This window comes from Allonocardiopsis opalescens (genome assembly GCF_003002095.1).
GTDB classification, from domain to species: Bacteria; Actinomycetota; Actinomycetes; order Streptosporangiales; family Streptosporangiaceae; genus Allonocardiopsis; species Allonocardiopsis opalescens.
This window is the reverse complement of sequence record NZ_PVZC01000001.1, coordinates 171,674-286,472: the sequence shown is the minus strand read 5'-3', so window position 1 is coordinate 286,472 and position 114,799 is coordinate 171,674. Positions and strand designations below refer to the sequence as shown.

The 114,799-nt window shown below is 74.6% G+C and carries 101 protein-coding genes, 1 tRNA gene and 3 pseudogenes; 58 read left to right on the top strand and 47 right to left on the bottom strand.

Annotated features, from left to right (window positions below; all coding sequences use genetic code 11):
• Positions 1-109 precede the first annotated feature (109 nt).
• The 6 genes from CLV72_RS01225 to CLV72_RS01200 all read left to right on the top strand — a co-directional run bounded on the left by CLV72_RS01225 (position 110) and on the right by CLV72_RS01200 (position 6,869).
• A complete protein-coding gene (locus CLV72_RS01225) occupies positions 110-1,006 on the top strand; it encodes an FAD binding domain-containing protein (protein ID WP_106237752.1) in 897 nt (298 codons plus the stop codon).
• Positions 997-1,485 (top strand): (2Fe-2S)-binding protein, encoded by a 489-nt coding sequence (locus CLV72_RS01220; protein ID WP_106237748.1) that lies wholly within the window; start codon positions 997-999, stop codon positions 1,483-1,485. The genes CLV72_RS01225 and CLV72_RS01220 overlap by 10 nt, the downstream gene beginning before the upstream one ends.
• The gene (locus tag CLV72_RS01215) at positions 1,482-2,891 is read left to right on the top strand and encodes an 8-oxoguanine deaminase (RefSeq protein ID WP_106237744.1); all 1,410 of its coding nucleotides are present in this window, start codon (positions 1,482-1,484) and stop codon (positions 2,889-2,891) included. Before CLV72_RS01220 ends, CLV72_RS01215 begins: the two co-directional genes overlap by 4 nt.
• Positions 2,892-2,925: 34 nt before the next feature.
• Positions 2,926-5,301 carry a xanthine dehydrogenase family protein molybdopterin-binding subunit gene (locus tag CLV72_RS01210; RefSeq protein WP_245929897.1) on the top strand — a complete coding sequence of 792 codons (2,376 nt, stop codon included), beginning with the start codon at positions 2,926-2,928 and terminating at the stop codon, positions 5,299-5,301.
• 499 nt (positions 5,302-5,800) lie between these two features.
• Positions 5,801-6,184, top strand: coding sequence for an allophanate hydrolase-related protein (locus tag CLV72_RS01205; protein WP_342755653.1), 384 nt, complete (start codon positions 5,801-5,803; stop codon positions 6,182-6,184).
• A 190-nt stretch (positions 6,185-6,374) separates the two neighbouring features.
• Positions 6,375-6,869: a MarR family winged helix-turn-helix transcriptional regulator gene (locus tag CLV72_RS01200; RefSeq protein WP_106237735.1), complete on the top strand. Its 495-nt coding sequence runs from the start codon at positions 6,375-6,377 to the stop codon at positions 6,867-6,869.
• A 202-nt stretch (positions 6,870-7,071) separates the two neighbouring features.
• On the opposite strand, the gene CLV72_RS01195 is transcribed toward CLV72_RS01200, so the two are convergent.
• Complete coding sequence (locus CLV72_RS01195; RefSeq protein WP_146159310.1) at positions 7,072-7,683, bottom strand: DUF6506 family protein; 612 nt, start codon at positions 7,681-7,683, stop codon at positions 7,072-7,074.
• Positions 7,684-7,844: 161 nt separating this feature from the next.
• On the opposite strand from CLV72_RS01195, the gene CLV72_RS01190 reads away from it, so the two are divergent.
• The 8 genes and pseudogenes from CLV72_RS01190 to darG all read left to right on the top strand — a co-directional run bounded on the left by CLV72_RS01190 (position 7,845) and on the right by darG (position 17,250).
• Positions 7,845-8,744, top strand: coding sequence for an NAD-dependent protein deacetylase (locus CLV72_RS01190; RefSeq protein ID WP_245929798.1), 900 nt, complete (start codon positions 7,845-7,847; stop codon positions 8,742-8,744).
• 807 nt (positions 8,745-9,551) lie between these two features.
• Positions 9,552-10,880 carry an allantoinase AllB gene (gene allB, locus CLV72_RS01185; RefSeq protein WP_106237729.1) on the top strand — a complete coding sequence of 443 codons (1,329 nt, stop codon included), beginning with the start codon at positions 9,552-9,554 and terminating at the stop codon, positions 10,878-10,880.
• Positions 10,877-12,055, top strand: coding sequence for an allantoicase (gene alc, locus CLV72_RS01180; protein ID WP_106237725.1), 1,179 nt, complete (start codon positions 10,877-10,879; stop codon positions 12,053-12,055). The genes allB and alc overlap by 4 nt, the downstream gene beginning before the upstream one ends.
• Positions 12,056-12,389: 334 nt before the next feature.
• Positions 12,390-12,719 (top strand): histone-like nucleoid-structuring protein Lsr2, encoded by a 330-nt coding sequence (locus tag CLV72_RS01175; protein WP_106237722.1) that lies wholly within the window; start codon positions 12,390-12,392, stop codon positions 12,717-12,719.
• A gap of 225 nt (positions 12,720-12,944) precedes the next feature.
• On the top strand, positions 12,945-15,002 hold the full coding sequence (locus CLV72_RS01170; protein WP_106237719.1) for a SpoIIE family protein phosphatase: 2,058 nt from the start codon (positions 12,945-12,947) through the stop codon (positions 15,000-15,002).
• An 81-nt stretch (positions 15,003-15,083) separates the two neighbouring features.
• Complete coding sequence (locus tag CLV72_RS01165) at positions 15,084-15,419, top strand: STAS domain-containing protein (RefSeq protein WP_106237716.1); 336 nt, start codon at positions 15,084-15,086, stop codon at positions 15,417-15,419.
• Positions 15,420-15,492: 73 nt separating this feature from the next.
• Positions 15,493-16,128 (top strand): annotated as a pseudogene (darT, locus tag CLV72_RS33010) (type II toxin-antitoxin system toxin DNA ADP-ribosyl transferase DarT).
• Positions 16,129-16,194: 66 nt separating this feature from the next.
• Entirely contained in the window at positions 16,195-17,250 is a 1,056-nt protein-coding gene (darG, locus tag CLV72_RS01150; protein ID WP_106237704.1) for a type II toxin-antitoxin system antitoxin DNA ADP-ribosyl glycohydrolase DarG, read from the top strand.
• A gap of 16 nt (positions 17,251-17,266) precedes the next feature.
• Here darG and CLV72_RS01145 read toward each other — a convergent pair whose 3' ends face one another.
• Positions 17,267-17,980 (bottom strand): M50 family metallopeptidase, encoded by a 714-nt coding sequence (locus tag CLV72_RS01145; RefSeq protein ID WP_211302649.1) that lies wholly within the window; start codon positions 17,978-17,980, stop codon positions 17,267-17,269.
• A gap of 136 nt (positions 17,981-18,116) precedes the next feature.
• Between CLV72_RS01145 and CLV72_RS01140 the strand changes: the two genes are divergently transcribed.
• The 8 genes and pseudogenes from CLV72_RS01140 to CLV72_RS01100 all read left to right on the top strand — a co-directional run bounded on the left by CLV72_RS01140 (position 18,117) and on the right by CLV72_RS01100 (position 28,030).
• Positions 18,117-18,211, top strand: a tRNA-Sec gene (locus CLV72_RS01140).
• A gap of 23 nt (positions 18,212-18,234) precedes the next feature.
• The gene (gene selA / locus CLV72_RS01135; RefSeq protein ID WP_245929797.1) at positions 18,235-19,602 is read left to right on the top strand and encodes an L-seryl-tRNA(Sec) selenium transferase; all 1,368 of its coding nucleotides are present in this window, start codon (positions 18,235-18,237) and stop codon (positions 19,600-19,602) included.
• Entirely contained in the window at positions 19,593-21,365 is a 1,773-nt protein-coding gene (gene selB / locus CLV72_RS01130; RefSeq protein WP_106237699.1) for a selenocysteine-specific translation elongation factor, read from the top strand. Before selA ends, selB begins: the two co-directional genes overlap by 10 nt.
• Positions 21,366-21,427: 62 nt before the next feature.
• Positions 21,428-24,622, top strand: a pseudogene (fdh, locus tag CLV72_RS01120) (formate dehydrogenase); the annotation flags it as partial.
• 208 nt (positions 24,623-24,830) lie between these two features.
• Positions 24,831-25,781: a 4Fe-4S dicluster domain-containing protein gene (locus CLV72_RS01115; protein ID WP_106240994.1), complete on the top strand. Its 951-nt coding sequence runs from the start codon at positions 24,831-24,833 to the stop codon at positions 25,779-25,781.
• 80 nt (positions 25,782-25,861) lie between these two features.
• Entirely contained in the window at positions 25,862-26,509 is a 648-nt protein-coding gene (locus CLV72_RS01110; protein WP_106240990.1) for a TetR/AcrR family transcriptional regulator, read from the top strand.
• Between the two features lie 54 nt (positions 26,510-26,563).
• The gene (gene nrfD, locus CLV72_RS01105) at positions 26,564-27,577 is read left to right on the top strand and encodes an NrfD/PsrC family molybdoenzyme membrane anchor subunit (protein ID WP_106237693.1); all 1,014 of its coding nucleotides are present in this window, start codon (positions 26,564-26,566) and stop codon (positions 27,575-27,577) included.
• A gap of 9 nt (positions 27,578-27,586) precedes the next feature.
• On the top strand, positions 27,587-28,030 hold the full coding sequence (locus CLV72_RS01100; RefSeq protein ID WP_106237691.1) for an SRPBCC family protein: 444 nt from the start codon (positions 27,587-27,589) through the stop codon (positions 28,028-28,030).
• Positions 28,031-28,096: 66 nt separating this feature from the next.
• Here the strand turns inward: CLV72_RS01100 and CLV72_RS01095 are convergent, their stop codons facing one another.
• The 5 genes from CLV72_RS01095 to CLV72_RS01075 all read right to left on the bottom strand — a co-directional run bounded on the left by CLV72_RS01095 (position 28,097) and on the right by CLV72_RS01075 (position 32,990).
• Complete coding sequence (locus CLV72_RS01095; protein ID WP_106237687.1) at positions 28,097-29,593, bottom strand: glycoside hydrolase family protein; 1,497 nt, start codon at positions 29,591-29,593, stop codon at positions 28,097-28,099.
• A 214-nt stretch (positions 29,594-29,807) separates the two neighbouring features.
• Positions 29,808-30,866 carry an ABC transporter ATP-binding protein gene (locus CLV72_RS01090; protein WP_211302648.1) on the bottom strand — a complete coding sequence of 353 codons (1,059 nt, stop codon included), beginning with the start codon at positions 30,864-30,866 and terminating at the stop codon, positions 29,808-29,810.
• Positions 30,863-31,702: an ABC transporter permease gene (locus tag CLV72_RS01085; RefSeq protein ID WP_106237685.1), complete on the bottom strand. Its 840-nt coding sequence runs from the start codon at positions 31,700-31,702 to the stop codon at positions 30,863-30,865. The genes CLV72_RS01090 and CLV72_RS01085 overlap by 4 nt, the downstream gene beginning before the upstream one ends.
• Before the next feature lie 57 nt (positions 31,703-31,759).
• Positions 31,760-32,563: a molybdate ABC transporter substrate-binding protein gene (modA, locus tag CLV72_RS01080; RefSeq protein WP_106237681.1), complete on the bottom strand. Its 804-nt coding sequence runs from the start codon at positions 32,561-32,563 to the stop codon at positions 31,760-31,762.
• Positions 32,550-32,990, bottom strand: a complete 441-nt coding sequence (locus CLV72_RS01075) for a TOBE domain-containing protein (protein WP_106237678.1) — start codon at positions 32,988-32,990, stop codon at positions 32,550-32,552. The genes modA and CLV72_RS01075 overlap by 14 nt, the downstream gene beginning before the upstream one ends.
• Before the next feature lie 185 nt (positions 32,991-33,175).
• Between CLV72_RS01075 and CLV72_RS01070 the strand changes: the two genes are divergently transcribed.
• Positions 33,176-33,991, top strand: a complete 816-nt coding sequence (locus tag CLV72_RS01070) for a protein phosphatase 2C domain-containing protein (RefSeq protein ID WP_106237675.1) — start codon at positions 33,176-33,178, stop codon at positions 33,989-33,991.
• Positions 33,992-34,063: 72 nt separating this feature from the next.
• On the opposite strand, the gene CLV72_RS01065 is transcribed toward CLV72_RS01070, so the two are convergent.
• The 3 genes from CLV72_RS01065 to CLV72_RS31565 are packed head-to-tail and all read right to left on the bottom strand — an operon-like array spanning position 34,064 to position 36,175.
• Complete coding sequence (locus tag CLV72_RS01065; RefSeq protein ID WP_106237671.1) at positions 34,064-34,354, bottom strand: DUF6458 family protein; 291 nt, start codon at positions 34,352-34,354, stop codon at positions 34,064-34,066.
• A 49-nt stretch (positions 34,355-34,403) separates the two neighbouring features.
• Entirely contained in the window at positions 34,404-35,207 is an 804-nt protein-coding gene (locus tag CLV72_RS01060; protein ID WP_170140835.1) for an SDR family oxidoreductase, read from the bottom strand.
• Entirely contained in the window at positions 35,204-36,175 is a 972-nt protein-coding gene (locus tag CLV72_RS31565) for an alpha/beta hydrolase family protein (RefSeq protein WP_146159308.1), read from the bottom strand. Before CLV72_RS31565 ends, CLV72_RS01060 begins: the two co-directional genes overlap by 4 nt.
• A gap of 215 nt (positions 36,176-36,390) precedes the next feature.
• Here CLV72_RS31565 and CLV72_RS01050 point away from each other — a divergent pair, with 215 nt between their 5' ends.
• Positions 36,391-37,107 (top strand): TetR/AcrR family transcriptional regulator, encoded by a 717-nt coding sequence (locus CLV72_RS01050; RefSeq protein WP_281262382.1) that lies wholly within the window; start codon positions 36,391-36,393, stop codon positions 37,105-37,107.
• Here CLV72_RS01050 and CLV72_RS01045 read toward each other — a convergent pair.
• The 4 genes from CLV72_RS01045 to CLV72_RS01030 form a co-directional block, all read right to left on the bottom strand.
• Positions 36,993-38,306: a beta-ketoacyl-[acyl-carrier-protein] synthase family protein gene (locus CLV72_RS01045; RefSeq protein ID WP_106237657.1), complete on the bottom strand. Its 1,314-nt coding sequence runs from the start codon at positions 38,304-38,306 to the stop codon at positions 36,993-36,995. The two genes, CLV72_RS01050 and CLV72_RS01045, sit on opposite strands and share 115 nt — an antisense overlap.
• Positions 38,303-39,550 carry a beta-ketoacyl-[acyl-carrier-protein] synthase family protein gene (locus CLV72_RS01040; protein WP_106237654.1) on the bottom strand — a complete coding sequence of 416 codons (1,248 nt, stop codon included), beginning with the start codon at positions 39,548-39,550 and terminating at the stop codon, positions 38,303-38,305. The genes CLV72_RS01045 and CLV72_RS01040 overlap by 4 nt, the downstream gene beginning before the upstream one ends.
• Positions 39,547-39,849, bottom strand: coding sequence for an acyl carrier protein (locus tag CLV72_RS01035; protein ID WP_106237650.1), 303 nt, complete (start codon positions 39,847-39,849; stop codon positions 39,547-39,549). The genes CLV72_RS01040 and CLV72_RS01035 overlap by 4 nt, the downstream gene beginning before the upstream one ends.
• 126 nt (positions 39,850-39,975) lie before the next feature.
• Positions 39,976-40,953 carry an ACP S-malonyltransferase gene (locus tag CLV72_RS01030; RefSeq protein WP_106237646.1) on the bottom strand — a complete coding sequence of 326 codons (978 nt, stop codon included), beginning with the start codon at positions 40,951-40,953 and terminating at the stop codon, positions 39,976-39,978.
• Positions 40,954-41,185: 232 nt separating this feature from the next.
• On the opposite strand from CLV72_RS01030, the gene CLV72_RS01025 reads away from it, so the two are divergent.
• Positions 41,186-41,881, top strand: coding sequence for a tetratricopeptide repeat protein (locus CLV72_RS01025; protein WP_106237643.1), 696 nt, complete (start codon positions 41,186-41,188; stop codon positions 41,879-41,881).
• Between the two features lie 317 nt (positions 41,882-42,198).
• On the opposite strand, the gene CLV72_RS01020 is transcribed toward CLV72_RS01025, so the two are convergent.
• The 4 genes from CLV72_RS01020 to CLV72_RS01005 all read right to left on the bottom strand — a co-directional run bounded on the left by CLV72_RS01020 (position 42,199) and on the right by CLV72_RS01005 (position 47,725).
• Positions 42,199-44,478, bottom strand: coding sequence for a hypothetical protein (locus tag CLV72_RS01020; RefSeq protein ID WP_106237639.1), 2,280 nt, complete (start codon positions 44,476-44,478; stop codon positions 42,199-42,201).
• Between the two features lie 297 nt (positions 44,479-44,775).
• Positions 44,776-45,492 (bottom strand): FHA domain-containing protein, encoded by a 717-nt coding sequence (locus tag CLV72_RS01015; RefSeq protein WP_106237635.1) that lies wholly within the window; start codon positions 45,490-45,492, stop codon positions 44,776-44,778.
• A gap of 204 nt (positions 45,493-45,696) precedes the next feature.
• Positions 45,697-47,043, bottom strand: a complete 1,347-nt coding sequence (locus tag CLV72_RS01010) for a glycoside hydrolase family 6 protein (protein WP_106237631.1) — start codon at positions 47,041-47,043, stop codon at positions 45,697-45,699.
• A gap of 214 nt (positions 47,044-47,257) precedes the next feature.
• Positions 47,258-47,725, bottom strand: a complete 468-nt coding sequence (locus CLV72_RS01005; RefSeq protein WP_106237627.1) for an SRPBCC family protein — start codon at positions 47,723-47,725, stop codon at positions 47,258-47,260.
• 354 nt (positions 47,726-48,079) lie between these two features.
• On the opposite strand from CLV72_RS01005, the gene CLV72_RS01000 reads away from it, so the two are divergent.
• Positions 48,080-49,105: a coiled-coil domain-containing protein gene (locus CLV72_RS01000; protein ID WP_245929794.1), complete on the top strand. Its 1,026-nt coding sequence runs from the start codon at positions 48,080-48,082 to the stop codon at positions 49,103-49,105.
• A 32-nt stretch (positions 49,106-49,137) separates the two neighbouring features.
• On the opposite strand, the gene CLV72_RS00995 is transcribed toward CLV72_RS01000, so the two are convergent.
• From CLV72_RS00995 to CLV72_RS00980, 4 genes are all read right to left on the bottom strand, one after another.
• Complete coding sequence (locus CLV72_RS00995) at positions 49,138-50,349, bottom strand: MFS transporter (RefSeq protein WP_106237624.1); 1,212 nt, start codon at positions 50,347-50,349, stop codon at positions 49,138-49,140.
• 65 nt (positions 50,350-50,414) lie between these two features.
• Positions 50,415-51,269 (bottom strand): alpha/beta hydrolase, encoded by an 855-nt coding sequence (locus CLV72_RS00990; protein ID WP_245929896.1) that lies wholly within the window; start codon positions 51,267-51,269, stop codon positions 50,415-50,417.
• Positions 51,270-51,527: 258 nt separating this feature from the next.
• Positions 51,528-53,186 (bottom strand): polysaccharide deacetylase family protein, encoded by a 1,659-nt coding sequence (locus CLV72_RS00985; protein ID WP_106237620.1) that lies wholly within the window; start codon positions 53,184-53,186, stop codon positions 51,528-51,530.
• 183 nt (positions 53,187-53,369) lie between these two features.
• The gene (locus CLV72_RS00980) at positions 53,370-54,173 is read right to left on the bottom strand and encodes a M48 family metallopeptidase (protein WP_106237616.1); all 804 of its coding nucleotides are present in this window, start codon (positions 54,171-54,173) and stop codon (positions 53,370-53,372) included.
• A gap of 105 nt (positions 54,174-54,278) precedes the next feature.
• Between CLV72_RS00980 and CLV72_RS00975 the strand changes: the two genes are divergently transcribed.
• The 3 genes from CLV72_RS00975 (at position 54,279) to CLV72_RS00965 (ending at position 58,419) form a co-directional block, all read left to right on the top strand.
• On the top strand, positions 54,279-55,577 hold the full coding sequence (locus CLV72_RS00975; protein WP_106237613.1) for an adenosylmethionine--8-amino-7-oxononanoate transaminase: 1,299 nt from the start codon (positions 54,279-54,281) through the stop codon (positions 55,575-55,577).
• 181 nt (positions 55,578-55,758) lie between these two features.
• On the top strand, positions 55,759-56,877 hold the full coding sequence (locus tag CLV72_RS00970) for an acyltransferase family protein (protein ID WP_106237609.1): 1,119 nt from the start codon (positions 55,759-55,761) through the stop codon (positions 56,875-56,877).
• A gap of 102 nt (positions 56,878-56,979) precedes the next feature.
• Positions 56,980-58,419, top strand: coding sequence for a GuaB1 family IMP dehydrogenase-related protein (locus CLV72_RS00965; RefSeq protein WP_106237606.1), 1,440 nt, complete (start codon positions 56,980-56,982; stop codon positions 58,417-58,419).
• A 9-nt stretch (positions 58,420-58,428) separates the two neighbouring features.
• On the opposite strand, the gene CLV72_RS00960 is transcribed toward CLV72_RS00965, so the two are convergent.
• The 3 genes from CLV72_RS00960 to CLV72_RS00950 all read right to left on the bottom strand — a co-directional run bounded on the left by CLV72_RS00960 (position 58,429) and on the right by CLV72_RS00950 (position 64,735).
• A complete protein-coding gene (locus CLV72_RS00960; protein WP_146159306.1) occupies positions 58,429-61,482 on the bottom strand; it encodes an AfsR/SARP family transcriptional regulator in 3,054 nt (1,017 codons plus the stop codon).
• A gap of 99 nt (positions 61,483-61,581) precedes the next feature.
• On the bottom strand, positions 61,582-61,866 hold the full coding sequence (locus CLV72_RS00955) for a hypothetical protein (protein ID WP_146159305.1): 285 nt from the start codon (positions 61,864-61,866) through the stop codon (positions 61,582-61,584).
• A 160-nt stretch (positions 61,867-62,026) separates the two neighbouring features.
• Entirely contained in the window at positions 62,027-64,735 is a 2,709-nt protein-coding gene (locus CLV72_RS00950; protein ID WP_170140834.1) for an ATP-binding protein, read from the bottom strand.
• A 259-nt stretch (positions 64,736-64,994) separates the two neighbouring features.
• On the opposite strand from CLV72_RS00950, the gene CLV72_RS00945 reads away from it, so the two are divergent.
• The 4 genes from CLV72_RS00945 to CLV72_RS00930 are packed head-to-tail and all read left to right on the top strand — an operon-like array spanning position 64,995 to position 68,085.
• Positions 64,995-65,414, top strand: coding sequence for a hypothetical protein (locus CLV72_RS00945; RefSeq protein WP_106237593.1), 420 nt, complete (start codon positions 64,995-64,997; stop codon positions 65,412-65,414).
• Positions 65,415-65,447: 33 nt separating this feature from the next.
• A complete protein-coding gene (locus CLV72_RS00940) occupies positions 65,448-67,004 on the top strand; it encodes a hypothetical protein (RefSeq protein WP_106237589.1) in 1,557 nt (518 codons plus the stop codon).
• Entirely contained in the window at positions 66,986-67,645 is a 660-nt protein-coding gene (locus tag CLV72_RS00935; RefSeq protein WP_146159304.1) for a hypothetical protein, read from the top strand. The genes CLV72_RS00940 and CLV72_RS00935 overlap by 19 nt, the downstream gene beginning before the upstream one ends.
• 20 nt (positions 67,646-67,665) lie before the next feature.
• Positions 67,666-68,085 carry a hypothetical protein gene (locus CLV72_RS00930; RefSeq protein WP_106237581.1) on the top strand — a complete coding sequence of 140 codons (420 nt, stop codon included), beginning with the start codon at positions 67,666-67,668 and terminating at the stop codon, positions 68,083-68,085.
• A gap of 165 nt (positions 68,086-68,250) precedes the next feature.
• Here the strand turns inward: CLV72_RS00930 and CLV72_RS00925 are convergent, their stop codons facing one another.
• Positions 68,251-69,876, bottom strand: coding sequence for a S1 RNA-binding domain-containing protein (locus CLV72_RS00925; RefSeq protein WP_106240977.1), 1,626 nt, complete (start codon positions 69,874-69,876; stop codon positions 68,251-68,253).
• Positions 69,877-69,971: 95 nt separating this feature from the next.
• Between CLV72_RS00925 and CLV72_RS00920 the strand changes: the two genes are divergently transcribed.
• From CLV72_RS00920 to CLV72_RS00905, 4 genes are all read left to right on the top strand, one after another.
• Positions 69,972-70,952, top strand: a complete 981-nt coding sequence (locus CLV72_RS00920) for a threonine ammonia-lyase (RefSeq protein ID WP_106237578.1) — start codon at positions 69,972-69,974, stop codon at positions 70,950-70,952.
• Between the two features lie 310 nt (positions 70,953-71,262).
• On the top strand, positions 71,263-73,587 hold the full coding sequence (locus tag CLV72_RS00915) for a glycoside hydrolase family 9 protein (RefSeq protein WP_106237576.1): 2,325 nt from the start codon (positions 71,263-71,265) through the stop codon (positions 73,585-73,587).
• Between the two features lie 97 nt (positions 73,588-73,684).
• A complete protein-coding gene (locus CLV72_RS00910) occupies positions 73,685-74,584 on the top strand; it encodes an oxygenase MpaB family protein (protein WP_106237573.1) in 900 nt (299 codons plus the stop codon).
• A 92-nt stretch (positions 74,585-74,676) separates the two neighbouring features.
• Complete coding sequence (locus tag CLV72_RS00905) at positions 74,677-75,243, top strand: O-methyltransferase (RefSeq protein ID WP_106240973.1); 567 nt, start codon at positions 74,677-74,679, stop codon at positions 75,241-75,243.
• A gap of 12 nt (positions 75,244-75,255) precedes the next feature.
• Here the strand turns inward: CLV72_RS00905 and CLV72_RS00900 are convergent, their stop codons facing one another.
• From CLV72_RS00900 to pgfA (CLV72_RS00880), 5 genes are all read right to left on the bottom strand, one after another.
• Positions 75,256-76,368, bottom strand: coding sequence for an RDD family protein (locus CLV72_RS00900; RefSeq protein WP_106237570.1), 1,113 nt, complete (start codon positions 76,366-76,368; stop codon positions 75,256-75,258).
• Between the two features lie 124 nt (positions 76,369-76,492).
• Positions 76,493-77,251: a decaprenylphospho-beta-D-erythro-pentofuranosid-2-ulose 2-reductase gene (gene dprE2, locus CLV72_RS00895; RefSeq protein WP_106237567.1), complete on the bottom strand. Its 759-nt coding sequence runs from the start codon at positions 77,249-77,251 to the stop codon at positions 76,493-76,495.
• Positions 77,252-77,321: 70 nt separating this feature from the next.
• Positions 77,322-78,710: an FAD-binding oxidoreductase gene (gene dprE1 / locus CLV72_RS00890; RefSeq protein ID WP_106237564.1), complete on the bottom strand. Its 1,389-nt coding sequence runs from the start codon at positions 78,708-78,710 to the stop codon at positions 77,322-77,324.
• An 11-nt stretch (positions 78,711-78,721) separates the two neighbouring features.
• Entirely contained in the window at positions 78,722-79,672 is a 951-nt protein-coding gene (locus CLV72_RS00885; RefSeq protein WP_106237560.1) for a decaprenyl-phosphate phosphoribosyltransferase, read from the bottom strand.
• Positions 79,673-79,682: 10 nt separating this feature from the next.
• A complete protein-coding gene (gene pgfA, locus CLV72_RS00880) occupies positions 79,683-80,636 on the bottom strand; it encodes a cell envelope lipid trafficking protein PgfA (protein ID WP_106237557.1) in 954 nt (317 codons plus the stop codon).
• A 151-nt stretch (positions 80,637-80,787) separates the two neighbouring features.
• Between pgfA (CLV72_RS00880) and CLV72_RS00875 the strand changes: the two genes are divergently transcribed.
• A complete protein-coding gene (locus CLV72_RS00875) occupies positions 80,788-82,143 on the top strand; it encodes an acyltransferase family protein (RefSeq protein WP_106237553.1) in 1,356 nt (451 codons plus the stop codon).
• Here the strand turns inward: CLV72_RS00875 and CLV72_RS32570 are convergent.
• The gene (locus tag CLV72_RS32570) at positions 82,127-83,986 is read right to left on the bottom strand and encodes a hypothetical protein (RefSeq protein ID WP_211302647.1); all 1,860 of its coding nucleotides are present in this window, start codon (positions 83,984-83,986) and stop codon (positions 82,127-82,129) included. The two genes, CLV72_RS00875 and CLV72_RS32570, sit on opposite strands and share 17 nt — an antisense overlap.
• Here CLV72_RS32570 and CLV72_RS33780 point away from each other — a divergent pair.
• The 10 genes and pseudogenes from CLV72_RS33780 to CLV72_RS00825 form a co-directional block, all read left to right on the top strand.
• Positions 83,909-85,357 (top strand): annotated as a pseudogene (locus tag CLV72_RS33780) (class I SAM-dependent methyltransferase); the annotation flags it as partial. The gene CLV72_RS32570 and the pseudogene CLV72_RS33780 sit on opposite strands and share 78 nt — an antisense overlap.
• A gap of 261 nt (positions 85,358-85,618) precedes the next feature.
• A complete protein-coding gene (locus CLV72_RS00860) occupies positions 85,619-86,338 on the top strand; it encodes a class I SAM-dependent methyltransferase (protein WP_106240969.1) in 720 nt (239 codons plus the stop codon).
• 194 nt (positions 86,339-86,532) lie between these two features.
• Positions 86,533-86,760, top strand: a complete 228-nt coding sequence (locus tag CLV72_RS00855; protein ID WP_245929793.1) for a hypothetical protein — start codon at positions 86,533-86,535, stop codon at positions 86,758-86,760.
• Entirely contained in the window at positions 86,757-87,275 is a 519-nt protein-coding gene (locus CLV72_RS00850; protein WP_106240965.1) for a DUF6879 family protein, read from the top strand. The genes CLV72_RS00855 and CLV72_RS00850 overlap by 4 nt, the downstream gene beginning before the upstream one ends.
• Entirely contained in the window at positions 87,226-88,143 is a 918-nt protein-coding gene (locus CLV72_RS00845) for a helix-turn-helix domain-containing protein (RefSeq protein ID WP_211302646.1), read from the top strand. The genes CLV72_RS00850 and CLV72_RS00845 overlap by 50 nt, the downstream gene beginning before the upstream one ends.
• 173 nt (positions 88,144-88,316) lie before the next feature.
• Positions 88,317-88,457, top strand: a complete 141-nt coding sequence (locus CLV72_RS31995; protein WP_170140833.1) for a hypothetical protein — start codon at positions 88,317-88,319, stop codon at positions 88,455-88,457.
• Positions 88,458-88,472: 15 nt separating this feature from the next.
• On the top strand, positions 88,473-89,648 hold the full coding sequence (locus tag CLV72_RS00840; RefSeq protein ID WP_106237545.1) for a cupin domain-containing protein: 1,176 nt from the start codon (positions 88,473-88,475) through the stop codon (positions 89,646-89,648).
• Complete coding sequence (locus tag CLV72_RS00835; protein ID WP_106237542.1) at positions 89,645-90,550, top strand: aldo/keto reductase; 906 nt, start codon at positions 89,645-89,647, stop codon at positions 90,548-90,550. Before CLV72_RS00840 ends, CLV72_RS00835 begins: the two co-directional genes overlap by 4 nt.
• Before the next feature lie 103 nt (positions 90,551-90,653).
• Positions 90,654-91,406, top strand: coding sequence for a phosphotransferase (locus CLV72_RS00830; RefSeq protein WP_245929791.1), 753 nt, complete (start codon positions 90,654-90,656; stop codon positions 91,404-91,406).
• Positions 91,407-91,643: 237 nt separating this feature from the next.
• Positions 91,644-92,051 (top strand): hypothetical protein, encoded by a 408-nt coding sequence (locus CLV72_RS00825; protein WP_146159303.1) that lies wholly within the window; start codon positions 91,644-91,646, stop codon positions 92,049-92,051.
• Here CLV72_RS00825 and pgfA (CLV72_RS31990) read toward each other — a convergent pair.
• The 7 genes from pgfA (CLV72_RS31990) to CLV72_RS00795 form a co-directional block, all read right to left on the bottom strand.
• The gene (gene pgfA, locus CLV72_RS31990) at positions 92,016-93,038 is read right to left on the bottom strand and encodes a cell envelope lipid trafficking protein PgfA (protein WP_170140832.1); all 1,023 of its coding nucleotides are present in this window, start codon (positions 93,036-93,038) and stop codon (positions 92,016-92,018) included. The two genes, CLV72_RS00825 and pgfA (CLV72_RS31990), sit on opposite strands and share 36 nt — an antisense overlap.
• Positions 93,035-97,279, bottom strand: coding sequence for an alpha-(1->3)-arabinofuranosyltransferase (locus CLV72_RS00815; protein WP_170140831.1), 4,245 nt, complete (start codon positions 97,277-97,279; stop codon positions 93,035-93,037). Before CLV72_RS00815 ends, pgfA (CLV72_RS31990) begins: the two co-directional genes overlap by 4 nt.
• Positions 97,276-98,583, bottom strand: a complete 1,308-nt coding sequence (locus CLV72_RS00810; RefSeq protein ID WP_245929790.1) for a glycosyltransferase family 4 protein — start codon at positions 98,581-98,583, stop codon at positions 97,276-97,278. Before CLV72_RS00810 ends, CLV72_RS00815 begins: the two co-directional genes overlap by 4 nt.
• Positions 98,584-98,827: 244 nt before the next feature.
• Positions 98,828-98,965, bottom strand: a complete 138-nt coding sequence (locus CLV72_RS31985; RefSeq protein ID WP_170140830.1) for a hypothetical protein — start codon at positions 98,963-98,965, stop codon at positions 98,828-98,830.
• Complete coding sequence (locus tag CLV72_RS00805; RefSeq protein ID WP_106237525.1) at positions 98,901-101,036, bottom strand: MmpA family trehalose lipid delivery protein; 2,136 nt, start codon at positions 101,034-101,036, stop codon at positions 98,901-98,903. The genes CLV72_RS31985 and CLV72_RS00805 overlap by 65 nt, the downstream gene beginning before the upstream one ends.
• Positions 101,037-101,314: 278 nt before the next feature.
• Positions 101,315-102,871, bottom strand: coding sequence for a GDSL-type esterase/lipase family protein (locus CLV72_RS00800; protein WP_245929789.1), 1,557 nt, complete (start codon positions 102,869-102,871; stop codon positions 101,315-101,317).
• 73 nt (positions 102,872-102,944) lie between these two features.
• Positions 102,945-103,415, bottom strand: coding sequence for an ATP-binding protein (locus CLV72_RS00795; protein ID WP_106237521.1), 471 nt, complete (start codon positions 103,413-103,415; stop codon positions 102,945-102,947).
• Between the two features lie 258 nt (positions 103,416-103,673).
• Between CLV72_RS00795 and CLV72_RS00790 the strand changes: the two genes are divergently transcribed.
• The 3 genes from CLV72_RS00790 to CLV72_RS00780 all read left to right on the top strand — a co-directional run bounded on the left by CLV72_RS00790 (position 103,674) and on the right by CLV72_RS00780 (position 106,027).
• On the top strand, positions 103,674-104,516 hold the full coding sequence (locus tag CLV72_RS00790; protein WP_106237518.1) for a helix-turn-helix domain-containing protein: 843 nt from the start codon (positions 103,674-103,676) through the stop codon (positions 104,514-104,516).
• A gap of 24 nt (positions 104,517-104,540) precedes the next feature.
• Complete coding sequence (locus CLV72_RS00785) at positions 104,541-104,747, top strand: DUF397 domain-containing protein (protein ID WP_245929787.1); 207 nt, start codon at positions 104,541-104,543, stop codon at positions 104,745-104,747.
• A gap of 320 nt (positions 104,748-105,067) precedes the next feature.
• Positions 105,068-106,027 carry a hypothetical protein gene (locus tag CLV72_RS00780; protein ID WP_106237515.1) on the top strand — a complete coding sequence of 320 codons (960 nt, stop codon included), beginning with the start codon at positions 105,068-105,070 and terminating at the stop codon, positions 106,025-106,027.
• Between the two features lie 11 nt (positions 106,028-106,038).
• Here CLV72_RS00780 and CLV72_RS00775 read toward each other — a convergent pair whose 3' ends face one another.
• Positions 106,039-106,557, bottom strand: a complete 519-nt coding sequence (locus CLV72_RS00775; RefSeq protein ID WP_106237511.1) for an NADPH-dependent FMN reductase — start codon at positions 106,555-106,557, stop codon at positions 106,039-106,041.
• 449 nt (positions 106,558-107,006) lie between these two features.
• Between CLV72_RS00775 and nagA the strand changes: the two genes are divergently transcribed.
• A complete protein-coding gene (nagA, locus tag CLV72_RS00765) occupies positions 107,007-108,152 on the top strand; it encodes an N-acetylglucosamine-6-phosphate deacetylase (RefSeq protein WP_106237508.1) in 1,146 nt (381 codons plus the stop codon).
• Here the strand turns inward: nagA and CLV72_RS00760 are convergent.
• The 6 genes from CLV72_RS00760 to CLV72_RS00740 all read right to left on the bottom strand — a co-directional run bounded on the left by CLV72_RS00760 (position 108,054) and on the right by CLV72_RS00740 (position 110,653).
• A complete protein-coding gene (locus CLV72_RS00760) occupies positions 108,054-108,380 on the bottom strand; it encodes a DUF397 domain-containing protein (protein ID WP_106240943.1) in 327 nt (108 codons plus the stop codon). The genes nagA and CLV72_RS00760 overlap by 99 nt on opposite strands.
• A 77-nt stretch (positions 108,381-108,457) precedes the next feature.
• Positions 108,458-108,640, bottom strand: a complete 183-nt coding sequence (locus CLV72_RS00755) for a DUF397 domain-containing protein (protein WP_106237504.1) — start codon at positions 108,638-108,640, stop codon at positions 108,458-108,460.
• Positions 108,641-108,770: 130 nt separating this feature from the next.
• Positions 108,771-108,875 (bottom strand): DUF397 domain-containing protein, encoded by a 105-nt coding sequence (locus CLV72_RS31555; RefSeq protein ID WP_146159301.1) that lies wholly within the window; start codon positions 108,873-108,875, stop codon positions 108,771-108,773.
• Between the two features lie 14 nt (positions 108,876-108,889).
• Positions 108,890-109,588, bottom strand: a complete 699-nt coding sequence (locus tag CLV72_RS00750; protein ID WP_106237500.1) for a YdcF family protein — start codon at positions 109,586-109,588, stop codon at positions 108,890-108,892.
• Between the two features lie 64 nt (positions 109,589-109,652).
• A complete protein-coding gene (locus CLV72_RS00745) occupies positions 109,653-109,829 on the bottom strand; it encodes a DUF397 domain-containing protein (protein WP_106237497.1) in 177 nt (58 codons plus the stop codon).
• Positions 109,826-110,653 (bottom strand): helix-turn-helix domain-containing protein, encoded by an 828-nt coding sequence (locus CLV72_RS00740; protein ID WP_106237493.1) that lies wholly within the window; start codon positions 110,651-110,653, stop codon positions 109,826-109,828. Before CLV72_RS00740 ends, CLV72_RS00745 begins: the two co-directional genes overlap by 4 nt.
• Before the next feature lie 635 nt (positions 110,654-111,288).
• On the opposite strand from CLV72_RS00740, the gene CLV72_RS00735 reads away from it, so the two are divergent.
• The 5 genes from CLV72_RS00735 (at position 111,289) to CLV72_RS00715 (ending at position 113,789) form a co-directional block, all read left to right on the top strand.
• Entirely contained in the window at positions 111,289-111,750 is a 462-nt protein-coding gene (locus CLV72_RS00735) for an ATP-binding protein (protein WP_106237490.1), read from the top strand.
• A gap of 158 nt (positions 111,751-111,908) precedes the next feature.
• Positions 111,909-112,337, top strand: coding sequence for a BldC family transcriptional regulator (locus CLV72_RS33845; protein ID WP_425428002.1), 429 nt, complete (start codon positions 111,909-111,911; stop codon positions 112,335-112,337).
• Positions 112,334-112,699, top strand: a complete 366-nt coding sequence (locus CLV72_RS00725) for a hypothetical protein (RefSeq protein WP_106237487.1) — start codon at positions 112,334-112,336, stop codon at positions 112,697-112,699. The genes CLV72_RS33845 and CLV72_RS00725 overlap by 4 nt, the downstream gene beginning before the upstream one ends.
• Before the next feature lie 315 nt (positions 112,700-113,014).
• Positions 113,015-113,299, top strand: a complete 285-nt coding sequence (locus CLV72_RS00720) for a hypothetical protein (protein WP_106237483.1) — start codon at positions 113,015-113,017, stop codon at positions 113,297-113,299.
• An 88-nt stretch (positions 113,300-113,387) separates the two neighbouring features.
• Positions 113,388-113,789, top strand: a complete 402-nt coding sequence (locus CLV72_RS00715) for a hypothetical protein (protein ID WP_106237480.1) — start codon at positions 113,388-113,390, stop codon at positions 113,787-113,789.
• A gap of 40 nt (positions 113,790-113,829) precedes the next feature.
• Here CLV72_RS00715 and CLV72_RS00710 read toward each other — a convergent pair whose 3' ends face one another.
• Positions 113,830-114,420, bottom strand: a complete 591-nt coding sequence (locus CLV72_RS00710; RefSeq protein WP_245929786.1) for a TetR/AcrR family transcriptional regulator — start codon at positions 114,418-114,420, stop codon at positions 113,830-113,832.
• Positions 114,421-114,469: 49 nt separating this feature from the next.
• Between CLV72_RS00710 and CLV72_RS00705 the strand changes: the two genes are divergently transcribed.
• Positions 114,470-114,799, top strand: a complete 330-nt coding sequence (locus CLV72_RS00705; protein WP_106237474.1) for a hypothetical protein — start codon at positions 114,470-114,472, stop codon at positions 114,797-114,799.

The window sequence follows — 114,799 nt, the reverse complement described above, 5'->3', positions numbered from 1 at the left end:
GCCGGGCGGCCGGCGGCGGTGGAGGCGGCGTGAGAGCAGCGGACGGCATCGGGAGTGCGGCGGCGGGCGCGCGGGGGCGGCGGCCGTGAGCGCGTCCGGAGGCGGCGGCATGGAGTTCCTGCGCCCGGCCGACTGGGACGAGGCGCTGGCCATGCGGGCGGAGCTGCCCGGCGCGCGGCCGCTGATGGGCGGCACCGACGTGATGGTGGAGCTGAACGCGTCCGGCAGCGAGTTCGGCCGCCCGGCCGAGCTGCCCGAGGCGCTGATCGACCTGTCCGGCCTGCCCGAGCCGCGCGGCCACGGGCCCGACGGCGGCTGGCTGCGGCTGGGCGCCGGGGTGCCCTACACCAGGATCGTGGCCGAGCTGGCCGCGCGGGCGCCCGCGCTGGCCGCGGCGGCGCGCACCATCGGCTCACCGCAGATCCGCAACCGCGGCACCGTCGGCGGCAACCTGGGGGCCGCGTCGCCCGCGGGCGACGCCCACCCGCCGCTGCTCGCCACGGACGCGCAGGTCGAGCTGGCCTCCCGCGGCGAGGTGCGCCGGGTGCCGGCCCGCGACTTCTACCTGGCACCGCGCCGCACCGAGCTGCGCCCCGACGAGCTGATCGCCGCGGTGCTGCTGCCGCCGGCCGCCGGGCCGCAGCGCTTCGCCAAGGTCGGCACCCGCAACGCGATGGTGATCGCGGTCTGCTCCTTCGCGATCGAGCTGCGGCCAGCGCTCGGCGAGGTCGGCACCGGCATCGGCTCGGCCGGACCCGTCCCGCTGCGGGCGCACGAGGCCGAGGATTTCCTGCGGGCGGAGCTGGCCGACCGCTGGGAGGCGCGGCGGCCGCTGCCCGAGGCGGTGGAGCGCCGCTTCGGCGAGCTGGCCGCGCGGGCGGCCCGGCCCATCGACGACGTGCGCGGCAGCGCCGCCTACCGGCGGCACGCCGTGGGCGTGCTGGCGCGTCGCACGCTCCGCTGGGCGTGGGAGGACTACCGGAAGGGAGCGGACCCGTGCGGGTGAGCTTCGAGGTCAACGGCCGCCCGGTGCGGGCCGACGACGTGTGGGCGGGCGAGAGCCTGCTGTACGTGCTGCGCGAGCGGCTGGGGCTGCCGGGCAGCAAGAACGCCTGCGAGCAGGGCGAGTGCGGCTCGTGCACGGTGTACCTGGACGGCGAGACGGTGTGCGCCTGCCTGGTGGCGGCCGGGCAGGCCGAGGGCCGCTCGGTCCGCACCGTCGAGGGCCTGGCCGACGGCGAGGCGCTGGACCCGGTGCAGAGCGCCTTCGTGGACGCGGGCGCGGTGCAGTGCGGCTTCTGCACCCCCGGCCTGCTGGTGCAGACCCACGACCTGCTCCGCCGCACCGTGGGCGCGGGCGGGCAGCCGCCCGGCGACGACGAGGTCCGCGAGGCGCTGGCCGGGAACCTGTGCCGCTGCACCGGCTACGAGCAGATCCTGGCCGCGGTGCGGCTGGCCGCCGAGCGGGCGGGGGGCGCGGCGTGAGCGGCCCCGTCGTGATCGAGGGCGCGCACATCGCGCCGGTGTCGGGCCCCGACTTCCCCGACGGGCACCTGGTGGCGGTCGACGGCCGGATCGCGTCGGTGGGGCCGGGTCCCGCGCCCGAGCTGCCGGGGGCCCGCCGGGTGGACGGGCGGGGCCGCCTGCTCACCCCCGGCCTGGTCAACACCCACCACCACCTCTACCAGTGGGCCACCCAGGGCATGGCGCAGAGCGCCACCCTGTTCGAGTGGCTGGTCGAGCTGTACCCGGTGTGGGCCCGCATCGACGCCGAGGTCTCGCGCGGCACCGCGCTGGCCGGGCTGTCGTGGCTGGCGCTGTCGGGCTGCACCACCGCCGCCGACCACCTCTACGTGTTCCCGTCCGGGCGCGGCGACCTGCTGGCCGCCGAGATCGAGGCCGCTGCGCAGGTCGGCCTGCGCTTCCACCCCAGCCGCGGCTCGATGGACCGGGGCCGCTCCGAGGGCGGCCTGCCGCCCGACGAGATCGTGGAGACCACCGAGGGGGCGCTGCGCGCCACCCAGGACGCGATCGACGCCCACCACGACCCCTCGCCCGGCGCCATGGTCCGTGTCGCCGTCGCACCCTGCTCGCCCTTCTCGGCCAGCCCCCGGCTGATGACCCAGGCGGCCGAACTGGCCCGCGCCGCGGGCGTGCGGCTGCACACCCACCTCGCCGAGACGCTGGACGAGGAGGAGCAGTGCCGCCGCGAGTTCGGCCTGCCACCGGTCGCCTACGCCGAGAAGCTGGGCTGGCTCGGCCCCGACGTCTGGCTCGCCCACGGCGTGCACCTGTCCGACGACGCCCTCGCCCGGCTCGCCGCCACCGGCACCGGCGTCGCGCACTGCCCCAGCTCCAACGCCCGGCTCGGCGCGGGCATCGCCCGCGTCACCGAACTGCTGCGCGCCGGGGTCCCCGTCGGCCTGGGCGTGGACGGCGCCGCCTCCAGCGAACTGACCCCGCTCGCGGGCGAGCTGCGCCAAGCCCTGCTGATGGCCAGGGCCCGGCTCGGCCCGACCGCGCTGGACGCCCGCGAGGCACTCCGGATCGGCACCCTGGGCGGCGCCCGCTGCCTGGGCCGCGAGGACGAGATCGGCTCACTCGAACCGGGCAAGCTCGCCGACCTCGCCCTGTGGCGAGTCGACGGCTTCGGCGCGGACGTGATCGCCGACCCGGTGGCCGCCCTCGTCTTCGGCCCCGTCCCGCCACTGGACCTGCTGCTGGTGGGCGGCCGCACCGTGGTGGAGCGCGGTGAGCTGCGCACCGTCTCCGCGCAGGAGGCCGCGAGCGCCGGGGCCGCGGCGCACCGCAGGCTCCTCCGGGGGTGGCGGGGGGATGAGCGCGACCAGCGCCCGCACGGAAGGCGGATCGCCCGTGACAGCGTCCAGTGAGACCCGCGCACCGGCCGCGCCCGCCGCGCCCCCGGTGCCCGCCGACCCGGCCGAGCGCGGCGGGGTCCGGCACGGCGTGGGCACCGACGCGCCGCGGCCAGACGGCGTGCTGAAGGTGACCGGCGAGTTCGCCTACTCCTCCGACCTGTGGGCCGACGACATGCTGTGGGGCGCCACCCTGCGCAGCCCGCACCCGCACGCGCGGATCCGGGGCATCGACCTCACCGAGGCGGTGCGGCTGCCCGGCGTGTACGCGGTGCTCACCCACGAGGACGTGCCCGGCGCCAAGTACTACGGCCTGGAGCGCGCCGACCAGCCGGTGCTGGCCGACGGGAAGGTGCGCTACCAGGGCGAGCCCGTCGCGATCGTGGCCGCCGACCACCCGGAGACGGCGCGGCGCGCGATGATGCGCATCGCCGTCGACTACGAGGTGCTCGAACCCGTCTCCGACGCGCGCCGCGCCGCCTTCGACCCGGCCTGCCCGCCGGTGCACGGCCCCGCCGCCCCGCCTGAGCCCGGCGGGGCGGCGCGCCCGGCCAATGTCGTCCGGTACCAGCCGGTGCGCACCGGCGCCTTCGCCGCCGGGGCGGGCCTGGACGAGGTGCGGGCGCAGGCCGATGTGATCGTCACCGGCGAGTACCAGGTCGGCATGCAGGACCAGGCCTTCCTCGGCCCCGAGTCGGGCCTGGCGGTCCCGGCGGCCGACGGCGGCGTGGACCTCTACGTCGCCACCCAGTGGCTGCACGTCGACCAGTCGCAGCTGGCGCCGTGCCTGGGCCTGCCGCCGGAGAAGGTGCGGCTGAACCTGGCCGGGGTGGGCGGCGCCTTCGGCGCCCGCGAGGACCTGTCCATGCAGGCGCACGCCTGCCTGCTGGCGCTGCGCACCGGGCGGCCGGTGAAGATGGTCTACCACCGCGAGGAGTCCTTCTTCGGCCACGTGCACCGGCACCCGGCCACCATGCGCTACGAGCACGGTGCCCGCGCCGACGGCACCCTCGTCTTCGCCACCATGGAGATCGTGCTGGACGGCGGCGCGTACGCGTCGACCACCTCGGCCGTGGTCGGGGTGGCGTCCTCGATGGCGGTGGGCCCCTACGAGGTGCCGAACGTGCGGGTGGACGCCTACGGCGTGTACACCAACAACCCGCCGTGCGGCGCGATGCGCGGCTTCGGTGCGGTGCAGGCGTGCTTCGGCTACGAGTCGCAGATGGACCGGCTGGCCGAGGCGCTGGGCATGCACCCGGTGGAGCTGCGGATCCGCAATGCGATGTCCGAGGGCTCGCGCACCGCCACCGGGCAACCGGTGGACATGCCGCTGCCGATGGCCGACATGCTGGCGCGCGCCCGCGCGCTGCCGCCGCCCGCGGAGCCGGAGACCGGACCCGGCACGGACCCGCGGCGGCTGCCGGGCGGCGTCGCCGGCACCACCCGGGGCGAGGGCGTGGTGCGCGGCGTCGGCTACGGCGTGGGCATCAAGAACATCTGCTACTCGGAGTCCTTCGACGACTACTCCACCGCGCGGGTCCGGCTGGAGCTGGTGGGCGGCGAGCCCGCCGTGCAGGTGCACACCGCCGCCGCCGAGGTGGGCCAGGGCCTGGTCACCGTCCAGCAGCAGGTGGCCAGGACCGAGCTGGGCGTGGAGCGGGTGGTGGTGCGCCCCGCCGACACCGCGGTGGGCTCCTCGGGCTCCTCGTCGGCCTCCCGCCAGTCCTACATGACCGGCGGCGCGGTCAAGGCCGCGTGCGAGGCGGTGCGCGAGGCCGTCTTCCGGCTGGCCCGCGAGCGCGGCCTGCCGCCCGGCGCCGACGACGCGCTGGAGCTGCGCGGCGGCGCGGTCGTGACGCGGCTGGGCGCGGTGGTGGCGGAGCTGGCCGAGCTGCTGGCCGACACCGCCGTGGAGGAGACCCGCGTCTTCCGGCACCGCCCCACCCGGCCGATGGACCCGCTGACCGGGCAGGGCGACGCGCACGTCCAGTTCGCGATGTGCGTGCACCGCGCCGTGGTGGACGTCGACACCGAACTCGGCCTGGTCCGGGTGGTCGAATTGGCGGCCGTCCAGGACGTGGGCCGCGCGCTCAACCCCCTGCAGCTCGCCGGCCAGATCCACGGCGGCTCCGCCCAGGGCCTGGGCCTGGCCCTGATGGAGGAGGTGCAGGTGCGCGACGCCGCCGTGCGCAACCCGTCCTTCACCGACTACCTGATCCCCACCATCCTGGACATGCCGCCCATGCGCGTCGAGATCCTGGAGCACCCCGACCCGCACGCCCCGTACGGCCTGCGCGGCGCCGGCGAACCGCCCACCCTGTCCTCGACCCCCGCCATCATCGCCGCCATCCGCGCCGCCACCGGCCGCCCGCTCGCCCACGCCCCGGTCCGCCCCGAGGACATCGTGGGCCTGCCGGTACCGTGACATCGGGCAGCGGCGCCCGCTCCGGCCGCCGGGACCGGGGCCGACCCGTTCCCGCCGCCGAGGCCACCGGAGCCGGGCGGCCCGTTCCCGCTCCCCGGCGCGCCGGCCGGCAAGCCCCGCCGCAGCGCCGCCGACCGAGCAGCGCCGCCGAGCCGAGGGGGAACCCGCCCCACCACCGCGGACCCACCGCGACCAGGGCTCACGGCTCACGCCCAAGACAGCCCCGCCGGCCCGCGACCTGCTTCTCCTTCCCCCGCCCTCCCTGGGGGGCTCCCCTGCATCCATCCTCCCGCCCTGGGGTGCGCGGCGCGAGGGGTTACCCGCGGGTTGTGGATAAATGAGCACGCGGACCCGCCCCTGTGGACGGTCGCACCGCCGCGAACCCACCGGCCGAGTAAGCGCGACCGACCTGAGAGACACCCGCCCGCACCAGCCGACCCACCCACCGAGCACAGCCCAGGTCTGTCGTCCCGACTCGACGGAGGTTTCCGTGCCCCACATGTTCCTCAACGGCGGCGCCATGCGCGGCGGCGAGCTGCACCACCTGCTTGAGGGCGCGCCGCTGCTGGCCGAGACCCGCACCGCCCCCCGCTACCGCTTCTTCAGCGTCGGCGACCGCTTCCCCGGCCTCCGGCCCGTCACCGAGGGCGGCGCGAGCATCGCCGGCGAGCTGTACGACCTCGGCTGGGAGCTGCTGCGCGAGCGCCTGCTCCCCGCCGAACCCCCCGAACTCGAACTCGGCGTCATCGAGCTCGCCGACGGCTCCCCGTCCCTCGCCATGCTGCTGCGCCGCCCGTACACCCCGGCCGCGCCCCTCACCGACATCACCGCGACCGCCGACTGGCGCGCGCATCTGCGGACGCTGGGCGAGCGGCCCCGCTGAGCGGACGGGCCGGCGAACGGCTCCGCGAAGCGCCGGAGACGTCCGGGCGGTTCCTCGGCCCGATGAGGTCTCCGTCAGAGCCGGCGCGGTGGATGAACCGCGGCGTCGGGGCGCTGGGTAGGGTGTGCTGCCGTGGGCCGGGGAGGCCGTTTCAGAGCTTCCGTCGGGGCGTCGCCTGGTGAGGAGAGCGATGGCGGAGGACTCGATCGACCGCATGGTCGGCGAGTGGGCGCGCAGCGCCCCCGAACTGGACGCCGGGGTGCTACACGTCGTCGGGCGGCTGTTCCGGTCCGCCGAGATCGGGCAGCGCATGATCGCTGAGGCGCTGCGGTCGCTCGGCCTCAGCTACGGCGACTTCGACGTGCTGAACACCCTGCGCCGGCGCGGCGAGCCCGCGGGCACCAAGCCGACGGAGCTGGCGCGGTCGTCGCTGATCACCTCAGGGGCGATGACGGCGCGGCTGGACCGCCTCGACCGCCTCGGCCTGGTCAGGCGCGAGCGCGACCCCGACGACCGCAGGGGCGTCCTCGTCCACCTCACCGAGAGGGGCGAACGCGTCGCCGAGCAGGCCCTGGACGCCGTGCTCGCCGCCGACGAGCGCTTCCTCGCGCCGCTGGACGCGGACCGGCGCGCCCAACTGGCCGCCATCCTGAAGCCTCTGTTGCTGCACCACGAGTCCGGGTGAGCGCCTGGGCACGCGGACGGGGCGCGACGGACGGCGCCGCCATCGCGCCGCGCCGTCCGTCAACCGCCCCGTCCACAGCGGTGCCCGCCGCGGCCCGGTCGTCCACAACCCGCGGGTAACCCTCCCCTACGCGCACCGAATCGCGAGAGGCTTGAGGGGAGGGTGGCCCCCTGGGTGGGCGGGGCAACAACTCACGGCTCCGCTACGAACCGGTCGATTCCTGCGCCGCTTCGAAGGCCGCCTTGAAGGCGGCCGCTCCGTCGATCGATTCGAAGGGGAAGGCGACCAGGCTGACCGCCGCCCGGCCGCCGAGGGCCCGCTGGACGTGCCGGGCGGTGGTCAGCGGGGTGCCGCCGCAGATCTCGACCAGGTCGGCGCCGGCGTCGACCAGCTCGGCCGCCGCCTGCGCGGCCGCGGCGGGATTCGGAGCGCCGAGCACGGTCGTGCGGGTGCCGTCGGCGTGCTCCCGGACCACCCGCTGCACCGCCGGATCGGCCTCGGCGTCGGCGTAGATCGTCACCGAGTGGCCGATGCTGCCGGGCGCCGTGCCGAAACCGTAGCCGGCGACGCCGACGGGCACCCGCCCGTCCACCGCCTCGATGACCTCGCCCGCCGACTCCAGGTCGAAGCCGCGGTACAGCTCGATCAGCCGGACGCCGGCCCGCACCTGCTCGTCGGCCACCCGTGCCGCCGCCGCGCCGTCGGGCGCCCACACCAGCAGCGTCCGCCCGCCGCCGTGCTCGTGCACGACCCGGTCGGTCACCGGATCGGCCCCGTTCTGCAGGAAGATGAACATCTCGCCCACCTCAGCCATGATCCACACTCCAAAGTAGCTTGGTGTTGAATTACTTACTACCAAGCTAAATGTGGACGGCCGGCGGTCTATTCCGCCGCACCGCCGCCCGTCGAGGCCCTGCCGGCCCGACCGGGCGCCCGGTCGTCCGCGGCACCGGTCGCCTCGGGCACCATGGAGGGATGGAACGGCTGACGGACGGCATGGCCGGCGGTGCGCTGGAGGCTCCCGCCCTCCCGGGCGCGGCCGTCGGCGCCCCTCTCCGGACGCTGGCGGACCTGGTGGCCGACGGCGAGGTGGTGGTGCTCAGCGGGGCCGGCCTGTCGACCGAGTCGGGCATCCCCGACTACCGCGGCGAGACCGGCCGCCGCCACCGCGCCACCCCGATGACGTACCAGACCTTCGTCGGCAGCGCCGCCGCGCGCAGGCGCTACTGGGCGCGCAGCCACCTGGGCTGGCGGCATGTCTCCGACGCCGCCCCCAACGCCGGCCACCGCGCCGTCGCGGCGCTCCAGCGGCGCGGGCTGCTCGGCGGGATCATCACCCAGAACGTGGACGGTCTGCACCAGGCCGCGGGCGCACGGGACGTGGTCGAGCTGCACGGCGCCCTCGACCGGGTCCGCTGCCTGGGCTGCGGCCGCCGCAGCCCCCGCCGCCTGCTCGACCAGCGCCTGCGCGCCGCCAACGCCGACTGGCGGGTCGAGGCGGCGGCGGTCAACCCCGACGGCGACGCCGTGCTCACCGACGACCAGGTGGCGGGCTTCCAGATCGTGGACTGCCACGGCTGCGGCGGTGTGCTCAAGCCCGACGTCATCTTCTTCGGCGAGAACGTGCCGCGTGCCCGGGTGCAGGAGTGCTACGCCCTCACCGAGCGCGCCGCCCTGCTGCTCGTCCTCGGCTCTTCGCTCACCGTCATGTCCGGCTACCGCTTCGTCCGCCACGCCGCCGAGCGCGCCATCCCCGTCGCCATCGTCAACCAGGGCCCTACCCGGGGCGACTCCCACGCCCTGCTCACCCTCGACGCCCCGCTCGGCGCCACCCTCACCGCCCTGCTCTCCGCGCTCGGCCCGCCCCGGCCGTGATCTCGGCCACCCGTCGCGTGCCCTTCGCCCCGGTACGGCGCTGACACGCTGCATCGCCGCCGCGCGGCTCCCCCGTACGCCGAAACGCTCGTGCGTCCCCTGTCCGCGCCCGGATCGGACGGTTAGCATCACAAACAACGGCCGCGAATCCGCCATGGACGGGAGAGGCGAAATCCACCTGAAAAAATCCCCCGCCCGCCCAGGGGGGCGACCCCATATCCATTCTCCCGCGCCGGAGCGCGCCGCCGTGAGCCCCGGGCCGCGCCTGTGGACGGCCGGGCCGGAAATGGCGCGGCTGTGGACGGACGGTTTGACATGGCCGGCGCGGCATTGGCCGGGCGGCCGGTCTGGGGCGGCGCCCGCGAGAAAGCGGTTGCCGGACGACCGGCCCGGTCTTCCATCGGCTGAGAACCGCCTGCCGGGCGTCGGGACCGGTGCGATCGCGATCGGTATTCGGCCCGTGAAGACCCGACCCGGATTCACCCCGATGGGGAGCCGGACGCACAATGCCGGCCCCGTGGGCTCGCCGGGCGGACGCCGGTCGCCGAACGCCCTGCCCGGACCCGCCCCGACCGGGGTCCGACCGCGAAACGCGCGGGCCGGGATCAGGTCGACCGGCACCCGGTCGCCGTCCACCCGACCGGACCCCGGTCCGGACCGGAAGCACCATTTCGATCCGGGTCCGCACCTCGCCCCGAACCGAATGCACCGCCCGGCCCCGGCCCCCCTCCCCGCCCGGACGGCTGCCCACCCGCCCACCCCCCGGCCGGACTCCCCACCACCCACCGCACTCCGCTGGCCGCCCCCATGACCGTCTTCGACCTGGTCGTCCGGTCGCGGCGGGTCGTGCTGCCCGATGGGGAGCGGGCGGCGGCCGTGGGGGTCACCGGGGGGCGGATCGCGGCCGTGGGCGGGTACGGGGAGCGCATGGCGGCGCGGGTGGAGCACGATCTCGGGGGGCTGGTGCTGCTGCCGGGGCTCGTCGACGCGCATGTGCACGTGAACGAGCCGGGGCGCACCGAGTGGGAGGGCTTCGACTCGGCGACGCGGGCGGCGGGGGCGGGCGGGGTGACCACGATCGTGGACATGCCGCTGAACTCGGTGCCGCCCACCGTCACCGTCGCCGCGCTGGACGCCAAGCGGGCGGCGGCGCGCGGGCGCTGCCATGTCGACACGGCCTTGTGGGGCGGCGCCGTCCCCGCGCACCTGCCTGAGCTGCCGGAGCTGCTGGCGGCCGGGGTGCCCGGCGCGAAGTGCTTCCTGCTGGACTCCGGCGTGCCGGAGTTCCCGCCGCTGGACGACGACGGGCTGCGCACCGCGCTGCGCGCGGCCGAGCGGGCCGGCGCGGTGATCCTGGTGCACGCCGAGGACGCCGGGCTGATCGGCGACTGCTCCGGGCCGGGCTTCGCCGGCTTCCTCGCCTCGCGACCCGGCGCCGCCGAGGCACGGGCGGTGGAGCGGGTCATCGCGGCCTGCGCCGCGACCGGCGGGCGCGCCCACATCGTGCACCTGTCCTCGGCCGAGGCGCTGCCCGCGCTGGCGCGGGCCCGCGCCGCCGGGGTGCCCGTCACGGCCGAGACCTGCCCGCACTACCTGTACTTCAGCGCCGAGGAGGTGCCCGACGGGGCCACCCCGTTCAAGTGCTGCCCGCCGATCCGCTCCGCCGCCGACCGCGACGCGCTGTGGGCCGCGCTGGCCGACGGCACCATCGACCAGGTCGTCTCCGACCACTCGCCGTGCACCCCGGAGCTGAAGCGGCTCGACACCGGCGACTTCGGCGCCGCCTGGGGCGGCATCGCCGGGGTGCAGCTGGCCCTGCCGGTCGTGTGGACGGCGGCGCGCGAGCGCGGCCTGCCCCTGTCCCGGCTGGCCGCCTGGATGGCGGCCGCCCCCGCGCGGCTGGCCGGACTGGCCGCCAAGGGCGCCATCCGGGTCGGCGCCGACGCCGACCTGGTCGCCTTCGACCCCGACGCCGAGTTCACCGTCGATCCGGCCCGGCTGCACCACCGCCACCCCGTCACCCCGTACGCGGGCCGCAGGCTGGCCGGCCTGGTCCGCACCACCTGGCTGCGCGGCGCGGTGGTCGACGGCCGCACCCCGCGCGGCAGGCTGATCGAGGAGGTCCGACGCCGATGACCGCCCGCCACCACGACGAGCCCGCGCCCTCGCCCCTGCCCGACCTCGCCGGCCGCACGCTCGGCGGCTCGGTGATGGCCGCCAGCGACGAGTTCTTCGCCGAGAAGGAGAACCTGATCAAGCCGGAGCCGCCGACGCACCGGCCGTACACCTTCGCGCACCGCGGCCAGGTCTACGACGGCTGGGAGACCCGGCGGCGGCGCGGCCCCGGCCCCGACCGCCGCCCCGGCGCCGGCGACGCGGACTGGGCGCTGGTCCGGCTGGGCGTGCCCGGTGTGCTGCGCACCGTGGTGGTCGACACCGCCTACTTCACCGGCAACTTCCCGCCCGCCTGCACGGTGCAGGCCGCCGCGGCCGACGAGCTGGCCACCCCCGAGCAGCTGGCCGCCGCGGACTGGGCCGAGATCGTGCCGCGCTGCCCGCTGACCGGCGACGCCCGGCACATCTTCGAGGTCTCCGACCCGCACCGCTACACCCACCTGCGGCTGCTCATCCACCCCGACGGCGGCGTGGCGCGGCTGCGGGCGCACGGCGAACCCGTGCCCGACCCGCGCCCGCTGGCCGGGCTCAGCTTCGACCTGGCCGCGCTGGAGAACGGCGGCGCCGTCGCGGCGTGCAGCGACGACTACTTCGGCTCCCCCACCAACCTGCTGGCGCCCGGCCTGCCCCGGGTGATGGGCGAGGGCTGGGAGACGCGCCGCCGCCGCGACGAGGGCAACGACTACGTGGTGGTCGCGCTGGCCGCCGCAGCGCGGCTGCGCCTGGCCGAGATCGACACCCGGCACTTCCTCGGCAACGCCCCCGGCTCGGCCGCGCTGCGCGCCGCCCGCGCCCCCGGCGCGGCCGCCCCGCCGCCCGGCGCCTGGACGGAGCTGCTGCCGCGCACCGCGCTGCTGCCCGACACCCGGCACCGGTTCCGGCTCCCGGCGGACGCCGGGGAGCTGACGCACGTGCGGCTGGACGTGTACCCCGACGGCGGGGTGGCGCGGCTGCGGCTGCTCGGCGAGCCGACGCCCGACGGCCGCCGCGGGCTGGCGCTGCGCTGGCTGAACGCGCTGCCGCCCGGCGCGTTCGTGCGCACGGCCGCGGCGGAATGGGGCCTGCCGGCCGGCGAGGCCGCCGAACTGGCGGCGGCCCGCCCCTTCACGCGGCAGCCCGACCGGCTGCCGATCTGAGGGGCCCGGTCCGCCCGGCGGCGCGGTCGCGCACCGATCCTCCGGCCGTTCCCCGCCGGGGCGAGTGATTCTTGGGCAAAACCTTTCCCGATTCGCAGCATTCCCATATCGACACCCCGACGCGGACTTCTTGGCACACTGGATGTTCCGGTGGTGGAATACTCCGACATACTCAGTTCGGCTCATTAATTTCACCCCCGGCAAGGGTTACCGTGTTAGTAGCGGCGACCATGACAGCCTTGACCGGCATTGCCGTCAACCGTCGCCGACCGGGGAATGGTCGGCCGGAACCGGGGGCGGCGCCCATTCCGGCCTGAAGACGAGGAGATGCGCCATGGCACAGAAAGTCCAGGTGCTGCTGCTGTGCGACCTGGAGGACGCCGAGGTCGAAGGGGACGAAACGGTGTCCTTCGGCTGGGACGGCAGCACATACGAGATCGACCTCTGCGCTGGCCACGCCCGCCGGCTGCGCGACTCGCTCGCGCCCTACGTGGAGCACGGCAGGAAGGTCGGGGCGGCCCGGCCCCGGCGGCGCAGCCGGGGCGCGTCGAGCCGCGAACGCAGCGCCGATATTCGCAGCTGGGCGCGGGAACAGGGCATCCAGGTGAATGACCGCGGCCGGATTCCCGCCGAAGTGGTGCGCAAATACGAGGCGGCGCACTAGCGCCCGCGTCCGGCGAGGGCGGCGAACGGCCGGCCGGCTCGGGCGGGCGAGGGCCGCCGCCCGCCCCGGCGGCCGGCCTCCGCGCCGCCCGGCGCCGCTCCGCCCGGACACCGCGGAGCCGCCGGGAAGCCGCCCACCGGCCGGGTTCGCAGAGCGCACGCGTCGTCACCGAACTGGGGCCGCGCGGCTGGGGACCGGAAACGGCATGAGGTATACATTCGACCCATGGCGGCTGACTCGGACCGAAGATTGGACGATCCCGACCGGCTGGACGCCCTGCGCCGGCTCAGCCTGCTGGACACGTCCACCCCGCCCGCGTTCGACCGGCTGGCGCGGGTGGCGGCGCGCACTCTCGGTGCCCCGATCGGCCTGGTGAACATCATCGAGCGCGACAGCCAGTTCTTCAAAGGCTGCTCGGGCCTGACGATGCGGGCGATGCCCATCTCCTGGGGCTTCTGCTCCCGGGTGCTGGCCCAGGACGCCCCGCTGCTCCTCAACGACCTGCGCGCCGACACCGAACTGGCCGAGAACCCCGCCACCAGCGTGGTCGGCATCGGCGCCTACGCCGGGGTGCCGCTGCGCGACCGCTCCGGCAACGTGCTGGGCACCCTGTGCGTGTGCGACTACGAGGCGCGCGAGTGGACCGGCGACGACATCGAGGCGCTGGCCGACATCGCCGAGTCGGTGCTCACCGAGATCACCCTGCGGGTGGAGGCCGACGAGCACAGCCGGCTGCTGGCCGGCTTCGAGGACACCCCCTGCCTGGTGGCCATCACCCGCGGCCCCAACCACGCGCTCGCCTACGCCAACGCCGCCCACCAGCGCGTCTTCGGGGTGGCCCGCGAGGGCACCCCCAGCAAGTCGGCCTTCCCCGGCGCGGTGGAGTCGGGCTGGCTGCCGCTGCTGGACCGGGTGCTCGGCACCGGCCTGCCGGCCCGGATCATCGAGACCGAGGTCAAGCCGCACGGCGCGCCGCCCGACACCCGCGAGTACTTCACCTTCGTCTGCAACCCGCTGCGCACCCTGGCCGGCGACGTCGACTCCATCCTGACCGTGGCCGTCGACGTCACCGACCAGATGCTCACCCAGCAGGAGCTGCGCGAGAGCCGCCAGCACATCCGCGACACCGCGCTCACCCTCCAGCGCAGCCTGCTGCTGGAGGAGCCGCACGACCCCGGCACCCTGGAGGTCGCCACCCGCTACGTCACCGGCTCCCGCGAGCTGGACGACGACGAGGGCGCCGACGGCGGCCAGGGCGCCGAGGCCGACACCATGCCCGAGGTGGGCGGCGACTGGTTCGACGTGATCCCGCTCGGGGTGGGCCGCACCGCGCTGATCATCGGCGACGTGATGGGGCGCGGGGTGCGCGCCGCGGCGGTGATGGGGCAGATGCGCACGGCGGTGCGCTCCTACGCGCGGCTCGACCTGCCGCCCACCGAGATCCTGGGCCTGCTGGACGACCTGGTCGAGGAGGTCGCGCCCGAGCAGTTCGTCACCTGCGTGTACGCGGTGTACGACCCCACCGAGCGCGAACTGGTGTACGCCAGCGCCGGCCACCTCCCCCCGCTGCTGGTCCGCCCCGACGGCTCGGTGGAGCGGCTGGAGAGCGCCAAGGGCGCGCCGCTGGGGGTGCAGGCCGGCCCCTATGTGGCGGGCCGGATCCGGCTGCCGATCGGCTCCACCGTCGCCCTGTACACCGACGGCCTGGTCGAGGACCCCGGCCAGGACATCGACACCGGTATCGACAGCCTGGCCTCGCTGCTCGGCGAGAGCTGGACCGAGCTGGACGACGAGTGCGACCGGGTCCTCAAGCGGCTCCGCTCGCAGCGCCACCACCTCGACGACGCCGCGCTGCTGCTGTTCCGCATCCCCGAGATCGCCGGGCGGCGCCGGCACAGCGTGCTGAAGCTGCCCGCCGAGCGCGCCTCGGCCGGCAACGCCCGCGACTTCACCGCCGGGGCGCTGCGCGAGTGGGCGATCCCGCAGTCCACCGTGGACGACGTCGTGCTGGTCGTGAGCGAGCTGGTCTCCAACGCGCTGCGCCACGCCGGCAGCCCGGTGGAGCTGCACCTGCGGCACGAGAACGGCCAGATCCACCTGGACGTGCGCGACAACAACGGCGACCTCCCCAGGCAGCGGCCCAGGGAGAGCCTGGAGGAGAACGGCCGGGGCCTGCAGATCGTCGGCATGCTGGGCCAGCGGTGGGGGGCGCGCCGCACCGAGGCGGGCAAGTCGGTCTGGTGCGAGTTCGCCGCACCGGGCCTGTCTCTGCCCGAAGGGTGAGAAGCCCGCCCGCTGGGCACGTGTCAGGGTGGCCGCGCCCGCGCGGCCGGCCCGCGCCGAGGCGGCGGAGGAGGGGAAGCCATGCACGCGTTGAGTCACACGCGGCGGCACGAGGGGCGTGCCACCGTGATCGAGCTGACCGGCGAGATCGACGTGGCCACGGCGCCGCAGCTGAGGTCGTCGCTGGAGCCCGCCTTCGGCGCCCCCGAGCCCCGGCTGGTCATCGACCTGGCCGGCGTCACCTTCATCGACTCAAGCGGCCTGCGCGTCCTGATCGAGACGCACAAGCGGGCCGAGCAGGACGGCGGCTCGCTCGCCCTGGCCCGCCCCTCGCCCTGGGTGGTCCGGCTGCTGCGGGTGACCGGCCTGGACCGCCGCATCGCCGTGCACCCCGACGTGGCGGAGGCGGCGGAGTAGGACGGCGGCCTAGACGACCGTTCGCCGGACCCGTACGCCTAGGTGCCCCACGCCGGTTACAGTGGCGACTCGGATGATGGACATCGAGAATCCCTGGTTGCTGCACTTCACCCACGTGCAGAACCTGCCTGGAATCATCGCTCAGGGTCTCCTCGCGGGCAGCCGTGAACCGGACATAAGCATCGACTGCGGCGAACCGGACATCAAGCAGCGACGCAGACATCGCGACGTGCCGATCGAACCATTCGGTGTCGTCGCCGACTATGTGCCGTTCTACTTCGCCGCACGATCGCCGATGCTGCGCAGGATCCACGGCGGCGGCGTCCGGGGCTACGAGCACGGCCAGGAGCCACTTGTCTACCTCGTGACGCGACTCTCACGCGTCATTTCCCTCGGCACTCCGTGGGTAGCGACCGATCGAAACGCCGCACTCGCCACGGCCCGGTACACGTCAGCAGCCATGGACATTCCCACACACATAGACTGAGAAGTGATGGAGGCCAGGTCATGGGCGAATACCGCAGATGACGGCTGGCGAAAGCAGCGGCGAATGGCCGAACTCCTCGTACACGGAGCCGTACCGTGGGTGACGTTCTCACACGTTTACACCCATAACGCATCGACAGCGGACGCCGTGCTCGGCATGGTGTCCGCCCACACGACACACCGACCCTCGATCGGCGTCCGAGCCCACTGGTACTTTTCGTAGCGCGAGCGGTTCCGAGGGCAGGTCGGCGTACGCCGACCCTCCCGACGCGGAGAGGAGGAATCCCTTGTGATCACCGAGACGAGCGGCAACCTGCTGCGAGACGACGCCGAAGCCCTCGTCAACACCGTCAACACGGTCGGGGTGATGGGCAAGGGTGTAGCCCTCCAGTTCAAGCGCGCCTTCCCGGAAATTTTCGCCGAGTACGTCCGCGCCTGTGAGGACGGGCGCATGCGGCCAGGACGCGTGCTTGCGATCCGCGTGAGCGACGGCCGCTGGATCCTGAACTTCCCGACCAAGCGTCACTGGCGGCAGCCGTCCCGTATGGAGGACATCCGATCCGGTTTGGACGATCTGGTCCGGCATCTCACCGAGAAGCGGATCCGAAGCGTCGCCATCCCTCCGCTCGGATGCGGCAACGGCGGCCTGGCTTGGCCGCAGGTACGTCGGTTGATCATTGAGAAGCTGGCTGACCTCGATGCCGATGTCCGGCTTTATGCACCCGGCACGCCCGCCCCTTCGGACATGCCCGTCCGCACCCGACGTCCTGAGATGACACCGACACGGGCTCGGCTGATCGCCGCGCTGCACCGCTATGCCTTCACGGCCTTCACCTCAGGGGTGACCGAGACTCCCCGGCTATCCCTCGTCGAGGCGCAGAAGGTCGTTTATCTGATGCAGGCCGCGGGAGTCGGACTCGGTCTGCGCTTCGTGCGCTACCACTACGGTCCCTTCTCCCCCGAACTCAACCGCCGACTGAGTGACCTTGAAGGCCACCACCTGGTCGGATACGGCGATGGTACGGGCGGCGCCCGCGCCGACCTCGAGGTGCCATCCTCCTCCGCAGAGGCAGCCGATGAGACGGTCGCGGCCGACAACACCTTCAACACAGCGTGGAAGCAGGTCAGAACCGCCATATCGGGTTATGAGTACCCCGAGGGCTTGGAACTCCTGGCGACACTCCACTTTCTCATCGCCGACCGGACCGACGATCGACTCGATCCTCCGTCACTGGTCGACGCCATTCACGGTTGGAGCGAGCGCAAGCGTCGCTTGTACCGTCGCGCCGACGTGGAAGCCGCCCTGGTCCGCCTGAAGAAGGCGGAACTCTGCCCGTCGCCCTGATCCGCTGGAACGCTCCTCAGAAGGCCAGCCAGCGCCCGCCGAGCAGTAGGGCGGCGATGTTGACCAGCAGGAACAGGCCGACCCACAGGGTGGCGGGGGTGCGGGTGAGGCGGGCGAGCTGGTCGGGGTCGGACTGGGGGGCGCGGCCGCCGGCGCGCTGGCGCTGGAGTTCGAAGACCGGGCGGACGCCGGCGAAGAGCAGGAACCAGACGAAGGCGTAGGCGAAGGCGGCCTGGACCTCGTCGGGGGTGTACCAGGACACGCCGAAGACGAGGGCGCCGGTGCCGACCACCGAGAGCACCCCGTAGATGTTGCGGATCATCACCAGCATCAGGGCGAGCAGCACGATGGTCATCCACAGCAGCGCGGTGATCCGGCCGTTGGTGAGCAGGAAGGCGCCGGTGAAGCCGATCAGGGACGGGGCGACGTAGCCGGCGAAGACGGTGAGCACCATGCCGATCCCGGTGGGCTTGCCGCGCGAGACGGTGACCCCGGAGGTGTCGGAGTGCAGCCGGATGCCGGAGAGCTGCCGCCCGGACAGCAGCGCCACCAGGGCGTGCCCGCCCTCGTGGGCGATGGTGACGACATTGCGGGCCAGCCGCCAGGCGGGGGTGAAGGCGACCACGGCCAGGCCGGCGAGGGCGGTGGCGAGCACCAGGTAGGACGGCGGCGCGCTCTGTACGCTGACCACGTCGTTCCAGACGTCCAAGAAGGAGGTATCCGTATCCACATCCGACCCCGTGTGCGCGTTGGTGTCCCGGAGCCCGAACAGTAGCCGGGCGCGGCGCCGAAGACGACTCGGGCGGTAGATGCCGGGATGCAGCCGAATCCTCCACTACGATGGCGGATACTGTAGACGCGGCCGGGGAGGCGTATCCGACCTGGTGGCCGGCGCGGCCTTCAAAGCCGTTGAGCGGCAGTATCTGTCGCTGGCGGGTTCGATTCCCGTCCGCCTCCGCCACGTCTGCGTGGAGCGGCCGAAAGGTGGCGAGCACCGACGCGATGTCCGAGCCGATGTCCGACGCGGACTCCGACCCGCGCCGCCGGATACCCCGCACCGACGCGCTGCTCGCCGATCCGAGGTTCGCGGCGGCGCTGCCCGCCCTGGGCCGCCCGGTGGTCAAGGCGGCGATAGCCGCCGCCCAGGACCGCGCCCGCGCCGGCGCCCTGCCGCCGGAGCGGGTGGCCGAGGCGGCGCTGGCGGCGCTGCCCGGTTCGGCCGCCCGGCTGAGCGAGGTCGTCAACGCCTCCGGCGTGATCGTGCACACCAACCTGGGCCGCGCCGCCCTGTCGGAGGCCGCGCGCACCGCGCTGCTCACCGCCGCCGGCAGCACCGACGTGGAGTTCGACCTGGCCACCGGGGCGCGGGCCCGCCGGGGCCGGGGGGCGCTGGCCGCGCTGGCCGAGCGGGTCCCCGAGGCCGGCGGCGTGCACGTGGTGAACAACAACGCCGCCGCGCTGCTGCTGTGCGCGCTGGTGCTGGCGCCCGGGCGCGAGATCGTGATCAGCCGCGGCGAGCTGGTGGAGATCGGCGACGGCTTCCGGATCCCCGAACTGCTGGCCGCCACCGGCGCCCGGCTGCGCGAGGTGGGCACCACCAACCGGACGCACCTGGACGACTACCGGGCCGCGCTGGGGCCCGACACCGGCTTCATCCTCAAGGTGCACCCGTCGAACTTCGAGGTCACCGGCTTCACCTCCGGTGTCGGCACCGCCGAGCTGGCCACCCTGGGCCCGCCGGTCGTCCACGACGTGGGCTCGGGGCTGCTGCGCCCGCACCCGCTGCTGCCCGGCGAGCCCGACGCCGCCACCGCGCTGCGCGAGGGCGCGGCCCTGGTCACCGCGAGCGGCGACAAGCTGCTGGGCGGCCCGCAGGCCGGCCTGCTGCTCGGCGAGGCGGAGCTGGTCGAGCGGCTGCGCCGCCACCCGGTGGCGCGGGCGCTGCGGGTGGACAAGCTCACCCTGGCCGCGCTGGAGGCGACGGTGCGCGGCCCGGTGCCGCCGGTGGTGGCGGCGCTGGAGCGCGGCGAGGCGGAGCTGGTGGAGCGGGCGCGGGCCCTCGCCGCCGGGCTGGCCGCCGACGGGATCCCGGCCGAGGCGGTGCCCTCGCGAGCGGTGGTCGGCGGCGGCGGCGCGCCCGGGGTGGAGCTGCCCAGCGCGGCCGTGGCGCTGCCGGAGCGCTTCGCCGCCGCGCTGCGCACCGGGCGGCCGCCGGTGGTCGGCCGGATCGAGGCCGGCCGCTGCCTGCTGGACCTGCGCACCGTCGAGGCCGCCCAGGACGCCCGGCTGGCCGCCGCCGTGCGCGCGGCCGCGGCCGGTGCGCCGGCCGAGGGGGACGCGCCGTGCACGTGATCGCCACCGCCGGGCACGTCGACCACGGCAAGTCCACCCTGATCCGCGCGCTCACCGGTATGGAGCCCGACCGCTGGGCCGAGGAGCGGCGCCGCGGGCTCACCATCGACCTCGGCTTCGCCTGGACCACCCTGCCCGCCGGCGAGGTGCTGGCCTTCGTGGACGTGCCGGGCCACGAGCGCTTCGTGCCGAACATGCTGGCCGGGATCGGCCCGGTGCCGGCCGCGCTGGTGGTCGTGGCGGCCGACGAGGGCTGGATGCCGCAGTCGGCCGAGCACCTGGCCGCACTGGACGCCCTGGAGGTGCGGCACGGTCTGCTGGTGGTCACCCGCTGCGACCTGGCCGAGCCGGGGCCGGCCCGCGAGGAGGCGCTGGCGGCGCTGGCCGGCACCTCGCTGCGCGGCGCCCCGGCCGTGGCGGTGAGCGCCGCCACCGGGCAGGGCATGGACGCGCTCCGCTCGCAGCTGGCCGCGCTGGCCGGGCGGCTGCCGATCCCCGACGCTGCCGCCGACGTGCGGCTGTGGGTCGACCGCTCGTTCACCATCGGCGGCGCCGGCACCGTGGTGACCGGCACACTGGCCGAGGGCACCCTGCGGCGCGGCGACACCCTGGTCACTTCGGCCGGGCGGCAGGTGCGGGTGCGCGGCCTGCAGAGCCTGGGCCGCGCCGTGGACGAGGCGCCGGGGGTGGCGCGGGTCGCGGTGAACCTGCGCGGGGTCGAGCGGTCGGGGATCGGCCGCGGCGACGCCCTGCTCACCCCGGGCGCCTGGCAGGCCACCGGGGTGGTCGACGTGGCGCTGCGCGGCGACCCGGCCGAGGACCTGCCGTCAGAGCTGGTGCTGCACACCGGTTCGGCCGCGGTGCCGGTGCGGGTGCGGCCGCTGGAGGTGGAGACGGCGCGGCTGCGGCTGTCCCGGCCGCTGCCGCTGCGGGTGGGCGACCGGGCGCTGCTGCGCGACCCGGGGCGGCACCGCATCGCCTCGGGTGTGGTGGTGCTGGACGTCGCCCCGCCCGAGCTGCGCCGGCGCGGCGCGGGCCGGGGCCGCGCCGCCGAACTGGACGAGCTGATCGACGCCGAGGACGCCGCCGAGCGCGCCGCCCGCCTCCAGCTGCGCCACCGCGGCGTGCTGCGCGCGGGCGAACTCGCCGCGATGGGCCTGCCCGCGTCCGGGGAGCCGCTGCCCGGCGGCTTCCACGCCGACCCCGCCCACTGGGCCGGGCTGCGCGAACAGGTGGGCCCGCAAGTGGCGGAGTGGCAGGCCGCGCACCCGCTGGAGCCGGGCGTCCCGGCCGAGACCGTGCGCCAGTGGTTCGACCTGCCCGACATCCGGCTGGTGGACGCGCTGGTGGCGGCGGCCGGGCTGAGCGCGGCCGACGGGCGCGTGCTGCCGCCGGGCGCCGAACCGGGGCTGCCGCCCCGGGTGGAGCTGGCGCTGCGCGAGCTGACCGAGGAGCTGACCGCCAAGCCCTTCACCGCCCCCGAGGCCGACCGGCTGGCCGAGCTGGGCCTGGGCTCGCGCGAGATCGCGGCGGCGGTGCGGGCCGGGCGGCTGCTGCGGATCGCCCCCGGGGTGGTGCTGCTGCCGGGCGCGCAGGAGCGCGCCCGCGAGCTGCTGCGCGCGCTGCCGCAGCCCTTCACGCTGAGCGCGGCCCGGCAGGCCCTGGGCACCAGCCGCCGGGTGGCGGTGCCGCTGCTGGAGCTGATGGACCGCTCCGGCGCCACCGTCCGCCTCCCCGACAGCACCCGCGAACTGCGCGGCTGAACCGCCCGGACCGCCCGCCACGCAGGGGTTTGGGCGGGCACGGCTATGGCATTGGGCCCGCCATGGGGATCAAGCAGTGGATCGACGGCTGGCCCGTGTACCGGCAACTAACCGGGCCCGACCCGCTGGGGCGGGGCACCGCGGCGATGTCGCGGCGCACCGAGGGGCTGACGGCCAGGACCGAGCAGGCCGACGCGGTGGTGCGCTCGGTCTGCCCGTACTGCGCGGTGGGCTGCGGGCAGCGCGTCTACGTCAAGGACGGCGCCGTCACCCAGATCGAGGGCGACCCCGACAGCCCGATCTCGCGCGGCCGGCTCTGCCCGAAGGGCTCGGCCAGCAAGCAGCTGGTCACCAATCCGGACCGGCTCACCCGGGTGAGGTACCGGCGCCCTTACGGCACGGAGTGGGAGGACCTGCCGCTGGAGCGGGCCATGGAGATGATCGCGGACCGCGTGCTGGAGACCCGCCGCGCCACCTGGGAGGACAGCTACGAGGGGCGCCCGGTGCGGCGCACCATGGGCATCGCGGGCCTCGGCGGCGCGACCCTGGACAACGAAGAGAACTACCTGATGAAGAAGCTGTACTCCGCGATGGGCGCGGTGCAGATCGAGAACCAGGCCCGCATTTGACACTCCTCCACCGTCCCCGGTCTGGGGACCTCGTTCGGCCGGGGCGGCGCCACCGGCTTCCAGCAGGACCTCGCCAATGCCGACTGCATCGTCATCCAGGGCTCCAACATGGCCGAGGCGCACCCGGTCGGCTTCCAGTGGGTGATGGAGGCGAAGCTGCGCGGCGCGACCGTCGTCCACGTCGACCCGCGCTACACCCGCACCAGCGCACAGGCCGACCTGCACGTGCCCATCCGGACCGGCACCGACATCGCCTTCCTCGGCGGGCTGGTCAACTACGTCCTCACCCATCAGAAGGACTTCCGGGAGTACGTCGTCGCCTACACCAATGCGCCGATGATCCTGCGCGAGGACTTCCGCGATACCGACGAGCTGGACGGCCTGTTCTCCGGCTTCGACCCCGAGGGCCGCGCCTACTCCACCGAGACCTGGGCCTACGCCACCGAAGGCGGCGGCTCGGGCGGTGAGGAGGGCGGCCGCCCGGGCCACCGCGGCCACGAGCAGGAGACCGCCCGCCCTGAGCAGCACGGCATGGGCGGCGCGAGCACGGCCGACCGGCCGCTCACCGACCCCACCCTGCGCCACCCGCGCTGCGTGTACCAGGTGCTCAAGCGGCACTTCGCCCGGTACACCCCCGAGCTGGTGGCGGAGGTGTGCGGGGTGCCCGAGGAGCTGTTCGAGCGGGTGGCCGAGGCGGTCACCGCCAACTCCGGCCGGGAGCGCACCACCGCGTTCTGCTACGCGGTCGGCTGGACGCAGCACACCGTGGGCGTGCAGTACATCCGCACCGCCGCGATCCTGCAGTCGCTGCTGGGCAACATCGGCCGGCCCGGCGGCGGCATCATGGCGCTGCGCGGCCACGCCAGCATCCAGGGCTCCACCGACATCCCGACCCTGTACAACCTGCTGCCGGGCTACCTGCCGATGCCCGACGCGCACGACCACCCCGACCTCGCCGCCTACGTGGAGCCGGACTCGCAGAAGGCGGGCTGGTGGGGGAACATGCGCGCCTACACCGTCAGCCTGCTCAAGGCGTGGTGGGGCGAGGCGGCGACCGAGGACAACGACTTCTGCTTCGACCACCTGCCGAAGACCACCGGCGACCACGGCACCTACCGCACCGTGCTGGACCAGATCGCCGGGAAGGTCAAGGGCTACTTCGTGGTCGGCGAGAACCCGGCCGTGGGCTCGGCCAACGGCAAGCTGCAGCGGCTGGGCCTGGCCAATCTGGACTGGCTGGTCGTCCGCGACCTGGTCGAGATCGAGACGGCGTCCTTCTGGAAGGACGGGCCCGAGATCGAGACCGGCGAGCTGCGGCCCGAGGAGATCGGCACCGAGGTCTTCCTGCTCCCGGCCGCCTCGCACACCGAGAAGGACGGCAGCTTCACCAACACCCAGCGGCTGCTCCAGTGGCGGCACAAGGCGGTGGAGCCCGCCGGGGACGCCCGCAGCGAGCTGTGGTTCTACTACCACCTGGGCCGGCTGCTGCGGGAGCGGCTGGCCGGCTCCACCGATCCGCGCGACCGGCCGCTGCTCGACCTGACCTGGGACTACCCGGTCAGCGGCGAGCGCGCCGAGCCCGACGCCGCCGCCGTGCTGCGCGAGATCAACGGGGTGGGCCCCGACGGCGCGCTGAGCACCTACGCCGAGCTGCGCGACGACGGCAGCACCGCGTGCGGCTGCTGGATCTACTGCGGCGTCTACGCGGGCGAGCGCAACCGCGCCGCCGCCCGCACGCCGCGCTCCGAGCAGGACGAGGTGGCGCTGGACTGGGGCTGGGCCTGGCCCGCCAACCGGCGCATCCTCTACAACCGCGCCTCCGCCGACCCGCAGGGGCGGCCGTGGAGCGAGCGAAAGCGCTACCTGTGGTGGGACGAGGAGCGGGGCCGCTGGACCGGCCGCGACGTGCCGGACATCTCGGTGGACAAGCACCCCGACTACCGTCCCTCCGAGGACGCGCGGGCGCAGGAGGCGCTGGGCGGCGACGCGCCGTTCATCATGCAGAACGACGGCCGCGCCTGGCTGTTCGCCCCCGAGGGCACCCTGGACGGGCCGCTGCCGACGCACTACGAGCCGACCGAGTCGCCCTGCGGCAACGCCCTGTACGGGCAGCGGGCCAATCCGGTGCTGCAGACCTACCGCCATCCGGAGAACCCGCTGAACCCGGCCGACGGCGCCCCGGGCGCGGACCGCTTCCCGTACGTGTTCACCACCTACCGGCTGACCGAGCACCACACGGCCGGCGGGATGAGCCGCACCCTGCCGTACCTGAACGAGCTGCAGCCGGAGTTCTTCTGCGAGGTCTCGCCCGAACTCGCCGAGGAGCGGGGGCTGCGGCACCTGGAGTGGGCGACCATCGTCACGGCGCGCACCGCGATCGAGGCGCGGGTGCTGGTCACCCGGCGGATGCGGCCGCTGAAGGTGCGCGGCCGCACCCTGCACCAGGTCGGGCTGCCCTACCACTGGGGCCATGGCGGGCTGTCGCCCGGCGACCCGGCCAACGACCTGCTCGCCGTGGTGCTCGACCCGAACGTGCACATCCAGGAGGCCAAGGCCGCCAGCTGCGACATCCGGCCCGGGCGGCGGCCGCGCGGCCCCGCGCTGCTGGACTTCGTCGCCGAATACCGGTCCGGCGGCGAGGGCGGCGCCCGCCCGGCCGACCGGGTCCACGAGGGGCAGAGCGCACGCGGCGCGGAACCGCCCGGGCCGCACGAGGACGGTGCCCCGGACGGGCACCGCGGCAACGGGCACCGGCCGCCAGCGCCGTCCCGCCCGGACCGCAGGGGGAGGAAGCGTGACCGCTGACCGGACCGAGCAGAGCGCATCGGAGGCCCCGATGGAGTGGCTGTCGGCGAGCCTGGCCGGGCCGCTGGCCGACCCGGCCACCGACGCCGGGCACCCGCACCCGCCCGAGCGGGTCGGCTTCTTCACCGACACCTCGGTGTGCATCGGCTGCAAGGCGTGCGAGGTGGCCTGCAAGGAGTGGAACCTGGTGCCGCCGACCCGGGACGAGGCGCCGGACCTGCTCGGCACGTCCTTCGACAACACCGGCGAGCTGAGCGCCAACAGCTGGCGGCACGTCGCCTTCGTCGAGCAGCGGGTGCCGGCCGGGACCGGCGGCCGCCCGGCCGAGGCCGTCGACCTCGGCATGCCGCAGCCGCCGCCCGCCGAGCGCGACCGCGCCCCGGAGGCGGCGCCGGGAGCGGACGGGGGCGCCGCCGAGGGCGTGCGCTGGCTGATGTCCAGCGACGTCTGCAAGCACTGCACGCACGCCGCCTGCCTGGACGTCTGCCCGACGGGGGCGCTGTTCCGCACCGAGTACGGCACCGTGGTGGTGCAGGAGGACATCTGCAACGGCTGCGGCTACTGCATCCCGGCCTGCCCGTACGGGGTGATCGGCAAGCGGGAGGACGACGGCCGCGCCTTCAAGTGCACCCTGTGCTACGACCGGCTCGGCTCCGGCCTGGAGCCCGCCTGCGCCACCGCCTGCCCCACCGACTCGATCCAGTTCGGGCCGCTGGAGGAGCTGCGCGAGCGGGCGAACGCGCGGCTGGAGCGGCTGCACGAGGCGGGCACCGCCGAGGCGCGGCTGTACGGCGCCGACCCCGGCGACGGCGTCGGCGGCGCGGGCGCCTTCTTCCTGCTGCTGGACGAGCCCGAGGTCTACGGCCTGCCGCCCGACCCGGTCGTCACCACCCGCGACCTGCCCGACATCTGGCGGCACGCCGCCCTGGCCGCCGGGGTCGCCGCGGCCGCCGTCGCCGCCGCCTTCCTCGGCCGCCGCTGAGCCGACGGCCGGCGGGCCGGGCCGGCCGGGGACGGCGCCATAATGGCACGTCGGTGAGAGGCGATGTGCGGGAGGTCGACGTGCGCAATACCGCGGACCACCACGCGGCGCGGCGGGACCAGATCGTCCAGGCCCTGGTGAGGGTGGCCGCACGCGAGGGCCTGCACGCCGTAACCATGCGCTCGGTGGCCGCCGAGGCGCGCGTCTCGCTGCGGCTGGTGCAGTACTACTTCGACACCAAGGCCGGACTCACCCACGCCGCGCTGGACCACCTGGAGCACGAGAGCGCCGAGCGCTGGGCCGAGCGGCTGGCCGGGCTGCCGGCCGGCGCCCCGGCCCGCGCGCGGGTCGAGGCCTTCCTGGCCGAGGCGCTGCCCACCGACGAGCGCTCCCGGGTCTTCCACCGGGTGTGGACCTCCTACGCGGTGCTGGCGATGACCGATCCCGAGCTGGCGGCGCAGCCCTTCGTGGCCGGGCCCAAGCGGGTGGAGCGGCGGCTGGCGGAGGTGCTGACCCGGGCGCAGCATGACGGGGAGCTGCCCGCCGACCGGGAGCCCGGCGCCGAGGCGGCCCGGCTGCTGGCCCTCAACCACGGGCTGGGCACCAGCGTCCTGGTCGGGCAGCGCAGCGCCGAGGCGGCCGCGTCGATCCTCCGCTACCACCTGGACCGGCTGTTCGGGCCGGCCCGTCCGCCCGGCGGGGCGGATGAGAGCCGCCGATCCGGTTAGGGGGCCCGCGCACGGCCGCCGAGCGCCCGGGCGGCCCCCGAGCACGGAGGAAGCATGACCACAGCCCCGCCGACCGCGCGCACCGGTGCGCAGCCGCGCGACCGCGACACCGCGGACGTGTCCGGCAGCCGCTCCTACTACGGCCGCCCCATCCTCAAGGAGCCCACCTGGCTGGTGCCCGACGTGCCCGGCTACCTGTTCCTGGGCGGGATGGCGGGCGCCTCGGCCTCGCTGGCCGCCCTCGCCGATCTCGAGGGCCGGCCCGAGCTGGCCGCCCGCGGCCGCTACGCCGCCGCGGGGGGCGCGCTGGCCAGCGTGGGGCTGCTCATCCACGACCTGGGCCGCCCTGAGCGCTTCCTGCACATGCTGCGTGTGATCAAGCCCACGTCGCCGCTGTCGGTCGGCACCTGGATCCTCGGCCCGTTCACCGCGCTGTCGTGCGCGGCCGCCGCCTCCGACGCCACCGGGATCTGGCGTCCGGCCGGGCGGCTGGCCGGGCTGGCGGCGGGCCTGCTGGGACCGGCGATGTCCACCTACACGGCGGCGCTGCTCACCGACACCGCCGTGCCCGCCTGGCACGAGGCCCGCGCCGAGCTGCCCTTCGTGTTCGCGGGCAGCGCGCTGACCAGCGGGGCCGGGGCCGCGCTGCTGCTCAACCCGCCCGAGCGGGCCGCTCCGGCGCGGCGGCTGGCCCTGATCGGCGCCGGCCTGGAGCTGGGGGCGACGCGGCTGGTCACCCGGCGGCTCGGCCTGGTCGGCGAGCCGTACCGCACCGGGCGGCCCGGGCGGCTGCTGCGCACCGCCGAAGTGCTCACCGCCGGGGCGGCCGGGCTGCTCGCGGTGGCCGGGCGGCGGCGCTGGGCCGCGGCGGCGGCCGGGGCGGCGCTGCTGGCGGCGGGGGCGTGCACCCGCTTCGGCGTCTTCGAGGCGGGCCGGGTGTCGGCCCGCGACCCCAAGTACGTGGTGGCGCCGCAGCGCGCCCGGCTGGCGGCCCGCGCCGAGGCGGCCCGGCGGGAGGCCGACGGCGCCGCGCCGGGCGCGGCCGGGGCCCCGGCCGGGCCTGGATAGGGTCGGCACATGGCGAAGCGCAAGGTATCCCGCAGCATCGTGGTGGCCGCGCCACCCAAGGTCGTCTTCGACATCCTCGCCGATCCGCGCGCGCATCCCGAGTTCGACGGCTCCGGCTCCGTCCGCGGTCTCGTCAGCGGCCCCGACCGGCTCGAACACGGCTCCCGCTTCGGGATGGAGATGCGGCTCGGTCTCCCGTACCGGATGACCAACTCCGTGGTCGAGTTCGAGGAGGGCCGGCTGATCGCCTGGAAGCACCTCGGCCCGCACATCTGGCGCTGGGAACTGGAGCCGATCGCGGGCGGCCGCACCCGTGTGATCGAGACCTTCGACTACTCCCCGGCCGGCTTCGGCGCCTTCCTGTACCAGCTGCTGGGCTATCCCGTGCGCAACGCGCAGGGCATCGAGGCGACGCTGCCCCGGCTGCGGCAGCTGGCCGAGAGCCGGGTCTAGGGCGCCTCCGGCGGCCGGGGCCGCGGGACGGACCGGCCGTCCTTCCAGCCGGCCCGCCGCCCGCGGTCAGGCGGACGTGACGACGGCCGTCGCGAAGGGCCCCAGTTCCAGCGAGCCGTCCGCGCCCACCGGCACCGTCCTGGCCGGCTCGGCCCCGGTGGTGGTGTCGACCATGTGCGCCTGCCCCGCCCAGCCGGCGTCGGCGAGCCGCACCGGGACCGGCTGCGGCGACTTGTTCACCAGCAGCAGGGAGCGGCGCCCGTCCGGGGCGACGAAGCCGCGGGCGTGCAGCCGGAAGTCGGGCAGCTCCGGGGATCCGGCCGTGGTGGGCACCAGGGTGTCGCCGCGGCCGAAGTGGTCGATGAGCAGCTTCGCCGCCCAGTAGCGGGCGTTGGGGGCGCCGGTCTCCCAGTCCACCAGGCTCACGCCGGGGATCTCGCCGGGAGAGCCCATGAACTCCGCGATGCCCACCAGGTGGACGCCGATCTCGGTGAGGTGGGACCACAGGTAGGCGGCGACCGCCCCGCTGAGGGCCCAGTACTCGTCCGGGACCTGCGGGTCGGGGTTCATCAGGTCGGTGTTGAAGGTGCCGATCTCGTTGACGTGTGTCTCGGTCCGCGGGGAGAGCCGCCGCTTGACGGCCTCGATGTGCCGCACCTCGTTGACGTAGCCGTCGGCCTGGGCGAAGAAGACGCCGGGCCAGTGGTCGAAGGGCGCGTTGCCCTCAGGGCCGACCGGGTTGATGATGTCGGTGCAGGTGTAGAGGTGGTAGGAGATCGCGTCCAGCGGCACCCCGTCCTCGTGCTTGGCGGGGTCGAGGAAGTGCCAGAAGAACTCCGGCTCGTGCTCGGCCATCGACAGCGACAGGCCGATGAAGCGCATGTCGGGGTCGAGCGGGCGCAGCCGCTTGACCACCTCGTCGTAGAGCCTGGTGTAGGTCTCGGGCGTCAGCCGGTGCCCGATCTCGGGCTCGCACAGCACCTCCCAGTAGGCGAAGCGGTGCCTGCGGCCGGACTCGTGCCAGGTGCCGTACTCGTCGTGGAAGCCGCCGGCGATGTACCAGCGGGCGAAGCGCTCGAAGTAGTCGGCGACCTCCTTCAGGGAGGGGTCGCGGAACTCGGTGCCCTGCTGGTAGCCCCACTGGATCTCCTCGGGGTCCGTGCCGTAGGGGACCGGTTCCGGCGTCTCGAACATCCAGGTGGGGATGGTGGCGAGGTTGGCGACCACCGGGCGCCCCTCGGCGGCGGCCAGGAAGTCGTCCATGAAGGGGTCCAGGGCGGTGAAGTCCCACGAGGTCCTGCCGTCGGCGGGCGGTTCGAGCGCGGGCACCGACAGCAGGGGGTGCGAGTACCAGGACAGGAACCGGGCGTGGTCGGCCTTCAGCTCGCGCACCGCGGCCCAGGCCCGCTCGTGGGTGGGGGTGCCGCGCCGCAGCTGCGGCGCGGTCCACACGTGCGTGGTGGTCTCGGTGCGCGAGACGGACTGGGGCCGGTCCCATTCCGCGGTGATCGGGACCCCGGTCGGGGCGCCCTCGGTGCCGGTGGCCTGCTCGGCGTCGGGCATGGCTGGTCCTCTCGTCGGCGGTGCTGGGGAGCGGTCCGCGGCCGGACGGGGTCCGGCGGCACGGCGCCCGCACAGCATAGACACGGAAGCGTAGCTACGCAAACGTATCTTAAAGGGCTTGTGCGCGGGGAAGGCCGAAGCGCTCGGCGGGGGCGCGCGGACGCCCCCCTTGACCTCGCCGGCAAGGCCGGGTCCGGGGCCGCGCCTACCCGGCTCAGGCCGGGTAGGCGCGGGTCTCGGCCGCCTTCACGCTCGCCCACAGCCGCCGCCCGGGCTCCAGGTCCAGATCGGCCAGGGCCGGGGCGGTGATGTCGGCCATGGCGGGCAGCGCGCCGTCCAGGTGCACCCGGACCAGGTCGCCGTGGCGCTCGAAGCCGCTGACCACCGCGGGCCAGACATTGCGCGGGCTGCCGTCGGGGCGGGAGCGGAACAGCGCGACCGCGCCGGGCGAGAAGGCGACGAAGACCTCGCCGGTCACCGGCTCCTCCCCCGCGGCGGCGAGGGCGACGCCCCCGGCTCCGCCGACCCGCACGGTGCCGCCGGCGGCCGTGCCCCGGTAGAGGTTCAGGCCGACCAGCCGGGCCACGTAGTCGGTGCGGGGCCGGCGCGCCACCTCGGCCGGGGCGCCCTCCTGCACCACCGCGCCGTCCTCGACCACCACCAGGCGGTCGGCCAGCACCATCGCGTCCAGCGGGTCGTGGGTGACGAGCACGGCGGCGCCGTCGAAGGCGGCGAGGTGGCGGCGCAGCTCGGCGCGGACGGTCAGCCGGGTGTGCGCGTCCAGCGCGGCCAGCGGCTCGTCCAGCAGCAGCAGCCGGGGCCGGGCCGCCAGCGCGCGGGCCAGCGCCACCCGCTGCGCCTGGCCGCCCGACAGCCGCCGGGGGCGCGCCTCGGCGAGCTCGGCCAGGCCGACGCGCTCCAGCCAGCCGGCCGCCTCCCGGCGCGCCGCGTGTTTGGACACGCCCCGGCAGCGCGGCCCGAAGGCGACGTTGTCCAGTGCGCTGAGGTGCGCGAAGAGCAGGTAGTCCTGGAAGACCACCCCGATCGGGCGCCGTTCGACGGCGTGCCGGGACAGGTCGGCGCCGTCCACCAGCAGCCGGCCGCCGTCGGCCAGCGGTTCGAGTCCGGCCAGCGCGCGCAGCGCGGTGGTCTTGCCCGCGCCGTTGGGGCCGAGCAGCGCCACCACCTCGCCGGGCGCCGCCGTCACGGCGATGTCGAGGGCGAAGGCGCCGCGCCGCACCACCAGGCGGGCGTCCAGCGCGGGCGGCCTCACACCGCCCCCACCCAGCGCTCGCGCAGCCCCGCCAGCACCGCCACCGAGACCGCGAGCAGCACCACGCTGAGCACGATCGCGGCCTGCGGGTCGCTCTCCATCGCCAGGTAGACGGCGAGCGGCATGGTGCGGGTGGTGCCGGGGAAGTTCCCGGCGAAGGTGATGGTGGCCCCGAACTCCCCCAGCGCCCGCGCCCAGCACAGCACAGCACCGGCCACCACCCCGGGCAGCACCATCGGCAGCGTCACCCGCCGGAAGACCGTGACCCGCCCGGCGCCGAGCGTGGCCGCCGCCTCCTCGTAGCGCCGGTCGGCGCCGCGCAGCGCGCCCTCAACGCTGATCACCAGGAACGGCATCGCCACGAACACCTGGGCGAGCACCACCGCCACCGAGGTGAACGGAATGGTGACGCCGAACCAGGCGTCCAGCTGCGCCCCGATCAGCCCGCGCCGCCCCAGCACCAGCAGCAGTGCCACTCCCCCGACGACCGGCGGCAGCACCAGCGGCACGGTCACCAGCGCCCGCACCACGGCCCGGCCGGGAAACTCGGTCCGCGCCAGCAGCCAGGCCAGCGGCACCCCGAAGACAACGGACAGCGCGGTGGCCGCCGTCGCGCTCACCAGCGACAGCCGCAGCGCCTCCAGCACCTCCCCCTGCACCAGCCGGGTACCGAGCGTCGACCACGGCGCCCGCAGCAGCAGCCCGAGCAGCGGCAGCACCAGAAAGGCCAGCCCGACCACCGCGGGCACCAGCAGCGGCCACGGCACCCGGGCCCGGCCGGAGCGGTGCGCGGCGCGGGTCTCGGCCGGCTCAGTCGCCGGCGAAGCTGCGGGCAGGGCGGTCTCCTTTCCGGGCGGCGCGGGAACGGGACCGCGCCTGTGCTCGTGCCACGGTCAGGGCACCTGGAAGCCCGCGCCGGCCAGTGCCTCGGTTCCGGTCTCGGAGCGGACCAGTTCGATGAAGGCGGCGGCCAGGTCGGGCTCCGGCGCCTCGGTGAGGGCGGCGATCGGGTAGTCGTTGACGGCCGTCGACGCCTCCTCGAAGGGGACGCCCTCCACCTCACCCTCGGCCGAGAGCACGTCGGTGCGGTAGACGATCGCGGCGTCGGCCTCGTCCAGGCGGACGCGGGTGAGGGCGGCGCGCACGTCGTCGGCCCAGTCCACGGGGGTGATCTCGACGCCCGTCTCGGCCAGCACGGTCCGGGTGGCGGCGCCGCAGGGCACCTGCTCGGCGCAGAGCACCACCTGGAGGGCGGGGTCGGCGAGGTCGGCCAGGGACCCGACTCCGCCGGGGTTGCCCGCCGGGACCGCGATCTCCAGCGTGTTGCGGGCGAAGACCTCGGGCTCGTCCGCGACGGCGCCCGCCTCGACCGCCTGGTCCATGGTGGCGGTGCTGGCGGCGGCGAAGACGTCGGCCGGGGCGCCCTCGGTGAGCTGCTGCACCAGCTCGGAGCTGCCGGCGAAGTTGAACCGGACCTCCGTGCCGGGATGCCGCTCCTCGAAGCGGGTGCCCAGCCGCTCGAAGACGTCCGTCAGCGAGGCGGCGGCGAAGACGGTGACGGCTGCGGTGTCCTCGCCGGTCGCCGCCGACCCGCCCGCGCCCTCCTGCACCGGCGCGCAGGCGGCGCCGAGCAGGGCCGCCGCGAGCAGTCCCGCCGCCACCGCGAGCGTCCGGCGCCCCGCCTCAGCCGTGCCCACCGTCGACCGCCTCCCCGCGCCGCTCGGGCGCGCGCCCGTCCTCCGCCAGCTCGACCACGACCGTGGTCGACTTCACCACCGCGACCGCCAGTACGCCGACCGCCAGGCCCAGCTCGTCGGCGGCCTCGCGGCTCATCAGCGACACCACCCGGTGCGGGCCCGCCTGGATCTCGACCTGGGCCATGACGGTGTCCTTGCGGACGTCGGTGACCAGGCCGCGGAAGCGGTTGCGGGCCGAGGACAGCAGCCGCCCGTCATCGTCGTCGGACCGGCCGCGCATGAAGGCGGCCAGCTCGGCGCCGTCGACCACGCGGTGCCCCTGCGGGTCGCGCTCGGCCGGGAGCCGCCCGGAGTCGATCCACCGCCGCACGGTGTCGGCGCTGACGCCGAGCAGCGGCGCGATGTCCTTGATCCGGAAGCTCGCCACGACGGCAGCATACCCATCAGCGGATGCAAGGGGAATATGGGCCTTTGGCCAGCGATCGCCAGATCTCCTGCCGATTTCACCTCGCATTCGCGTGTCCACCCCCTCCGTGCCGCCGCCACTCCGCGCCGGCCCGCCAGAATGGGGCGGCGGAGGACGGACCACGGAACGCGGCGGACGGGGGCGGCATGCGGGTGAGTCTGGTGTGCGAGCCGGGCGACCCGGCCCGGCCCAACGAGGACTTCGCGGCGGCCAGCCACCAGGTGGCGCTGGTGCTCGACGGCGCCGGGCTGCCGCCCGAGCTGGACACCGGTTGCGTGCACGGCGTCGCCTGGTACGTCGGCGCGCTCGGCCCGCGGCTGCTGGCCAGGGCGTCCGACCCCGCGCTCAGCCTGGCCGGCGCGCTGCGCGCCGCCATCGCCGAGGTGGCCACACTGCACGCCGGCAGCTGCGACCTCAGCCGCCCGGCCACCCCCTCGGCCACCGCCGCCGTGCTGCGCGAGCGCGGCGGCACCGTCGACTACCTGGTGCTGTGCGACTCCGTCGTGCTGCTCGAACACACCGACGGCGCGGTCGCCGCCGTCACCGACGACCGGCTCGAACGGATCGCGGCGCGGGTCCGCGCCGCCGCGGCGCAGTACCCGCCCGGCTCGCCCGAGCACACCGGGGCGCGCGCCGAGGGCGGCCGCGAGCTGCTGCGGCTGCGCAATGCCGAGGACGGCTTCTGGGTGGCGGCCGCCAGGCCCGAGGCGGCCGACCGCGCCGTCACCGGCTCACTCCCGGCCGGCGCGCTGCGCCGGGCCACCCTGCTCACCGACGGCGCGGGCCGCCTGCACGAGTGGGGCCTGCTGAGCTGGACGGGCGTGCAGGCCGCGGTGGCCCGCTCCGGCCCGGCCGCGCTGGTGGCGGCGGTCCGGGCCGCCGAGGCCGCCGATGCCGACCGGACCCGCCATCCGCGCGGCAAGCGCTGCGACGACGCCACCGTCGCCGCCTGCGAGCTGTGAGCACCGGCGGCGGGACGCACCGCGCCCCGCCGCCAGGGGACCGGATGGGCGGCGGGGCGCGGGGTCCGTGCGTCAGGGAGGGGGCGGGTCCTCGCGGCGGATCACGGTCTCCTCGACCTCGCGGGCCGAGGCGGTCGCCGGTCCCTCGCGGCGGCTGATGCGCTGCTCGGCGGACTCGGCGGCGAGTCCGGCCGCGCGGCGCCTGGGCCGCCACCACAGGAAGGTCAGCAGCAGGCCGGCCAGACCCACCAGCATGACGATCCAGCCGATCATGTTCAGATTCATTCCTGATATGTCATAGTTCGTCGCGAACGCCAGCACGGCGCCCACGCCGATGAGCACCAAGCTGCCTCCGATACCCATGGAAGCCGCTCCTCTCGGGTCGGAATTGGCACACTTGCGCCCTGCCCCTCTAACCGACCTCAAAACGGCCGCCCGCAAGGGCTCCCAGCGCCCCCGCGCCCACGCTGAGCCCCCCGTCGGCGAGCACCGTCTGGCCGGTGATCCAGCCCGCCGAGGGCGAGGCCAGGAAGAGCACCAGGTCAGCGAGGTCGGCGGCGGTGCCGAGCCGGCCGAGCGGGGTGCTCGCCACCGCCGCCTCGGCCAGCTCCTCGGCGCGCGGGAACATCCGGATCGCATCGCTCTCCAGCGGCCCCGCCGACGCCGCGTTCACCCGGATCCCGCGCGGCCCGTACTCCAGCGCGAGGTAGCGGGTCAGCGCCTCCACCGCCGCCTTGGAGACGCCGATGGCCGCGTAGTCGCGCAGCGGGCGGCTGGCCCCCGACGACGACAGGGTGACGATCGCCCCTCCCGAGGGCATCAGCGGCGCGGCCCGGCGGGCGCACCACAGCGCCCCGCGCAGATTGGTGTCGACGGCCCGGGCCCAGTCCTTCTCCGACAGCTCCGCCAGCGGACGGAAGGCGCCCGACGCCGCATTGCACACCAGCACGTCCAGCCGGCCGTGGGCCGCCTCGACCCGGTCGAAGAGGCGGTCGACGCCCTCGCGCCTGGCCACCGAGGCCCGCACGGCCTCGGCGCTGCCGCCGCGCTCGGTGATCGCGGCGAGGGTGTCCTCGGCGGCGGCGCGGTCGCGGAAGTAGTTGACGACGACGTGCGCCCCGGCCGCGGCGAAGCGCTGGGCCAGGGTCCGGCCCACGCCCCGCCCGCCGCCGGTGACGCAGACCACCGCGCCGGTGAAGTCGAAGGGCACGGTCACCGCCCTCCGGTCTCGTCGGGCACGGTCCGCCACCAGTGGTCCAGTTCCGCCTCGGCCGCCTTCAGCGCCTCCAGGCCGCACCGGTCGGATCCGGTGCGGGCCGCGGGCCGCCACGGCTGGCCGAAGGCGGCGCGGTAGCCCTCGACCAGCATGCCGAGCGCCGCGTCACGGTGCCGGCCGGCGAAGTGGTGGCCGGCGTCGGGCACCACCCGCAGGTCGGCGTTGGGCAGCGCGAAGGCGCTGCGCGCGTCGCCGGTGCGCACATAGGGGTCGCGCCCGCCGTGCACGTTGACGAAGCGGGTGCCCGCGGCGGCGGCCAGGTCGCGGCGGGCCGACTCCAGGGTGACCCAGTCGCCGTGCAGCAGGGTGCGCACACCGCCGGCCCGCACCTCATGGCCGAGCAGCGAGACGGTGCCGCGCACCTCGGGCGCGTCCGGCGCGCAGTAGCGGCCGACCAGGTCGGTGCCGTGGATGGCGTGCAGGGTGGCGCGCAGGTCCACCACGCAGCACAGGGTGCCGACCGCGGCGAACAGGCCGGGCGCCTGCGCGGCGGCGCGCAGCGAGGCCCGCGCCGAGACGCTGCACCCGTACACCGCCACCTCGCACGGCGCCCAGCGCTCGGCCGCCCAGCGGCCGACGTCCACGATGTCGTCGGCCAGCCGCGCGGGGGTGAAGTCGAGCATCGGCCCCTCACTGCGGCCGACGGAGTTCGTCGGGTCGAAGCGCACCACCGTGTACCCGGCGGCCAGCAGGTACAGCGCCGGGCTGAGGGTGCGGCGCATCGGCTCGCCGAGGCCGGCCACGGCCAGGACGACCAGTTCCGGCGGGCCGGCCGCGAGCGGCCGGTGCACCGCGCCGCGGATCACCGCTCCGGCGCGGTTGCGCAGTTCGACGGGTTCGGTGGCGGACCCGTACGGGCCGGCCGGCCGAGGGCCGCCGAGGGTCGGCGGCATCATGCCCAGGACCATGGGTTCGGGCTCCTTTCAAAAGGACCGTGGTTCTTTGACACATATTTCGGCAGACTCGGAGTCGGATTCCGACTTTCGACCTAAGCTACGAACCCGACAACCCGACAACCCGACGGCAGGTCTCCGACGGCCGGCCGAACTGCCAATGGAGATTCAAAATTCATCGTTTCGACTTTGAGGGCCGCGACGCACAGGCCGGACCAGCGGCCGCACCTGTGAGAAGCCGCCGTGAGGAGTACCGTGAAAGCACCCGAAACGCCATCATCACGGCCGCGTTGCGATTGTTTTCCGAACGCGGCTACGCCCACACCTCATTGAGCGAGATCGCGACCGCCGCCCGCATTTCGAAAGGTGCCATCTACCACCATTTCGCGAACAAGCGGACGGTCTTCGAGGCCGTGCTGGCGCGCACCTTCCGCAACTTCACCGAGCAGGTGGAGAGCCGCGCCGGCGGCGGCGCGGAGGTGCGGCTGGAGGTGTGGCTGGAGTCCTACCTGGTCGCCTCTGCCGACCCGGTGTTCAGCCGGCTGGCGCTCCAGGAGGGGGTGACCGCGCTCGGCTGGCAGCGCTGGCGGGTGCTGGTGCGCGAGCGGCTGGCCGGGTACGCCGCCCACCTGCTGCGCGGCGCGGTCCGCCGCGCGCCCGGCGAGCCCGCGCCGGTCGACCCTGACCTGACCGTGAGCACTCTGGTGGGAGCGCTCCAAGAGCTGTCGCTGGCCATCGTCGACAGCCCCGACCCCGACCGGGCCACCGACGACGCCCGCCGACTGGTCGGCGGGCTGCTCACCTCGCTGCGGCTGGTGCCGCGGCCGCGCTGTCAGCACGACGACAGGCCCGCCGCGCCGGCGCCGGCCACCGGGCCGAGCACCAGGCAGGCGTTGTGCCCGCCCAGCCCGAAGGAGTTCGACAGCACCGGCCGGGCGCCGAGCTGACGCGGCCGCTCCACCACCACGTCCAGGGAGGTGCCCGGGTCGCCCTCGGAGAAGTTGGCGCTGGGCGGCACGCTCCCGCGGGCCACGGTGAGCGCGGCGACCACGGCCTCGGCGGCGCCGGCGCCGCCCATCAGGTGGCCGAACACGCTCTTGGGCGCGGTCACCGGCGGGGTGCGCTCGCCGAACACCAGGTGCAGGGCGCGCGCCTCCATGGCGTCGTTGGCGGGGGTGGAGGTGCCGTGCGCGTTCACACTTCCGACGTCGGCGGGGGTCATCCCGGCGTCGGCCATGGCGCGCCGCATGCACTGCGCGGCGCGGCTGCCGTCGGGCAGCGGCGCGGTGATGTGGTGGGCGTCGTTGTTGTGCGCGTAGCCCAGCACCTCGCCGTAGACGCGGGCGCCGCGGGCCAGGGCCAGGTCCAGCCGCTCCAGCACCAGGAAGGCGGCGCCCTCGCCCATCACGTAGCCGTCCCTGGTCCGGTCGAAGGGCCGTGAGGCGGTGGACGGCTCCTCATTGCGGCGGCTCAGCGCGCCGAGCTTGCAGAACGCGGCCATGCTCAGCAGGGTCACCCCGTTGTCGCAGCCGCCGGCCAGCACGGTGTCGGCCTCGCCGCAGCGGATGAGCCGGGCCGCCTCGCCGACGGCGGTGGTGCCGGAGGCGCAGGCCGCGGCCACCGCGAGCGCGGGGCCGTTCCAGCCCAGCTCCATCGCGATCAGCGCGCTGGCGGAGTTGGGGATGATCATCGGCACCAGCAGCGGGCTGACCTTCCCCATCCCCTCGGGGCTCGCGGACAGCACCGACTGCTCGTAGAAGGTCTGGTGGCCGCCCATGCCCACCCCGCACACCACCGCGCACCGGTCGGCGCTGCCGGGCACCTCGCCCGCGTCGCCCAGCGCGTCCAGGGCGGCGGCGACGGCGTACTGCGCGAAGCGGTCCATCCGGCGGGCCGCCTTGGCGCCGACGTAGCGGATGGGGTCGAAGCCGGGCAGCTCGCAGGCGATCCGGCTGCTCAGCCGCGCGGGGTCGAAGCGGGTCACCGTCCGGGCCACCGAGCGCCCCGACCAGGCCGTCTCGGCGAAGGTGTCCAGGTCGCAGCCTGCCGGGGTCTGCACGCCCAGGCCGGTGACCACCACCCGGTGCCGGCCGCGTGCGTCCGTGGCGGCGGGAGCGGAGCCGCGCTCCGCGGCGGTCGCGGTCATGCCCGCACCGCCCCGAAGACGAGCGCGGCGTTGTGCCCGCCGAAGCCGAAGGAGTTCGACAGCACCGGGCCGCCGCGGATCGGCCGCGGCGCCCCGCGCACCAGGTCGAGTTCGACGGCGGGGTCGGGCCGGTCCAGGTTGGCGATCGGCGGGGCGATCCCGTCGCGCAGGCTGAGCAGCGCCGCCACCGCCTCCACCGCGCCGCTGGCGCCCAGCAGGTGCCCGGTGACGCCCTTGGGGGCCGTCACCGGGACGCGCCCGGGCCCGAAGACCTCGCCGAGTACCCGGGCCTCGGCCAGGTCTCCGCGCCGGGTGCTGGTGGCGTGCGCGTTGACGTGCGCGATGTCGGCGGCGTCCAGGCCCGCGTCGGCGAGCGCCTGCTCCACGCAGACGCGCGCCCCCGCCCCGGACGGGTCCGGCGCGGTGAGGTGGTAGCCGTCGCTGCTGCGCCCGTAGCCGAGCACTTCGCCGTAGCGGCGGGCGCCGCGCTCGACCGCGTGGTCGAGCCGCTCCAGCAGCACGAAGCCGGCGCCCTCGCCCATCACGAAGCCGTCGCGGTGGGCGTCGAAGGGGCGGGAGGCCCGGACGGGGTCGTCGCCGCGCTCTGAGAGCGCGCCGAGGCGGCAGAAGGCGGCGACGGTGACCGGGGTGATCGCCGCCTCGGTGCCCCCGGCCAGCACCACGTCCGCCGCGCCCTCGCGGATCAGCCGCGCGCCCTCGCCGAGGGCGTGCGCGCCCGAGGCGCAGGCGGTGGAGATCGCCAGGCTGGGCCCGCGGACCCGGTGCCGCATGCTGACGACCGCGGCGGTGGCGTTGGCCATCACCATCGGCACGTGCAGCGGCCCGGGGCGGGGGCGTACCCCGCCGTCGGGGCCGGGGGCGGCCTCGAATGCCTCCTCGAAGGAGGAGACGCCGCCGTGCCCGGTGCCGGCCACCACCCCCCACCGCTCCGGCGCCGCGTCGATCGGGCCGGCGTCGGCCAGCGCCGCCGCGGCAGCGGCGGCGCCGAGGCGGGTGGCCCGGTCCAGCCGCTTGGCCTCCCTGGCGGTGAAGTGCTCGACGGCGTCGAAGCCGCCGACCTGCGCCGCGAAGCGCACCGGCAGCCACGAGGGGTCGAAGCCGGCGATCGGCCCCACGCTCGGGGCCGCGGTACACAGCGCGTGCCAGAACTCCTTGGCGCCGCGGCCGACCGGGGTGATGAGGCCGACCCCGGTGACCGCGACGCGATGGCGGTCGGAGGTCATGCCGATACCTTCCGGCCAGGCGCGCGCAGGACGATGTCCATCAGGTCGGCCACGGTGTCCACACTGCGTACGTCCTCCTCGGACAGGACCACGCCGTGGTCCTCCAGCGCCATGCTCAGCTCGGCGAAGTCCAGGCTGTCGGCGCCCAGGCCGTCGCGGAGCGAGACCTCGGGCGTGACCTCCTCGGGCCGCACGGTGAGGATCGAGACGCATATCTCGCGCAGGATGCCGAAGGTCGCCTCCCGCTCCGCCTCGGTCGCGGTGGACTCCTGCTGGGTGACGGCTGCCTTGTGCTTCATGTGCTTTCGTCCTTGTTCTCGTGTGTCGTGGTCGCGGCCTCCGCGGCGCGCGCCGCGGAGGTCGATCGGTGAACGGCGCGGGACGGGCGTCCCGCGGGGGTGCTGCCGCCGGGGCGGCGGAGCGCCTCAGCGCACCGCGAGCGCGGCCGGCGGCGCCTCGGCCGCCCGGGACAGCAGGGTGGCGAGCACGTCCACCGCCATCGGCCCGTCCACGCCGCGGGGGCGCAGCTCGGGCACGGTGCGCCGGGCGATGCCGGCGAGGGTGGTTCCGTGGCCCACCTCGACGAGGGAGCGCGCGCCCAGCTCGGTGAAGCGGAGCTGCGACTCCCGCCAGCGGACCGGCCGGACCAGGTGTGCGGCCAGCTCGGCCCGCCACGGATGCGTGCCGGTCACCAGCGCCGCGTCGGCGTTGGAGACCAGCGGGCGGCGCGGCGGGTGGAAGGTGATGCCGCGCAGCCCCTCGGCGAAGGCGCGGGCGGCCGTCGCCATCAGCGGGCTGTGGAAGGCGCCGGGTACCGCGAGCGGGACCAGCTTCCTGGCGCCGCGCTCGACGGCGGCCCGGCCGGCCGCCGCCAGGCCGGCCGGGGTGCCGGCCAGCACCTGCTGCCCGGGGGCGTTGTCATTGGCCACCCAGCAGCGGCCCGACGCCAGGGCGCAGCACTCGTCCACGGCGGCGGCGTCCAGGCCGAGCACGGCGAGCATGCCGCCGGCCACCCGGCGGCAGGCGTCGTCGGTGAGCGCTCCGCGCAGTGCGATCAGCCGGATCGCGTCGTCCGGGGCGATGACCCCGGCCGCGGTGAGCGCCGTCAGCTGGCCCAGGGAGTGCCCGGCCAGCAGCTTGGGCTGGCCGAGGCGCTCGGTGAGCGCCGTCCAGGCCATCATGCCGGTGAGGAACACCGTCAGCTGGATGTCGGCGGTGTTGGCGGGGGTCTCGGCCGGGTCGAGGAGGTAGGGTGCCAGCGGCCGCCCGAGAACCCGTTCGGCGCGGTCCACGATCGCCCAGGCGGGATGGCCGCGCCACGGCCGTCCCATGCCCGGGGCCTGCGAGCCCTGGCCGGGAAACACCACGACCGAGTCCGCAAGCCCCGCCCTCTCGTCGGCCATGTGCTACCCCCACCTGTCCCGGTCCGCGCTCTGTAATCGTTTCGCTACGCAGCGTAACAGACCTTGGGTATGTTTGTGACCACACGTACACGGTGCGTGATCATGAAACTGATCTTGTCGGTCCGGCGCGGACGGCGGGCGGCGCCGCGCGGGTCCCGCCCCGACCTGTGAGAAGGATCCGAGCCGCCGATTCCTCCCGCACCGGACGCCGAAGCGCGGCCATACTGGGACGGTGAGCGACATCCTGCGGCGACTCGCCGAACACGGCTGCGCCCGGCTGGCCGCCCACCGGTTCCCGGCCGCGCGGGCCGGCGACGCGCGGGCGATGCTCGACCTGGCCGAAGCGCTCGCGGGGGCCGGCCGCACCCCCGAGGCCGAGTACTGGTACCGCTGCGCCGCCGAGGCGGGCGCGGCCGGCGCCGCCTTCCCGCTCGGCGGGCTGCTCTACGCCGACGGCCGCACCGCCCAGGCCGAGCGCTGGTGGCGGCGGGCCGCCGAAGGCGGCGACGCCGACGCCGCGTTCAGCCTCGGCGCGCTGCTGACCGAGCTGGGCCGCCCGGCCGAGGCCGAGCCCTGGCACCGCCGCGCCGCCGAGGCCGGCGACCCGGACGCGATGTACAACCTCGCCCTCGCCCTGCGCGCCGACGGGCGCGACGACGAGGCCGCGCCCCTGCTGCGCGAGGCCGCCGCCCTGGGCCACTGCCCGGCGATGACGGGCCTCGCGGCGCTGCTCGCCGAGGGCGGCGACACCGCCGCGGCCCGCCGCTGGCTGCGCCGCGCGGCCCGCGGAGGCGAGCCCGACGCCCGCGCCGACCTGCGCCTGCTGCGCGGCCGCCCGCCGCTGGCGGCCGCCGCCGAGCGGCTGGCGCGGGCCGCCGCCGGGCTGCTCGCCGCCCTCCCGGCGCTCCGGCCGGCCGTACACCGCTGAGCCCGCACCACCGGGCCCGGCCGCGACGACCGGCAACCGGCAGAACGTGCTGTACCGGTGCGCGGCCGGGCGACCTCCTCGGCGAGGACGCCACCTGCCTGCTGCGCGCCGACGGCAGCGAGATCCGCTGCCGCTGCCTCGCCGACACCGATGGCTCGGGCGTCGGCACCCGGTACGGCGGCCAGGCCGGCACGGCGCCGCCCGTGTCCGTGCCCGACGAGATCTCCGAGCTCAGCGACGAGGAGCTGCTCGACCTCCAGCGCCGGCTCAGCGACGAACTGGCCAGGCGGCTGGAGGACGACGAGGACTGAGCCGGCTCAGGCCAGTGCCGCCCGGCGGGCGCGGTAGCCCTCCAGGGCGCGCCGGCGGTGGGCCGCCCAGGCCGAGGCGCCGTCGGACCCGGCGCCGTCGCGCTCGCCGACGTAGCGCTCGATCAGGTCGAGCAGCTGGTCCAGCCGCTCGGGGCCGACCACGTCCTCGCGGATCGGCTCGGCCAGGGTGCCGGCCGCCCGCGCCTCCAGCAGGGCGAGGTGCCCCAGGGCCAGCGACTCGGCCGCGATGACCACCCCGATGGAGACGGCGCCGTCGGAGCGGACGCTCTGCAGGGTCTGCGGGTCGGACTCCACCTGCACCAGCAGGTCGTGCAGGGCGGTCAGCTCGTCCTTGAGGTCGGCGGCGCCCCGCTCGGCCAGCAGTGCGGCGAGGGCCACCCCGGCCCTGATCGCGACCTGCGCCGACAGCCGCCAGCCGATGTACCACTCGGCCTCCTGGTAGTACGTCCACCGCTCCGGCAGCACCTTCTCGCGGAACAGCCGCAGCGCGGCCCGCAGGTCGTTCTCGGAGTCGGTCAGCGCGGCCAGGAAGCCGGCGTAGTTGTGCCGGTAGTAGTCGAGCCGCTGGTCGTCGTGGCTGAAGGAGGCCAGCTCGGCGTTGAAGTGGTCCCAGCGCTCGCGCAGCAGCGCGCTCAGCTCCTCGGCCGGCGGCAGCGCCGGGTCGGGCGCGGTGCGCTGCATGACGTGCACCGCGTTGACGGCGATCGCGATCCGGCTGAGCAGGTCGAGCCCGGTGCCGACGTCCATCGCCCCGGCGCGCACCAGCTCCAGCACCCGCTCGTCGGTGGCGCGCAGGGTGCGCACCTCCTCGGCCAGCTCGCCGGTCTTGCCGGCGCGGTCCTGGCCGAAGCGGATCACCCCGATCGCGGCGTGCGCGGTGATCTCGGCGCGCACGGGGTCGTCCTCGGGCAGCAGCTTCTCGGCGAGGTCGCGCAGGCGCAGCGCGTAGGCGGCGGTGGCCGGCAGCTCGGCGGCGGCCACACCCTGGTGCACGTCGAGCAGGCGGCGCAGGTCGCGGTCCTGCTGCACGTAGCGCGCGGCCATGTAGAGCGCGGCCAGCACGGTCTGCCTGGTCTGCACCCGCATCCGCTCCAGCTCGGCGGTGGCGGGCAGCTTGGGCAGCAGCCGGGGCGCGAAGCGCGCCGCCAGCCGGGCCGCCTCCTCGGCGTCGCCGTCGCTCACCTGGCGGCGCAGCTCCTGGTCGAGCAGCGGCTGGGCCTGGCGCAGGTAGTCGTTGATGAAGCGCAGCGAGGTGACGAAGACCTCGAGCCGGCGGCGGCCCGGGGCGTGCTCGTGCACCCGCAGCAGGCCGAGCCGGGAGTCGGCCCGGCCCAGGCGCAGGATGGTGCGGATCAGCAGGCCCGCGAGGGTGCGGCGGCTCAGCGCGGGGTCGGGCTGGTTGCCGTCGTGCCGGCCCGCCTCGGTCTGCGGCCCGGCGGTGGGGTGCACGAACTGGAGGTCCAGCTCCTCGATCGTGTCGTCGACCACCTCGAAGGTGGCGGGCTGCATGGTGTCCTTGGCGGCGGCGCCGCCGCGCTGCCGGCCCCTGCCCCTGCGGTTCGCGGCCGGGGCGGTGACGCCGCTCAGCTCGCACCGGGCCAGCGGCAGCTCACCGATGCCGCCGATGTCGAAGGGGGTGGCGGTGAGGGCGTGCTGCACCTCGCGCGCCTGGGAGGCGGCGACGAACAGGGCGGGCTGCGCGCGGTAGGCGAAGAGCAGCAGCGCGGCGTGCGCCGCCACCTGCACCTCGGAGTCCAGGGCCGCGCCCGACTCGGTCTTGCGCAGATAGTGCAGGGCGACCCCGATGTCCTCGGTGATCTTGCTGAACAGCACATTGGCCCCGGACAGCACCACGGCCGCCTTGGTGTCGGGCCCGTACTTGTTCAGGGTGGCGTTGGCGATCTCCAGCCGCAGCTGGCCGTCGGCGTGCACGCCCCGGCCGACCACCTGGCCCTGCTCGGAGGTGGGGTCGCCGAGCACCGACAGGCCGTCCTGGGTGTGCTCGGCGAACGGGGAGGGGTCGGTGCCGTCCGTCGCCTCGACGAAGCGCTGCCGCGCCTGCTCCTCCTCCTTGGACAGCCGGGGGGCGCCGCGGGCGATCTCGTTCAGGGTGATCTGGGCGAAGTCGCTCACCCAGGTCATGCCGTGCGGCGAGCCCTCCCAGTCGACGCCGAACAGGGGGGCGACCTTGCGGGCGATCCGGGCCGGCACGATCTCCGAGCGGCGCTCCGGTATCTCCGGAACCTCCACACGCAGGTAGGACATCGCGCGCTCCCTTCACCCCGATTAGACCCGCGAGGGCCGGTGCGAACCGGCCGGACTTCCGCCTCCGACAACACGGCCCGCTTCAGCGGTAAACCTAACCACCATATGAAGCGTCGGCGCTACCTGATCGCACATATCAGTTAACTTCGGACAGCCGTGCGTTATCGAGCAGAGCCGAACGAGCCCTGTCGTACCCCTCAGGTGGCGACGAAACTAGCCGGGTAGGTTTCTCAGGCCGACGAAGGCGACGGCACACCCGACTAGCTGGGCAATCACCGTCCGTCGCGGGCCGCGGACTCAGCCGAAGCGGCCGCCGTCACCGCGCCGGCCGCCGTCGAAGGGGCCCTCGGGCAGCCCCGGACCGGCTCCCCCGCCCGGGGGTCCGCCCACCACCACGGCGCTGAGATCCGCGGCGAAGCGCACGATGTCGCCCGCGTTCAACTCCCGCGGGATGCCCGCCGCCAGCCGCCGCCCGTTCACGAAGGTGCCGTTGGAGGAGTCCATATCGCTGACCCACAGCCGGGCGCCGTCGCGCCACACCACCGCGTGCTGGCGCGAGACGTTGTCGTAGCGGTCCAGCTCCCTGACCAGCGCGCGGTCGGCCGATTCCCGGCCGATGCGCACCGGCTCGCGGTCGACCACCAGCATCCCCCACGGGAACTGGAGCCCCGAGCGCCCCGGAGGCGCGCTCGGCGCCGCGTGCGGCGCCGGTTCGGGCGTGAGCCGCGAGACCGGGCTGCCGCAGTACGGGCAGACGTCACCGCTGCCGATGTAGGCCGCGCCGCAGTCGGGGTCGGAGCAGAGCATGTGGCCGGTCCCGGCCGCGACCGGCTCCGGCGGCCGCCCGGCCGGCTCCGCCGCGCGCAGCGGCCGCACCGGGTAGGCGACGGTGGCGTTCGCCCCGCGCGCCGCCCACGGCTCGGCCGGCGGCACATCAGGCCGCAGCACCTGGAAGTCGCGCCGGCACACCGGAGTGCCCACGGGATAGCGGGCCCCGCAGGCCGGACAGATCATCCCCACTTCCTTGCCTCGCTCCCGTAGCGGGTTCGGCGCGCTCGGGTCGTCGGCCCGGCGGCGAGCGCGCGCCTCACAGACCACTCAACGACCGCACACGACGACATTAGCGGCGCACCGCAAGTTCCCGCCTCCCTCGGGGGGAGGGCACGGCGGCGCCCGGGCCCCCCGCGAGGAGGGCCCGGGCGCCGGGACGGGCGGCCGCTAGCCGGCCTGGCAGCTCAGGTCGGTCGCCTGGGCGCTGCCGCCCGAGCGGCTGGCCTGGAAGCCGAAGCTGACGCTCGACCCTCCGGGGACGACGGAGTTCCAGGTCACCGGGCGGGCGGTGACGGTGGTGCCGCTCTGCGCGACCTCGGCGTTCCACGCGCTGGCGACCCGCTGGCCGCTGGGCATGGTCCAGCTGACCGTCCAGCCGTCGATGGGCGCGGTGCCGGTGTTGGTCACCGTCACATTGGCGGTGAACCCGCCGCCCCACTCACTGGCGACGGCGTAGGAGGCCGTGCAGCCCGCCGACGGCGGGTCGGTGGGATCCGGCGGGTCGGTGGGGTCGGGGCCGGGGTCGGGCGCGGCCATCGCCATGTCGTAGGCGAGCTGCGGGATGAACTGCCCGGCCGCGCCGGCGCAGCCGTCGGCCTCGCCCGGCAGCTTGACCCACAGGAAGGCGTCGATCGCGGCATTGCCGGTCTGGGTGGTGCTGGGCGTGCCGATCGCCCGCCCGGCGGGGTCGCACCACTCCGAGCCGGCCGGGCCGTTGCCGTTGCGGCTGGTGTCGATGACCGCGCGCAGCGAGGGCACGCCCGTCGCCGCGATGACGGCCTGCGCGTAGGCGATCTCGTCGGCGGTCCTGCGGTAGTTGGAGACGTTGGTGGAGATGCCGTGCGCGCTGTCGGCGATGTCGGCGCCGTTGAGCAGCGCCGCCATCTCACCGGGCTCCATCCACGCGGAGTGCGCGGCGTCGAAGTAGACCCGCGCCTGCGGGGAGCCGGCCCGCAGCGCCTGACCGGCGTGGGCCATGGACGCCATCACCTCGGCCTGCTGGCCGGAGTCCATGCAGTTGCCCATCAGCGCGAGCACGTCGGGTTCCAGGATGATCGTGGCCGGGCGGCCCTCCAGGCCCGCCGCGACCTCGTTCACCCAGGAGCGGTAGGCGCTGTGGCTGGGCGCGCCGCCGGTGCTGGCACCGCTGCAGTCGCGGTTGGGGATGTTGTAGACGACCATGATCGGGATCTGCCCGGCCGCCTGGGCCGCGCCGACCAGGGCGTCGACCTGGCCGCGCACCTGGGTGGGGTTGTAGCTGGTGAACCAGGTGCCCTGCGCGACGGAGGCGATCCGGTCGCGGATCACCGGCGTGCGGCTGTCGTTGGGGTTCTGCGCCACCCAGCGGGCGGAGCTCATCTCGGGGTTGACGTAGAAGGTGTCGTCGGCGGCGGCCGTTGTGTCGGCGGCGGCAGGGGCCGGGCCGAGGAGTCCGGCGCCGGCGGCCAAGGCCGCCACCGCCGTGGCGAGGGCGGCGCCGGCGGCGAAGGCGGCGCGCACGGGTCTGCGGGGCATGGCTGGCTCCTCAAGAGACGGTCGCGGTAAGGACCCCCGTGGAGCGGGGAGCGCATCCGCCGTGACCACCCTGTGGGAGCGCTCCCACACCCATCCGGAGGTTAAACCGGACCGACACGGGCTGTAAAGGGGCGGCGACATTCCCGAAACTTTCCCTTCACACGCGGGCCCGGTGCCGGTCGCGGCCGACCGGTACCGGGCCCGCGCCGGGACGTCACTGCTCCCGCAGCAGCTCGTCCAGCTTGTCGAAGCCGTCGTTCACGCCGCTCTCCATGCCCGACGCCGCCATGCCGTCGCGGTCCTCGACGCTCTGGAAGACCGAGACCCCGGTGTAGCGGGTGCGGCCGTCGACCTCCTCGAAGGTGGCCGTCTCCAGGCAGACGTGGCCGGGCATGCCCTCGAACTCGAAGGTCTGCACGATGCGCTCGTTGGGCACCACGTCGTGGAAGACGCCGCGGAAGCCGAACTCGCCCTGCTCGCCGCGGCTGACGTAGCGCCAGGTGCCGCCGGACTCGGCCTCCCAGCGGTCCAGCACGGTGTCGTACCCGCTGGGCCCGTTCCACCGCTTGAACAGCTCGGGGTCGGTGAAGGCGCGGAAGACCCGCTCCTTGGGGGCGTCGAAGACGCGGGTGATCACGATGTCGTGCCGGCCCGGCTCGATGGTGATCTCCGTGGCAGCCATGGTGCGCTCCTGTCCCGGCGTCGCCGCCGACTTATTTACAACCAACCTGTTGTTCAACTGACTCGTTGATTATTACTCGACGCACGGCGCTTGTCAAGAACAAGCACGAAGGCGCTCTGGCCGCCCGCCGGGCCGGATTCCCCGAAGCGGAATCGGACGAGATCACGGTTGTGTTACGCTGTGGCCCGCTTCAGGACGGATCGGGATAATCGCCCGATACGCGCCGCCCGCCCCCGAGCCGGCCACCGGGACGCCCCCTGCCCCCGCGCCCCAGCCGCCGACCGGCTCCCCCTGGCGGCCCCGCCGCGGCGGAGCCCCCGCACACCCGCCGGGCGGACCTTGAGAGGAGCGTGTGTGGACGTCGCCGACAGCACCGGACGCGGAGGTTCGCGCGGTGCCGACGCAAGCGCCGGTACCCGCGCCAGGAGGACCGCCGCCGCCTTCGCGGCCGCGCTGGCCATCGCCGTGCTCGCGCCGGCCCCCACCGCGCTGGCCGAACCCGAGGACGAGCCCAGCCTGGAGGAGCTCAACGAGCGGGCCGCCGAACTGGAGGAGGAGTACGACGGCGAGCTGCAGCAGTACCGCGACGCTCGCGACGCCGCCGAGCGCGCCGAGGAGCGGCTGAGCGAGGCCGAGCAGGAGCTGGAGTCCGCCCGCCAGGGCGTCGCGCAGCTCGCCGCGGTGAACTACATGACCAGCGGCTTCGACCCCACCCTCCAGATGACGATGAGCGACGACCCCGACCGCTTCCTCGCCGACCTCGCCGCCATGGACTACGTCTCGCGCAACAACAGCGAGCAGCTGGACTCCTACATCTCGCTGGTCGAGGAGCGCGAGGAGGCGCGGGCCGAGGCCGACGAGCGGCTGGCCGACGCGAGCGACCTGGTCGACGACCTGGAGAGCCAGCGCGACGAGGTCGCCGAGATGATCGAGCGCTACCGCGCGGAGGACGCCGAGAACGCCGCCTCGGGCGAGACCGCGGGCAGCGGCAGCACCGACCCCGGCGCCGCCGCGGGCCCCGGCTACTACGACGTCACCCCGCGCATGGCCACCGTCCGCGACGCCGTGGTGAGCAACTTCAGCCTCCCGTACCCGGTCGGCTGCATGCGCCCCGGCGACCCCGGCGAGCACGGCTCCGGCCGCGCCTGCGACTTCATGATGAGCTCGGGCGGGGCGATGCCCTCGGCGGAGAACACCGCGCTCGGCGACGAGATCGCCGCCTACCTGCAGAACAACGCCTCGTCGCTGGGCGTCATGTACGTCATCTGGCAGCAGCGCATCTGGGACGCCCGCAACCCCGGCGCCGGCTGGCGCGGCATGGAGGACCGCGGCAGCGTCACCCAGAACCACTACGACCACGTGCACGTCTCGGTCTTCTGACCGGCGCGCCGTGCCGGCACCGCCGCCCCGGCTCAGGGCCGGCGCGGGCCGGTGCGCACGGCCAGGGCGACCGGCAGGCAGGCCGCCATCAGCACGGTGATCGCGGCCAGCGGCGCCGGGTAGCCGAAGCTCTCGGCGGCGGCGCCGACCAGCACCGCGCCCAGGCCGGTGCCGGCGTCGTAGGCGATGTTCCACATCGCGCTCGCCGTACCGCGCCCCTCGGGGCCCGAGCGGTTGAACATGATCACCAGGGCGTCGTTCTGCAGGGTGCCGAAGCCGGCGCCGAACAGGGTCGCCCCGGCCAGCAGCAGCGCGACCGCGGCCCAGCCGCCGGCCGCCATCGCGGCCAGCAGCCCGCCGGACCCGGCGGCGGCCGCGGCCAGCCCGGCGGCCAGCAGCACCGGGCGCCCGGCCCGGTCGCTGACGGCCCCGGCCAGCCAGCGGGTGGCCATCAGCGCGCAGCTGAAGGCGAACAGCGCGCCCGGCACCGCCGCGACCACGTGCGGCAGCGCCAGCGGCAGGAAGGTCACCACCACGCTGAAGCCCACCGATCCGGCCAGCATCACCAGGGTCGGCGCGAGCAGCAGCAGCGCCAGTGCGCGGCCGCCCGGCGGCGCCGGCGCCGGCCGCCCGGCCGGGCCGGGGGGCGGCGGCGCGACCCTGATCCCGCCGACCACGGCGGCGCCCAGCAGCGGGACCGCGCCCAGCACGAACAGCGGCGCGAAGCCCACCTCCAGGGCGAACCAGACGCCGGCCGGCAGGCAGAGCAGGTTGGGCAGGCCGAGCGCGAAGCCGTACAGGCCGACGGCGCGCCCCAGCTGCCCGGGCGGGACCAGCCGGGCGGCCAGCGCGCTGCCGACCACCGTGACCATGCCGAAGCCGACGCCGCGCACCGCGGAGACCGCGATGACCAGCCACAGGTCCGAGCCGAGCGCCAGCAGCGGCGCGGGCGCGCCGAGCAGGACCGAGCCGGCCGCCAGCGTCCACCGGTAGCCGCCCCGGGCGAGCAGCGCCGGCATGCCGAGCTGGGTGACCACGGTGGTGAGCATGAAGACGCCGGTGGTGGCGCCCGCGCCGAGGTCGCCGGCGCCGCCCGCCTCGGCCAGCAGCGGCACCACCGGCAGCAGCAGGCTGTGCCCGCCGAAGGCGGCGATCGTGCTGAGCAGCAGCAGGGCGAAGGACCGGGAGCGGATGCCGCCCGCGCCGCGTCCGCCGGGTCGGGCCTCGGCCTCGGGGGATCTCATCCCCTCAGTTGTACGGCTTCGTGATCACGCTCGCCACCTCGGGCTTCCCGCCGCGGCCCGGCGGGTCAGGACGCGGGCGCCTCGGCCGCGGGCTCGGGCGCGTCGGGCGGCTCGACGCGGGCCTCGGCCGCGACGGGCGCGGACTCGGCCGCCTCGGGCAGCGCGCGGTCCAGCCAGCCCGCCACCCGGCCGATCAGGTCGTTGCCGATCGCCGCCTCCGCGTGCCTGAGCCCGCGCTCCACCCACAGCTCCTTGGGCTCGCGCGCCGCCTCGTAGAGCCGGTAGGCGTGCTCCAGCGGGAAGTAGTGGTCGATGTCGCCGTGCACCAGCAGCAGCGGCGCGGGCGCCACCCGTGCCACCACCTCCAGCGGCGAGGGCGGCACCGGGTCCCAGGGCACGGTGGTGACCCGCACGTCGCGGAAGACCCGCAGCACCAGCCGGCCCAGGTCGTGCTCGGCGCCCCAGTGCAGCACCCGCATCGCCCGGGTGCCCCGGTAGTACCAGCGGCTGGGCGTGCTGACGGCGACGGCGGCGTCCACCCCGCCGAACAGGGCGGCGTGCCGGATGGCCACGGCGGCGCCGAGCGAGAAGCCGATGGTGGCCACCCGGGTGTAGCCCAGGCCGCGGGCGTGCCGGACGACGGCGTCCAGGTCCAGCACCTCGCGGTCGCCGATGGTGGAGACGCCGCCCGAGGACTTGTGGCCGCGGAAGTCGAAGGCCATCACGTCGCCGCGGTGGTCCAGGAAGCGGGCCAGCCGCCGGATGTCGGGGCTGCGCCAGGTGCCGGTGAAGCCGTGCGCCATCACGATCGCGGTGTCGCGGCGGGTGTCGCGGCGCTGCCACATGACCGTGTCGATGGGCACGCCGTCGGCGGTGGTGACCGTCCAGTGCCGCAGCCGGGTGGGCGGCCCGATGGGCACCGGCTCGGGTCCCGGGGACGGCTCGGACTCGACCACGCCGCCGACCGGACGCGGGGTGGCCGCCGCCGCGGAGTCGTGGGCGCGTTCGCGGGCTTCGGGGTGGTGCGGCGCGGTCACGGCCGACGGGGTTGATTCCAGCACGTGTCCATCCTGCCCTTTCCGCTCCGGTAAGCGGCCTCCGTGCACCGGCCGCCTTCCCGGGTCTTTCCCCTAAGGAGCTCTGCTCACCTGCCCCGCTTCGCTCGGCCGGCCGGCGGCTCAGTAGCCGGTCGGGGAGACGCAGCCGTCCAGGCAGCCGGACGCCTCCCCCGGTCCGGGCGGGTTCTCGCCGTAAAGCTCGCCGACCGTGACGAGCCGGAAGCCCCGGGCCAGCAGGCCGTCGATGATGTCGGGCACCCCGGCGACCGTCTCGGGGTGGATGTCGTGCATCAGCACGATGCCGCCCGGCCGGGTCTCCTCGGTGGCCACGGTCACGGTACGGCGGGTGTCGCGGCTGTGCCAGTCCATGGTGTCGTTGCTCCACAGGATGGCCGGTGCGCCCAGGGCCTCCAGGGTCTCCTGGGTGTAGGCGCCGTAGGGCGGGCGGACCATGGTGGGCCGCACCCCGGCCGCCGCCTCGATGGCGTCGGCGGTGCGCTCGATGTCCTCCCGGACGGCCTCGGCGCTCATGGTCGACAGGTCGTCGTGCTTCCAGGTGTGGTTGCCGATCTGGTGGCCCTCGGCGACCATGCGCCGCAGCAGCTCGGGGTACTCCGGCGCCAGCTGGCCCATCACGAAGAAGGTGCCGCGGGCCTGCCGCTCGGCGAGCGCGTCGAGCACGGCAGGGGTGCCCTCGCCGGGGCCGTCGTCGAAGGTGAGCGCGGCGCACGGCACCCGCAGGCAGTCCACGGTGCTGGACGGCACCGGGTCGTCGGCGGCGGCGCCGAGTTCGAGCCGGCGGGTGCCGGCCACGGCCTGGTCGCGGACCCGCCGGCCGAACTCCGACAGCAGCGGGTCGGTCCCGGCGCGCTCGACGGTGACGCGCACCTCGCCGGCGTCGGCCGCGGTGAACTCGCCGGGGCCGAAGCCGACCACGATCCCGCCCGCGCCGTCGAAGCCGATGTCGTCCAGCGGCGAGGCGGCCAGCTCCTCGGCGAGCACCCGGGCCTCCTCCGGCGCGAGGACGGTGCCGGGGGAGGCCGGCGGCGCGGGCGGGGTGGGCGGGGTGATGTCCTCGGGCACGTTGTCGAACATGCCGCCGGTGGGCCGCTCGGCCGGGCGGGCGGTGGCCCCGGCGGTGGGGACGGGGCTCGCGGTGCCCTCGGCCACCGCGGCGTCCGGCCAGGTCTCCAGCACCCGCTCGCGGTTGACGTCGCCGCGCTCCAGCAGCTCGGCGGCGACCAGCACGCCGAGCCGGTCGGCGGCGTTGCGGCCGGTGAGCAGCGCGGTCCACGGCAACGCCTCGCCGGTGGACGCGTCGTACCAGCGGGTGGTCGCCGAGCGGCCCGCCGGGCCGCTGCCCGGCTCCTCGCCGGGGACGGCGGCCGAGCGGTCGGTCACGATCCTGGCCCCGAGCACGGTGCCCGAGGCGGCCAGCAGCGCGGTGTCGGACCGCAGCACGGCGGGCGCGTCGCCGCCGGCGAACTCGGCGACGAACGCGCTCTGCTGCTCGGCGATCGTGGAGTGCACGTCGATGGTGAACGGGTTGGCGCCGGGCACCACCGGGTGGCGCGCCGTCGCCGTGACCTGCCCGGACTCCAGCGTCTCCTCGCGGAACTCCAGGCCCTCGATCCAGTCGGGCTCGACGGCGATCCGGCCCGACGCGTCATTGCCGGCGGCGCGGTCGTCGGCCCCCGAGCAGCCGGCCGCGGCGGCCAGGACCGCCGCGAGGGCGATCGGCAGGGCGAGGCGGGCACGCGCGCGATCGTAGACAGGCACGTCTGAGATCTCCGTGACGGTTTCGACGGACCGGCTTGGCCGGACCGGACGACCCCGGTCGGGCCGTCGCGCTGGCGGATGTGTCGCGATGTTCACCCGTCAGCTGCGGAAACGCTAATCCGACACGCTGACTTGACCGGACCAGGACGAACCACTCAGCGTACCGCCAACCAGGGTGAACTCTCAGAACACCCGCCCCGGGCGGGACCGGTCGGCCAGCGCGGCGAAGCGCCAGGTGTTGACGGGGTGACTGGACAGCGCGTTGACGAGCCAGATGAAGAAGCCCCGCTCGGTGTGGGCGCGGTCGGCGATGGCCTGGAAGTCCACCGACCGGTACAGGTACTTGCCGGCCGCCAGCACCCGCAGGCCGTGGCGGCCCTCCGGGCAGTACAGGTAGGCGCAGTTGTCGGCGGTGTACTCCTGCGCGCGGTTCACCGAGACCCCGACGAAGGGGATCAGGTTGGCCACCGAGAGGCCGAGCTGGCGCCAGTAGGAGGCGTGCCCGGCGGCGATGTGGCCGACCTCGTGCCCGATCACGAAGCGCAGCGCGTCGCTGTCGCCGCCGACGGCGCCGATCTCGAACAGATCGCTGTTGACCGCCACGAAGCGGCGCAGGCCGTGCCCGGACGCCAGCGCGTTCACCCGCCCGTTGCCCAGTACGACGTAGGCGTCGGGCACTCGGGGCAGGCCGAGGCGGGCCGACGCCTCGACCACCATCCGGTGCACCTCGGGGAACTGGTTCTCGCTGATCCGCACGCCGTTCACCCGCTGGTGCGCGTACAGCCGGCCCCGGGTGATCCACAGCAGCACCGGCAGCGCCAGCAGCGCGATGGTCTGGTCGGCCTGGCCCTCCATCACCCGCAGCGCGACGCCGACGAAGGTCAGCCCGGTCACGCCGACGCACGCCAGCAGCAGCCGCCGCTCCAGCGGGTGGAACGGGATGCCGGGCCGGCGGAGGCGGCACAGGCGCGGAAGCTCGGGGCGCATGCGCATCATTGTGCTGGTCGGGGCGGACGCGGCCGCGCCGCGGTCGCCCGGTGGGCGCGCCCCGCCCGCGGGGGCGGCCGCGGGCCGCCGGTAGGGTCGGCCTCCATGGAGCCGCCGCTGCCGCCCGACCGGATCGCAGATCTGCTCGCCCGCGACCGCGCCCGGCTGTGGCACCCCTACGCGGGCCGGGTCGAGCCGCCCGAGGTGCTGCCGGTGGTGGCCGCCGAGGGCGTGCGGCTGCGGCTGGCCGACGGCACCCGGCTGGTCGACGGCATGTCGTCGTGGTGGGCGGCCGTGCACGGCTACAACCACCCGGTGCTCAACGCCGCCGTCCGCGAGCAGCTGGACCGGATGGCGCACGTCATGTTCGGCGGGCTCACCCACCCGCCCGCCGTCGCGCTGGCCGAGCGGCTGGCCGAGCTGGCGCCCGGCGCGCTCACCGAGGTGTTCCTGGCCGACTCCGGCTCGGTGGCGGTGGAGGTCGCGATCAAGACGGCGCTCCAGTACTGGATGGACGGCGGCGGTGGGCGGCGCACCCGGCTGCTGACGGTGCGCGGCGGCTACCACGGCGACACCTTCGGCGCGATGGCGGTGTGCGACCCGGTCGGCGGGATGCACCACCTGTTCCGGCACGTGCTGCCCGAGCACGTGTTCGTCTCCGCGCCGCCGCCCGGCTACGGCGCCGAGCCCGACCCCGCCTACCTGGCCGAGATCGAGGCGGCGCTGGAGCGGCACGGCGAGCGGATCGCGGCGGTGATCCTGGAGCCGGTGGTGCAGGGGGCCGGCGGGATGCGCTTCTACGCGCCCGGCTACCTGCGCGGCGTCCGCGAGCTGTGCGACCGCTTCGGGGTGCTGCTGATCGCCGACGAGATCGCCACCGGCTTCGGCCGTACCGGGCGGCTGTTCGGCTGCGACCACGCCGGGATCGCGCCGGACATCATGTGCCTGGGCAAGGCGCTCACCGGCGGCTACCTCACCATGTCGGCGGTGCTGACCACCCGTGCGGTGGCCGAGCGGGTGGACGCGGGGGCGGGCGCGCTGATGCACGGCCCGACCTTCATGGCCAATCCGCTGGCCGCCTCCGTCGCGCTGGCCAGCGTCGACCTGCTGCTGGCCACGGACTGGCGGCGGAAGGTGGCCGGGATCGAGGAGCGGCTGCGGACCGGGCTCGCCCCGGCGGCCGCGCTGCCCGGCGTGCGGGATGTGCGGGTGCTGGGCGCGATCGGGGTGGTGCAGCTGGACCGGCCGGTGGACGTGGCCGCGGCCACCCGCGCCGCGGTGGCGCACGGCGTGTGGCTGCGGCCGTTCCGCGACCTCGTGTACACGATGCCGCCCTTCGTGACCGGCGCGGACGACGTCGACGCGATCGCCGCCGCGATGCTGGCCGCCGTCCGGGCGGGCTGACGTACCGGGACGCTTCAGTACGAATTTCCCCGAACTGTTCACTTTGCCGTTAGCTTGCCGTGACTCCCGTCCCAGTCAAATCACAGCTTCGCGCGAGATATTAGAGGTTTTATCTAGTACGGTCGTTCAGGTCACCGTTGGTAACACCCCGCAATCGTGTCCAACCGACCCGGAGTCTTCCGTGACGACCTGCGAGCCCACGGCGCCTCGCGCCGCCACCGAGCCCCGCGACACCGACCGGGCCGGCCCGGCACCGCCGGAGCCCGCCTCCCGCGACGTCCTGCTCGACAATGCGAAGTTCCTGCTCATCGCGCTGGTGGTCATCGGCCACGCGATCTCGCCGGCCCGCGACACCCGGCTCGCCGACGCCCTGTACTTCTGGATCTACCTCTTCCACATGCCGGCGTTCGTGCTGATCTGCGGGTACCTGTCGAAGTCCTTCGACGGCGCCCCGCGCCGGGTCGACCGGCTGCTCACCGGCGTGGCGGTGCCGTACCTGATCTTCTGGGCGCTCTACTCCGGCCAGCAGCTGCTGGCCGGCGACAGCGCGCCGCCCAGCCCGCTCGAACCCGTCTGGATCACCTGGTTCCTGCTGGCGCTGCTGCTGTGGCGGCTGTCGGTGCCGCTGTGGCGCCGGCTGCGCTGGCCGGTGGCGGTGGCCGTCGGCGTCTCGCTCGCCACCGGTGTGCAGGAGTTCGGCTTCGACATGTCGATGAGCCGGGTGCTCAGCCTGCTGCCGTTCTTCGTGCTCGGCCTGGCGCTGCGCCCCGAGCACCTGGAGGCGCTGCGGCGCCGCTGGGTGCGGGTCGCGGCCGTGCTGCTGTTCGCCGCCGCCTTCGCGGCGACCTTCGTGCTGATCCCGGACCTGAGCACCGAGTGGGTGCTGTGGCGCGAGACGCTGGAGACCCGCGACGCGCCGATCACCCCCGGGCTGCTGGTGCGGGCCGGCTTCCTGGCCGCGGCCGGGCTGCTCGCCCTCGGCGTGCTCGCGCTCGCGCCGCGCCGCCGCACCTGGTTCACCGCGCTGGGCGCCACCACCATGTACGTGTACCTGCTGCACGGCCTGCCGATCCGGATCGCCGAGATGGCGGGCTGGTACGACGCGGTCGACGGCTACGCGGGCCTGGCGGTGAACACCGGCGCGGCCGTCCTGCTCACCCTGCTGCTGGCCTCGCGGCCGGTCCGCTGGGCCACCCGCTGGGCGGTGGAGCCCCGGGTGCCCTGGGTGCTCGCCCGCGGCGGCCCCGGCACGGGCCCCGAGGAGGCCGGCACCCCGTCGCGAAACGGATCGCGGGTCTAGCCGATCGTCGCTATCGGGCATGATGAACGGGTAAACGGACTTTCGGCCCGGGCCGGGAGCGCTATTCGGCGTCCCCGGCCCGCCCGGTGCTGAGGTGAACACGTGCGCTTCCTGAACGACACCACGCCCGACCGCGACCTGACCTACAGCGACGTGTTCATGGTGCCCCGCCCGTCCTCGGTGAGCTCCCGGCTCGACGTCGACCTCTCCGTCTCCGACGGCACCGGCGGCACCATCCCGCTGGTCGTCGCGAACATGACCGCGGTGGCCGGGCGCCGGATGGCCGAGACGGTGGCCCGCCGGGGCGGCCTCACCGTCATCCCGCAGGACATCCCGATCGAGGTGGTGCGCGACGTCGTCGGCTGGGTCAAGGACCGCCACCTGGTGCACGACACCCCGCTCACCCTCGGCCCCGACAGCACCGTCGGCGAGGCGCTGAACCTGCTGCCCAAGCGGGCGCACAACGCCGTCGTGGTGGTCGACGCCTCCCGCCGCCCGCTCGGCGTCGTCACCGAGGCCGACTGCCACGGCGTCGACCGCTTCACCCAGCTGCGCGAGGTCATGTCCGGCGACGTGCTCACCCTGCGCGACGACGTCGACCCGCGCGAGGCATTCAACACCCTGCACGACTTCCGGCACCGCCTCGCGCCCGTCGTCGGCCCGGACGGCGCCCTCGTCGGCGTGCTCACCCGCACCGGCGCGCTGCGCTCCACCCTCTACCGCCCCGCCGTCGACGCCAAGGGCCGGCTGCGCGTCGCCGCCGCCGTCGGCGTGAACGGCGACGTCGCCGCCAAGGCCGCCGAACTGCTGGACGCCGGCGTCGACGTCCTCGTGGTCGACACCGCCCACGGCCACCAGGACAAGATGCTCGGCGCGCTGCGCGCCGTGCGCGCCCTGGACCCCGGGGTGCCGGTCGCGGCCGGCAACGTCGTCACCGCCGACGGCGTGCGCGACCTCGTCGACGCCGGCGCCGACATCGTCAAGGTCGGCGTCGGCCCGGGCGCGATGTGCACCACCCGGATGATGACCGGCGTCGGCCGCCCCCAGTTCTCGGCCGTCGTCGAGTGCGCCGCGCAGGCCCGCGCCCTGGGCCGCTCCGTCTGGGCCGACGGCGGCGTGCGCCACCCCCGCGACGTCGCCCTCGCCCTGGCCGCCGGAGCCGCCAACGTGATGATCGGCTCCTGGTTCGCCGGCACCTACGAATCCCCCGGCGACGTCCAGCGCGACCCCCAGGGCCGCCGCTACAAGGAGAGCTTCGGCATGGCCTCGGCCCGCGCCGTCCGGCTGCGCACCGCCGACGACTCCCCCTTCGACCGCGCCCGCAAGGCCCTCTTCGAAGAGGGCATCTCCACCGGCAGGATGTACCTGGACCCCGAGCGCCCCAGCGTCGAGGACCTCATCGACCAGATCATCGCCGGCGTCCGCAGCGCCTTCACCTACGCCGGCGCCACCGACCTGGAGTCCTTCCACGACCGCGCCCTCATCGGCCTCCAGAGCCCCGCCGGCTTCACCGAGGGCCAGCCCGTCGCCACCAGCTGGTAGCCGCGGCCCTCACCCCGCCGCCCGCAGCCCCTCCAACTCCACGCGCGCCTCCGCCGCCTCGGGCACCCCCAACTCCGCGAAGGTCTCCAGGGCTTCGCGGAGGAGGGGTTCGGCCTTCGCGATCTCGCCCGACATCGACAGCAGGCGGCCCAGACCGAGTACGGCGTAGCCCTCGGCGTAGCGTTCCTGGCGGCCGCGGGCGAGCAGCAGGGCGCGCTCGTGCGACTCCTGGGCCTCGGTGAACCGGCCGGCCCGCGCGTAGGTGGCGCCCAACTCGTTGAGCACATCGGCCTCGGCGACGCGCTGCGCGCTGCGCTCGCACGCCTCGAGCGCGGCCAGGTGCGACTTCACGGCGGCGTCGAGGTCGCCGAGCTCGCGCTGCACGACGCCGAGGTGGCTGCGGGTGAACGCCTCGCCCGCCGGGTCGCCGAGGTCGTCGAACATCTCCAGGGCCGACTCCAGGTGGCGGCGCGCGGCGTCGTAGTCGCCGGTGCGGACCGACACCGCGCCCAGGGTGCGCAGCGCCCGCGGGCGGGTGGAGGCCCAGCCGGGGATCTCGATGTCCAGCGCGGCATGGCTGTAGGAGACGGCCTCCCGGTAGTTGCCGAGCAGGTAGTTCAGGTGCGAGATGTTGCCGAGCAGCATCGCCTCGCGGCGCCGGTCCCCGGTGCTCCTCATCCACACGAGCGCCTGTTCCGAGACGTGCACCGCGTCGGCGTAGCGGCCCATGCGCTCGAACACCCCGGCGAGGTTGATGTGCGCCCGTGCCTGGCCGATCTCGTCACCGAGCGAGCGGAAGACGTCGAGCCCATCGTTGAGGCTGTCCAGGGCGGTGTCCACCCGCCCGGACAGGTACCAGGCGACACCGAGGCTCACCAGCGTGATCGCGCTGCCCTGGTCGTCCTTCTCGGCACGGGTCACCGCGAGGGCGCGCTGATGGGTGTTCAGCCACAGGTCGGTGTACCCCTTGATGAAGCAGTAGCGCCAGAAGGCGTAGGCGACCTGCCAGGCGAGCCGGGGCCGCCGGTGCGCGGCCGCGAACTCGATCAGCGCGGAGATGATCTCGCGCTGCTCGTCGAGCCAGCTCACCGCGTCGGCCACATCGGACAGCACCGGCTCGTACGGGGGCGTCGACCGGATGTCCAGCTCATAGGAGTGGACCTGGGGGTCGAGCAGTTCGGCGGCCTTCCGCGCGGTGGACAGGTAGTAGTCGCTGAGCCGCCGCAGCGCCGTCTCGCGCTCCGTCTCGGCGATCTGCTCCAGCGCCTGCTGCCAGGCATAGGTCCCGATGAGGTCGTGGAAGCGGTAGCGGTCGGCCGCCTCCTCGTTCAGCAGGCAGACGCTGACCAGCTCCTGCAGGATCTGGTCGGCGCGCCGGGGGTCCACTCCCAGCAGGGCCGCGGCCCCGTAGTCGTCGATGCTCGTGCCGATCATCAGCCCGAGCAGCAGGAAGGCGCGCTGCTGGGCCGGGTTGAGGCTCTGGTAGGACAGCGCGAACACGGCCGCCACGCTCTGGTCGTCCGCCCGCAGCTCGTCGAAGCGCCGCCGCTGGTCCTTAAGCCGCTCGGCGACCCGCGCGAAGGACCAGCGCGGCCGGCTGAGCATCCGGGCGGCCACGATCCGCAGCGCCAGCGGCAGTCCGGCGCACAGTTCGACCACATGCCGGACCGCCTCCGGCTCCGCTTCCACCCGCTCGGCGCCCAGGATCGCGGTGAGCATCGCCGTGGCCGTGGACGACCGGAGCATGTCCAGCGACAGGTACCGGGCGCCGACCAGCCCGGAGAGGTCGTTGCGGCTGGTCACCAGGACCAGTGAGCCGACCGCGGCGGGCAGCAGCGGCCGCGCCTGCGCACTGGAGGCCGCGTTGTCGAGGACCACCAGCACCCGGCGGTCGTTCAGCAGCGCCCGCCAGAGGGCGGCGCGCTCGTCGACCGTCTCGGGCACCGACTGCGGCTTCACCCCGAGCGCGCGGAGGAGGGTGCCCAGGGCGGCCAGGATCGTCATCGGTTCGCGCCCGGCGGAGTGCCCGTAGAGGTCGATGAAGAAGCGGCCGTCGGGGTACCGGTCGGCGAGCCGGTGCGCGGCGTGGACCGCCAGAGCGGTCTTCCCGACGCCGCCCGGTCCCGATATGACGCAGACCTCCGCGCGCTCAGCGCCGCGCTCGGCCACGCGCAGCAGGGTGGTCAGCGCCTCCTGGCGGCCGGTGAAGTCGGGGGTGTCCCTCGGCAGGTCGTTCCGGTCGTCGAAGTCGACGTCGGGGGCGGCCGCCTCACCGGGCTCGGCGGGGGCGCCCGCGGCCCCGTCGTCGCCCCTGCCCACGGCCGGTGAGACGCCCACCAGCCCGGGGTCGTCCTGCAGGATCTGGCCGTGCAGTTCGACAAGCTCGCGGCCGGGCTCGATGCCGAGTTCGTCAATGAAGATCTGGCGCGCCCGGCGGAAGACCTCCAGAGCGGCCGCCCGCTGCCCGCCGCGCTGCAGCGCGGCCATCAGCAGGACGTGCAGCCGCTCCCGGAAGGGCTGCTCACCGGTCATCCGGGTGAGATCGGAGATCACTTCGCGGTAGCGGCCGACGCGGAGCAGCGCTCCCGCCCGGGCCTCCACGGCCTCCCAGCGCTCCTCCAGCAGCGGCTCGCGGACCGAATGGTCGATCAGATCGGACCCGACCCCCGACAGCGGGTCGCCGCGCCAGCACTCCAGCGCCTCGTCCCATAACGCGGCCGCCGTCTCGGGTTCGTCGGAGCCGCGCGCCTCCGCCACGCGCCGCCGGAAGCGGTGCAGGTCGACCGCCTCCGGATCGACCGAGGCGAGGTAGCCGCCGGGGGTCGTCTTGATGGTGTCGGCGGGGAGGACGTTGCGCAGGTGGGAGATGTGCACCTGCAGGCCGCCGCGGGCGTTGCGCGGCGGCTTGTCGCCCCACACGGCGTCCACCAGGCGGTCGAGCGGGACCTCCCTGTCCAGGTCGACCAGGAGCAGACCGAGCACGCAGCGCTGTTTAGGGCTCCCCACTTCGATGGGGCGCCCGTCCTGCCATGCCTGGACCGGGCCCAGGACCCCGAACTCCACGCGCCGAAGCCTACCAAGCGCGTCCGGACCCACGCCGGTACGCAGCCGGGCGGATGCCGGGCCGCGTGCACGGAGTCGGGCGCCGCTTCCACCCGGGGGCTACTCGGCGGTGTCGCCCTTGCTCGGGGCGGGGGCCGGGGCCTCGGCCTGCCGCTCCTCGTTCTTGCGCGGCGCCACGGCGGCCTTGTTCCTACGCGGCGCCGCGGCCTTGCGCTCCGGCTCGATGGGGTCCTCGGTCACGCCGAGGGAGTCGAGGACCGGCAGCGGGCCCTCGAAACCGCGCTCCGCGGGCGTGGAGCCGGGTCGCACCTCTCCGACGAGGATGCGGAACTCCAGCTCGACCGAGAGGTCGTCCGAACGCGACGGGTGCGACAAGACTGGCATGTACTTCCTCCACGACTCTTCCAGCGCACGGAGCTGCGCGGGAGCGACGCCACAGACTTTCGTTGACGCTACGACCCTACGCTTTCGGCTCGCTTTCGAAGGTCTTGCGTCCACTCGCGGCCAGCGGGCGGCCGGGCCCGGCCAGGCAGGGCGGGGGCGGTCAGCCGCCGTCGCGGGCGGCGCCGCCGGCCCGCGCCTCGGTGGAGACGGCGTGCGCGCCGCCGTCGACGGCCAGCAGTTCGGCGCGCGCCTCCTCGGCCTCGGGCACACCGAGCCCGGTCAGGACGTCCAGGGCCTCGGTCAGCAGGGGGACGGCCTCGGCGGCCTCGCCGCCGCGGGCGCGCAGCGCTCCGAGGCCGAGCAATGCGAGCCCCAGGGCGTGGCGGTCCCGCCGGTCGCGCGCCAGCATGAGCGCCTGGCCGTACGCCTCGGCGGCATCGGCCGGGCGGCCGGCGCGCGTGTAGGTGGCACCGAGTTCATTCAGCACGTCGGCCTCGGCCGCCCGCTGCGCGCTCTTCACGCACAGGTCGAGGGCGGCGAGGTGCGCGGCGACGGCCCCGTCGAGATCGCCCTGTTCGCGCAGGAGGACGCCGAGGCTGCTGCGGGCGTAGGCCTCTCCGGCCGCGTCGAAGCCGCCGAACAGCTCGATGGAGGTGTCCAGGTGCTCGCGGGCGGCGGCGTGGTCGCCGAGCCTGCAGTAGGCGCTGCCGAGGACCCACAGCGCCCGGGGGTGGGTGGACGACCAGCCGGGCAGCTCGATGTCCAGGGCGGCGCGTGCGTAGGAGACGGCCTCGTCGAGCCTGCCCAGGGCGAGCTGCGCGTGGGCGACGTTGGCGGCGAGCGACGCCTCCCGCCGCCGGTCGCCGGTCTCGCGCATGGTGGCCAGCACCGGCTTCCACTCGCGCAGCGCGTCGGAGTAGCGGCCGACGTACTCCAGCACCGCCCCTCGGTTGATCCGGGCGCGCGCCTGGCCCCGTTCGTCGCCGAGCCCGGCGAAGAGGCCGAGCGCCTCGTTCAGGGCCTCCATCGCGTGGTCGAAGCGGCCGGTCAGGTAGTCGGCCGCGCCCATGCTCGTCAGCGTGATCGCCGTGCCCTCGTCGTCGCCGGCGGCGCGGGTGGCGGTGAGGGCGCGTTCGTGGGTGCTGAGCCAGAGGTCGGTGTGGCCGCGGACGAAGCAGTAGCGCCAGAAGGCGTAGGCGAGCTGCCAGGCCAGGCGGGGGCGCCCGTGGGCGGCGGCGTGCTCGATGAGGGCGGTGATGGTCTCGCGTTCGGCGTCCAGCCAGGCGACGGCGGCGGGGACGTCGGGGAGTCCGGGGCTGTGGGCGGGCTGGGCGCTGATGTCGAGGCGGTAGTCGTGCACGAGCGGGTCGAGGAGTTCGGCGGCGCGGTGCTGGGTGGCGGTGCAGTAGTCGGTGAAGCGGCGCAGGGCGGCGGCGCGGTCGGGGGCGGTGAGTTCGGCGAGGGCGCGCTGGCGGGCGTAGGCGCCGATGAGGTCGTGGAAGCGGTAGCGTCCCGCGGGCTCCTCGGTGAGGAGGCAGGCGCTCACCATGTCCTGGAGGACGTCGTCGGCCTCGTGGGGGTCGATGTCGAGGAGGGCGGCGGTGCCGTAGGCGTCGACGCTGGTGCCGATCATGAGCCCGAGCAGGAGGAAGGCGCGGCGCCGCAGCGGGCTGAGGCTCTGGTGGGAGACGGCGAACACGGCCGCGACGCTCTGGTCGTCGGCGCGCAGCTCCTCGAAGCGGCGCCGCTCGTCCTTGAAGCGCTCGGCGACGTGGGCGAAGGTCCACCGCTGCCTGCTGGCCATCCGCCCGGCGACGATCCGCAGCGCCAGCGGCAGGCCGCCGCACAGCCGGACGACCTCGCGCACGGCGGCGGGTTCGCCGCCGACCCGCTCGGAGCCGAGGATGGCGGCCAGCATCGCCTCGGCGCCGGCCGGCTTCAGCATGTCCAGGGACAGGTGGCGTGCCCCGGCCAGGCCGGAGAGGTCACTGCGGCTGGTGACGAGGGCGAGCGAGCCGGGTGAGGCCGGCAGCAGCTCGCGCACCTGGGTGCTGGACACGGCGTTGTCGAGCACCACGAGCACCCGGCGGTCGGCGAGGGTGGCCCGCCACAGGGCGGCGCGTTCGTCGACGGTCTCGGGCAGCGCCTCGGCCGGGACCCCCACGGCGCGCAGCAGGGTGCCCAGCGCCTCCAGGGTGGTGACGGGGCGGCGGCCGACGGCGTAGCCGTGCAGGCTGAGGAAGAGGCGGCCGTCGGGGAAGTGCTCGGCGAGCCGGTGCGCGGCCCGCACCGCCAGGGCGGTCTTGCCGACGCCGCCCGGGCCCGACACCACGTAGGCCTCGGCCGTGGGCGCCGGGCTGCGGGCGACGGCGAGCAGGGCGTCGAGCTGGGCGGTGCGGCCGGTGAAGTCGGGGAGGTCGCGCGGGAGGTCGTCCCTGACCACGAACTCGGCCCGCGGCGGCGGCAGCCGGCCGACGGGCATGGCGTCGATCGACAGCCGGCCGCGCAGCTCCACCGTGCCGCCCGCGGCGACCTCGGCCAGGACGGGCTCGGCGGGCGGGGCCTCCCGGCTGATGGTGCCGGTGAGCAGCAGGCGCACGGTGCCGTCGCCGGGCTCCTCGCCGGCGCCGGCCGGGGGCTCCTCCGGGGCGGGGACCGGCTCGTCGACGAAGGCGAGCAGGTGGCCGAGGTCGCGGGCCGGCACCTCCAGCACCCGGGCGAGGTCGCGCCGGTTGAACTCGTCAGGGCTGGACCTGCCGTTCTCCCAGCGCGAGATCGTGCGCGCGTCGACGCGGACCAGTTCGGCCAGGCGCTCCTGGGTCAGCCCGAGTTCGACCCGGCGCCGCACCAGGCGGGACCTACGGCTCACCACCACACGACTCCCTTACGGGATTCACCCCGGAGCAGGGACGGGGGGCGCTCCGAAGATTCTCCGCGATTTCGTTCCCGCAGTTTATCCGTGTCCGGTTGTCCGGTGGTGCCTGGTGTTGTCCCGTCCTGCCCTGGTGGCGACCACCCGGTATTGCTTCAATCCACGCGTAGGTCGTCACCCCCAAGATCATTTCATCCGGGTATTCGGATTTCGCCTCTCATTCCGAATCCTAAAGGCCCTCGCGGAGCGGAAAACAATGGCAATCACCATCCAGCTGAGTTGCGACGCCTCGACTCCGGCCGGCAGCTGTCCGTTCACCGTCTCGTTCACCGCCGAGTTCCTCCGCGAGCGGGCCGGCGAGCACGCCTCGGTCGGCGACCAGCTCCGCGCCGCCCGCCGGCTCGCCGGAGCGGCCGGCTGGTCCGCCGTCCGCACGGACGAAGGCGCGGTCCGCGACCGCTGCGTCCACCACACCTCGCTGCACGCCTGCCCGCGCTGCCTGCACCCGCACGGCGAGTGCGCCTGCCCCGCCCCGCCCTGGCGCGAGCCCGGCAGCGGCGTCGACGACGATCTCGTGCGCACCCTCGACGCCCTGTTCTTCAGCGCCCCCGCCCCCGAAGAGCAGCGCCCGCACCGCGTCCTCCCCCTGCCCCGGCGCCCCCGCCGCTGCCACTGAGCCCCCGCTCCGAGCGCCGACCCGGACGAGTCCGTGACCCCGACCAGCCACCCCGCCCCCGTTCCTCCGGCGCCCGGACCGGAGCGGACTCCGGCGGCTCCCGACACCGGCGCCGCCGGAGTCCAGTACGCCGCCCTCATCACGCTCGCCGGGCTGCTCATCGCCGTCGTCTCGCTCGCCTTCACCAACGCCGACATCCGCGGGCACGTCGAGACCGCGCTGTGCCGCCTCTTCCAGCTGGGAGAGTCCTGCGAGACCCAGGGCGCGCAGCAGTACGAACCCGACGCCTGCCTGCTCACCAGCAGCACCGACCGCACGAACGTCGGCCTCACCATCGCCTTCGTCGACCTCGGCAAGGGCTACTACCTGATCCGCGAGGACTACTCCGACGGCACCACCCACTTCACCCTCGGCCACGAGGGCGAGATCGGCGCCAGCGCGGGCTGGGAGCGGACCGGCGGGCAGGGCGTCTCCGTCGAGTTCCAGGCCGAGGTCGGCGCCGCCGTCGGAGGAGGCATCGGCGACACCTGGGTGGTCGACACCGACGAGGCCGACCAGCTCGCCGGGCGCTTCGAGGACGCCATCGGCGTGGACGAGGAGGAGCAGGACGAGAACTTCGTCGACGGTGTGGTCGAGGCGGCCGGCGACGCCTGGACCGCCATCGTCGGCGCGGACACCTCCGACTTCCCGCCGCCCCACATCCGCAGGACCGAAGGAGAGGTCAACGTGCACGCCGGCGCCTCGGGAGGCATCAGCACACCGAGCCCCGGCGACGAGCGGCCGACCGACCGCCGCCCCGGCTCCGAGAACGCCGGAGACGGCCCCCAGGACTCGACCGGAGCAGCGGACGGCGCCTCCGGTGGTGGGTCCGGCTCCGGCGACCCCGGCTCGGAGGGCACCACGGAGGACATCGGCACCCAGATCGCCGACTCCCTCGCGGAGGACGTCACTCCCAGCGCCTCCATCAGCGGCGAGATCGGCGCCACCGGAAGCGCCCGCATCGTCCGTGAGGACTATCCGGACGGCGCCCACAGCCTCACCTTCCTGGTGTCCGGCAGGTTCGACGCCGGAGCCGAGGCCGAACTGGACCCCGTCATCGCCGACGCGGTCGGCGATGAGATCGGCTACACCGCCCTTCGCCGCGGCTCGCTCAACATCCAGTACGACCCCGATGGAGTGATGACAGGGGTGACCCTCACCCAGATCGCCGTGGTGAACGGCGAGCAGATCGTGACCACCACCGAACTCGCCGTCGAAACCGAGGGCGACCGCGCGGTCGTCGAAGAGTGGCTGGGTCTGCGCTACGAACGGGCCACCGAGCTGACCTGGAACGACATGGCCCCATCCGAGTTGACCGAGGACTCTTCGGAGTTCGACCGGCTGCTCTTCGAACAGGCAAGGTCCTCGCGGGTCACCTATGCGGTGGAGGAGACCAGCGAGGAGGCGCTGAACGAATCCGTCGAGGCGGGCGTCGGCCTCGGGATCTCGGCCGGCACCACAGGCGAATCGGTGCAGCTGACCGGGGCCGAGTACCTCGACCGGCCGGGCGGCGGCACCCGGGAGTACACCGAATGGGAAGACTGCTCATGATGTACGGCTCCGCCCCGACCGACCCGGAGAACGTGATTTCCGCGATGCCCTCCACCTGGACGCGCGCCGCCATGGCCGCCCTCGTCACCCTGGCCCTGGCCGGCTGCTCGAACGCGGGCGCGGACCCGGCCGCACCCGCGCAGAGCAACGCGGCCGACGATGCGGCCGCGGCGGCCCCCGTACCCGAGGGCTTCATCAGCTCCTCGGCGGGTCCGCTCGACTTCGCGTATCCCGAGACATGGGAGCCCATCCCGGAGGAGAACGCCACCGAAGGCGACGCCGCCGGCTTCCGCCTGGTCGAGGACGACAGGCTCCTCGGGATCATGCGGATCTTCTCCGAGCCGTACGACGGCACTCCGGCCGAAGCGATGATCAGCGGCCATTACGCGGGGATCATGTTCCAGACGCCGACCACCCACCAGGGCAGCGGCGCTATCGAGGTGCCGGGCGCCACCCAGGCCGCCGAGGTCCGCTACACCTACGGGATCGGCGAAGACGAACGGGACAACGGCCGCGCCCACGACGTCACCGTCATCGAGAACGACGAGACCGCCTGGTTCGTGCTGATCCAGGGACGCATCGAGGCGATGACCCCCGAACTCACCCAGCAGATCGTCGACACGATCACGGTCCAGAGCTGACGCGGGCGGAGGGATTCGACATGGACCTGGTCTGGTCGTGGCTGGCGGGCCTGGGGGCGCTGGTCGTCGGCCTCGCCGTCGCGGCACCGCTCTCGACGCAGCTGCGGCTGCTCCTGGTGCGCTCCGACGTGATCCTGCCACTGGACACCGGCGATCTGGACAGCCAGATGATGATCTACGGCCCGCTGTACCTGGTGGTGCCGGGCCTGGCGGCGCTGGTCGCCGGACTGGTGCACCGCCGGCCGGAGCGCGCCCGCACCGGGCGCAACGCGCTCGCGGCACTGGCCCTGCCCGCGCTGCTCATCCTGCTGCTGGCGGTGGAGGTGCCGCTGTCGGGCTTCGCCGTCGACTGGCGCCGGTCCGCCCTGACGGCGCTCCTCTTCGGGATCGGCGCCCCGGCCGGCTGGCTGCTCGGCCGGGCGCTGCGCCGGCCCACCTGAGCCGGGCCGGCGGCGACCCATCCAACCCCCGGCTGGTCGCCGCCGGTCCGCCCCTTCTCCGCCCGGCCCCCGGGCACCGGACCGGGATCGCCCGGCAGGACCGCCACGACGCGGAGCCCTCGCCGGGCCGGTGGTCCGCATCCGGGCGGGCCCCCGCCCGATCGGTCAGCGCCGATCGCCCGCCGGCGCGCCGGGCGGGGTGTCGCCGGGCAGGGCCAGCTCGATGCGACGGCGTTCCAGGTCGACGGCGGCGATCCGCACCGCGACGGAGTCGCCCACGGCGAGCGCCCGCACGTACGGGCCGCCGTCGAGCCGGTCAGGCGGCAGGTCAGGGCCGTCGCGCGGGCCTTCCGGGCCGCCGTGCCCCTCCCCGGCCGGCACCAGCCCCTCCAGGCCGTCGGGCCGGTCCTCGACGCGGACGAAGGCGCCGATCGGGACGAGGAGGGTGACCTCGCCCGTGACGACCTCGCCGACACGCGCCGCGAGCGCCGCCATGGGGTCGGGCTGGAGCGCCTTGAGCGACAGCGGCACGCGTTCGCGGACCAGATCCACGTCGAGGACCAGGGCCGTCACCTCCTGGCCGACCGCGACGACGTCGGACGGCCGGTCGATACGGCGCCAGGACAGCTCGGGAACGTTGATCATCGCGGTGCAGCCGCCGATGTCCACGAAGGTGACCCCGAAGGGCGCGATCTCGACCACTCTGCCGGTGCGGATCTCCCCGCGCCGCAGGGTCGTGAGGACGGCCCACGCGCGGTCGCTCTCCGTCGGTTCGGTGCGCCACCGGGCGCGCAGCACGCCGTCGGGGTCGGGCCGGACCGCGGTGAACAGGGCGCGAGTACCCGAGCCGTCCGACAGCACGGCCGCGGCACGCGCCCCGGCGGCACGTGCGGACAGCTCGCCCACCTCACCGGCGGCGCTGGTGATCCGCCCGTCGGCGTCCGCCCAGACGAGTTCGGCCACCCCCTCCGCGGGCAGCCCGGCGAGCACGGCGGGTACGTCGTCCGACAGGCCGGGCCAGACGGTCAGCATGGCCCGGGGCGCGAGCCGGGCGCGCACCGCGTCGACGCCGCCGCGGTCGAGCCGGTGCCAGCGCGACAGCGTGCGCACCGGCGCCTCCTCCAGCAGCCCGGCCCGGCCCGCGCCCACTTCCCAGCGCAGCCGCTGCCAGAAGACGTCGTCGGCGGGCCGCTGCGGCCCGGCCTCGTCGAAGGCGGCGTCGTACGGGGAGGCGTCCAGCCGCTCCGCGAACAGGCCGAGCGCCCGGGTGCGCGCCACCGCCCCTTCACACGGGGCGGCGCTGCCGACATAGACGTACTGGTCCCACCCGACGTGCACCGCGAACAGGCCCTCAGCCTCCAGCCGGCACCACGCGCCACCGCCCCGCAGCATGGTCCGCACCAGCTCCAGCGCGACGCCGAGCGACACCCGCGCACCGTCGTGAAAGGCGTCGACCCCGGGAAGCGGACCGCCCGGAGCGGCACTGTCCGCGCCGGGCCCACTCGACTCCCCATCACGGACGCCCGCCTCGGCGCCGGGCGGCGCGTCGGCCGGCAGATCCCCGTCCGCCCCGGGTACCGACTCCGGCTCGCGGATGGCAAGCTCGTGCACGCCCGTGTCGGTGGCGAAGGCGGCGATGGCGCTCAGGTAGGCGGCTTCGACCGGGCCGCGGTCGGAGTCGGTGTCCTGCGGGCCGGTGTAGTGGCCGTGCTGGTCGCGGTCGGCGGGGTCGTACTTGGTGATCCGGTGGACGTACGGGAGCGTCGCGCCTCCGCCCGCCTGGCCGTCCACCCGGCCGAGGATAGTGCGCGCACGGCGCGTCGCGGGACGCTCGCGGCGGGCGATGGCGTTGGACGCGCGGACGGTCGGCACGGCAGCATGGCGCCATGCCTGCTCACGCGTCCGCCGCCCCGCCCGCCCCCACCATCGACGACGTGCGCGCGGCCGCCGCCGATCTCGACGGCCTGCTGCGGCCGACTCCGCTGTGGCGCTTCCCCGCGCTGGACGCCGAACTCGGCGCGGAGGTCGGCGTCAAACTGGAGTCCTTGCAGCCCACAGGCGCTTTCAAGGTACGCGGCGGGCTCACGCTGCTGCACCGGATGCCCGCCGAGGAGCGGGCGCGCGGCATCGTCGGCTACTCCACCGGCAACCACGCCCAGTCGCTGGCCTACGCCGCCCGCGCCCACGGCGTGGACTGCACGATCGTGATGCCCTCCCCCGCGAACCCGGTCAAGGCGGCCGCGGTCCGCGCGCTCGGCGCCGCCGTGCTGGAGCGGGGCGACGGCATGGTGACGGCGGCCGAGCACGCACGCGCCCTGGCCGAAGGGCGCGGCGCCCGGCTGGTCAGCGCGGCCGACGAGCCCGACCTGGTCACCGGGGTCGGCAGCCTCTACCTGGAGGTCTTCGAGCGCGCGCCCGACCTGGACGCGCTGTTCGTCCCCGTGGGCGGCGGCAGCGGCGCGGCCGCGGCGTGCGTGGTGGCGGCGGCGCTGGCGCCGTCGTGCCGGATCGTGGCGGTGCAGTCGTCGGCGGCTCCGGCGGCGCACGACTCCTGGCGGGCCGGGCGGCTGGTCGACCGCCCGATCGGCACCGCGGTCGAGGGGCTGGCCACCGGCTCCGGCTTCGCCTACACCCAGCGGATCATGCGCGACGGCCTCGCCGACTTCACGCTCGTCTCCGACGCCGACGTGCGCGCGGCGCAGCGGCGGCTGTGGCGGACCGGCCGGATCCTGGTCGAAGGCGCGGGCGCCGCGGCACTGGCCGGGCTGTGGGCGCGCCGCGCGGAGTTCCAGGGCGCCCGCGTCGCGATCGTCTGCACCGGCGCCAACGCCCGCCCGGACGAGATCGCCGAGGTGACGGCGGTCTGACCCGCTCCGCACGCCCCGCCCGACCGCCCGCGCCTTACCGGCGACCGCACCCCGCCCCACGCGGTCGCCGCGTTCCCCGGCGGCGACCGTGCCGGCAACCGGTCCCACAACGCCCCCGCCATCGGCGTCGGCCCCCCTTGCCAGGCGGCGATCCGCAATTTATCGTCCTTGCAGCACCGTGTGACCTGAGCCACACGGCTTCGCGACGTCCCCGACTTCCGATCCCCCGCCCAGTTCCGTCCCGCGAGTGGGAGCGCTCCCAAACCGGAGCCGCCCGCCCGCGACCCCCGCCCGCCCCCACGGAGGCAGCATGCGTTCCCCCCTCCGCGCCGCGACCGGCGCGGCCGCCGGTGCGCTCGTCGCGGCGAGCCTGCTCGTCGCGAGCAGCCCGGCCGCGCAGGCCGATCCCGCCTACGACTACGGTGAGGCCCTGCAGAAGTCGATCTGGTTCTACGACGCGCAGCGCTCCGGCGCGCTCCCCGACGACAACCGGGTGAACTGGCGCGGCGATTCCGGCCTCGACGACGGCGCCGACGTCGGCCTCGACCTCACCGGCGGCTTCTACGACGCCGGAGACCACGTCAAGTTCGGCTTCCCGATGGCCTTCACCACCACGATGCTGGCCTGGGGGGCGGTGGAGTACCCCGCGGCCTACGAGCGGTCCGGTCAGCTCGAACACCTCAGGGAGAACCTGCGCTGGGCCACCGACTACTTCATCCGGGCCCACCCCGAGCCCGAGGTGCTCTACGGGCAGGTCGGCTCCGGCGGCCCGGACCACGCCTGGTGGGGCCCGGCCGAGGTGATGCCGATGGAGCGCCCGGCCTACCGGATCGACGCGAACTGCCCCGGGTCCGACCTGGCCGGGGAGACGGCCGCCGCCCTGGCCGCGTCCTCGATGGTCTTCGCCGACTCCGACCCCGCCTACGCCGCCGAGCTGGTCACGCACGCCGAGCAGCTGTACGCCTTCGCCGACGAGCACCGCGGCGTCTACAGCGACTGCATCACCGACGCGGCCAACTTCTACCGCTCGTGGAGCGGCTACCAGGACGAACTGGTCTGGGGCGCCATCTGGCTGCACCGGGCGACCGGCGAGCAGGAGTACCTGGACCGCGCCGCCGAGCACTACGAGGGCCTGTCGGAGGTGCAGGGGCAGCCAGGCGTGAAGAGCTACGCCTGGACGCTCGCCTGGGACGACAAGGCCTACGGCGCCTACGTGCTGATGGCGCAGCTCACCGGCGAGCAGCGCTACACCGACGACGCCAACCGCTGGCTGGACTACTGGACCGTCGGCTACGACGGGCGGCGGGTGCCGTACTCGCCCGGCGGCCTCGCCGTGCTCGACCGCTGGGGCTCGCTGCGCTACGCGGCCAACACCTCCTTCGCCGCACTCGTGCACAGCCGCTCGCTGGACGCCGACCCGCAGCGCCAGGCCCGCTACCGCGACTTCGCCCGCGGCCAGATCGACTACATGCTGGGAGACAACCCGCGCAACTCCAGCTACGTCGTCGGCTTCGGCGAGAACCCGCCGATCAACCCGCACCACCGCACCGCGCACGGCGGCTGGGCCAACAACCTGCTCGGCCCGCCCGAGGACAACCGGCACATCCTCTACGGCGCGCTGGTCGGCGGACCGCCGCAGCCCGACGACGCCTACACCGACGACCGCGGCGACTATGTGATGAACGAGGTCGCCACCGACTACAACGCGGGCTTCACCGGCGCCCTCGCCGCGCTCTACCTGGAGCACGGCGGCAGCCCCGACCCGGACTTCCCGGTCGCCGAGACGCCCGACGGGCCGGAGATCTACACCCAGGCGGCGGTGAACGCCACCGGCCCGAACTTCACCGAGATCAGGACCTACGTGGTCAACCGCTCGGCCTGGCCCGCCCGCGGCCTGGACGAGGGCTCGCTGCGCTACTACTTCACCCTGGACGGCGGCACCACGCCGAGCCAGATCACGCTGAGCACCGCGCACAACGAGTGCGGCGCGGTGACCGGGCCCACCCGGCACGCCGGTGACGTCTACTACGTGACCGTGGACTGCTCCAACCGGGCCATCACCCCGATCGGGCAGAGCGAGCACCGCGCCGAGGTGCAGTTCCGGATCGCCAGCTCCGGCGCCTGGGACCCGTCCAACGACTGGTCCTACGCGGGCGTGGAGCCGCGGCCGGGCGGCACCCCCGTCACGGTGGACCGGATCGCGCTGTACGACGGCGCCGAGCTGATCTGGGGCGAGACCCCCAGCGGGCAGCCGGACCCCTCGCCCACACCGGACCCCTCGCCGGACCCGAGCGGGGAGCCCTCGGAGGAGCCCACGCCTCCCGGCGCCGCCTGCGTGGTCGACTACCAGGTCGACAACGCGTGGGGCTCGGGCTTCACCGCCCGGGTCACCGTCAGCAACCGGGGCTCGACGCCGCTGTCCGGGTGGAGCCTGTCGTGGCGGCTGCCCGCCGGGACCCAGGTCACCGGCGGCTGGAGCGCCCAGTTCAGCGGCGGCGGCGGCTCGCTGACCACCTCCGCGCCCTCGTGGGCGAGCACCCTGGCGCCGGGGAGCTCGCACAGCTTCGGCTTCCAGGCGACGGGCCCGTCCGAGCCACCGCCCGAGCTGCTCACACCCGGCTGCGTACTGGAGTGACGGACGCGGTGGGCGGCGCCCGGCGCCGCCCACCGGCCGCACCGGCCCGGACCGCGCGGGGATTACCGATCTCCGTCCGCGGGGAGGCTCTGCGCCGATGGGACGCTACGACCGGTACGACGAGATCCACCGGCTCGACGCCGAGCGCGACTGCGTGCGCATCGTGCGGATCATCGCCCAGTACGAGTGCCCGTGGGACATGACCCAGGCCCTCGGCCTGGCGCTGTACCGCACCTACGCCGTGCCCGCCATCGGGCGGCTGCTCGGCGAGACCGGCGAGTTCACCGCGCGTACCGCCAAGCGCTACGACGACACCGCGCTGCTGCTCGGCGCGGTGCTGGAGCGCGGCTTCGAGCACGAGGAGGCCCGTACGGCCGTCCGGCGCGTCAACCGGATGCACCGCCGCTTCCCGATCGCCGACGACGACATGCGCTACGTCCTGTCCACCTTCGTGGTGGTGCCGGACCGCTGGATGGACGCCTACGGCTGGCGCCGCTTCACCGACCACGAGCGGCGGGCCACGACCGCCTACTACCGGCGGCTGGGCGCGCTGCTCGGCGTCCGGCGCATCCCGGGCGACTACGCGGAGTTCGCCGACTTCATGGACGGCTACGAGCGCGCGAACTTCGGCTTCTCCGAGGGCGGCCGCGCCGTCTCCGACGCCACCCTCGCGCACATGGTCGCGCACTACCCGCGCCCGCTCGCCCCGCTGGTGCGGACCTTCTTCCTGTCCCTGCTCGACGAGCCGCTGACCGACGCCTTCGGCTACCGGCGGCCGCCCCGCGCCGCCCGCGCACTGAGCCGGGCGGCGCTGCGGCTGCGCGGCCGGGTGGTCCGCCTGCTCCCGCCCCGCCGCGAGCCGCGCCTGGTCTCCGACTCCCCCATGATCACCAGCTATCCCGACGGCTACCGGGTGGCCGGGCTCGGCACCTTCGGGCCGGGCGAGCGCGAGGAGGCACCGCCGGGGCCGGGGGGCCCGGCGGCGGAGGGGGCCTAGTGCGTCGACCGGGAAGGCCGGGCCGGACGGGGCGGACTCCGCGCGGACGCCGCCGCCCGGCGTCATCCTCACGGTGAAGGAGGTTCGTGATCATGGCGGCACGTCCGGTTCCGCCCCGCGTGGCGGCCGCGGAGCGTGCCGCCGCCGAGGCGGGATTCGAGCACAGCTGCATCCCGGAGGTCGGCAGGCTGCTCGGCCTGGCCGCCGCCGCGAAGCCGCACGGAGTCGTCGCGGAGAGCGGCACCGGCTCGGGGGTGGGCACCGCCTGGCTGCACAGCGGCCTCGGCGCCGGCGCCCGCCTGGTCACCGTGGAGCGCGACGCGGACTTGGCCCGTCGAGCGGCCGGCGTCTTCGCGGACGACGACCGTGTCAGCGTTCTCACCGGGGACTGGCGGCTGCTCGAGCGGCACGCACCCTTCGACGTCTTCTTCTGCGACGGCGGAGGCAAGCGTGACGATCCCGAGGGGGTCGTCGGGCTGCTCGCTCCCGGCGGCCTTCTCATCCTGGACGACTTCACCCCCTCGCCGCACTGGCCGCCCCGTTTCGGCGGCGAAGTGGACGGGCTCCGCCTGTTCTACCTCACTCATCCGGCCCTGGAGGCCACCGAAGTCCTCACGACGCCGGTCAGCTCAGCCCTTGTCGCGGCACGCCGCCGCTAGCCGGGAAGGCCCTCAGGCCGCCGAGGGCGGCCGCGCGCCCTGGCCCGGCGCCTCCGCCACCTCGGTCCGGGTGGCGCCGACGGGTGCGCGCGCCGCCATCCGCAGCCGGGTCGGCAGCCCACCGAGCACGGCGGCGCGCGTCTGGGTGCGGGTGCCCGACAGCAGTCCGGCGAGGCCGCGCCCGCCCGGGTGCAGCTGCGCCACCAGGGCGTAGCCGGCCGGCAGCGGCAGCGCCCAGCCGGAGGAGGCCGTGGCGGCCAGCAGCAGCGGGAGCTGGAAGACCAGCAGCCGGACCAGGACCGCGACGGAGCCGCACGGCCGCCAGGTAGCGGTGCGCACCACGGCCAGGTGCAGGGCGGCGCGGCCGGGCGAGCAGCGGTCGCGGCGCACCAGCGGCACCAGCACCAGCGCCACGGCGACGGTCAGCGCCAGCCCCGCCACCTCGCCGTCGGCCCCCGCACTCGGCCGCGCCGCCAGCAGCGCCACCGCCACCAGCTGCGCGCCCAGCCAGCACAGCGCCGCGTCGAGCAGGTGCCCGGCGGCCCGCCGCCACAGCCCGGGCGGGCGGACGTCCACGATCGCCGACGGCCAGCCGCGCGGCAGCACCCGGGTGAGCAACCGCGCCAGCAGCCAGCCCGCGGCCGCGCCCAGCGCCGCGGCGAGCGGCCGGTCGGCGGCAGCCGGGACCGGGCAGGGCAGCGCCCCGAAGGCGGCGGCGAGACGCAGCCCTTCGACGGCGAGCGCGGCCGCCGCCGCCAGCAGCGCGCTCAGCGCGATGCCGCGCCGGAAGCGGTAGCGGGCGAAGAAGCCCAGGGGCGCGAAGGCGGTCGCCGCGATCCCCAGCTGCGCGGCATCCCCGCTCAGCAGCACCAGCGGCGGCACGGGGGCGGCCGCGCAGCCGGCCGGCACCGGGGCGCCCAGCACCGCGAAGGCGCCGAGCCCGGCCGCGTAGCCGATCATCAGCGTGTTCACCACCGCCGCCCAGGCGGTCATCCGGCCGTACCTGCGGTACTCGTTCGCCAGGTGGGCGAGCGCGCCGAGCACGAGCGCGAACGCGCCGCCGAGCAGCACCAGCGCGGCCCGCGCCGACTCCGCGTCCACCCACCCCGCGGTCACGACTCCCATGCCCGGGACGTTATCAGTACGGAACGTACTCAGACGGCATCTCTCGGTAATCACCCCAATCGGCGAACAGGGACGGGTCCGCCCGTCCCCACCGCACGGCGGCGGCCCGCCGCCACCCGCCCCGTCAGCGCCGCAGCCGCCGCCACACCGAACGCGGCAGCACCCGGAACACCGCCGCCACCGACCGCAGCACGCTCGGCACCCACACGTAGCGCCAGCCCAGCCGCAGGCCGTCGGCGACGGCGTCGGCCACCTGGCGCGGGGTGGCGGCGAAGGGGGCGGCGGGGACGTGCGCGGACATCTTGGTGCGCACGTAGCCGGGGCGCACGATCATCACGCGTGCGCCGCTGCCGTACAGGGCGTCGTCGAGGCCCTGCGCGAAGCCGTCGAGGCCGGCCTTCGCGGCGCCGTAGACGAAGTTGGCCCGCCGCACCCGCACCCCGGCCATGGACGACAGCACCACCAGGACGCCGTGGCCCTGCTCGCGCAGCCGGGCGGCGGCGGCCAGGCCCGCCGACACGTGGCCGGTCAGGTTGGTGTGCGCGGAGGCGGCCGCCGCGACCGGGTCGGCCTCCAGCGCCGCCTGGTCGCCGAGGTGGCCGAAGGCGGCGACGACCACGTCGAGGTCGCCGAGAAGTCCGGCGGCGCGGGCCAGGACGGCGGCGTGCGAGGCGGGCGCGTCGGCGTCGAACTCCAGCTCGTGCACCTCGGCCGCCCCGGCCTCGCGCAGCCGCGCGGCGGCCTCGGGCGCGCGGCCGCCGCGCACCGCCAGCGCGACGGCGCGGGCGCCGTCGCGGACCAGCCGCTCGGCGATGGCCAGCCCGATCTCGCTGCGCCCGCCGAGCACCAGCACCGAGCGCACCGCCCCGAGGGCGTTCCTCATCGGCTCTCCCCTCCGTCGAGCGGTTCCGGACGCCGCACCAGCCCCGGGCGGAGCGCTCCGGCCGCGTTCCTCACCGGCTCCCACCTCCGCCGACCAGGTCCAGGCGCCGGGCCAGGTCGGACCGGAACACCCCGGCCGGGTCGACCTCGGCACGGACCGCGCGCCACTCGTCCAGCCGCGGGTACATCCGGGCCGGCAGCTCGGGGTGCATCCGGGAGTCCTTGGCCAGGTAGACGCGGCCGCCCGCGTCGGCGACCCAGCGGTCGAAGGTGTCCAGCAGCACCGGCAGGCCGGACAGCTCGGCCGGGAGGTCGAGGGCGAGCGTCCAGCCGGGCTGCGGGAAGGACAGCGGGCCCGGGGTGCCGGGGCCGAAGCGCTTCAGCACGGCCAGGAAGGAGGCGGCGCGCGCCGCGCTGAGCCGCTCGACCACCCGCCGCAGCACGGGTTCGGCGCCGAAGGGCACCGCGAACTGGTACTGCACCAGGCCGCGCGGCCCGTACAGCCTGTTCCAGCCGCGCACGGCGTCCAGCGGGTGGAAGAAGCCGGACGCGGGGGTTATCTCGTCCCGCCGCCGCTGCGGCGCCCTGGCGTACCAGGCGGTGTTGAAGGCGCGGACCGTCCAGCGGTTCAGCAGCCCGGGCGGCGCCCACCCCGGCGCGGCGCCCAGGACGCGCGGCGCGAAGCGCAGCGGGTCGCGGCGCGCCCGTACCGGCAGGTCGTCGCGGACGGCGTGGTGGCCGCGGGTGACCACGGAGCGGCCGGTGCGGGCGCCCGCGGCCAGCAGGTCGACCCAGGCGACGGTGTGGTGGTAGTCGCCGTCGGTGCGGGCCATCAGGTCCAGGGTGGCGTCCAGGTCGGGCGTGCGGTCGGTGTCCACCCGCATCCACGCGGTCTCCACCGGCCGCAGCGCGACGACGGCCTCGGTGATCACCCCGGTCAGGCCCATGCCGCCCACGCCGGCCCAGAAGGGCGCGCCGTCGCCGGGGCGCAGGGTGCGCACCTCGCCGGTGCCGGTGACGACGGTGTAGGAGCGCAGGTGCGCGCCGAAGGAGGAGTCGGCGTGGTGGTTCTTGCCGTGGATGTCGGCGGCGATGGCGCCGCCGACGGTGACGTGCCGGGTGCCGGGCACCACCGGCGGGAACCAGCCGCGCGGCACCAGCTCGCGCAGCAGCGTGTCCAGGCTGGTCCCGGCGGACGCGGTGACCGTTCCGGCCGCGGCGTCGACCCGGAAGCCGGGGTCGAGGTCGGCGCAGTCGAGCACCAGCCCGCCCGCGCACTGCGCGGCGTCGCCGTAGGAGCGGCCCAGCCCGCGGGCGATCACGCCGCGTTCGGGCGCCCGCGCCACCAGCTCGGCCAGCTCCGCCAGGTCGCGGGGGCGCGCCAGCCGGGCGGCGGTGGGGGCGGTGCGCCCCCAGCCGCTCAGCAGCACCCGGCGTCCGGCACCGGCGTCCTCACGCATCCGCCGCCGCCTCAGACCGCGTAGACCCCGGCGGCCAGCAGGCCGGCCAGCAGCAGCAGGAAGATCTGGATGGGGCGGTCACGCAGCAGGATCTCCTCGGGTTCCTCGCCGCCGCCCTGGTCGACGACCAGGTTGTAGCGGAGCACCACCATGATGAACGGGACGATGCTGGCGGCGAACAGGGCCCGGGCCGGACCGGAGTAGGCGTCCAGCGCCCACAGGCAGTAGGTGACGATCATCGCACCGGTGGCCACCGCACGCATCCGGGCCAGGTAGTCGCGGGTGTACTGCCGCAGCACGGCGCGCAGGCCGCCGCTGCCGGGGTTGCGCAGCTCGGCCTCGCGCTTGCCGAGCACGAACAGCAGCGCCGCCAGCGAGACGACCAGCAGGAACCAGTTCGTCACCGGCACACCCACCACGGCGGCGCCCGCCACCGCGCGCACGACGTGGCAGCCGGCCACCGCGACGAGGTCGCAGACCGCGACGTGCTTGAGCCAGAGGGTGTACAGGCCGGTCAGCAGCAGGTAGCCGCCCAGCGCCAGGGCGAGCGCGCCGTCGCCGCCCAGCGGTCCGGCGGCCAGCGCCGCCGCCAGGGCGGCGGCCACCAGCACGCCGCCCGCGGCCACGGCCAGCCGCACCGGGACCGCGCCCGAGGCGACCGGGCGGTGCCGCTTGCGCTCGTGCGCGCGGTCGGCCCGCACGTCGGCGGCGTCGTTGAGCAGGTAGGTGCCGCTCGCCGCCACGCAGAAGAGGGCCGCGGCGAACAGGGCGGCGGCCAGCGCGGCGCCGTCGGTGAGCACTCCGGCCGCCGCCGGGGCGGCCAGGACCAGCAGGTTCTTCAGCCACTGCCGGGGGCGGCAGGCCCGCAGCAGGCCGAGCGCGGCGGCCGGCGCGCCGCCCTTCGCCGCCGGCGCCCCGGCGGCGGTGCCGGCGGGGGCGGCGGGCGGCGAGGCGCCGTCCACGGCCGGCCGCTCAGCCCCGGTGCGCCGGGCGGCGGCCGAAGGACAGGACCAGGCCGATCGCGATCAGCACCGGCCCGGCGACCAGGAAGGCGACCGGCAGGGTGGTGCGCAGCAGCGGCAGCATGGTGCGGCCGCGCTCGGAGGCGGCGATGCGGTCCTGGATGGTGTCCTCGGTGAAGCGGAGGTTGCCGTCGAAGACGGTCATCCGCTCCTCGCCGTCGACGGCCAGCGCCTGGTACTGGTCCTCGCTCTGGTCCAGCGGGGTGCCGGTGACGGGGTCGATCCAGTAGGTGCGGACGATGGAGTACATCATGTCGGCGGTGACGTCGGTGCCGCCCTCCTCGTCGGGCTCCACGCCGAGCAGTTCGGCCGGGAGCACCCGCTCCTCGATCTCGGTGGGCTCGATCCGCTGCTCGTAGCGGTACACCTCGATGCCGTCGATCTCCTCGACGCCCACGAACTCGATCGGCCGCGCCTCCTGGATGCGGGTGTCGTAGAACTCGTAGTCGCGCTGCTCGGCGAAGAACGGGAACTTGAAGGCGAGCCCGGTCTGCACCACCGAGGTGTCCTCGTCGATGGCGGCGTCGCAGCAGTCGACGGCCTCGGCGGTGACGGCGTCGTGGGCGGTGCGGCGGCTGTTGGAGCTGATCGCGAACTCGCGCTCGATGTCGGTGACCCAGGTGAACTGGTCCCAGACGACGTAGCCGCCCTCCTGGGCGGCGGCGTCGGTGCTGGCCTCGACGTCCCCGCGGGCGGTGGCGTTGGCCTCCACCGTGACGCCCTCGTACTGCTCCATGTCCTCGATGTTGAAGTACGTGACGTTCTCGGCGCGCAGCACCGAGTGGGTGTAGTAGTCGGCCGGGGCCCGCATCAGGGACGGAGCGACGATGAAGTGCAGGGCCGGCGCGGTGACGAGCAGGAAGGCGCCCAGCCCGATCAGTACAGTTCCTGTGGTCCGACGCATAGCTGGCGCGTTCCTCCCGGCCGATTGCAGACTGGAACCGAGTTCAGCCTGAGGCATGCTAGTTCTCGCCGTGTGCTACGTCACTACAGCGTGCTGTAATGGTTATAACAGGTTCTAGATTCGGAAGCTACTGGTGGGTAAGCGACCGCGCATGGCAGTTCCCCCCGGCCCCTTGGGCTCCCCCGACTCCCCGGATTCCACGCCTACGGAGCCGTCCCCGGCGGTCGCGTCCGGTGGCCCCGCGGACGCCGGCCTGCCGCAGATCCGCGGCCATCATCCGGCGCTCGACGGGGTGCGCGCCGTGGCGGCGCTGCTGGTGCTGGTCTTCCACGTCGCCGTCGAGACGGGCGCCGCGCTCGCGCCGGGCTTCTGGGGCGGGGTGCTGGCGCGCGGCGAGATCGGGGTGCCGCTGTTCTTCGCGCTGTCGGGGCTGCTGCTGTACCGGCCGTGGGCGCGCGCCGCGCTCGCCGCGGGCCCCGGCCCGCACACCGCCGGGTACCTGTGGCGGCGGGCGCTGCGGGTGCTGCCCGCGTACTGGCTGGTGGTCGCGGCCGCGATGCTGCTGTGGTCGCGCGAGTGGCTGGACGACCCCCTCACCTGGCTGACCCTGCTCACCCTCACCTTCACCTACGACCTCGACCCCTGGTGGTACGGCCTGGGCCCGCAGGGCCTCGGCCAGATGTGGAGCCTGGCGGTCGAGGCGAGCTACTACCTGCTGCTGCCGCTGATCGCGGCCGCGCTGACCTGGTACGCGGCGCGCGGCGGCGCGTCCGTCGCGGCGCGCGGGCGGCGGCTGCTGACCGGGCTGGGCGTGCTCTCGGCCGTCTCGCTGGCCGCCGTCGCCGTGCAGTTCTTCGCCTTCGCCGAGCCGCTGACCGAGATGTACGCCTGGCTGCCCAGGACCCTCGTGCTCTTCGCGGTCGGCATGCTGCTGGCGGTGCTGTCGGAGTGGGCGTGGCTGGAGCGCGGGGCGGCGGACGGGGCCGACGGCCCGGTGCGCCGGTTCTGCCGCACGATCGGCGCGACGGCGGGGATCTGCTGGCTGATCGCGCTGGGCGCCTACCTGATCGGCGCCACCCCGCTCACCGGCCCGCGCTTCGTCGGGGTCGACAGCTTCTGGACCGGGGTGTTCGAGACCGTCACCTCCACGGCGGTCGCCTTCTTCTTCGTCGCCCCGCTCGCGCTGGGCGCGCCCGGGCGCGGCTGGGCGTGGCGGCTGCTGGCCCACCCCGTCATGCGCTACCTCGGCCGGATCTCCTACGGCGTCTTCCTGTGGCAGTTCGTGGTGCTCTACGGCTGGCGCGCCTTCACCGGCGACGAACCGTTCACCGGCTCGCTGCTGTTCGACCTGGTCCCGGTGGCCGCGGGCACCATCGTGCTGGCCCACCTCACCTACCGGTGGGTGGAAGAGCCGCTGCGGCGCCGCTACGCCCACCGCGGGCCGGGCGCGCGGCGCGGCCCGGCCCCGGAGCGGACCGGGCGGGCGGGCGTCACTCCGCCGGGGTGAAGCCGCCGAAGGCCAGTTCGCGCACGCACAGCTCGTCGGTGCCGAGTCCGCCGACGTCCACCACCACCTGGCCGCCGGGCAGCGCCACCGGGACGAACCACTCGCCGTCGTCGTCGGCGGCCAGGCCGACGGCCTGCCACTGGTCGCCGTAGCCGAGGTTCACCCAGGCGTCCTCGGGCGCGCGGTAGCGGATGGCGGCGGCCACGGCCGGGCCGCCGTAGGAGGGCGCCTCCAGGCTGATCAGCCCGTCGACCGGCCGCAGGCAGCGCTCGCCGTCCTCGGGCCGCGCCGAGACGCCGGTCAGCTCGGCCGGGACCAGCCGCCCCTCGGGGTCGAAGACCAGCGGGCGGCCGGTCTGGGCGGGTTGGCGCAGCCGCGCCGCCGTCTCGGGGTCGTCGGCGAGCGGCGGCAGCACGTAGGAGCTGAGCGCGCGGGGGCCGTTCCAGGAGAGCACGACGTGCTCGGGCACCGGCAGCGCGAACACGCCCGCGTCGTCGGGCAGCTCGGCCAGCGCGGCGCGCGCCTCGGCGACGTAGGCGCGGACGCGGTCGCCGGAGAGGGTGGCGGCGTAGCCGTGGATCGAGACGGTGGCGGCGGCCAGGTAGCCGAGGGTGAACAGCGCGGCGGCCGGGGCCGCGATCGCGCGGTGCGGCCACGGGCGGCGCGGCGGGTCGCCGGCGCCGCGCAGCGGCAGGTAGGCCAGGGCCAGGCAGACCGCGAAGACCAGCGCGGCATCGGCGACGTAGCGCGGCTCGGCGCCGACCAGGCCGAAGTAGCGCCCCCTGGCCAGCAGCAGCGGCACCAGGTCGGCGACGATCAGGTACCCGGCCAGGATGCCCCAGGCCCGCCAGGCGCGGGGCCGGTGCCACAGGCTCAGCGCGACGAGCACGGCCAGCACCGCCCAGGCGCCCGCCACCGCGAGCTCGGGCGGGTTCGCCAGCCCGCCGGACGGGGTGACCGGCCCCCAGGTCAGCGGGCCGCCGAGCACGCCCGTCGGGAAGGTGCGGCCGAGCAGCAGGGAGGTGATCTCGCCGACGGCGCCCGGCTCCGGCAGGCCCGCGCCCTGCCCCTCGGCGGTGTGCTGGCGGGCCAGGTACAGGGCGAGGTGCCCGGCCGTCAGCCCGGACAGCAGCAGCCACAGCCGGGGGCGGGCGCGCAGCTCCGCGCCGATCGCCCGGTACCAGCGCCCGCGCTGCGCGTAGGCGGCCGCCAGCACGAACAGCAGCGGCGGCAGGAACATCCCCTTGACCGAGAAGGCCATGCCGAGCGCGACCGCGGCCGCCGTCAGCCAGGCGTAGCGGAACACCCCCGTGCGCAGGTACCGCAGCAGCGCGAGCAGCGCCAGCACCAGCGCCAGCTGGAGCGGGACCGCGTTCAGCGCCGCCGACCACCAGCTCAGCACCGGCACCGTCAGCGGCGCGGCGACGTAGACCGCCAGCGGCACCAGCACGCCCCAGCGCAGCCCGAAGGCCGCCGTGAGCAGCCGCAGGAACAGCCCCGACGCGGCCGCCTGGAGGGCGAGCATGGTGCCCGCGGCCAGCCCCCAGTGCAGCGCCGCCAGCCGCGTCTGCACCCACACCAGCGCGAAGGCGCCCGGCATCAGGTGGCCCTTGTGCACGCGGGTCAGGTGGTCCCACTGGAAGGCCGAGCCGGCCGCCTCCGAGGCGAACAGGAAGTCGTCCTCCACGAAGTAGGCCTGCCGCAGCACCCACGCCTTGCCCGCGACCGACACCAGCACCAGCAGCGCGCCCACCAGCACCACCGGATGCGTCCACCGCCGCCGCGGGGCGTCCGCCGCCACAGGCGCGTCCGACACGGGCGGCGCGGCGGGTCCAGCGCTCACCAGCACCTCCCACGCACGGCGGCGGTCTGGTCTCGACCGGTGAAGGGGTGCCAGAATACAACGCGTTCCACCCGCCCCGCCGGGCACCGACTCCCAGGTCCCGCGAGCGCCCGCACCATGTCCTTGCCCTCCGACGAGAACAGGTCCCATGCCTTCCCACCAGCGCCGACGTTGCCGTCACGGGCAGGCGTGCGCGGGGGCGGACCGAGGCGCACCGCCGCATGCCGGGCGGCCGCACCCGGGAGCGGCCTGCCCGGACCCGACGCTCGCCGTACGCCGACGCGCCGGTGCGGACAGGACCGCCCGACCGACCACCCGGCGGCCCTACCCGTGGACGGCGTGCACCGACCGGTCGCATGCGGCGCGAGGGCGCCCGGAGGTCCGCCCCCCTGCGGACGGCTCCCGGCCGGACCATCGCGTTATCCACAGACCCGACCGTGGATCTCGTCCACACCGCCCCCACCTGGAAGAATGGAAATCGGGGGGTTCCCCGCCCGACGGCCCGCGCCCCGGCGTCCGGACGACGTACCGGACCGCCGATACGCGCCCGACCGCCGGCGGACGGTCCGAGTGCCCCCCGGCGGTCGGGCGCGTGGCCGGGACCGCCGTACGTCCGCACCCCGCAGACCGCACCCGCGTCCGTCGCGGCGCTCCCGCCCCGGGCCGCGCGGCGTCCGTCCGTGTGCGGCGGCACCCGGCGCTGCGGACGGTCCCATGAGCCTGGACGAAGTGCGGCGCGACTGGACGCTGCTGGGCGACCGCGCGCCCAGGTGGGCGGTGCTGGTCGACCCCGCCAAGCGCGACGGCGGCTGGGGCGACGACGAGTTCCTGGCCACCGGCGAGCGCGAGGTCGACGCGGCACTGGCCCGGCTGGCCGAACTCGGCACGCGGCCGGGGCGGGAGCGCGCGCTGGACTTCGGCTGCGGCGCCGGGCGGCTCTCCAACGCGCTGGCCCGGCACTTCGACGAGGTGGTCGGCGTCGACATCTCGGCGCCGATGCTGGCCGAGGCCCGCCGCCTGGACCGCAGCAGCGGCCGGATCACCTTCCTGCTCAACGACGCGCCCGACCTGTCGGCGCTGCCGGACGACCACGTCGACCTGGTCTACTGCGACCTCGTCCTCCAGCACCTCCCGCCCGCGCTCGCCCGGGGCTACCTGCGCGAGTTCCTGCGCGTGGTCCGTCCGGGCGGCGCGCTGGTCGTGGGCATGCCCGCCCGCGAGCGCTGGACGGTGCGCGGCACCATCGCGCGCTTCGCGCCCAACTTCCTGATCCGCCTCGGCCAGCGCTACCTGCTCGGCTATCCGGCCCCCATGCGCATGCACACCCTGCGCCCCGAGGCGCTGGCGTCCCTGCTCGCCCCATCCGGCGCCCGCGTCCTGCACAGCGAGCCCTACTGGGCGGGCGACCACTGGGAGCACCTCCGCCACTACATCGCCGCACCGCCCCCACGCCCGGCCGGCGCCCCGGCGGCGCACGACGCGTCCCCGGTCGGCGGCGCTCCGACTGCCGACGCCCGTCCAGACGACGGCGGCGACCGCGCCCCGCAGAGCGGACACCCCGCCACCGGCGACCGCGACCGGCCGTCCGACGCCGCGAGCAGGCCGACCGCCCCGCCCCCGTTCCGCGCCGACCTGGCCCGCTCCGTACGGCTGTTCTCGGCCTTCCGGGTGGAGCAGACCGACCCCGACCACTTCTACGGCCTGCTCGCCGCCGACACCGTCGGCCAGCTGTCCGGCTACACGAAGCTGGACGGCGCCACCGTGGTCGACGTCGGCGGCGGCCCCGGCTACTTCGCGGACGCCCTGCGGGCGGCCGGCGCCCGCTGCCTGTGCGTGGACGCCGACGCGGGCGAGATGAGCATGCGCAACGGCGCCCCGCCCGCCGTCTCGGCACTCGGCAGCGCCCTCGACCTGCCGCTGCGCACCGGCTCGGTCGACGTCTGCTTCTCCTCCAACGTGCTCGAACACGTCCCCGAACCCTGGCGGATGGCCGACGAGATGCTGCGCGTCACCCGCCCCGGCGGCACCGTGTTCCTCTCGTACACCCTGTGGCTGTCCCCATGGGGCGGCCACGAGACCTCGCCGTGGCACTACCTCTCCGGCGAGTACGCCGCCCGCCGCTACGAGCGCCGCCACGGCCGCCCGCCCAAGAACCGCTTCGGCCGCACCATGTTCGCCGTCTCCGCCCGCTCGGCCCTGCGCTGGGCCCGCACCCGAGCCGCCGAAGGACGCGCCGAGGTGGTCGACGTACTGCCCCGCTACCTCCCCCGCTGGGCCCACCCGGTCGTCCGAGTGCCGGTACTCCGCGAGTTCGCGACGTGGAACCTGCTCCTGGTGCTGCGCAGGCGCTGAGCCGTTCCCAGAACGGCGCCGCACCGGGGGCCGCGCCTGTCCCCCGGTGCAACGCGTGGACCGGCCGCCACGATGCACCGCCGCCCCAGTCCTTCACGTCTCCGGACATCCATTGACGGCTCTACCATGGCCGTTCACTATGGAGAGAACGTTTCTCTCGATTTCTAGAACGGAGATCGACAATGCATGCCCGCTTGCTCGGCAAGGATCCCGAGTCCCAGGAAGGGCAGTCGCCCACGCTGTTCGCCACCGATCGCACAGACCGTGCGACCTACATCGCCCAGGGATGGCGGGTGACCGACCCCCAGGTCCTCGCGGAGATAGGACCGGTTCCCGACCACGAGACACTGGTGGAGATCCCCGAAGAGGTCTTGGAGTTCTACGTGCGCCGCTATCAGGAAGGGCAGGGCGAGGAAAACTGACTCGGTTCATCGAGCCGGGGCCGGAGTTCGGCGAACTCTTCCGCGCTTTCGAGCACACGGCCTATCGGCTGGAGACGCGCGACACGTACAAGTCCGCAAACGAGGCCGAAGCACTGCGTCAGTTCATCGCGGGCGAGTCGGTGGACATGGATTGGTTTCAGAACTGGTTGACCATGATCCGGGCGGCCACGGAAGAAGGGCGGCGGTTCCGGCGGGTACGAGTGGTGAGCATCCCGCTGACCGCCTACAGCGCTTTCGGAATCTTCTGCGCCAAGTACACCAACGAAGCCGGTGAGGACATTCGCTATCTGCCCCGAGAGCAGGCCGCGGACCTGCCCGAACACGACTACTGGCTGTTCGACTCCCGCAAACTGGTGCGCATGCACTTCGGCCGGGACGAGACCTTCCTCGGCGGTGAGGTCATCGAGGACCCGGCTGTGATCGTGCAGCACAATTACTGGCGTGATGCCGCATGGCACCGCGCTGTTCGACGGGATGACATTGCCGCACAATAAGGCGACGGGCGTCACCAGTGTCCATGAAGCACGCGACGCTCTGGGAAAACGACTCCGCGATCTGCGTCATCGGGCCGCCATGAGCGGCCGGCAGCTCGCGGAGTCGTTGTCATGGCCGCCGTCCAAGGTGTCCAAGCTGGAGAACGGTCGGCAGACGCCCACCGAGGACGATCTGCGGGCTTGGACGCGCACGACCGGCGCCGAAGGAGAACTGGGGGCACTCCTCGCGTCACTGCGCACACTTGAGATCCAGCATTCGGAGTGGCAGCGGCAGCTCAGGACGGGCTTGAGAGCGCACCAGCAAGCGATCGCGGATCTGGATGCCAGGACGAAGCTGTTTCGAGCGTTCGAGTCCACCTTCATTCCCGGGCTCCTCCAGACGACCGAGTACGCACGGTTCCGCTTTGCTCAGAGCATCACCGTGCTCAAGGTGAAGAACGACATCGACGAAGCGGTGGCGGCACGGGTACAGCGGCAGGAGATCCTGTACCGGCCGGAGAAGAGGTTCCACTTCGTTCTCACCGAAGCCGCCTTGCGGTATCGGCTGTGTCCACCCGGGGTGATGCTCGGGCAGCTTGACCGGCTGATTTCACTCTCGGCACTGCCGAATGTGAGATTCGGCGTCATCGGGTTCGAGACGCCGTACGCGGTGGCGCCCGCTCATGGCTTCTGGCTGCTCGACCGGGACCGCGTGATGGTGGAGACCTTCTCGGCCGAACTGAACCTCGCCCAGCCGCAGGAGGTCGAGCTGTACGAGAGCATCTTCGAACGACTCGCCGCCGATGCCGACTACGGCAGGTCGGCGCGGGCGATAATCCACCGCGTCATCGACGGTCTTGCTCCGGAGGCAGCCGAGAATGACTCCTGATTTCGACCGCACCGGCATTGTCGGCTAAGTGCGAGAAACCTTGAGAAATTTTCTGTTCGAACGCGTTCCGGCGTCCTACTGTTGCGGGAAGACGCGCAGGCGCACCCGGTCGCTGGGCCGACGCCGCTGTTCACGCCGTCCTTCCCCATTTCGATGAGTCGGAGGTCCACACGATGCGGAACGACGTTCAGCACGAAGACGATGAGCTGGCCATCGCGGTCGAGGAGATCGCCGCTGTGCGGTCCCGGGCTGAGCAGCCTTCCGATGGAGGCGGCACCGGCAAGAGTGATCTGAACGACAACATGCTCCGGTAGAGGTGACGCGCACCGATGACCGCTGAGCTGATCAGCGGCCGCCTGGGCGGGGAGGAGTTCCTCACCCGGGTCCTCGGCCGCGCCCACGCCCACTATCCGGCAGCAGACCGCCAGGCTTTCACTCATCTACTGACCTGGTCGGACCTCAATCGCCTCCTCGCCGCCCACCGCCTGGACACTCCCCGAATGCGTCTGTCCGCCGGCAGCACGATCGACGTGGCGGCCTACACCCAGCGGCAGGCCTACCGCCGCATGCCGGACTGGAACCGACCCGTGCCGCAGCTGGTCCACGAACGGCTGCGCGCCGGCGCCACCCTCGTCCTCGACGCGATCGACGAGATGCATCCACCGATCAACGACACCGCCGCCGGTCTGGAGGCATGGCTGGGTACCCGTGTCCAGGTCAACGCATACGCGTCCTGGACCGCCCAAGAAGGCTTCGGCCTGCACTGGGACGACCACGATGTCATCGTCGTCCAGGTGGCGGGCCGCAAGCGGTGGCGGATCCACGGCATCACCCGCGTGGCACCACTGCACAGTGACCTGGAGTTCGACAACGGCGTCGCTCCCGATCCGATCGATGAACTCACCATGGAAGCCGGCGACATCCTGCACGTACCGCGCGGCTGCTGGCACGCGGCGGCCGCCTCCGAGGGAGAACCGAGCCTGCACCTGACGTGCGGTCTCAACACCACCACCGGGGCGGACTTCCTCGCCTGGATCACCGATCAGATGCGCGCGCATGTGGAAGTGCGGTCCGACGTGCCCCGCGATCGTGCCGACCAGACCGCATGGACGAGCACACTGGCCGAGTTGGTCACCAAGCGGCTCCAGCAGCCCGACGTGGTCGAGGACTATCGGCGGTTCCTCGACGAGACCGCGCCCGCGCGGCAGGCGTTCAGCCTTCCCGTCGCCGTGACCGGCGAACTCACGCTCGCCTCTCGGGTCCGGTTGGCCTCCCCGCGCGGACGCCTCCATCAGGCCGAGACCGAGGTCGTACTGGCGGGGCAGGGGCGGCGCTGGCGAATGGCGGCCGGAGCGGCTCCCGCGATCGCCAGACTCGCCGACGGCCGCACCGCCACAGTCGAAGAGCTGCGCGGGGCCGTGCCGGATGTCTCGGAAAGGGCGCTGCTCGGCCTGCTCAGGAGGCTGTTGGAGGACGGAGCCCTGGTGTGGGAGGGCGAGGCATGACCGTTCTCGGCATGGGGACGTACCGAAGCCGAGACGCTGCCGCCTCGGTCAGCGTCGCGGCCTCGGCCGGATGCCCGCTCATCGACACGGCACCCGTGTACGGCGGCGGAGCCCACCAAGCCGTCATCGCCCCCGTGCTGCGAACACACCCTCGAATCCGGGTTTCCAGCAAGGTCGGTCACATGACCGGCGGTCAGGCGCGGGCCGCCGTCGCCAGGGGAGCGCTCCATGGACACGACGCACGCCTTCGGCACAGCATCGCCCCCGACTACGTCCGCCACCAGATCGCGATGTCGCGCATCGAACTCCAGCGGCGCGTGCTCGATGTGGTGTACCTGCACAATCCCGAACACCACCACCAGGAACGCGGCCGCCTCCGCCACCGGCTGCGACATGCGTTCACCGCTCTGGAAGAAGCTCACGCGGCCGGCGTGATCCGCGGCTACGGCGTCGCGACCTGGACGGGATTCGATTCCGGTGCCTTTACGGTGGACGGTCTGACCCGGCTCGCGCGTGAAGCGGCGGGCGGACATGAGACCGGACTCGCCGCGATCCAGCTCCCCGTGTCCATGGTGAAGGCGGCGCCGGTCCGGCAGAGCCTGCGAGGAACCGGCCCTGTCCATCAGGCCCGTGGGGCAGGATTGGAGGTGTGGGCGTCGGCGCCCTTCCATGGCGGAGAGCTGCCGCCTCTGATCAACCGGAAGCTCGCAGATGCCGTCCACCCGGGATCCAGCGGTGTCGAAGCCGCGCTGCGGTTCACCGCGTCCACCCCCGGACTCACCGGTGTACTGATCAGCACCTCCAGTGCCGCGCACTGGCGGCAGGCGGCCGCCGCTATCCGCACGTCCGTGCCGCCTCGTCGACTCAAGGACATCTGTGAACTCCTCCAGCCGTCCCGCTGACCTCACCGGCCGCTGGCACCAGGCGGTCCGCTACTTCCGGATGTCCGTGCCCGCGCATACTCCTCTGCGTCCCGGGCTGGGAGGACGTACGCTGGGCGGCCCGGTGACCACCACGGAGGGCGGACCGGCTTGGCTGCGGGTGATGTCCTCCCCGCGGCCGGAGGGAAAGCTCTGGGACGGGGCGGTCCTGGCCGACGACCTGCTGGACGACGCGGTGCCGCATCCGGCTCTGCTCGCGGTCCACACCTGGCAGGACGCCGGGGCCGCGTTCCAGGCGCACGTGTGGGAGCAGCTGACGGGCTCAGTGCTCTCACCGACCCCCGACCTCACCTCCGCCTCTCCGCCCGCCGTCACCGCGGGCTGGTGGCGGGACCTGCGGGCCGGTACGGCAGGAATCCGCCGCACACCCGTCCCACCCGGGCGCGAGGTCGTCACACAGGCGTACATAGGAAGAATCCACCGCTTCGTCCCGGGCTTGGCGGGCGTAGAGCTGACCGCGCGCCGGTGGGAGACAGCCCACGGGGACCTGCACTGGGCCAACCTCACCCGGGACCCGTTCCAGATCATCGACTGGGAAGGGTGGGGCGCCGCGCCCGAGGGCTACGACGCCGCCGTGCTCCACGCCTACGCGCTCCCGGCACCCGGTATCGCCGCGAAGGTCCGCGAGGTGTTCGCCGACGTTCTGACCGGCGAAACCGGTCGGCTGGCCGAACTGGTGGTCGCGGCTCAGGTCATCCAGGCCGCCGACCGAGACGAACCGCATGCCCGGCTGCGCCCCCACGTCCGACGGCACGCCGCCCGTCTGATCCAGCACATTCAGCGTTCGGCGTCAGCGCGGCACAGCACCCGCAGGTGAAGGACCCCGCCGCGTACCGCGAACGGCTGGCCGACGAACTCGCCGCCGATCCGGACTGGCACCTGTCCGACCCGCTCTGGCGTGCCGCCGTCGAGGCCGTTCCGCGCGAGGTGTTCCTTCCGTCCGCTGTGTACGTGAGCCGCCCGGGCAGCGGTCCATCACCGTGGATGCGGCCGCGAAGAGCTGGACGACGACGGCGGCGCCCAGGGCCGCTTCCTGCCCGGCTACACCTCCTTCATGATGGCCCGCCCGCACCTTCCCCCTGACGGAGGGCTGCTCGAACTCCGGCCCGGGGACCGCCGAGCGGCCCGCGTGGACCCCATGGAGCTGGCCGACTGGACCGGGCGCTGGGTCGCCCAGCTCGCCGCGCCCTCCGCCGTCGCCATCGGCGCCGGGACCGACCGGGTGGTCCTCCGCGACACCGCCACCGGCTCCCTCGCCTACACCACCCCCGACGACCACGGCGGACACACCGTCACCCAGCGCGGCCCGCTGCGGCTGTGGGACCAGGTCGAGGGCGCCATCGAGACCTGGCACGCCCACGGCTCACCCCACCAGTCGGCCTTCGGCCTCACCGTCACCCCCGCCGAGGAACGGGTCTGGCTCGGCTCACCCGACAGCCCCGGCTGGCCGCTCCCGGTCTAGCTCGGTCTGCTCCGCCGCCGGTCCGCCCACCCCCTCGGCGCCCGTGGCCGCCGTGCGGCGCGAGGCCCGCCGGACGAGCAGGGCGCCGCCGACCACCAGGACCAGCCCCACCGCCCCGAAGGCAATCGGTAGCCATCCGTCCACGGCGCGCCGCCACAGCGCCTGGTCGCGTATGGACGCGGCATTGGCGGCCACGGCCGACTCGGGGGTCAGTAGTTCGGCGCGGAGCAGGTCGGCGGGGGTGCCGCCGTCCTCGGGGTGCAGGGTCTCGGCGCGGTCCTCGGCGATGGCGACGACGCGGCCGGTCACCGGTTCCACCCAGTAGGTGCGGGTCAGCTCCAGGTGGCGCTGCACCGGTACCGGGTCGGGGCCGGGGAGGCCGACCAGTTCGGCGGGGACGCGGCGCTCCGGTCCGGGTACCGGGGTGGGCTCGATGTGCTGGGTGTAGCGGTGCACGGCGAGTCCGTGCAGGGTCTCGGCGCCGTCGTAGGCCATCTGCGCGGCCGCGCGCAGTGTCGGATCGTAGAACGGGCGGTCGCCGGGCGGCTCCCCGGGTGGGAAGGCGAAGACCAGGCCCTCCTGAGGGGCGCCGAAGTCGCCGGCCACGTGCGCGCCGCAGCAGTCGACGGCCAGCCCGGTGCGCCGGTCGAAGGCGGCCCGCCGCTCGACGTGGTCCAGCACCGCGTCCTCGCCCAGCACCGTGGTGCGCATCGACCAGACGGCGCGGTCGGCGTCGGAGACCTCTGGATGCGCCCAGATGTCGGTGCGGACCGCCACCGGCTCGCCGGTGCGCTCCTCCCAGGTGCGCGTGTCCAAATAAGAAGCGTCGCCGCCCAGCAGCTCCCAGCTCACCGTGCCGACGGGCATCGCGATCCGGTCCAGCTGCCCGGCGACCACGGTCGGCAGCAGCGGCGCCAGCGCCAGCAGGCACGCGCCGAGCGCCACCCCGACCAGGCCGGCCAGGCGCGTTCCCGTCCCGCCGCTCACCGCAGCCCTCCGCCGGTTCCGGCCAGGTCGGCCACGCCGTCCGCGGGCGGGGCGGCCGGACGGCGGGCGCGGGCGCGCGGCGGACGGGACGGGCGGCGGGCGTGGGCGGGCCGCGGGCGCAGCGCCACGGCGAGGCGGGCCAGGACGGGCAGGCAGAGCAGCTGCGGCACCCAGCCGCCGAGGGCGTCGGCCACGGACTCCGGCGCCGCGGCGCCGAGCGCCCCGGCCAGGCCGAGCGAGCCCCCGGCCAGCGTGAGCAGCACCAGCACCGGCCAGGGTCCCGTCAGCCAGCGGGAGCGCCGCTCGACCCAGCCGGGCCACAGCGCCAGGGTGAGGGCGGCGCCCAGCACCACCACCCCGGCGGCCCCGGCCGTCCAGGCGCCCAAGGCGACGGTCAGCGGCACCAGCAGCCGCAGCCGCGGCCGCCCGGGCCGGGCCGCCGGCAGCGCGGCGCCGCCGATGCGGTGCGCCGCGGCCAGCAGGAACAGCAGCCCGCCGACCAGCCCGGCGCCCACGCCGAGCGCCAGCTGGTAGGCGGTGTCGGGGGTGTAGCGCATGGTGACGGTGCCGTAGGTGCCCGCGGGCAGCTCCCACGCCTGCCGCCAGCCGTCCAGCCGGACCGGCACCAGCTCACGGCCGCCCGCGGTCGCCTGCCAGCCCTCGTTGAAGTTCTCGTTCACCACCAGGTAGCCGTCCTCCTCGGCGAAGACGTGCACCTCGCGGCTGCTCGGCCCCCAGCTGATGACGTCGGCCCCGCCCAGCTCGACCGGCTCCCCGCCCCCGCCGGGCAGCGGCGCCGACGCCGACTCCACCACGGCCGACTCCAGCCGGTACACCCCGGGCTCGCTGTGCGCCAGCCGCGCCTCGCCGCCCGTCAGCGGCACCGGCTCGCAGCTCGCGTACTCCAGCGGCCGCCCGGCCAGCAGCTCGCCGACGGTGCCGTCCACGATCTCGGTCCGCACCGGCGTCCCGTCGACCTCCAGGGTCGGCCCCAGCCCGCAGCCGGGCGGGATCGGCCGGTCGGCCGGCACCTCGCGCGGCTCCACCCCGCCGATCTCGACCTCCGCCAGTTCGAGCGGCTGCCCGAGCGGCGGCGTGAAGGTGATGACGGCCTGCTCGGCACGCAGCTCCCCCAGGTCCAGCTCGCCCGAGGACGACAGGTATCCCTCGGCCACCCGGGTGCCCTCGGCGGTCTCCGCCGCCACCGACACGCGCACCGGCGCGCTCACCGACTCCGGCCGGGCGAACACGAACCGCGTCTCGCCGAGGTCGACGGTGCGCCCGAAGTCCAGTTCGAGCCGCGGCTCGCGCTCGCCGGGGTCGGCGTACCAGGCGGTGGACGGGTCGCCGTCCAGCGCCGCCCATCCGGCCCCGGCCGGATGGGCGCCGGCGACGGAGGAGACCGAGGCGTCCGGCCCGCCGGCCAGCGCGTTGGCGCGCATGTCGGCCTCCGCCGGGTCGGTGACGGTGACGCGGCCGCTCACCCGGGCGCCGCCCGCCTCGGCGAGCGCGCCGGAAACGGGGAAGGTGCGGTCGAAGCCGTAGCCGTCCTCGCCCAGCACCTCGCGGGCGGCCGAGCAGGTCCACATGACGGAACCCTCGACGCAGGCCGGCACCGAGCCGGAGCCGGTCAGCACCGTGGTGGACGCGCCCTCCACTCCGGGCACCTCGACGGTGCGGGCGACCTCCACCCCGGGCACCTCGATCTCGGCGATGCCCGCCGACACGCCGAACAGGGCGGCCGGCTCCCAGTCGAGCGCGTCGATACGCAGCCGGAGCCGCTCGGTCGTCCCCTCCGGCACAGAGAGGCGCTGCGGCCGGTCCGTCGCCTGCACCGGAACCGTGCTCCGCCCGGCGTCGGTGGCCAGCTCGATCCGCGACGGCGCGGGCGACCAGGGGTCGTGCTCGAAGGCGACGGTGATCTCCGACAGGTCGAGCGGCTCGGCGAACTCGATCTCGATCCACTCCCCGACCGGCCCCGTCCAGGCGCCGGGCCGCCACGCGGTGCCCGGGTCGCCGTCGACGGCCGCGAAGGGCGAGCGCCCGGCGTCGCGGCGCGCCCCCGACGCGTCCAGGTCGGCGGCCGAGGACGAGGCGGTCACCGCGGCGCCCAGCGGCGCCGCCACCGAGGTGTAGGGCTCCCAGGCGGGGTCGAGCACATCGCTGACCGGCCCGGACTCCGAGCGTTCCTGCGCTGCGGTGAGCGTGGGGCCGTCATTGCGCCGCACGTCGGCGAAGGCGGTCTCGCGGCGGCGCAGCGTATCGGTGACCACGGTGGCCTCCGGGGCGATCGCCTCGGCGCCGGGGTCGTCGCCGAGGATCACCGGCCGGTCGTCGTCCAGCACGCCTTCCTCGGCCAGCGCCAGCAGCGCCTCCGGGCCGCCGGTGACGCGCAGCGCGTCCTCGGCCGGCACGGTGCCGACCAGCGGCGCGGCCTCCTCGACCTGGTAGATCTCCACCGCCGGGTAGGGCTGGTCGATCCAGTCGGCGCCCGCCTGGGTGCCGCCCTCCGGCACGCCCACCACCGGCCCGAACTCCGCGACCCGGTGGATGCCGGGCGAGGACTCCAGCGCGCTGTGCACCTGCGCCGGGTAGGCGCCGCGCAGCCCGGCGCGGTCCAGGTCGTTGCGGACGACCAGGTAGCCGACGCCCATCCTGGCCAGCGTGCTCGTCAACCCGGCCGAACCCTCGCCGGAGGACAGGCGCGCGTCCAACTCGTGCTGGAGCCGGGAGATCCCGGCCGAGCCCCACGGGATCACCATGTGATTGGACCAGCGCCCGTCCGACAGCGGCTGCAGCGGCTCGTCCATCGGCCGCCCCCACAGGTACTCGCCGCGCCCCGACCCGGGCACGGCCAGCGCCATCGCACCGCCCGCCTCGGCATTCAGCCAGTCCACCGCCTGCCGCCAGTAGGCGGGCACGTCCTCGAAGGAGCCGCGCGGCGCCACCCCGACCGTGACGGCCGGGACCGCGCTGAGCGCCACGGCCGCCGCGCCGCAGCCCAGCAGCGCGCGGCGCCAGGCGACGGCGCGGGCCGCCGCAGGCAGGTTCGCCAGCCCGAGGACGAGCGGCAGCCGGACCAGCGCGTCGAACTTGTGCACATTGCGGAACGGGCTGAGCGGCCCGTCCAGCAGGTTCCGCACGAACTCCGCCTGCACCCCGGCCACCTCGCCGACGTGCCCGCCGGCCAGGATGGCGACGCCGGTCAGCAGGGTCGCCACCAGGAAGGTGCGCTCGGGCAGCCGCCCGGCCAGCAGCCCCGCCAGGCCGAGCCCGGCCAGCACCGCGGTGACCACCACCAGCCACGGCACCACCGCCAGCTCCCAGCCCGCGGGCAGCCACGGCCGCCCGTCGACGGGCAGGAAGCCCATCCAGTTCGTGGTGCCGCGCAGCACGTTGGTGAGCGACGTGACGCTGGTGGTGGTGGCCGCGTCCTCGGTGAAGGGCATGAACGAGTAGACGTAGCGCCCCATGATCAGCAGCGGCACCAGCCACCAGCACGAGACCATGGCGATCGCCGTCAGCCACCAGCCGGTCAGCCTGCGGCGGCGCGGGCCGGGCGCCCTGGTCAGCAGGAACAGCAGCGGCACCACCAGCACGGCCAGCTCCGACGCCGCGTTCGTGCCCCCGCACAGCAGGAAGGCGCAGGCCGACAGCGCGGCCGCCCGCAGCGGGCTGCGGCCCTCGCGGGCGCCGGTCACCAGCGGCAGCAGGATCCACGGCAGCAGCATCGTGGGCTGGAGTTCGGCGGAGTTCGCCGAGATGAGGGTGAGCACGCGCGGCGCGAGCGCGTAGGCGAGCCCGGCCAGGATCTGCGTGTGCAGGCCGCCGATGCCCAGCGCCCGCGCCACCTGCACCGTGCCGGTGAACGCGGCGCACAGCAGCAGCGCCATCCACAGCCGCTGCACCGCCCACTCCGGCATGTCCAGCGCGATGAGCAGGGCGTGGAAGGGGCCGTTGGGGAACAGGTAGCCGTAGGCCTGGTTCTGCAGCTGCCCGAAGTAGGCGGGGTCCCACAGGTACAGCGCGCGGCCCAGGAAGCCGAGCGGGTCGATGGTGAGGTCGAGCTTGGTGTCGCCGACGATCCGGCCCGGCTCCGTGCTGAAGGCGATCGCGGCCAGCAGCAGGCAGACCGCGAGCAGGCTGAGCCGCCGGACCAGGACCGGATCGGGCCCGGGCGCCCCGGGACCGGGACCGGCGCCGTCCGCGCGGCCGCCGGTCCTGGCGAGCCACCGGATCACCCAGGCGCTCCCCGGGACCGGCCCGCGCGGGACCGGCCGGGCCGTTCGCGCCCGGCGATCTCGGCCGCCAGCAGTGTCGTCATCTCCCGTCCGCTCCGCTCCCAGGTGAACCGCTTCGCCCAGTCCCGGCACGCCTGCCGGACGGCGGCGGCCCGGACCGGGTCGGCCAGCTCCGCCAGCGCCCGGCCGACCACTTCGGACAGGGTCTCACCTTCACGGACCAGCCAGCCGGTGACCCCGTCCCACACGGAGTCGCGCAGCCCGTCGACGTCGTAGGCGACGGTGGGGACCCCGAGGGCGGCCGCCTCGATGACCGTCAGCCCCCAGCCCTCGAACTCCGAGGCGGTGACGTGCAGCAGGCAGCGGGAGAGCAGCGTGTTCTTCTCGCGCTCGGGCAGGAAGCCGTGCATCCGGACCCGGCCGCCCAGGCCGTGCTCGGCGATGCGCTCGCGCAGCGGCACCGACTCGGGGCCGCGCCCGATGACGTGCACGCGCAGCCCCGGCCAGTCCCCGCTCAGCTCGGCGGCGGCGTCGACGATGCGCACCACCCGCTTCTGCACCACCAGGCGGCCCAGGCTGACCAGGGCCGGGGAGCCCAGGTCGGCCGGCGGCGCGGCGGTGTCGAGCCGCTGGACGGCGGGCGCGCCGTTGCGGATGACGGTGATCGGTGCCCGCCAGCCCAGTTTGGCGCGCAGCGCCCGCCGCGAGGACTCCGAGACGGTCACCGTGGTGCAGCGCCGGTACAGCCGGCTGGCCACCGGGCCCTCAATGAAGCGGCCGAGCCAGGCCACAGGGCGGGAGAAGTAGGCGTTGAACTGGAGGTCGTGGACGTGGTGCACCACGCTGACCACCGGGGTGCGCCGGGGCAGCACCAGCGGGGAGAAGAACGGGATGCCGTTCATGCAGTCGACGACCGCGTCGAAGCGGCGGCGGTGCCGCAGCAGCCAGAGCAGCACTAGCGGGTAGACGGTGTAGGCGCCGCCCATGCGGCGGAAGGACACCCCGGCGCGGCGCTCCCTGGCGGGCTGGCCCCGCTCCCTGCTGGTCACGAAGACGACCTCGGCGCCCTGGCCGGTGAGGTGCCGGGCCATCCGCCACGCGTACTCTTCGGCGCCGCCGGCCACCGATTGCCAGGGGTCGCGCCAGTTCACCAGGGCGATCCGGCGTCCGGCCAGCGGGCGCCGCGCGGGCGCGTCCGCGCCGCGCGGGACCGGTACGCCGCGGCGCCCGGCCGGGTCCGCGGGGACCGCGCGCAGGCCGGGCGGCGCCGACGCGGTGCGCGGTCTCCGGTGCGTCTGCGCCACACCGCCCCTTCCTGTCCGTCGCTTCCGCCCGCGCCGGGCCCTGCTCCCGGTGCCCGCCCTGACCCTGCGTGGGCGCGCGGGGACGCCGCGCATCGGGTTGCGGGTACGGCGACGCCCGGTCCCGGACCCGCACGCCGGGGTCGCGCTGCGGTCTGCCGGGACGGGGAAGGCCGACGCGGATGCCGGGGGACGCGGCCGGGCGATCGGGAGCGCTCGCCCTACCGGCTCAGAGGACGGGACCGGCTCAGCGGTCGCCGTAGTTGTACAGCGGCTCGTTCACCGGCTCGGGAGCAGCGGTGTTGGTGATGACCATGGAGCTACCGACCGTGATGGCCAGGGCGAGCACCAGGCCCACCGCGAACGCGCCGATCACTTGCAGCACGCGGGCTCTCCTTCCGCATAGGGAGAAGGCATGCAGGAAGACTAGAACCTGATGCACCGATTGACCAGAGCGCCAGCCCGATTGTTACTGACCAGCCAGTAACATATAGCGCCGGAAGGCCGCCCCCAGCTGCATCGGCGTCCCCGCCGGGCAGCCGGTAAAGCTCCAGCTCAGACCCCTGGTACACCCGATATGCCGGATCCGGGGTGACCGAGAACACGTTATCGTCCACGCCGCCCGGGTCCGCCGCGCCCGCCGCCTCCCCGGCCGCCCGGGCCGCCTCGGCGGCGGCCCGCTCCACGAGCACGTACCGCACGCCCAGTTCGGCCAGCGCCGGTTCGACCGGCGTCCGCGGCCCGTCCGCGCGCAGCACCTCCGCCACCCGCTGGGCGAGCGGGTCCTCCCCGGCCACCGTGCGCACCAGGCGGCCGCCGTCGTCGGACGGCACCGAGACGCTGAGCGCGTCATTGAACACCACCCGCCGCTCGAACAGCTTCACGGCTGGATCCAGCACCACCCGGCCGGGGTTCCAGTCGAAGCCCCGGTACGGACTCCACGGCAGGCTGACCAGCGCCCCGGGCGCCGGATCGCCGTCCACGACCGCCTGCACGCGCGTCCAGTCCGCCGGGTACTCGACGGCGTCCAGCCGTCCCGCCGCCCCCCACATGAAGGTCGGCAGTACCGCGACCGGCGCCACCACCAGCGCGACGGCCAGGGCGGCGAGCGCGGGCGCCCGCCGGAAGCCGCCCGGTGTCCGCCCGCCGTCCGCGCCCGGGACGTCCTCGCCGAGGCTCCCGCCGTGCCGCCCGTCAGCCGTTCCGTCCACAGGCGACCACGCGTCCCGGTCAGAGCCGGCTTCGGATCGCCCCTCTGCCGTTCCGTCCAAGGCGGGTGCGCCGAGGTCGGGAGCAGCGCCGCCCCTCCCGTCCGCCGCCTCGTGCGGGTCGCCACCCCCGGGGTCCGCGCCGGACCGCCCCTCGGCCCGCGTCCGCAGCCACAGCACCACCGCGGCCAGACCGACCGCCTGGAGCAGGGCGAGCGGGGCCAGGTAGAGGTGGCCGTCGCGCAGCGGGCCGAAGCCGGGCCACAGCCCGATCAGCGCGCGCAGCAGCGCCCGGCCCGGCTCGACCGTGCCGAGCAGCGCGACCGCCAGGCCGAGTCCGGCGGCGAGGCTGAGCCCTCGCGCGTACACCGGACGGGGGCCGCGCCGCAGCAGCCAGACCCAGCCCGCGATCGCGGCGGCGGCCAGCAGCAGCCGGGCGGCTGCCAGGCCAGGGTGCTCGTATCCGGCGGGCACCGCGCGGGCGTTCCAGATCCCGCCCAGGGTGAGCACCGAGGCGAGCCGCCCGAAGGGGCTGTCGGAGCGCACCGCGAACAGGTCGACGCCGAGCGGGTCGGTGCCCGCGCCGCTGCGCAGCGCGGGCAGCAGCCACGGCAGGCTGAGCCCGGCGACCACGAGCGCGCTCAGCAGCAGCATCCGGGGCGCCTCGCCGCGCCGCCACGGCCGCGCCAGCGCGGTCGCGCCCGCCACCAGCGCCGACAGCACCATCGAGGAGAAGCCGCCCGCCGCGGCGGGCAGCAGCGCCACGCCCAGCCTCGGCAGGCCGCCGCGCCGCCCCAGCCGCGCGCAGGCCGCCAGCACCCAGGGCAGGCCCGCGTAGCCGAGCAGTACCGCCCACTGCCCCAGCAGCAGCCGTTCCGCGATGAAGGCGTTGCAGGCGTAGGCGACGGCCGCCGCCAGCCGGGGTGGCACCGCGCGGCCGGGCACCAGCGCGGCCGCCCCGGCCGCCCCGATCGTGAAGATCGCCAGCAGCACGAGCTTCTGCGCCAGGTCGGCCGGGACCACCGCCGCCAGCCCCGCTAGCAGCGCGTCGCTGGGCACCGCCCGGGGCAGCCCGTCGGTCAGCCCGAGCGCGTTGGCCGAGAACGGCGGGTCCGGCACCGCGACCATGTCGTAGCGCAGCACGAAGCCCGGCCCGAGCGCGGGGCCGAGCACCAGCGCGCCGATCCCCAGCCCCACCAGCGCGGGCAGCGCGCGCAGCAGCAGCCCCGCCGCCCGCCGCCCGCCCAAGCGCCGTCACCTCGCCCGCGTGCAATCCGTCCTGTCCTCGGCCTCACGGTAGTCCCGCTCGGTATACCGGTGGCACCACAGGCGGCGACAGTCGGCGCCCTTCTCCCGCACGCCCGAACGGCCGCATTCGGCATCCCATTCGCCAACAGCGCCTCAACGGGCCGGCCGACGGCGAGCGGACCCGGGCAGAATAATGCCCGCCGGTCCCGGAGGAGGGCGGGGAACAATACCGCGAGCACGACTGGTGCCTCGGCAGGTGTCGAACCGGCCGCCCCGACTCACTCCGACGCGTCCGGCTCCGGCTCCGCCTCCACCGCCACCGGCTCCGACACCGCGCCCGCGTGGTAGTCGGCATGGGCGCGCACCGCGAACTCGTGGCCCGCGTCGGCGGGGCCGAGCCGCACCGATACCGCGTCGCGGACGATGGAGACCGGCTGCCAGCAGCTGTCCGGTTCCTCGGGCGGCGGGCAGTCGCCCTCGGTGTCGAGCGGGCGGCGCCAGACGCCGTAGTGGGTGGCGGCGGGCACCGCCGACCAGCTCAGCTCGCCGGTGCCGGCGGTGTAGCGCAGGTTCTCGGGCGCGGGCAGCTCCGGCGGCACCGGGCGGACGGCCACCGGTTCGGAGCGGGCGCCGGGGGTGTTCCCCTTCAGCGGCGCGACCGCGAACTCGTAGTCGGCGCCGTCGAGCAGCCCGGTGATGCGCGCGGTGGTGCCGCTGACCGCCTCGTCGGGCACCCGGGCGAACTCCTCGGGGTTGGGCGCCACCCGCCGCTGCCACACCTGGTAACCGGTTGCACCGGTGACCTCCCGCCAGCGCAGCTCGGCGCCGCCCTCGCGCGCCTCGGCGGTGACGGTGGGCGCCCACGGGATGCCGAGCGGCACCTCGGGCAGCGGGCGCGGGTACGGCTCCCCCAGGCCGAGCGTGCCCGAGGCCAGCGCGTCGGCGAACGCGGCCGCGATGCGCACCTCGCCGCGTGCGTTGGGGTGCACGCCGTCCCAGGCGTCGGTGGCCGGGGCGTAGCCCTCGGCGGTGCGCGCCACCACGACCGGAGAGTCCGCGCCGGTCAGCTCCGCCGCCAGGGCGGGCAGCCCCTGGTTGAACGCGGCCACCTCGGCGTTGACCCGCTCGTCCATCGGGGTGCCGCCGATCGGCAGCAGCTCGCCGAGCACCACCCGCAGCGGGCCGCCGGGCACCCGCGCGCCGGCCACCAGGTCGGCGACGTGGTCGAGGGTCTGCGCGCCGGTGGCGCCGTGCACGATGTCGTTGAGCCCGGCCAGCACCAGCAGGTAGTCGGGCTCGCTCTCGGCCACCTCGGCGGCGACCTCGTCGGCCAGCGCGGCCGCGCTGGCGCCCCAGCGGCTGGCGTGGTCGGTGTCGAACTCGGGGTCGGCGTAGGCGTCGGCGCCGAGCCGCTGGCCGACGTGGTCGAACACGTCGGCGCGGGAGCCGACGAGGTCGACGGGCACGTCGACGGGCTCGGAGCGCAGGTGCTGCCACAGGCGGTAGCGCCAGGTGAAGTCGCCGTTGCTGCCCTGGGAGAGGGAGTCGCCGACGATCATGATGCGCGCCTCGCCGCTCGGTGGGCCCACGGTCACCTCCGGGAGCGGACCGGACGCGGCCGGTCCGTCCGGCTCGCCGGTCCGCACATTGCCGAAGACTCCTTGCAGCACGACCGTGGCGACCAGCGCGGTCGCGCCGGTGATCGCCGCCAGGCCGAGCAGTCCGGGCCGGAATCCCGGGCGACGCCCCTCGGCGGCCCCGGCCGCCGGGCGCCGCCACGGCAGTGGTGGCCGTGCACGCCGGCCTCCTCGCGGTTCGTCGGCTTCCTGGTCCACAAGGCCCGAGCCTTGCACGGCCCGGCCGCGAGCGCCAGCGCCCGGGATGTCCGGTTCGCGGGTGCCCGGCCGGTCAGCCGGCCAGGGAGTCGTGCTGCATCAGCCAGCGGTCGGGGTCCGGGGCCGGCGCACCGGAGCGGCCGGCGGCGCGGGCCGGCGACCAGTCGAGCTCGAACCAGACGGACCGCCCGTCGGGGCCGCCGTCGCAGCCCCAGCGCTGCGCGAGCAGCTGGACGAAGCCCAGCCCGCGCCCGGACTCCTCGTCCAGGCCGGCCAGGTCCGCGCGGCGCCAGCGGGGCTCGTCCTCGGCTCCCTCGTCGCGGACCTCGACGCGCAGGGCGCCGGGCCGCTGTCCGACGGCGACCTCGAAGGACCCGCCGGCCGAGCTGGTGTGCTCGATGGCGTTGGTGGCCAGTTCACTGACGAGCCAAAGGGCGTCGTCACGGACCGGGCAGTCCTGATCGATCAGCCCGTCGACATAGCGCCGGGCCTCCCTGACCTGGTCCGCGGACCCGGTGAAGCGACGCCTTCTGGGCCCTGGCATTGCGGCTCCTCCCCCATCGTGGATGGCATGACGACCACACCCGGTACGCGCAGAGGGAGAGGAACGCGTTAACCGTGGGCAGCGGCTTGATCACAGTCTGCTCTGTGCGCGAAGCCGATGCAATCCGCATGCGCGTGAAGCACGGATATACCTTTCAGGTACCCGCCCAGAGGAACGTTTCACTCACCGTAACCACCCTGCCGCGCATCATCCGCCATTCGGCTTGTCGCGGCCGGTCGCGCCCGGCATGCTTCCGTCATGCGGAGTCCCACAGTTGGCCGCTGGCAGCTCGCCACCTGGTTAGCACGGCTGCGTGCGGGCCGGCCCGTGGCGGAGGTCGCCAAGCGGTTACGCGTCAGCACCTCCACGGTGCTGCGCTGGGAGACCGCGGGCGAGAAGGGCGTCGTTCCCGGGCCCGGGCCGCTCAGCCGGCTGCTGGAGATCTACGAGGTGCCCGACGACGAAGCCGCCCGGATCAGGGAGCTGCGCGAGCAGGCCCGCCGCTCCGGCTGGTGGCAGCCCTACGACCTCGACCGGCACTACGGCACCTATATCGGCCTGGAGGCCGAGGCCACCAGGATCGAGACCTACGAGAGCGACCTCGTCACCGGCCTGGCGCAGACGGAGGGCTACGCCCGCGCGGTCGTGCGGGCCACCAGACCGGGGGCGACTCCGGCCATGATCGACCAGTTGGTGCAGGTAAGGGTGCACCGCCAGAAGACCTGGCTGCGCGAAGGCGGCCCGAAGCTGTGGGCGATTCTTGGGGAAGCAGCCCTTCGCCAGCGGGTCGGGAGCGCTACCATCATGCGTGATCAATTGCGGCACCTCATCGAGCTGTCGGATCACCCACGGATGACTCTGCAAGCGCTGCCGTTCTCGGTCGGGGCCCATGCCGCGATGGAGATGGCATCGTTCGCGATCCTGTTCCTGGACCAGATCCCGCTGTCCACCGTGTACACGGAGGGTCACGGCGCGAGCCTGTTCCAGGACAGCCCGAGGGACGTGACGGCGCACGCGGAGGTGTTCGACCGGCTGCGCGCGGCGGCACTGGGGACCGAAGCCACGCGCCAGGTCCTGCACCAGCTCGCGCAGCAGCAATGAGAAACAAGGAAGGAAGCGAACACGGTGGTTCCCATTGATGAACTGCGGTCGCGTGCCCAGTGGACCAAGTCGAGCTTCAGTGGCGGCATGGGCAACTGCGTCGAGTTCACCAACGCCGTCGAGGTTGTCGGCGTGCGTGACAGCAAGGACGTGAACGGCCCGATCCTGAGGTTCGCCCCGGGTGAGTGGTCCGCGTTCGTCGCCGGAGTGCGCTCCGGCAGCCTGGGCTGACGCACCCGGCACATATCCGGTGGTTCCTGGCCGCCCTAATCGGCCAGGAACCACCAAACCCGCCCGAACAACCATGTTCCGGGCGGGTTTCATTTTAGGGCACATAACAGGCCGCATACGTGTGGAACAGGCGGATTTGGCCGTGTCTCCGCCTGTCTCCGCCGCCCCATCCGCGGACCCGCCGTATCCCGGCGCCCCACCGCCCCCGCCGCGGCCGTACGCGGAGCGGACGCGTCCGGACCGGGGCGCCCCTTGACATTACGCGCCGGTAACTACAGGTTCGTCGGTATGCGTCCGCCCTCCCCCGCCGCTCCGCGCCGGTGAGCGGCCTGCTCACCGCGCTCGCCGCGGCCGCCGTCTACAGCCTGGGCCTGCTGCTGGAGCAGCGCGCCCTGCGCCGGATCCCCGACATCAGCGCCCGCCGGGTCCCGCACATGGTGCGGGTGCTGCTCGGCAGCCGGGGCTGGCTGGGCGGCTTCGCCCTGGCCGCGCTCGGCAGCCTCGGCCTGGTGGTGGCGCTCTCGCTCGCGCCCGTCTCGGTGGTGCAGCCCGCCTACGCCTGCGGTATCGCGGTGATGATCCTGGTCTACTCGGTGCTGCTCGGGGAGAGGATCAGCCGCGCCGAGCGGCTGGCGCTGCTGCTGATGCCGGTCGCGCTGCTGCTGCTCGGCCTCTCGCTGGGCTCGGGCGGCGACCGGGTCGGCACCCGGCCCGACCTGCCGCTGCTGCTGGCGGTGAGCGCGCTGACCGTGCTGGGCTGCGCCGCCGCCCTGGCGGCGCTGGCCGCGCTGCGCCGGTCCCGGACGGCGTCGGCCGCCGCGACCGGCACCGTGGTGACCACCGCCGTGGGCCTGGGCGCGGCCGCCGGGCTGGTCCAGGGCATGGCCGGGCTGCACGGCAAGGGGATGGGCGGGCTGCTGGCCGAGCACGGCGCGGCCGCCGCCGTCCCGGCCGTGCTCGCCTCGCCCTACCCCTACCTGTACGCGGTGGGCTGGGCCATCGGGATCGTGCTCTTCCAGACCTCGCTCCAGCGCAGCCGGGCATCGGTCACGGCACCGGTTGCCAATGTGGTCGGCAATGTGTTCACCGTCGTCGCCGGCACCGTCATCTTCGCCGAGCAGCTGCCGGGCGACCCGCTGGCACTGGGGCTGCGGATCGCCGGCTTCGCGCTGACGCTGGTCGTCGTGCTGCTGGTGCGCAGCAGCGTGTCAGAGGCCGAGGCCGACACCCGGCGGCTGCGCGGCGCGGCCGCGGTGCCGGAGGGCGCCGAGCGCGGCTGAGCGGCGGCCCCTCAGGCCGCCGAGAGCATCAGCGGCTTGACGTCGGGCGCCACCGCCCGGGCCCAGGCGAGCACCGGCGCGGCCGCGTCGGCGAGTTCGGCCGCGCCCAGCACCAGGCCGTCGGCGGGCACGTAGGCGCCCAGCTCGGCCAGCAGCGCGCGCAGGTCGCTCTCGATGCCGAAGGCGTGCCGCGGGTCGGCGGTCACCGCCAGCGGCAGGGCGAGCGCGCCGCCCAGGCCCAGCTCGGGCAGCCGGTCCACGAACACCTTGAGCAGGCCCGTGTAGGTGCCCTGGGCGGCGGGGGTGGCGATCAGCACGAAGTCGCTGGCGGAGACGGCGCGCAGCGCCTCGGCGAGCCCTGGCTCGGGCTCCGGGGCCAGCAGCCCGGCACCGAACTCGGCCAGGTCGATCACCCGGTCGGCCGGGCGGATGCCCGCGGCCTCGGCCAGCGCGCCGGCCGCGAGCACGGCGGCGTCGTAGGTGGCCGAGCGCGGCTGGGGTGCGCCGACGAGCACGGTGAAGCGGGTCATGGGGACTCCTCAGGTCTGTGAGTGGCGAAGCCGGATCGCTGGGCGGGCTCGGGAAGCGGCGCCAAAGGGCCGGGGCGCACGGCGCTGTGGGCCGGCCTGGGCCTGCGGTTCGGCGGGACGCGTCCCGCCGTCGGGTGGCGCGGGGGCCACGGGACCGGTGCGGGCGCGCGGGGCCGCTGCGGCGGCGCGGCGCGCGGGCGGGGGACGACTCAGCTACGACACAGCGCACTCGCCTGCTGCCGGAGATCGACATGCAGGCGGGCTACCAGGAGCACACCGGTGCGCATGCCTCAATCTTGCGGCGGGCCGCCGAACGGCGTCAACAGCCCGGCCCGCCCGATATCGGTGATCTCGGCGACCCGGCGGGGCGGCCGGTCCGGCTACGGCGACTGGTCTGTACCAGTGGCATCCTGGAGGGGACGGCGGCCGTTCGAGGGCGGGGGTATCCGGTGGCGCAGGGCGAGATCACGCTGAGCAACGCACGCATCGTGCTCGACGGCGGCGTGCGCGAGGGCTGGCTGAGCCTCAGGGACGGCCGGGTCGCCGCCCACGGCGAGGGCGCCGCTCCGGCGCCCGGCGCGCACGACCTCGGCGGCCGCTGGGTGCTGCCCGGGCTGGTCGACGTGCACTGCCACGGCGGCGCGGGCGGCTCCTTCCCCGGCGCCGACCCCGAGGCGGCCGTGGCCGCGCGGCGGCTGCACCTGGAGCACGGCACGACCACCCTGGTGGCGAGCCTGGTCACCGCCGCCCCCGACACCCTGCTGCGCGAGGTCGCCGTCCTGGCCGAACTGGCCGACGACGGGGTGGTCGACGGCATCCACCTGGAGGGTCCGTACCTGTCGGCGGCGCGCTGCGGGGCGCATGAGCCGTCACTGCTGCGCGATCCCGACATCGACGAGTTGCTCGCCCTGGTCAAGGCGGCGCGCGGCCACATCAGGATGATCACGGTCGCGCCCGAGCTGCCCGGGGCGCTGGAGTTCGTCCGGGTCGCCACCGACCACGGCGTCACCGTCGCCGTCGGCCACACCGAGGCGGGCTACGACCAGGCGCGGGCCGCCTTCGACGCGGGCGCCCGGGTGGCCACCCACCTGTTCAACGCGATGCGCCCGCTGCACCACCGCGAGCCGGGCCCCATCGGGGCAGCGCTCACCGACGACCGCGTCACGGTCGAGCTGATCAACGACGGCGTGCACGTCCACTCCGCCGTCCAGCGCCTCGCCCTCAAGGCCGCGGGCACCGCCCGGACCGCCTTCGTCACCGACGCCATGGCCGCCGCCGGGCTGGGTGACGGCGCCTACCGCCTCGGATCGCTGGACGTGGAGGTGCGCGACGGGGTCGCGGTCCTGGCCGAGGGCGGCGCCATCGCGGGCAGCACGATCGTGCTGCACGAGGCGCTGCGCCGGGCTGTGGACGAGCTGGGGCTGGCACTGCCCGAGGCGGTGCGCTCGGTCGCGCCCACCCCGGCGGCCGCGGTGGGTCTGGCCGACCGGGCTGGCTCATTGGAGGCCGGCCGCCCCGCTGACCTGGTCGTGCTCGATGATGATCTTGCCTTGCGTGCTGTGATGCGGCGGGGTTCTTGGATCATCGCGCCGTAGCGGCGTTGAGAAGGGCCGGACTCCGAGTGAAGACCGGTTCTTGGCGCATCTGGTTCGATCGCCGTCCTTAACGGCCGTGACAAATGCGCTCCACTGATCCGCGGTGAAGGAGAGGTGCGGTTGTTCGGGGTTCTTGGAGTCCCGGACCAGCACGTCAGTTCCGTACTTCACCTCGATGCATTCGCCGCCCTGGCCACTGCTGTAGCTGGACCTGTGCCACTCACTCATGTCAACCACCTGCTTCCTGACCGTGGTTCGCAAGGGCGATCCCTGGCCTACCCGGCCAGGGACAGACTGCACGGGTACTACAGGGTGTCGCTCTGGACGGCACGGATGAAGACCGACCATTCCGTTCTGTCGAACGTGAGGTAGTCGGCCTGGGGGTTCTTGGTGTCGCGCACGTCGGCCTGATCGGCGGACGTCCGGACTTCGACGCAGCTTCCGCTTTGATTGCTGTAGCTGGACTTGTGCCAGACGGCTTCAGCCATCGCTATGCCTCCTTGCCGGACTGTCTCGATGAGACGACGGAGACGGGCCCGGGGTCAATGCCCTGTGCGGAAGCGGCGCGGCCCCCGGCTGACTGCCCGGGCGCCGCGTGGGAGCCTGAACCCCGTGAGATCAGAGCGCGTCGTCGCGGATGGCGCGGACGAAGGCGTTCCACTCAGGGGCGCTCATGGTGATGTGCTCCGCCTGGAGGTTCTTGGTATCGGTCGGAGTTCTCACGGACGTTCCGGGCGTCATCCTGGGCGATGCGCGGGAACGTCGAGCGCTGGTTGGTCGGGAATGAGTCGTGTGGCGTATCCGGCCGCGACCAGTCGTTGGTAGGCGGTGCGTACGGTGTCGGGGATGGGTTGAGGGGCGGCGAAGCCCTTGCGGGCGTAGAGCTCGATGCGCTGGGTGTCGCCGACCAGCATGTTGATGACGCGGTCGGTGTCCCCAATGCTCGCGATGTAGTCGTCCAGGGGTTGGGGGCGGGCGGAGCACAGCGTGTCCACGCCGGGCCAGATCTTCAGCATCGTCGCCAGCGCCCGCCGCTGCTGGTACGGACGGCTGATCAGGATCGCCGAGGTGACGGTGACGCCCTCCCGCTCCAGGAGTTCGCGGGTGAAGGCGAGGTTCTCCCCGGTGTTCGTCGCCTTGGGCTCCACCCGGATCGCATGGTCGGGCACCCCGTGCTCCAAGGCGATCTCCCGGTAGTGGACTGCCTCACCGCGCGGAAACCGCTCCACCGTGGTCGGTGCGTTGGCCCCGGTGAACACGAGCAGCGGGAACAGCCCGCGCCGGTAGAGGTCGGCGGCGTGGACGGCCACCCCGGGATCGTGGCTGCCCAGACCGATCCCTACATCCACCGGCCGCAGGTCACTGTCGATCCGGTGGTACTCCCAAAGCGTCAGCACATCACGGCGCAATACCTCAGGAAGCCTCGTCACGACCATGGGGGTCCTCCGGTGTCACTCAGGGCCGGACTCCGAGTGAAGCCCGGCCCTCGGTGCATCTGGTTCAGTCGCTGGCCTTAACGGTCGCGACAAATGCGCTCCACTGTTCCACGGTGAAGGAAAGGTGCGGCTGGTCAGGGTTCTTGGAGTCCCGAACCAGCACACCAGGCCCCGTCTTCACCTCAACACAGTCGCCGCCCTCTTGGTTGCTGTATGACGACTTCCGCCATCCGGTGGTCATTCGTTCTCCTTGATGATGCCGTGAAGAAGCTTCAGCGATTGGTCAACAGGGAGCGCAACAGCTTGCAGCTTCCCGAACTTGAAAGATATTTCTTCGACTGTTTCACGCTTACTGATCAAGCTTCCACTACCCACGCCTTCCACATATACAGTGTCGCTTGCGTCCTTGAATGACAGGATGGTAAACGGCCCGGACAGTCCCGGATGTCGTCGGATACCAACCCCCGTCGGAACTGTCTGCAATTCGATACGTCCCGACTCAACGAGGTCGATCAGCAGTCTCACTTGCCCACGCAGGATACCCGGGTCGTCCCGCATCCGCCAGATCGCCCCCTCATCAAGGATGACCCAGATAACCGGACGCCGCGACTCGGTGACCACTTCCTTCCGCCGCTCCATTCGCGCGAATACGAGGTCGTCAATGGTCTCATCATCAGAGATGGTGTTTGCCGCCCTGATGATTGTGCGCGCATATTCCTGGGTTTGGAGTACGCCAGGTATCAGGGTCGGGTGATACACCCGCATGATGCTCGCATGACGCATCGCATCGAAGAAGGATTCTGCATATTTCGGGTATCGCAATTCGGCCTTTTGCGTATCAGGCCAGAGTTGCAGAAGGCTCCCCTTCGCGTCGAGCGCCCTGTCGAAAGCTTTAGCAAGGTCATCCGTTTTGGGAACCCGCTCGCCACGCTCGATCATCCCGATGAGGCTATCGCTGATACCAATCAAGTCACCCAATTGCTTCTGCGTCATCTTCTGCTCTTGGCGCAGGCGCCGCAACTCCTGGCGGAACGGTTCAAGGTGCGGTGAGGGGCTACGCGTCATGGTGTCGATGCTGCCACAAGATCGCACAGAAGACCACAGTACGACACATCATCTCGCATGATCACACACAACCGGGCAAGAACTAGCGTGGTTCTGTGGTGACATGCAAGCCTCAGAGCCATCGGACATACGAATCGAAAGGTAGTGGCCCTGGTGTCCATGGTGGCTATGCAGTAGCGCCGACCCAACGCATGGAAGCGCCCAAGTCCCCGACTGCCTGTTCAGCAGCATGATCGCATTGGAACTTCCTGTCCACTGACCACAGATTGACCACAAAATCGGACCCTCACGACGGCTGCGCCGTCCGGGGGCGTGGCCACCAACCAAGCTAGAGGAGTGGTGAAAGTGAGCATTATCCGCCGACTTATCCGACATGGTCGCGCCTTTGCGGCGTCGGTCGGCTCTGGCGGCCCGCACAAGCGGTCCGTGCGGCATGTGGTGCCGGATTGCACGTGCGCATGGCCGCCGGTCGCCCGTCGTATCGGCATTGGCGAGACCACCGAATGGCTCCCGTTGGACCATCACATCTCGCAGGGCCGTCCGGCCATGGTGCGCCCCTACCTGGTGGCGCATGAGCGGGCGACCGCTTCGGCGCAGCGCGAGGGACTGGGGACACCGGTTGGGGTGGGGGTCCGGTGATCGCGGTGGGCGGTGCGGTGGCGCTGCTGCACGGGGTCGTGCCGGTGCGGACGTTTCCGGGGGCTCCCGCGGCGGTGGCCGAGGCGCGGCGCTGGGTGCGTCAGGTTCTCGAAATCGAAACCGCCCCCGCTGACATTGCCGACACCGCTGTGCTGCTGGTGTCGGAGGTGGCGACCAACGCCCTCACGCACACCGACTCCGGTCATCCGGGTGGCCGGTTCGTGCTGCGGGTGCGGTGCGGCCCGGGACGCCTACGAGTTGAGTGCGACGACGCGGGCAGCCGCACCGGATCCCGCCCCCGCTACATCATGAGCGGCCCCGAAGAAGTCAGCGGCCGGGGCCTCGCCCTCATCACCGAACTCGCCGACGCCTACGGCGACCGCGCCGACCCCACCGGACGCACCATCCACTTCGAACTCCACTGGCCGGTGCCGCCGCACGCGTCCGGCCGGTCCTGATCGTCCCGGCCGCGAGGGTCGAGCGGCCGACCGCCCCGTCCCGCCCCAAAACGGGGACGGCGCGGCCCGAGGGGGAGGCTCCCCCCGCGGCCGGGACCACCACACCATTCACCCGCTCGCTCCGGCGTCCCCCGCACGCCCGACCCCAGGAACCCCGCATGCCCGTACCCGCCATGGTCCCGCTGGGCGAGGCCGCCCGCCTGACCGGCCGAACCCCCGAGGACCTGAAGGAGATGGCCGAGACCGGCGAGGTCTTCGCCGTGCACGTCAGCGGCCACTACTACTTCGACCCCGCCAGACTCCCCGAGCACCCGCCGCTGCCCGAAGAGCTGAGCGGCGAGTTGCCCGAGCTGATGACCGCCCAGGAGGTCGCCCACCTGTTCCGCGTCCACCCCAAGACCGTCACCAGCTGGGCCCGCCAGGGCCGCCTGACCTACCTCCGCACCCTGGGCGGCCACCGCCGCTACTCGGCCGACGACGTGCGCGCCCTGCTCGACCAGCAGACCGCCGACGACGAAGCACCGCCCCCCGACCACCACGGCCAACCAGCAGAAAACTCCGACAACGAGGAAGGAACCCCCCAATGAGCATCCTCAACGACACCTACGGCACACCCGACCTGGGCGACCCCAAAGGCGCCTGGTGGAACAGGATCCAGATCATCCAGGGCGGAACCCCCGACAAGCACGGCGTCGTACTCGACCGCTTCGCCGACATCCACCTGTTCAAGCAGCCCGACGTAAGCGTCATCCCCTGCCTGTGCCACAGCACCGACATCTGGACCGAACTCATCGACTGGCTCGCCGACAACCACGCCTTCTGCCACAACACCAAAACCCCCGTCTGGGTCCGCGTCCTGTACCCCAGCCAGCACGACACCCCCCTGCCACCCGGCGCCCAACTCATCGACCAGCGAGCCGTCCACATCACCATCGGAACACTCGACTGACCCACCCACCACGGCCACCCGCGGCCGGTCTCGGCGACGGCACCTACCGGCTCCGCTCGCTTGAGGCCGGCCGCCCCGCCGACCTGGTCGCGCTCGACGACGGGCTCTCCCTGCGCGCCGCGATGCGGCACGGTGACTGGGTCACCGCCCCGTAGCCGCGGGCGTCCCCCAGGCACGGGTCCGGGGTCGGTCAAGAACCCGTCGCGAACCGGTGGCCGGTGTGGGAGGGGGCTCCGCGCCGGGAAGTGCCGCCGTGGGCGGCCGGTCCCCGCGCCACGGGGGCGCGGGGCGGCGCCCCGTAGGAGAGGACACGGCATGGGGATCACCACCGGGACCGCGGTGCGGGTGCTGGGCACGGCCGCCGCGGCGGCGGCGCTGGTATGGGGGCTGGGCACGCCCGCGCACGCGCGCACCCAGTACGAGTGCGTGCTCGCGGAGTTCCCCACCGAGGACGGCATCCGCGCGATCCTGTGCCAGGGCGAGGGAACCGGGTCGGGGCGGCTCTTCATCATCAGCGAGGCCGCGGCCTACGACTGCGCCGACATCACTCGGAACGACGACGGAAGCGTCGACGCCACCGGGTGCGCGGAGCAGGGCTGAGCCGTCGCGGCGCCGCGCCGTGGCCGGGCCGAGCGGCCCGGCCACGGCGCGGCCGCGTGATCGCTCAGACCGGACGGGAGGTGCGGGCATGGGCAGCGACGAGTTCGCGCGGCGGCTGATCGAGCTGCTCACCGCCGGAGCCGAAGGAGACCGGCCCGGTCTCACCGGGCTGGCCCGGCGGCTGGACGAGCTGCTCGACGCGGCCGGGCCCGGCATCGGCTCCGGGTCGCCGCTCCCGCAGGGCGATCCCGCCCTGGCCGACGACGCCCGCGAAGCAGTGCGGGCCGTGATGACCGGCCCCACCGTGGGAACGCAGCTGGCCGGGCTCGCCGTCCTGGCGCACCTGCTCACGGCCCGGGGCGCGTACGCGCAGGTCCTGGCGGCCGGGGCGTGGTGGGCCGACGAGGCCGGCACGCCTCCGCCCAGGTCCGGGCCGCAGCAGGACCGGATCGTGCTGTGGTGGGCGGCGGACTACCGGCACCAGGGCTAGTCCAGGTCCGCACGGAACCAGCCCGGGGCGCGCCCTCCTGTCAGGGCCGCAGGCCGCGCTTGATCACGTCCATGGTCCGGTTCGGCACCGCGCCGCCCGGCTCGGCCGCCTGGGCCATCAGGATCAGCAGCGGCACCAGGTCGGCCGCGTCGAGGTCCCCGCGCACCGCCCCGGCCCGCTGGGCCCGGTCGAGCAGCAGTTCGACGGCGGCCATCAGCTCGCCGCGCACCTGCGCGAGCACGCCGTCGACATCGGCCCCGGCGGCGGCGAAGGCGCTCTTGGTGCCCGCCTGCGCGACCACCAGGTCCAGGAACTCGAAGAAGGCCGCGCCCGGCTCCTCGGACCCGGTCAGCTCGCCGGCCCGGTCGGCCAGCGCGCGCATCCGCAGCACCAGCACCTCGCGCAGCAGCGCCTCCTTGGTGGCGAAGTGCCGGAAGACGGTGCCGATACCGACCCCGGCCCGCCGCGCCACCTCCTCGGTGGAGGCGGCGGTGCCCAGTTCGGCGAAGACGTCGTCGGCCGCCGCCAGCACCCGGGCGCGGTTGCGGCGGGCGTCGGCGCGCATCCGGGGGGCGGTCCCGGCACTGTTGACATCCGGAGTCGTCGCTCCGTATCGTTCATCTGGAGTCACGACTCCGATTGTATCCGGGCGCACCCGCGCGCCGAGAGAAGGGACAGCCATGATCGGCACCGCGGTGCTCGCGTTCATCGCCGGGTTCTGGGTCGGCAACGGCCTGCCGTACTACACCGCGGGCAGCACCGGAGAGGGCGCCAGCCCCTCGCCGTTCCCGAAGCTGCCTGCCGTCAACGTGGCAATCGGTTGCGCGATGATCGCCGTCGGCGCGGTGGTGTGGAGCTTCGCCGACGTGGCCGCGCACCCGGTGGCCGCGTACTCGGCCGGGCTCCTCGGCGCGCTCGCCGTCGGCCTGATCCACGCCCGCCTGTGGCGGCGCGACCCCTGGGGCCGGCGCGGCCGCCGCGCGGCCGAGGCCGCGGGCACCGCCGGCTGA

Coding starts and splice junctions, on each gene's coding strand:
- CLV72_RS01225 (WP_106237752.1), top strand. CDS start 110: ATGGAGTTCCTGCGCCCGGCCGACTGGGACGAGGCGCTGGCCATGCGG.
- CLV72_RS01205 (WP_342755653.1), top strand. CDS start 5,801: ATGTTCCTCAACGGCGGCGCCATGCGCGGCGGCGAGCTGCACCACCTG.
- CLV72_RS01200 (WP_106237735.1), top strand. CDS start 6,375: ATGGCGGAGGACTCGATCGACCGCATGGTCGGCGAGTGGGCGCGCAGC.
- CLV72_RS01195 (WP_146159310.1), bottom strand. CDS start 7,683: ATGGCTGAGGTGGGCGAGATGTTCATCTTCCTGCAGAACGGGGCCGAT.
- CLV72_RS01190 (WP_245929798.1), top strand. CDS start 7,845: ATGGAACGGCTGACGGACGGCATGGCCGGCGGTGCGCTGGAGGCTCCC.
- allB (WP_106237729.1), top strand. CDS start 9,552: ATGACCGTCTTCGACCTGGTCGTCCGGTCGCGGCGGGTCGTGCTGCCC.
- alc (WP_106237725.1), top strand. CDS start 10,877: ATGACCGCCCGCCACCACGACGAGCCCGCGCCCTCGCCCCTGCCCGAC.
- CLV72_RS01175 (WP_106237722.1), top strand. CDS start 12,390: ATGGCACAGAAAGTCCAGGTGCTGCTGCTGTGCGACCTGGAGGACGCC.
- CLV72_RS01170 (WP_106237719.1), top strand. CDS start 12,945: ATGGCGGCTGACTCGGACCGAAGATTGGACGATCCCGACCGGCTGGAC.
- CLV72_RS01165 (WP_106237716.1), top strand. CDS start 15,084: ATGCACGCGTTGAGTCACACGCGGCGGCACGAGGGGCGTGCCACCGTG.
- CLV72_RS01115 (WP_106240994.1), top strand. CDS start 24,831: ATGGAGTGGCTGTCGGCGAGCCTGGCCGGGCCGCTGGCCGACCCGGCC.
- nrfD (WP_106237693.1), top strand. CDS start 26,564: ATGACCACAGCCCCGCCGACCGCGCGCACCGGTGCGCAGCCGCGCGAC.
- CLV72_RS01100 (WP_106237691.1), top strand. CDS start 27,587: ATGGCGAAGCGCAAGGTATCCCGCAGCATCGTGGTGGCCGCGCCACCC.
- CLV72_RS01095 (WP_106237687.1), bottom strand. CDS start 29,593: ATGCCCGACGCCGAGCAGGCCACCGGCACCGAGGGCGCCCCGACCGGG.
- CLV72_RS01070 (WP_106237675.1), top strand. CDS start 33,176: ATGCGGGTGAGTCTGGTGTGCGAGCCGGGCGACCCGGCCCGGCCCAAC.
- CLV72_RS01065 (WP_106237671.1), bottom strand. CDS start 34,354: ATGGGTATCGGAGGCAGCTTGGTGCTCATCGGCGTGGGCGCCGTGCTG.
- CLV72_RS31565 (WP_146159308.1), bottom strand. CDS start 36,175: ATGGTCCTGGGCATGATGCCGCCGACCCTCGGCGGCCCTCGGCCGGCC.
- CLV72_RS01045 (WP_106237657.1), bottom strand. CDS start 38,306: ATGACCGCGACCGCCGCGGAGCGCGGCTCCGCTCCCGCCGCCACGGAC.
- CLV72_RS01040 (WP_106237654.1), bottom strand. CDS start 39,550: ATGACCTCCGACCGCCATCGCGTCGCGGTCACCGGGGTCGGCCTCATC.
- CLV72_RS01035 (WP_106237650.1), bottom strand. CDS start 39,849: ATGAAGCACAAGGCAGCCGTCACCCAGCAGGAGTCCACCGCGACCGAG.
- CLV72_RS01030 (WP_106237646.1), bottom strand. CDS start 40,953: ATGGCCGACGAGAGGGCGGGGCTTGCGGACTCGGTCGTGGTGTTTCCC.
- CLV72_RS01020 (WP_106237639.1), bottom strand. CDS start 44,478: ATGTCCTACCTGCGTGTGGAGGTTCCGGAGATACCGGAGCGCCGCTCG.
- CLV72_RS01015 (WP_106237635.1), bottom strand. CDS start 45,492: ATGATCTGTCCGGCCTGCGGGGCCCGCTATCCCGTGGGCACTCCGGTG.
- CLV72_RS01010 (WP_106237631.1), bottom strand. CDS start 47,043: ATGCCCCGCAGACCCGTGCGCGCCGCCTTCGCCGCCGGCGCCGCCCTC.
- CLV72_RS01005 (WP_106237627.1), bottom strand. CDS start 47,725: ATGGCTGCCACGGAGATCACCATCGAGCCGGGCCGGCACGACATCGTG.
- CLV72_RS00995 (WP_106237624.1), bottom strand. CDS start 50,349: ATGAGATCCCCCGAGGCCGAGGCCCGACCCGGCGGACGCGGCGCGGGC.
- CLV72_RS00980 (WP_106237616.1), bottom strand. CDS start 54,173: ATGCGCCCCGAGCTTCCGCGCCTGTGCCGCCTCCGCCGGCCCGGCATC.
- CLV72_RS00975 (WP_106237613.1), top strand. CDS start 54,279: ATGGAGCCGCCGCTGCCGCCCGACCGGATCGCAGATCTGCTCGCCCGC.
- CLV72_RS00955 (WP_146159305.1), bottom strand. CDS start 61,866: ATGCCAGTCTTGTCGCACCCGTCGCGTTCGGACGACCTCTCGGTCGAG.
- CLV72_RS00945 (WP_106237593.1), top strand. CDS start 64,995: ATGGCAATCACCATCCAGCTGAGTTGCGACGCCTCGACTCCGGCCGGC.
- CLV72_RS00935 (WP_146159304.1), top strand. CDS start 66,986: ATGGGAAGACTGCTCATGATGTACGGCTCCGCCCCGACCGACCCGGAG.
- CLV72_RS00930 (WP_106237581.1), top strand. CDS start 67,666: ATGGACCTGGTCTGGTCGTGGCTGGCGGGCCTGGGGGCGCTGGTCGTC.
- CLV72_RS00920 (WP_106237578.1), top strand. CDS start 69,972: ATGCCTGCTCACGCGTCCGCCGCCCCGCCCGCCCCCACCATCGACGAC.
- CLV72_RS00915 (WP_106237576.1), top strand. CDS start 71,263: ATGCGTTCCCCCCTCCGCGCCGCGACCGGCGCGGCCGCCGGTGCGCTC.
- CLV72_RS00910 (WP_106237573.1), top strand. CDS start 73,685: ATGGGACGCTACGACCGGTACGACGAGATCCACCGGCTCGACGCCGAG.
- CLV72_RS00905 (WP_106240973.1), top strand. CDS start 74,677: ATGGCGGCACGTCCGGTTCCGCCCCGCGTGGCGGCCGCGGAGCGTGCC.
- CLV72_RS00900 (WP_106237570.1), bottom strand. CDS start 76,368: ATGGGAGTCGTGACCGCGGGGTGGGTGGACGCGGAGTCGGCGCGGGCC.
- dprE2 (WP_106237567.1), bottom strand. CDS start 77,251: ATGAGGAACGCCCTCGGGGCGGTGCGCTCGGTGCTGGTGCTCGGCGGG.
- dprE1 (WP_106237564.1), bottom strand. CDS start 78,710: ATGCGTGAGGACGCCGGTGCCGGACGCCGGGTGCTGCTGAGCGGCTGG.
- pgfA (WP_106237557.1), bottom strand. CDS start 80,636: ATGCGTCGGACCACAGGAACTGTACTGATCGGGCTGGGCGCCTTCCTG.
- CLV72_RS00875 (WP_106237553.1), top strand. CDS start 80,788: ATGGCAGTTCCCCCCGGCCCCTTGGGCTCCCCCGACTCCCCGGATTCC.
- CLV72_RS00845 (WP_211302646.1), top strand. CDS start 87,226: ATGCCGCATGGCACCGCGCTGTTCGACGGGATGACATTGCCGCACAAT.
- CLV72_RS31995 (WP_170140833.1), top strand. CDS start 88,317: ATGCGGAACGACGTTCAGCACGAAGACGATGAGCTGGCCATCGCGGTC.
- CLV72_RS00840 (WP_106237545.1), top strand. CDS start 88,473: ATGACCGCTGAGCTGATCAGCGGCCGCCTGGGCGGGGAGGAGTTCCTC.
- CLV72_RS00835 (WP_106237542.1), top strand. CDS start 89,645: ATGACCGTTCTCGGCATGGGGACGTACCGAAGCCGAGACGCTGCCGCC.
- CLV72_RS00825 (WP_146159303.1), top strand. CDS start 91,644: ATGATGGCCCGCCCGCACCTTCCCCCTGACGGAGGGCTGCTCGAACTC.
- CLV72_RS00795 (WP_106237521.1), bottom strand. CDS start 103,415: ATGCCAGGGCCCAGAAGGCGTCGCTTCACCGGGTCCGCGGACCAGGTC.
- CLV72_RS00790 (WP_106237518.1), top strand. CDS start 103,674: ATGCGGAGTCCCACAGTTGGCCGCTGGCAGCTCGCCACCTGGTTAGCA.
- CLV72_RS00775 (WP_106237511.1), bottom strand. CDS start 106,557: ATGACCCGCTTCACCGTGCTCGTCGGCGCACCCCAGCCGCGCTCGGCC.
- CLV72_RS00760 (WP_106240943.1), bottom strand. CDS start 108,380: ATGAGTGAGTGGCACAGGTCCAGCTACAGCAGTGGCCAGGGCGGCGAA.
- CLV72_RS00755 (WP_106237504.1), bottom strand. CDS start 108,640: ATGGCTGAAGCCGTCTGGCACAAGTCCAGCTACAGCAATCAAAGCGGA.
- CLV72_RS00750 (WP_106237500.1), bottom strand. CDS start 109,588: ATGGTCGTGACGAGGCTTCCTGAGGTATTGCGCCGTGATGTGCTGACG.
- CLV72_RS00745 (WP_106237497.1), bottom strand. CDS start 109,829: ATGACCACCGGATGGCGGAAGTCGTCATACAGCAACCAAGAGGGCGGC.
- CLV72_RS00740 (WP_106237493.1), bottom strand. CDS start 110,653: ATGACGCGTAGCCCCTCACCGCACCTTGAACCGTTCCGCCAGGAGTTG.
- CLV72_RS33845 (WP_425428002.1), top strand. CDS start 111,909: ATGCCCGTACCCGCCATGGTCCCGCTGGGCGAGGCCGCCCGCCTGACC.
- CLV72_RS00725 (WP_106237487.1), top strand. CDS start 112,334: ATGAGCATCCTCAACGACACCTACGGCACACCCGACCTGGGCGACCCC.
- CLV72_RS00720 (WP_106237483.1), top strand. CDS start 113,015: ATGGGGATCACCACCGGGACCGCGGTGCGGGTGCTGGGCACGGCCGCC.
- CLV72_RS00715 (WP_106237480.1), top strand. CDS start 113,388: ATGGGCAGCGACGAGTTCGCGCGGCGGCTGATCGAGCTGCTCACCGCC.
- CLV72_RS00705 (WP_106237474.1), top strand. CDS start 114,470: ATGATCGGCACCGCGGTGCTCGCGTTCATCGCCGGGTTCTGGGTCGGC.